The 113,433-nt window shown below is 72.0% G+C and carries 102 protein-coding genes and 1 tRNA gene (2 of these 103 running past the window's edge); 35 read left to right on the forward strand and 68 right to left on the reverse strand.

What is annotated here, in order from left to right; translation table 11 throughout:
- From ACFVAJ_RS01030 to ACFVAJ_RS01050, 5 genes are all read right to left on the reverse strand, one after another.
- Positions 1–271: the start of an AAA family ATPase gene (locus ACFVAJ_RS01030; protein WP_376940946.1), read on the reverse strand. It extends 701 nt beyond the left edge of the window; 271 of the gene's 972 nt are visible here — the first part of the coding sequence; it begins with the start codon at positions 269–271; its stop codon lies beyond the left edge, outside the window.
- Positions 268–6,135: an Ig-like domain-containing protein gene (locus ACFVAJ_RS01035; RefSeq protein ID WP_376940947.1), complete on the reverse strand. Its 5,868-nt coding sequence runs from the start codon at positions 6,133–6,135 to the stop codon at positions 268–270. The genes ACFVAJ_RS01030 and ACFVAJ_RS01035 overlap by 4 nt, the downstream gene beginning before the upstream one ends.
- Positions 6,135–7,532 carry a serine/threonine-protein kinase gene (locus ACFVAJ_RS01040; protein ID WP_376940948.1) on the reverse strand — a complete coding sequence of 466 codons (1,398 nt, stop codon included), beginning with the start codon at positions 7,530–7,532 and terminating at the stop codon, positions 6,135–6,137. Before ACFVAJ_RS01040 ends, ACFVAJ_RS01035 begins: the two co-directional genes overlap by 1 nt.
- Before the next feature lie 119 nt (positions 7,533–7,651).
- Positions 7,652–8,491, reverse strand: a complete 840-nt coding sequence (locus ACFVAJ_RS01045) for a PP2C family protein-serine/threonine phosphatase (RefSeq protein ID WP_376940949.1) — start codon at positions 8,489–8,491, stop codon at positions 7,652–7,654.
- Entirely contained in the window at positions 8,488–9,507 is a 1,020-nt protein-coding gene (locus tag ACFVAJ_RS01050) for an FHA domain-containing protein (protein ID WP_376940950.1), read from the reverse strand. The genes ACFVAJ_RS01045 and ACFVAJ_RS01050 overlap by 4 nt, the downstream gene beginning before the upstream one ends.
- Positions 9,508–9,654: 147 nt before the next feature.
- Between ACFVAJ_RS01050 and ACFVAJ_RS01055 the strand changes: the two genes are divergently transcribed.
- The gene (locus ACFVAJ_RS01055) at positions 9,655–10,137 is read left to right on the forward strand and encodes an Lrp/AsnC family transcriptional regulator (RefSeq protein WP_157422563.1); all 483 of its coding nucleotides are present in this window, start codon (positions 9,655–9,657) and stop codon (positions 10,135–10,137) included.
- Between the two features lie 12 nt (positions 10,138–10,149).
- A complete protein-coding gene (locus ACFVAJ_RS01060; RefSeq protein ID WP_376940951.1) occupies positions 10,150–11,535 on the forward strand; it encodes an aspartate aminotransferase family protein in 1,386 nt (461 codons plus the stop codon).
- Between the two features lie 71 nt (positions 11,536–11,606).
- Here the strand turns inward: ACFVAJ_RS01060 and ACFVAJ_RS01065 are convergent, their stop codons facing one another.
- Complete coding sequence (locus ACFVAJ_RS01065) at positions 11,607–12,758, reverse strand: DUF4192 family protein (protein ID WP_376940952.1); 1,152 nt, start codon at positions 12,756–12,758, stop codon at positions 11,607–11,609.
- A gap of 209 nt (positions 12,759–12,967) precedes the next feature.
- On the opposite strand from ACFVAJ_RS01065, the gene ACFVAJ_RS01070 reads away from it, so the two are divergent.
- From ACFVAJ_RS01070 to ACFVAJ_RS01080, 3 genes are all read left to right on the forward strand, one after another.
- Positions 12,968–13,459, forward strand: a complete 492-nt coding sequence (locus ACFVAJ_RS01070; protein ID WP_376940953.1) for a methylated-DNA--[protein]-cysteine S-methyltransferase — start codon at positions 12,968–12,970, stop codon at positions 13,457–13,459.
- Positions 13,460–13,464: 5 nt separating this feature from the next.
- Complete coding sequence (locus ACFVAJ_RS01075) at positions 13,465–14,055, forward strand: DNA-3-methyladenine glycosylase I (protein WP_376942446.1); 591 nt, start codon at positions 13,465–13,467, stop codon at positions 14,053–14,055.
- Positions 14,056–14,220: 165 nt separating this feature from the next.
- Entirely contained in the window at positions 14,221–15,036 is an 816-nt protein-coding gene (locus tag ACFVAJ_RS01080; RefSeq protein ID WP_376940954.1) for a M57 family metalloprotease, read from the forward strand.
- A 144-nt stretch (positions 15,037–15,180) separates the two neighbouring features.
- Here the strand turns inward: ACFVAJ_RS01080 and ACFVAJ_RS01085 are convergent, their stop codons facing one another.
- From ACFVAJ_RS01085 to ACFVAJ_RS01155, 15 genes are all read right to left on the reverse strand, one after another.
- Positions 15,181–15,942 (reverse strand): YaaA family protein, encoded by a 762-nt coding sequence (locus ACFVAJ_RS01085; protein WP_376940955.1) that lies wholly within the window; start codon positions 15,940–15,942, stop codon positions 15,181–15,183.
- Positions 15,942–16,514, reverse strand: a complete 573-nt coding sequence (locus tag ACFVAJ_RS01090) for an AAA family ATPase (protein WP_376940956.1) — start codon at positions 16,512–16,514, stop codon at positions 15,942–15,944. Before ACFVAJ_RS01090 ends, ACFVAJ_RS01085 begins: the two co-directional genes overlap by 1 nt.
- A gap of 10 nt (positions 16,515–16,524) precedes the next feature.
- Entirely contained in the window at positions 16,525–16,785 is a 261-nt protein-coding gene (locus tag ACFVAJ_RS01095) for a F0F1 ATP synthase subunit epsilon (protein ID WP_022888432.1), read from the reverse strand.
- Between the two features lie 2 nt (positions 16,786–16,787).
- On the reverse strand, positions 16,788–18,248 hold the full coding sequence (atpD, locus tag ACFVAJ_RS01100; protein ID WP_376940957.1) for a F0F1 ATP synthase subunit beta: 1,461 nt from the start codon (positions 18,246–18,248) through the stop codon (positions 16,788–16,790).
- A gap of 23 nt (positions 18,249–18,271) precedes the next feature.
- The gene (locus ACFVAJ_RS01105) at positions 18,272–19,168 is read right to left on the reverse strand and encodes a F0F1 ATP synthase subunit gamma (RefSeq protein ID WP_376940958.1); all 897 of its coding nucleotides are present in this window, start codon (positions 19,166–19,168) and stop codon (positions 18,272–18,274) included.
- A 47-nt stretch (positions 19,169–19,215) separates the two neighbouring features.
- The gene (gene atpA / locus ACFVAJ_RS01110; RefSeq protein WP_022888429.1) at positions 19,216–20,856 is read right to left on the reverse strand and encodes a F0F1 ATP synthase subunit alpha; all 1,641 of its coding nucleotides are present in this window, start codon (positions 20,854–20,856) and stop codon (positions 19,216–19,218) included.
- Positions 20,857–20,948: 92 nt separating this feature from the next.
- On the reverse strand, positions 20,949–21,743 hold the full coding sequence (locus tag ACFVAJ_RS01115; RefSeq protein ID WP_376940959.1) for a F0F1 ATP synthase subunit delta: 795 nt from the start codon (positions 21,741–21,743) through the stop codon (positions 20,949–20,951).
- A 3-nt stretch (positions 21,744–21,746) separates the two neighbouring features.
- A complete protein-coding gene (locus ACFVAJ_RS01120; RefSeq protein ID WP_376940960.1) occupies positions 21,747–22,310 on the reverse strand; it encodes a F0F1 ATP synthase subunit B in 564 nt (187 codons plus the stop codon).
- Between the two features lie 28 nt (positions 22,311–22,338).
- Positions 22,339–22,572: an ATP synthase F0 subunit C gene (gene atpE / locus ACFVAJ_RS01125; RefSeq protein ID WP_022888426.1), complete on the reverse strand. Its 234-nt coding sequence runs from the start codon at positions 22,570–22,572 to the stop codon at positions 22,339–22,341.
- 45 nt (positions 22,573–22,617) lie between these two features.
- Complete coding sequence (gene atpB, locus ACFVAJ_RS01130; RefSeq protein ID WP_376942448.1) at positions 22,618–23,415, reverse strand: F0F1 ATP synthase subunit A; 798 nt, start codon at positions 23,413–23,415, stop codon at positions 22,618–22,620.
- A gap of 163 nt (positions 23,416–23,578) precedes the next feature.
- On the reverse strand, positions 23,579–24,061 hold the full coding sequence (locus tag ACFVAJ_RS01135) for a hypothetical protein (protein ID WP_376940961.1): 483 nt from the start codon (positions 24,059–24,061) through the stop codon (positions 23,579–23,581).
- 27 nt (positions 24,062–24,088) lie between these two features.
- Complete coding sequence (locus ACFVAJ_RS01140; protein ID WP_376940962.1) at positions 24,089–25,294, reverse strand: MraY family glycosyltransferase; 1,206 nt, start codon at positions 25,292–25,294, stop codon at positions 24,089–24,091.
- Positions 25,291–26,145, reverse strand: a complete 855-nt coding sequence (locus ACFVAJ_RS01145; protein ID WP_376940963.1) for an L-threonylcarbamoyladenylate synthase — start codon at positions 26,143–26,145, stop codon at positions 25,291–25,293. Before ACFVAJ_RS01145 ends, ACFVAJ_RS01140 begins: the two co-directional genes overlap by 4 nt.
- An 89-nt stretch (positions 26,146–26,234) precedes the next feature.
- Positions 26,235–27,035 (reverse strand): ABC transporter permease, encoded by an 801-nt coding sequence (locus tag ACFVAJ_RS01150; RefSeq protein WP_376940964.1) that lies wholly within the window; start codon positions 27,033–27,035, stop codon positions 26,235–26,237.
- Entirely contained in the window at positions 27,032–27,937 is a 906-nt protein-coding gene (locus ACFVAJ_RS01155) for an ATP-binding cassette domain-containing protein (RefSeq protein WP_376940965.1), read from the reverse strand. Before ACFVAJ_RS01155 ends, ACFVAJ_RS01150 begins: the two co-directional genes overlap by 4 nt.
- Positions 27,938–28,078: 141 nt before the next feature.
- On the opposite strand from ACFVAJ_RS01155, the gene ACFVAJ_RS01160 reads away from it, so the two are divergent.
- Positions 28,079–29,059: a TetR/AcrR family transcriptional regulator C-terminal domain-containing protein gene (locus tag ACFVAJ_RS01160; protein ID WP_376940966.1), complete on the forward strand. Its 981-nt coding sequence runs from the start codon at positions 28,079–28,081 to the stop codon at positions 29,057–29,059.
- Positions 29,060–29,066: 7 nt separating this feature from the next.
- On the opposite strand, the gene prmC is transcribed toward ACFVAJ_RS01160, so the two are convergent.
- Positions 29,067–29,915 carry a peptide chain release factor N(5)-glutamine methyltransferase gene (prmC, locus tag ACFVAJ_RS01165; RefSeq protein ID WP_376942450.1) on the reverse strand — a complete coding sequence of 283 codons (849 nt, stop codon included), beginning with the start codon at positions 29,913–29,915 and terminating at the stop codon, positions 29,067–29,069.
- Positions 29,916–30,033: 118 nt separating this feature from the next.
- Here prmC and cysK point away from each other — a divergent pair, with 118 nt between their 5' ends.
- Both cysK and epsC read left to right on the forward strand, forming a co-directional pair.
- Positions 30,034–30,969: a cysteine synthase A gene (gene cysK / locus ACFVAJ_RS01170; protein ID WP_376940967.1), complete on the forward strand. Its 936-nt coding sequence runs from the start codon at positions 30,034–30,036 to the stop codon at positions 30,967–30,969.
- A gap of 4 nt (positions 30,970–30,973) precedes the next feature.
- Positions 30,974–31,552 carry a serine O-acetyltransferase EpsC gene (epsC, locus tag ACFVAJ_RS01175; RefSeq protein ID WP_376940968.1) on the forward strand — a complete coding sequence of 193 codons (579 nt, stop codon included), beginning with the start codon at positions 30,974–30,976 and terminating at the stop codon, positions 31,550–31,552.
- A gap of 83 nt (positions 31,553–31,635) precedes the next feature.
- Here the strand turns inward: epsC and prfA are convergent, their stop codons facing one another.
- The 8 genes from prfA to ACFVAJ_RS01215 form a co-directional block, all read right to left on the reverse strand.
- A complete protein-coding gene (prfA, locus tag ACFVAJ_RS01180) occupies positions 31,636–32,709 on the reverse strand; it encodes a peptide chain release factor 1 (protein ID WP_376940969.1) in 1,074 nt (357 codons plus the stop codon).
- 7 nt (positions 32,710–32,716) lie between these two features.
- Positions 32,717–34,915, reverse strand: a complete 2,199-nt coding sequence (gene rho, locus ACFVAJ_RS01185) for a transcription termination factor Rho (protein WP_376940970.1) — start codon at positions 34,913–34,915, stop codon at positions 32,717–32,719.
- Positions 34,916–35,373: 458 nt separating this feature from the next.
- Positions 35,374–36,321: a homoserine kinase gene (gene thrB / locus ACFVAJ_RS01190; RefSeq protein WP_376940971.1), complete on the reverse strand. Its 948-nt coding sequence runs from the start codon at positions 36,319–36,321 to the stop codon at positions 35,374–35,376.
- Entirely contained in the window at positions 36,318–37,415 is a 1,098-nt protein-coding gene (thrC, locus tag ACFVAJ_RS01195) for a threonine synthase (protein WP_376940972.1), read from the reverse strand. Before thrC ends, thrB begins: the two co-directional genes overlap by 4 nt.
- Entirely contained in the window at positions 37,412–38,722 is a 1,311-nt protein-coding gene (locus tag ACFVAJ_RS01200; RefSeq protein ID WP_376940973.1) for a homoserine dehydrogenase, read from the reverse strand. Before ACFVAJ_RS01200 ends, thrC begins: the two co-directional genes overlap by 4 nt.
- Positions 38,719–40,131 (reverse strand): diaminopimelate decarboxylase, encoded by a 1,413-nt coding sequence (gene lysA / locus ACFVAJ_RS01205; RefSeq protein WP_376940974.1) that lies wholly within the window; start codon positions 40,129–40,131, stop codon positions 38,719–38,721. Before lysA ends, ACFVAJ_RS01200 begins: the two co-directional genes overlap by 4 nt.
- A 144-nt stretch (positions 40,132–40,275) precedes the next feature.
- Positions 40,276–41,079 carry a DUF2993 domain-containing protein gene (locus ACFVAJ_RS01210; protein WP_376940975.1) on the reverse strand — a complete coding sequence of 268 codons (804 nt, stop codon included), beginning with the start codon at positions 41,077–41,079 and terminating at the stop codon, positions 40,276–40,278.
- A gap of 31 nt (positions 41,080–41,110) precedes the next feature.
- Positions 41,111–42,784, reverse strand: a complete 1,674-nt coding sequence (locus ACFVAJ_RS01215) for an arginine--tRNA ligase (RefSeq protein WP_376940976.1) — start codon at positions 42,782–42,784, stop codon at positions 41,111–41,113.
- 40 nt (positions 42,785–42,824) lie between these two features.
- Between ACFVAJ_RS01215 and ACFVAJ_RS01220 the strand changes: the two genes are divergently transcribed.
- The 9 genes from ACFVAJ_RS01220 to ACFVAJ_RS01260 all read left to right on the forward strand — a co-directional run bounded on the left by ACFVAJ_RS01220 (position 42,825) and on the right by ACFVAJ_RS01260 (position 51,599).
- Positions 42,825–43,418, forward strand: coding sequence for an iron ABC transporter ATP-binding protein (locus ACFVAJ_RS01220; protein WP_376940977.1), 594 nt, complete (start codon positions 42,825–42,827; stop codon positions 43,416–43,418).
- Entirely contained in the window at positions 43,418–44,614 is a 1,197-nt protein-coding gene (locus ACFVAJ_RS01225) for an ROK family protein (protein ID WP_376940978.1), read from the forward strand. Before ACFVAJ_RS01220 ends, ACFVAJ_RS01225 begins: the two co-directional genes overlap by 1 nt.
- 88 nt (positions 44,615–44,702) lie before the next feature.
- Positions 44,703–44,775 (forward strand) — tRNA-Arg (locus tag ACFVAJ_RS01230).
- A gap of 3 nt (positions 44,776–44,778) precedes the next feature.
- On the forward strand, positions 44,779–45,684 hold the full coding sequence (locus ACFVAJ_RS01235) for an endo alpha-1,4 polygalactosaminidase (protein ID WP_376940979.1): 906 nt from the start codon (positions 44,779–44,781) through the stop codon (positions 45,682–45,684).
- Between the two features lie 92 nt (positions 45,685–45,776).
- A complete protein-coding gene (locus ACFVAJ_RS01240; RefSeq protein WP_376940980.1) occupies positions 45,777–47,771 on the forward strand; it encodes a TPM domain-containing protein in 1,995 nt (664 codons plus the stop codon).
- A gap of 79 nt (positions 47,772–47,850) precedes the next feature.
- Entirely contained in the window at positions 47,851–48,585 is a 735-nt protein-coding gene (locus ACFVAJ_RS01245; RefSeq protein ID WP_376940981.1) for a PspA/IM30 family protein, read from the forward strand.
- 100 nt (positions 48,586–48,685) lie between these two features.
- Positions 48,686–49,537: an arginase family protein gene (locus ACFVAJ_RS01250; RefSeq protein ID WP_376940982.1), complete on the forward strand. Its 852-nt coding sequence runs from the start codon at positions 48,686–48,688 to the stop codon at positions 49,535–49,537.
- 116 nt (positions 49,538–49,653) lie between these two features.
- Entirely contained in the window at positions 49,654–51,174 is a 1,521-nt protein-coding gene (locus ACFVAJ_RS01255) for a dihydrolipoyl dehydrogenase family protein (RefSeq protein ID WP_376940983.1), read from the forward strand.
- A complete protein-coding gene (locus ACFVAJ_RS01260) occupies positions 51,171–51,599 on the forward strand; it encodes a Fe-S oxidoreductase (protein WP_376940984.1) in 429 nt (142 codons plus the stop codon). The genes ACFVAJ_RS01255 and ACFVAJ_RS01260 overlap by 4 nt, the downstream gene beginning before the upstream one ends.
- 32 nt (positions 51,600–51,631) lie before the next feature.
- On the opposite strand, the gene ACFVAJ_RS01265 is transcribed toward ACFVAJ_RS01260, so the two are convergent.
- The 16 genes from ACFVAJ_RS01265 to ACFVAJ_RS01340 form a co-directional block, all read right to left on the reverse strand.
- Positions 51,632–53,749: an iron ABC transporter permease gene (locus ACFVAJ_RS01265; protein ID WP_376940985.1), complete on the reverse strand. Its 2,118-nt coding sequence runs from the start codon at positions 53,747–53,749 to the stop codon at positions 51,632–51,634.
- Positions 53,721–54,689: an iron-siderophore ABC transporter substrate-binding protein gene (locus ACFVAJ_RS01270; RefSeq protein WP_376940986.1), complete on the reverse strand. Its 969-nt coding sequence runs from the start codon at positions 54,687–54,689 to the stop codon at positions 53,721–53,723. Before ACFVAJ_RS01270 ends, ACFVAJ_RS01265 begins: the two co-directional genes overlap by 29 nt.
- A 72-nt stretch (positions 54,690–54,761) precedes the next feature.
- Positions 54,762–55,631 (reverse strand): ABC transporter ATP-binding protein, encoded by an 870-nt coding sequence (locus ACFVAJ_RS01275; RefSeq protein ID WP_376940987.1) that lies wholly within the window; start codon positions 55,629–55,631, stop codon positions 54,762–54,764.
- 117 nt (positions 55,632–55,748) lie between these two features.
- Positions 55,749–56,780 (reverse strand): iron-siderophore ABC transporter substrate-binding protein, encoded by a 1,032-nt coding sequence (locus tag ACFVAJ_RS01280; protein WP_376940988.1) that lies wholly within the window; start codon positions 56,778–56,780, stop codon positions 55,749–55,751.
- A gap of 86 nt (positions 56,781–56,866) precedes the next feature.
- Positions 56,867–57,784, reverse strand: coding sequence for an ABC transporter ATP-binding protein (locus ACFVAJ_RS01285; RefSeq protein ID WP_376940989.1), 918 nt, complete (start codon positions 57,782–57,784; stop codon positions 56,867–56,869).
- The gene (locus ACFVAJ_RS01290; protein WP_376940990.1) at positions 57,781–58,830 is read right to left on the reverse strand and encodes a FecCD family ABC transporter permease; all 1,050 of its coding nucleotides are present in this window, start codon (positions 58,828–58,830) and stop codon (positions 57,781–57,783) included. Before ACFVAJ_RS01290 ends, ACFVAJ_RS01285 begins: the two co-directional genes overlap by 4 nt.
- Before the next feature lie 20 nt (positions 58,831–58,850).
- Positions 58,851–59,927 (reverse strand): FecCD family ABC transporter permease, encoded by a 1,077-nt coding sequence (locus ACFVAJ_RS01295; protein ID WP_376940991.1) that lies wholly within the window; start codon positions 59,925–59,927, stop codon positions 58,851–58,853.
- Positions 59,924–60,877, reverse strand: coding sequence for a siderophore-interacting protein (locus tag ACFVAJ_RS01300; RefSeq protein WP_376940992.1), 954 nt, complete (start codon positions 60,875–60,877; stop codon positions 59,924–59,926). Before ACFVAJ_RS01300 ends, ACFVAJ_RS01295 begins: the two co-directional genes overlap by 4 nt.
- A gap of 44 nt (positions 60,878–60,921) precedes the next feature.
- Complete coding sequence (locus ACFVAJ_RS01305; protein WP_376940993.1) at positions 60,922–62,346, reverse strand: amidase; 1,425 nt, start codon at positions 62,344–62,346, stop codon at positions 60,922–60,924.
- A 60-nt stretch (positions 62,347–62,406) separates the two neighbouring features.
- On the reverse strand, positions 62,407–62,985 hold the full coding sequence (locus ACFVAJ_RS01310; protein WP_157422522.1) for a GNAT family N-acetyltransferase: 579 nt from the start codon (positions 62,983–62,985) through the stop codon (positions 62,407–62,409).
- Between the two features lie 63 nt (positions 62,986–63,048).
- Positions 63,049–63,744, reverse strand: a complete 696-nt coding sequence (locus ACFVAJ_RS01315; protein WP_376940994.1) for a uracil-DNA glycosylase — start codon at positions 63,742–63,744, stop codon at positions 63,049–63,051.
- Entirely contained in the window at positions 63,744–64,460 is a 717-nt protein-coding gene (locus ACFVAJ_RS01320; protein ID WP_376940995.1) for a Type 1 glutamine amidotransferase-like domain-containing protein, read from the reverse strand. The genes ACFVAJ_RS01315 and ACFVAJ_RS01320 overlap by 1 nt, the downstream gene beginning before the upstream one ends.
- Positions 64,457–64,972: a phosphoribosyltransferase gene (locus ACFVAJ_RS01325; RefSeq protein WP_376940996.1), complete on the reverse strand. Its 516-nt coding sequence runs from the start codon at positions 64,970–64,972 to the stop codon at positions 64,457–64,459. The genes ACFVAJ_RS01320 and ACFVAJ_RS01325 overlap by 4 nt, the downstream gene beginning before the upstream one ends.
- A 44-nt stretch (positions 64,973–65,016) precedes the next feature.
- Complete coding sequence (locus ACFVAJ_RS01330) at positions 65,017–65,796, reverse strand: potassium channel family protein (protein WP_376940997.1); 780 nt, start codon at positions 65,794–65,796, stop codon at positions 65,017–65,019.
- A 2-nt stretch (positions 65,797–65,798) separates the two neighbouring features.
- Positions 65,799–66,587: an SDR family oxidoreductase gene (locus ACFVAJ_RS01335; RefSeq protein ID WP_376940998.1), complete on the reverse strand. Its 789-nt coding sequence runs from the start codon at positions 66,585–66,587 to the stop codon at positions 65,799–65,801.
- Positions 66,588–66,699: 112 nt separating this feature from the next.
- Complete coding sequence (locus ACFVAJ_RS01340; protein ID WP_376940999.1) at positions 66,700–68,208, reverse strand: agmatine/peptidylarginine deiminase; 1,509 nt, start codon at positions 68,206–68,208, stop codon at positions 66,700–66,702.
- A gap of 212 nt (positions 68,209–68,420) precedes the next feature.
- Between ACFVAJ_RS01340 and ACFVAJ_RS01345 the strand changes: the two genes are divergently transcribed.
- The 6 genes from ACFVAJ_RS01345 to ACFVAJ_RS01370 all read left to right on the forward strand — a co-directional run bounded on the left by ACFVAJ_RS01345 (position 68,421) and on the right by ACFVAJ_RS01370 (position 75,470).
- Positions 68,421–69,521, forward strand: a complete 1,101-nt coding sequence (locus ACFVAJ_RS01345) for an acyltransferase family protein (RefSeq protein WP_376941000.1) — start codon at positions 68,421–68,423, stop codon at positions 69,519–69,521.
- 119 nt (positions 69,522–69,640) lie between these two features.
- Positions 69,641–70,963 carry a bifunctional o-acetylhomoserine/o-acetylserine sulfhydrylase gene (locus ACFVAJ_RS01350; RefSeq protein WP_376941001.1) on the forward strand — a complete coding sequence of 441 codons (1,323 nt, stop codon included), beginning with the start codon at positions 69,641–69,643 and terminating at the stop codon, positions 70,961–70,963.
- 133 nt (positions 70,964–71,096) lie between these two features.
- A complete protein-coding gene (locus ACFVAJ_RS01355; RefSeq protein ID WP_376941002.1) occupies positions 71,097–72,302 on the forward strand; it encodes a homoserine O-acetyltransferase in 1,206 nt (401 codons plus the stop codon).
- 103 nt (positions 72,303–72,405) lie between these two features.
- Positions 72,406–73,563 carry a sensor histidine kinase gene (locus ACFVAJ_RS01360; protein ID WP_376941003.1) on the forward strand — a complete coding sequence of 386 codons (1,158 nt, stop codon included), beginning with the start codon at positions 72,406–72,408 and terminating at the stop codon, positions 73,561–73,563.
- Positions 73,560–74,819, forward strand: coding sequence for a hypothetical protein (locus ACFVAJ_RS01365; RefSeq protein WP_376941004.1), 1,260 nt, complete (start codon positions 73,560–73,562; stop codon positions 74,817–74,819). Before ACFVAJ_RS01360 ends, ACFVAJ_RS01365 begins: the two co-directional genes overlap by 4 nt.
- Positions 74,820–75,470 carry a response regulator gene (locus ACFVAJ_RS01370; protein ID WP_376941005.1) on the forward strand — a complete coding sequence of 217 codons (651 nt, stop codon included), beginning with the start codon at positions 74,820–74,822 and terminating at the stop codon, positions 75,468–75,470.
- Between the two features lie 28 nt (positions 75,471–75,498).
- Here ACFVAJ_RS01370 and ACFVAJ_RS01375 read toward each other — a convergent pair whose 3' ends face one another.
- The 3 genes from ACFVAJ_RS01375 to ACFVAJ_RS01385 form a co-directional block, all read right to left on the reverse strand.
- Entirely contained in the window at positions 75,499–76,770 is a 1,272-nt protein-coding gene (locus ACFVAJ_RS01375) for an MFS transporter (RefSeq protein ID WP_376941006.1), read from the reverse strand.
- A 92-nt stretch (positions 76,771–76,862) separates the two neighbouring features.
- A complete protein-coding gene (locus ACFVAJ_RS01380) occupies positions 76,863–77,195 on the reverse strand; it encodes an MTH1187 family thiamine-binding protein (protein WP_376941007.1) in 333 nt (110 codons plus the stop codon).
- Positions 77,196–77,230: 35 nt separating this feature from the next.
- A complete protein-coding gene (locus ACFVAJ_RS01385; RefSeq protein WP_376941008.1) occupies positions 77,231–78,490 on the reverse strand; it encodes a glycosyltransferase 87 family protein in 1,260 nt (419 codons plus the stop codon).
- Positions 78,491–78,584: 94 nt separating this feature from the next.
- On the opposite strand from ACFVAJ_RS01385, the gene ACFVAJ_RS01390 reads away from it, so the two are divergent.
- The 3 genes from ACFVAJ_RS01390 to ACFVAJ_RS01400 are packed head-to-tail and all read left to right on the forward strand — an operon-like array spanning position 78,585 to position 81,127.
- Positions 78,585–79,445: an ABC transporter substrate-binding protein gene (locus ACFVAJ_RS01390; protein ID WP_376941009.1), complete on the forward strand. Its 861-nt coding sequence runs from the start codon at positions 78,585–78,587 to the stop codon at positions 79,443–79,445.
- 57 nt (positions 79,446–79,502) lie between these two features.
- Positions 79,503–80,381 carry an amino acid ABC transporter permease gene (locus tag ACFVAJ_RS01395; RefSeq protein ID WP_376941010.1) on the forward strand — a complete coding sequence of 293 codons (879 nt, stop codon included), beginning with the start codon at positions 79,503–79,505 and terminating at the stop codon, positions 80,379–80,381.
- Positions 80,378–81,127 (forward strand): amino acid ABC transporter ATP-binding protein, encoded by a 750-nt coding sequence (locus tag ACFVAJ_RS01400; RefSeq protein WP_376941011.1) that lies wholly within the window; start codon positions 80,378–80,380, stop codon positions 81,125–81,127. The genes ACFVAJ_RS01395 and ACFVAJ_RS01400 overlap by 4 nt, the downstream gene beginning before the upstream one ends.
- A 43-nt stretch (positions 81,128–81,170) precedes the next feature.
- On the opposite strand, the gene ACFVAJ_RS01405 is transcribed toward ACFVAJ_RS01400, so the two are convergent.
- Positions 81,171–82,019 (reverse strand): NAD(P)H-hydrate dehydratase, encoded by an 849-nt coding sequence (locus ACFVAJ_RS01405; RefSeq protein ID WP_376941012.1) that lies wholly within the window; start codon positions 82,017–82,019, stop codon positions 81,171–81,173.
- 23 nt (positions 82,020–82,042) lie between these two features.
- Between ACFVAJ_RS01405 and ACFVAJ_RS01410 the strand changes: the two genes are divergently transcribed.
- Both ACFVAJ_RS01410 and ACFVAJ_RS01415 read left to right on the forward strand, forming a co-directional pair.
- On the forward strand, positions 82,043–82,675 hold the full coding sequence (locus ACFVAJ_RS01410; protein ID WP_376941013.1) for an HAD family hydrolase: 633 nt from the start codon (positions 82,043–82,045) through the stop codon (positions 82,673–82,675).
- Between the two features lie 2 nt (positions 82,676–82,677).
- Entirely contained in the window at positions 82,678–83,787 is a 1,110-nt protein-coding gene (locus ACFVAJ_RS01415) for an NADH:flavin oxidoreductase/NADH oxidase (protein ID WP_376941014.1), read from the forward strand.
- A 16-nt stretch (positions 83,788–83,803) separates the two neighbouring features.
- Here the strand turns inward: ACFVAJ_RS01415 and ACFVAJ_RS01420 are convergent, their stop codons facing one another.
- From ACFVAJ_RS01420 to ACFVAJ_RS01435, 4 genes are all read right to left on the reverse strand, one after another.
- Positions 83,804–84,232 carry a VOC family protein gene (locus ACFVAJ_RS01420; RefSeq protein WP_376941015.1) on the reverse strand — a complete coding sequence of 143 codons (429 nt, stop codon included), beginning with the start codon at positions 84,230–84,232 and terminating at the stop codon, positions 83,804–83,806.
- Between the two features lie 59 nt (positions 84,233–84,291).
- Positions 84,292–85,329: a hemolysin family protein gene (locus ACFVAJ_RS01425; protein WP_376941016.1), complete on the reverse strand. Its 1,038-nt coding sequence runs from the start codon at positions 85,327–85,329 to the stop codon at positions 84,292–84,294.
- Positions 85,330–85,384: 55 nt separating this feature from the next.
- Complete coding sequence (locus ACFVAJ_RS01430) at positions 85,385–86,719, reverse strand: hemolysin family protein (protein ID WP_376941017.1); 1,335 nt, start codon at positions 86,717–86,719, stop codon at positions 85,385–85,387.
- Between the two features lie 116 nt (positions 86,720–86,835).
- Entirely contained in the window at positions 86,836–88,275 is a 1,440-nt protein-coding gene (locus ACFVAJ_RS01435) for a GuaB1 family IMP dehydrogenase-related protein (RefSeq protein ID WP_376941018.1), read from the reverse strand.
- A 145-nt stretch (positions 88,276–88,420) separates the two neighbouring features.
- On the opposite strand from ACFVAJ_RS01435, the gene ACFVAJ_RS01440 reads away from it, so the two are divergent.
- Positions 88,421–92,200, forward strand: a complete 3,780-nt coding sequence (locus tag ACFVAJ_RS01440; protein ID WP_376941019.1) for a multifunctional oxoglutarate decarboxylase/oxoglutarate dehydrogenase thiamine pyrophosphate-binding subunit/dihydrolipoyllysine-residue succinyltransferase subunit — start codon at positions 88,421–88,423, stop codon at positions 92,198–92,200.
- Positions 92,201–92,301: 101 nt separating this feature from the next.
- On the opposite strand, the gene ACFVAJ_RS01445 is transcribed toward ACFVAJ_RS01440, so the two are convergent.
- The 3 genes from ACFVAJ_RS01445 to ACFVAJ_RS01455 form a co-directional block, all read right to left on the reverse strand.
- The gene (locus tag ACFVAJ_RS01445) at positions 92,302–94,542 is read right to left on the reverse strand and encodes an MMPL family transporter (protein WP_376941020.1); all 2,241 of its coding nucleotides are present in this window, start codon (positions 94,540–94,542) and stop codon (positions 92,302–92,304) included.
- Between the two features lie 71 nt (positions 94,543–94,613).
- On the reverse strand, positions 94,614–94,865 hold the full coding sequence (locus ACFVAJ_RS01450; protein WP_376941021.1) for a zf-HC2 domain-containing protein: 252 nt from the start codon (positions 94,863–94,865) through the stop codon (positions 94,614–94,616).
- The gene (locus ACFVAJ_RS01455) at positions 94,862–95,509 is read right to left on the reverse strand and encodes a sigma-70 family RNA polymerase sigma factor (protein WP_376942452.1); all 648 of its coding nucleotides are present in this window, start codon (positions 95,507–95,509) and stop codon (positions 94,862–94,864) included. The genes ACFVAJ_RS01450 and ACFVAJ_RS01455 overlap by 4 nt, the downstream gene beginning before the upstream one ends.
- A gap of 135 nt (positions 95,510–95,644) precedes the next feature.
- Between ACFVAJ_RS01455 and aroA the strand changes: the two genes are divergently transcribed.
- The 3 genes from aroA to bcp all read left to right on the forward strand — a co-directional run bounded on the left by aroA (position 95,645) and on the right by bcp (position 98,600).
- A complete protein-coding gene (gene aroA / locus ACFVAJ_RS01460; RefSeq protein WP_376941022.1) occupies positions 95,645–97,015 on the forward strand; it encodes a 3-phosphoshikimate 1-carboxyvinyltransferase in 1,371 nt (456 codons plus the stop codon).
- Positions 97,012–98,052 carry a ribosome small subunit-dependent GTPase A gene (gene rsgA, locus ACFVAJ_RS01465; RefSeq protein WP_376941023.1) on the forward strand — a complete coding sequence of 347 codons (1,041 nt, stop codon included), beginning with the start codon at positions 97,012–97,014 and terminating at the stop codon, positions 98,050–98,052. The genes aroA and rsgA overlap by 4 nt, the downstream gene beginning before the upstream one ends.
- Before the next feature lie 71 nt (positions 98,053–98,123).
- On the forward strand, positions 98,124–98,600 hold the full coding sequence (gene bcp, locus ACFVAJ_RS01470) for a thioredoxin-dependent thiol peroxidase (protein WP_376941024.1): 477 nt from the start codon (positions 98,124–98,126) through the stop codon (positions 98,598–98,600).
- Between the two features lie 96 nt (positions 98,601–98,696).
- Here bcp and ACFVAJ_RS01475 read toward each other — a convergent pair whose 3' ends face one another.
- Positions 98,697–99,188: a hypothetical protein gene (locus ACFVAJ_RS01475; RefSeq protein ID WP_376941025.1), complete on the reverse strand. Its 492-nt coding sequence runs from the start codon at positions 99,186–99,188 to the stop codon at positions 98,697–98,699.
- Positions 99,189–99,386: 198 nt separating this feature from the next.
- Between ACFVAJ_RS01475 and ACFVAJ_RS01480 the strand changes: the two genes are divergently transcribed.
- Complete coding sequence (locus tag ACFVAJ_RS01480; protein WP_022888365.1) at positions 99,387–99,635, forward strand: WhiB family transcriptional regulator; 249 nt, start codon at positions 99,387–99,389, stop codon at positions 99,633–99,635.
- Positions 99,636–99,898: 263 nt separating this feature from the next.
- On the opposite strand, the gene ACFVAJ_RS01485 is transcribed toward ACFVAJ_RS01480, so the two are convergent.
- The 3 genes from ACFVAJ_RS01485 to ACFVAJ_RS01495 are packed head-to-tail and all read right to left on the reverse strand — an operon-like array spanning position 99,899 to position 103,293.
- Positions 99,899–101,392, reverse strand: a complete 1,494-nt coding sequence (locus ACFVAJ_RS01485) for a sensor histidine kinase (protein WP_376941026.1) — start codon at positions 101,390–101,392, stop codon at positions 99,899–99,901.
- A gap of 25 nt (positions 101,393–101,417) precedes the next feature.
- Positions 101,418–102,665, reverse strand: a complete 1,248-nt coding sequence (locus ACFVAJ_RS01490; RefSeq protein ID WP_376941027.1) for a CpaE family protein — start codon at positions 102,663–102,665, stop codon at positions 101,418–101,420.
- Position 102,666: 1 nt separating this feature from the next.
- Positions 102,667–103,293 (reverse strand): hypothetical protein, encoded by a 627-nt coding sequence (locus tag ACFVAJ_RS01495; RefSeq protein WP_376941028.1) that lies wholly within the window; start codon positions 103,291–103,293, stop codon positions 102,667–102,669.
- Positions 103,294–103,424: 131 nt separating this feature from the next.
- Between ACFVAJ_RS01495 and ACFVAJ_RS01500 the strand changes: the two genes are divergently transcribed.
- Positions 103,425–103,718 (forward strand): helix-turn-helix domain-containing protein, encoded by a 294-nt coding sequence (locus tag ACFVAJ_RS01500; protein WP_376941029.1) that lies wholly within the window; start codon positions 103,425–103,427, stop codon positions 103,716–103,718.
- Between the two features lie 9 nt (positions 103,719–103,727).
- On the opposite strand, the gene ACFVAJ_RS01505 is transcribed toward ACFVAJ_RS01500, so the two are convergent.
- Positions 103,728–104,333: a hypothetical protein gene (locus tag ACFVAJ_RS01505; RefSeq protein ID WP_376941030.1), complete on the reverse strand. Its 606-nt coding sequence runs from the start codon at positions 104,331–104,333 to the stop codon at positions 103,728–103,730.
- A 179-nt stretch (positions 104,334–104,512) separates the two neighbouring features.
- Here ACFVAJ_RS01505 and ACFVAJ_RS01510 point away from each other — a divergent pair, with 179 nt between their 5' ends.
- Positions 104,513–104,965 (forward strand): Rv3235 family protein, encoded by a 453-nt coding sequence (locus tag ACFVAJ_RS01510; protein WP_376941031.1) that lies wholly within the window; start codon positions 104,513–104,515, stop codon positions 104,963–104,965.
- A gap of 13 nt (positions 104,966–104,978) precedes the next feature.
- On the opposite strand, the gene ACFVAJ_RS01515 is transcribed toward ACFVAJ_RS01510, so the two are convergent.
- From ACFVAJ_RS01515 to mtrB, 6 genes are all read right to left on the reverse strand, one after another.
- On the reverse strand, positions 104,979–106,526 hold the full coding sequence (locus ACFVAJ_RS01515; RefSeq protein ID WP_376941032.1) for a carboxylesterase/lipase family protein: 1,548 nt from the start codon (positions 106,524–106,526) through the stop codon (positions 104,979–104,981).
- 126 nt (positions 106,527–106,652) lie between these two features.
- The gene (gene secA, locus ACFVAJ_RS01520) at positions 106,653–109,436 is read right to left on the reverse strand and encodes a preprotein translocase subunit SecA (RefSeq protein ID WP_376941033.1); all 2,784 of its coding nucleotides are present in this window, start codon (positions 109,434–109,436) and stop codon (positions 106,653–106,655) included.
- Positions 109,437–109,615: 179 nt separating this feature from the next.
- On the reverse strand, positions 109,616–110,320 hold the full coding sequence (hpf, locus tag ACFVAJ_RS01525) for a ribosome hibernation-promoting factor, HPF/YfiA family (RefSeq protein WP_376941034.1): 705 nt from the start codon (positions 110,318–110,320) through the stop codon (positions 109,616–109,618).
- 23 nt (positions 110,321–110,343) lie between these two features.
- Entirely contained in the window at positions 110,344–111,141 is a 798-nt protein-coding gene (locus ACFVAJ_RS01530; protein ID WP_376941035.1) for a ComF family protein, read from the reverse strand.
- Positions 111,142–111,262: 121 nt separating this feature from the next.
- On the reverse strand, positions 111,263–112,972 hold the full coding sequence (locus ACFVAJ_RS01535; protein WP_376941036.1) for a GerMN domain-containing protein: 1,710 nt from the start codon (positions 112,970–112,972) through the stop codon (positions 111,263–111,265).
- On the reverse strand, positions 112,965–113,433 hold the 3' end of the coding sequence (gene mtrB / locus ACFVAJ_RS01540) for an MtrAB system histidine kinase MtrB (protein ID WP_376941037.1). It continues 1,247 nt past the right edge of the window; only the last 469 of its 1,716 coding nucleotides appear in the window; its start codon lies beyond the right edge, outside the window; its stop codon occupies positions 112,965–112,967. The genes ACFVAJ_RS01535 and mtrB overlap by 8 nt, the downstream gene beginning before the upstream one ends.

The following is a 113,433-nucleotide window of genomic DNA, read 5'->3' on the forward strand; positions in this document are numbered from 1 at the left end:
AGACGGTCACGCCGGTGATGTCGCCGGGCAGGATGTCGGGGGTGAACTGCACCCGGTTGCTCGACCCCGAGACCGACTGCGCCATCGCGCGCGCGAGCGAGGTCTTGCCGGTGCCCGGCACGTCGTCGAGGAGGAGGTGCCCCTCGCTGAGCAGCGCGGTGAACGCGAGCCGCACGACCCGGTTCTTGCCGAGCAGCACCTCCTCGACCGCGCCGACGAGGCGGTCGAGGGTCGCGGCGAACCGCGCGGCATCATCTGCGGACATCGTCATGACGGCTCCTTACTCGTCGCCACGTACCGGGCTGTGACACCGGCGACCTCAACATCCAACCAGACCCGGTCGCCCGGGCTGACGCCCGCGATCTGGCAGCTCGTGGGGGTCTGCGCCCGGCGACCGCGTTCGCCGTCGATGCCGCAGCTGAACGTCGCGGGCAGGCCCGAGTTGTCGGGCGGGCTCGTCCACGACCAGCTGGTGCCGCGGTCGTCCCAGAGCCGGCTCGGCAGCGCGAAGGTGAGCGACGGCGATCCGCCCGAGGGCAGCACCTGGGACCATGCACCGCAGCTGCCCCACACGCTGCAGCCGCGTACCTGGAACCGGCCGGTCTCGCCGAAGTCGAATCGCCCGTTGAGCAGGTCGCGCAGCCAGCCGGAACCGCGGAACTCGCGCATCGACCCGGGCATCTGGACGCCGTTCTCGTCGACGGCGACGATCTCGAGGCGCGGCGCATCCACGTCGACGCCGTCGATGTAGCGGTCCCAGGTCTCGGCGCCGTTCCACGCCATCCGGCTGTCGACGCGGTCGACGTCGCCGGGCGCGGGCCGCACGACGGTGCCGGCGACCGCGGTGTGCGCGCATCCCGCCCGGTTGTAGCCCCAGACGACGAAGGAGTAGCGGGCCGATTCGGTCGCCGTCCCGGTGAAGCGGACGCTGGACGTGTCGGGGCCGACGCCGATCGTCTCGGCGACCGTGCCGCCCGTCGAGGGCGGCACCACCGTGCCGGGTGCCGGGGCGGTCACCGAGCAGGCCTGCGACCCGCCGGGCACGGCGGTCTCGCCGGCGACGAGCCGTTGCACGAAGTAGCCGGCGATCGCGTCGCCGTTGCCCGAGAACGGCGCCCACGTCACGGTGACGGTGCCGGCCGCGGCATCCCCCGCCACATCGATCGCGCCGGCGATCGGCGCGCCGAACGGGGTGCCCGCCGTCGTCGCCTCCGTCCACGTCGCGAGCGCCGGGTACGCCTGGTTGCGGGCGCTGACCGCGACCGGCACCCGACTGCCGTTGGGGATCGACTGCGAGTCGACGCTGCAGAGCGACGCGGTGCACGCGGACGACGCGGAGACCTCGGCCGCGACGCCGGCGACGGTCACGACGTACGACCCGACGGCGCTGCCCGACCCGGCGGAGACGGGACTCCACTCGACCCGGAGGCGCCCGTCGCGCGGGAGCGCTCGAAGCCCGTCCGCGGGCGGGGGGACGACGTCCGACCAGACCGACCCCGGCACCGTCACCGGATCCGAGAGCCCGATCCCGTTGCGCGCCCGGACCTCGACGATCACCGCGTTGGCCTGACCGTTGCCCGGCGTCGGGATCGTGCAGCTCGTCGTCTCGCACACGGTCGTCCTGAGCACGTCGCGCGACGTCGGATCGATCTGGACGAGCTCGTAGCCCGTGATCGGCGAGTTGTTGAACGCACCGGCGCCGAAGGCGATGTCGAGGGTGCCGTCGCCGAACCCGGTGAGCAGCGGCGAGATGACGGGCTCGGGGCGGTCCTGCACCGACACCGTCACCGCGGCCCAGGCCCGGCGCGACGGCTCCCCCGTGGCATCCTCGACCTGGTAACGGACCGTCGTGTTGATCGGCGCCGCCGACTCGGAGACGTCGACCGTGAGCGTCGAGCGGTCCCCGCTGGGCGAGATCGCGACGCCTCTCGGAAGGTCGCCCAGCTCGACGTCGACGACGCGGAGCGGCACGTCGGGGAAGGGGTTGGTCGCCTCGTCGTTCGCCAGCACGTCGATCGACGTGGTCCGTCCCCGGGCGGCGATCGCGGTGTCGTCGGCCGGGCGGGCCACGGGTTTCGTCGACGGCACCACCCGCAGGACGATCCGGCCGCCGCTCCCCTCGCCCGCGTCGTCCGAGACGCCGATCGAGACGAAGGACTCGGTGCCGAGCTCGGTCTCGGCGCGTGCGGTGATCGTGAGGTCGGCGTCGTCGAGCTCGACGTCGAAGCCCTCGGCCGCCGGCGGCAGCACCTCGTAGGCGAGCTCGTCGGGCTCGGACGAGCTCGCCTGCTGCGTGAGCAGCCCCAGGTCGATCGTCTTCCGCTCGCCCGGCTCGAAGTCGATCACGCCGCCGGTGAACGCCGGGGGCTCGTCCTCGTTCGAACGCACCTCGATCGGGATGACGACCGTGCCGGTGCGTCCGTCGGGATCCTCGGCCGACTCCCCGTCGGTCGCCGTGAACGAGATCGAGGCCGGCCCGACGTAACCGGGCTCGCTCCGGAACCGGAGGGTGTCGCGGTCGACGACGAGCGGGGAGCCGTCGCTGTGGGAGGCGAGCACGCTGGCCTCGTCGGTGATGCGCACCGGGCGCCCCGACGCGGCGATGACGAAGTCGTCCAGCTCGAGCTCGACGGCCTCGCCGCTGCGCACCTCGACGTCGGGCGCGTCGGCGCGGAGCTGCGGCAGCGCGTCGTCGCGACCCGGCACCCACACGAACGCGTACGCGGTGATCTTCGGGTCCTCGGGGTGCGAGACCACGAACGGGATGATGCGCCGGCGGTCCTCGACCGTGACGCGGATCGAGCCGTCGGGAAGCACCTCGGCGCCGCGTCGGTAGCCGTCGACGAGGTCGATGCCGAGCGCGCGCTCGTCGCCGTCGGCGAGGAAGACCCCGCGCAGCACCGGGACCACCACCGTCTCCACGCCGACGATGTCGGTCAGCGTGAGCACGGTGTCGGATGCCTCGGGGCGGGCGAGCGGCGCATCGTCGCTCGCGATGACCGTGACGAAGTTCGACGAGCTGCCGAGCGTGTCGTTCGCGATCGTGTAGGCGAACCCGAACTCGCCCTCCGCCGCGGGCACGTCGATTTCGATCCGGTCGCCGACGACGCGTGCAGCTCCCTCCTCCGTCGGATCGACGCCGACGATCCTGAGGGCGCCGCCCGCGGGGTCGAAGTCGTTGTCGAGCACCGGCACCGTGATCGTGCGGTCGGGCCGCACGGTGATGACGTCCGCGACGGCGACGGGCGCCGCTGGGCGCTCGTTGCGCGGCGCGATGCCGACGCGCACCGTGCCCTCGGCCCGTGCGCCCAGCGCATCGATGACGGCGTAGGCGAAGGTGTCGGTGCCCGCCGAGTAGTCGGACGCACGATAGTCGAGCCAGTCGGGACCGGTCGCCTCCACCGTGCCGAGCTCGGTGTTCGACTGCTGGCCGAGCAGCTGCACCGAGTCGCCGTCGGCGTCGATGCCGCCGAGCGGGATCCGGATGCGCACGGTCGCGCCGGCGATCACCCGGGCGTCGACCGCCTCGGGCACGGGCACGACGTTCGTCTCGGGATCGGCCTTGCGCACCGTGATCGTCACCGCGGCGTTCGCGAACTGGCCCCGCTCGTCCTCGACCCGGTAGGTTGCCGTGTACGTGCCGGGCGCCTCGGGGGCGAAGTAGCGCAGCCGGTCGCCCGAGGCGAACAGCAGCCCGTCGTCGGGCTTCGAGGCGAGCTCGGGCGCGAGCAGCAGCGGGATGCCGTCGGGGTGCTCGTCGTTCTCGAGCACCGGGATGTCGATGACGTCGCCGGTGCGCACCGAGGCGGTGTCGTCGGCGGCGACCGGCGGCTGCGCGAGCGCCGGCTCGGGCATCTGCACGAGCGTGACCTCGCCCTCCGCCTCCGCGAGGCCGTTGCTCACGCGGTAGGCGAAGCTCGTCGAGCCCGACTCGAGCGGGGCCGTGAGCGTCACCCGCAGCAGCCGGTGCTCGATGACCTCGATCTGCACGCCCGCCTGATCGCGGGCGGCGTCGGTGATGACGAGCACGCCGCCCGTCGGGTCGATGTCGGTGGCGAGCACGTCGACGTCGGCCGGGTCGCCGACGCGGAGGAAGGCCGTGTGCGGCACGGTGATCGGGGTCGGGTCGCGATCGGGCGGCGGCTGCACGTCGACCCGCACGACGCCGGTCACCGGAGCCCCGCCGTCGCTCACCGTGTACTCGAGGTGGTGGGTGCCCACCGCGGTGCTCGAGAAGCGGAACGTGCCGCCGTCGTAGTCGGGGGTGATCTCGACGTCGGGCTTCGCCGGGACGGCCGTCAGCGCGACCGGCCCGGTGCCGCCGTGGACGTGGCGGAGCGGGTCGATCCGGATCTCCTCGCCCGCGGTCGCCAGGGCGATGAACGGCTCAGCGACGATCGGCACCTCGCCGGCAGGATGCACCGTGACCTCGAGCGTGCCGCCCGCCGCCGCGCGGCCGTCGGAGACCGTCAGCCCGACGACCCGCTCGCCCGTCGAGCTCGCGCCCTCGTGGAACACGACGTTCCCCTCCGCGGACCACGAGACCTGGTCGCGCGCGTCGGCCGACGCCTCGGCGAGGAAGAGCGGGTCGCCGTCGGGATCGACCCAGTCGCCGAGCACGGGGGTGGCGAGACGGCCGTCAGCGGCGACGTCGGCATGGATGCGTCGGCGCTGCTCGGGCGCCGCGTTCTCGTCGCTGCTGCGCACCGTCACCTCGACCTCGGCCGTGGCGCTGCCGCCGTGCCCGTCGCCGATCCGGTAGGCGAACCGCAGCACCCCGGTCGCCTCCTCGGAGAGGGTGAGCTGGAGCTGCTGGTTCTCGGAGACGAGGTCGAGGCCGGCCCACTCGGGCAGCCGCTCCTCGGGCTGCTCGATCATCAGCACGTCGCCGTTCGCGTCGTAGTCGTTGAGCAGCACCGGCAGCAGCGTCGAGCGCCCGGGGCGGGCGCCGAAGACGTCGTCCTCCGCGACAGGGTCGGCGCTGCGTTTCTCGATCGTCGGCCGGTCCTCGGGATCGTTGCGCTCGAGCTGCTGGTCGTCGCGCTCGACGTCCAGCAGATCGTCCCAGTTGTCGATGCGCTGGTACTCCCGACTCGCGGCCCAGGTGCGACCGTTGCCGCGATCGTTGAGCACGAGCGCAGTGCCGTTCGCGAGGTAGCCGAGGTCGTCGCCGGTGGCGCCCTCGACAGGGAACAGCTCTCCCGGCGCCCCGTCGCACGATCGCCATGCGCCGTTTCCGGACCAGGCGGCGTGGACGCAGCCGTTCAGCACCACGGGAGGAACGGGCCGGCCCGAGCGATCGGCGATCGCGCGGCGCACCGCTCCGGTGTCGGGGTCGACGGCGAGGAGCGACTGCCGCGTGGAGACCCAGATCTCACCGGCGGTCGACGAGGGGGCCTGCAGCCGGACCTGCCCCCCGGACTCGATCTCGCGGGAGAGGTCGATCTGCCGGCCGTCGAGCTCGAGCACACCGGTGTCGACGTCGAGCACCGCCCAGCGACCGCCGACGGAGGTGATCTGCACGTCGTGATCGGTCGCCCGCTCGATGCGCCACTCGGACGACACCGTCGCACTGCCTGCGGCGTCGACCGCCACCACCTCGCCGGTCGAAGGGGTGACCGCGAACATCAGGCCCGCGGGGTCGACCGAGATCACCGCGTCGGCGCCGAAGTTCAGCGTCGGGTCGTCACCCGCCTCGAACTCGTCGAACTGGGCGAGCGGAGTGCGCCACACGTCGCCGTCGGCGGCGAGCACCACGTAGGAGCCGGCGAGCGCGAGCGTCGTGACCTCGGGCGGCACGGCGACCGGCTGGGTCAGCTCGCTGGTCGCCGCATCGACGATGCCGACGCTCGAACGATCGGAGTCCAGGACGAGCACCGTCGATCCCCGTTGCACGATCGTCGCGCCGCCGCCGGTCTCGACGACCGAGTTGAGCTCGAGCGCCGCCGTGCTCGCACGGCCGACCGCTTGGACGTTCTCGTTCGCCACCCACACCGCGCCGTCGCCGAGATCGACTCGTTGCGAGGCGTAGCCGCCGCTCGTGACCGCGATCGCGCCCACGACGCCGACCACCGCGGCCACCGCGACGCCGGTGAGGACCGCCGAGCGATGACGACGCGGGATCGCGAGCCGCATCAGCCGACGCCTTCGACCTCGACGCAGCGCTCGGCGCTCGGCGCTCCCGACTTGCCGTCGCGCGTGACCGTCACGCTCGCGCAGACGCGGTCGCGCTCCCCCGCGTCGATCGAGTAGCTGGTCTCCCGCTGCATCGGCGAGGCATCCCCGTCGACCCTGACGATGTAGGCGTCACCCGGCTGGAGACCCGGATCGGCCCATTCGAAGGTGACCTGGGCGCCGACGGCGCTGCCACGGACGTCGGTGACGACGGGGATGGATCGCGTGTTCTGGATGACGGCCACGACGCCGGCGCCGACCAGTCCGAGCAGGAGCACCGCCACGATCGAGATGCCCCAGGCGAGCCGTCCGGCGGTCGGCGGAGCGCTGCGTCCGCGCGAACCGGTCGTCTCGGTCGCCCCGTTCCGCGACGACGGCGCGGGCCGCTGCGCGGCGCGCCGGCGGCGTCGCACGACGTCGGAGGTCGGGCGCGCCGGACTCACCCGGGTGCGCTCGTCGAGGTCGACGGCCGTGGCGAGGGCCCAGTCGTCCATCGCCACCTCGATCGGCGTCTGCGGGAGCCCGAGCTCCTCTTCGACCGCCTGGAGGTCGCGGATGAACTCGAGCGCTCCGCTCTGCCTGGCCTTCGGCTGCTTCGACATCGCTCGGGCGAGCACCGCCTCGAGGCTCGCGGGCACGTCGACCCGCCCCGTGGGCGGCAGCTTGCCCTTGGAGATACGGGTGATGAGGGCCTGCGCCTGGTTGTCGCCGCCGATCACCTCGAAGGGGCTGCGGCCCGCCAGCAGCGAGTACACGGTCGCGCCGAGCGACCACACCTCGCTCGCCACCGTGCCGGAGATCTCGTCGCGGAGCACTTCGGGCGCCGACCACGGGATGGAGAGCCCGACGGGGTCGGCGGTCTCGGCCTGACCGAGCGTGGCCGCGATGCCGAAGTCCGAGAGCACCGGGTGCCCGTAGGCCGTGGTCAGGATGTTCGAGGGCTTGATGTCGCGGTGCAGCACGCCCGAGCGGTGGGCGGTCTCGACGGCGCTCGCGATGCGCACCCCGATCGACAGCACCTCGCCGAGCGGGAGTTGGACGGCGCGATAGCGCTGGCCGATCGAGGCGGAGCAGTACTCCATGACGAGGTACGGCCGCCCGTCGGCGGCGACGCTCGCCTGGTACACGGTGAGGATCGAGGGGTGCGAGCTCAGCTGCGCCATGAGGTTGGCCTCGGCCTGGAACATCTGACGCAGGTCGTCGTTCACGACGCCCGCGAGCAGGACTTTCACCGCGACGAGGCGGCGCGGCATGTTCTGCTCGTAGAGGAACACGTCGGCGAAGCCGCCGGACCCGAGCACCCTGATGAACTCGAATCCGGGAAGCGTCGGCGGCGTGGAAGGGAGACGTCGGGTCACGATCCTCCCTGTTCTCCTCGGGTCGTCATCGGCGGGTTCGGTGGAGACGGGGGCCCGGTGCCCACCATTGTAGGCTTCCGCCGCCGTCCGCCATCAGGCGCGCGACCCGATTCCGCCGGTCAGGCCCTCGCCGACTCCCCGCCCTCGCCGTCGAGTTCGGGGTCGCCGCCCGCCTCGGGGCGCACGACCTTCAGCACGTCGACCACGATGACGGTCACGTTGTCGCGCCCGCCGTTGCCGAGCGCGGCGTCGACGAGTTGCGCCGCGGCCTTCTCGGCGTTGGGGTTGGCGAGGAGGAAGTGACGGATGCCGTACGAGGTCAGCTCCTTGGTGAGCCCGTCCGAGCAGATCAGCAACCGCATGCCGGACTCGACGGCGATCGCCCGGTAGTCGGGGATCGGCGCCTCGTGGAAGCCGACCGCCCGCGTGATCACGTTCGAGTGCGGGTGGGTGTCGGCCTCTTCGCGGGTGATCTGGCCCGCGTCGACGAGCTCCTGCACGATCGAGTGGTCGACGGTGAGCTGTTCGAGCACCCCGCCGACGAGCCGGTACACCCGGGAGTCGCCGATGTTGAACACGATCCAGGCCGGTTCGTCCGAGATGGTGCCGAGCGCGGCGCCCGTGACGGTGGTGCCGCTGCCCTCGTCGGTGACGCCGGCCCCGCGACCCATGTCCTGCACGGCGTGGTGCAGCGATGCGTCGATCTCGGGGGTGCCGATCGCCGGCTTGCCGCCGTGCTCGGCGAGCCGGGTGACGACCGCGGCGCTGGCGAAGTCGCCGGCGGCATGACCGCCCATCCCGTCGGCGACGGCGAACACGGGTGCCTGGGCGACGTAGCTGTCCTCGTTGACCTCGCGGCGCAGCCCGGTGTCGGTGATCGCGGCCCAGGCGAGGGTGATCTCGGTGCCGTCGGGCAGGATGACCCGATGGCGGGCGTTGCCGTTGCCTATCTGCGTCACGTGTTCGGCCTGCTGTCTGCTCTGAGCGTCGGATCGACTCCCGGGGGTCGGAGGATCTCGATGATCGTATCGTCTCCGAGGTCGAGCCTCATGCCCGGAACGACGACGATCGATTCGCCGGCACGCAGTCGTCGGGTGCCGTTCGGGCCGACCACCGTGGTGCCGTTCGTCGAGCGCAGGTCGCTCGCGACGAGGCGTTCGCCCTCGACCCGCAGCTCGAGGTGGGTGGAGGACACGACCCGCCCCGGCGAGTCGACCCGCACGAGCTGCGGGACGGGGCCCTCGGACGCGGCGATGCGCGGTGCGGCGGGCCTGCGTCCGACGAAGATCTGGCCGGCCGGAGTGAACGGCGCACCTCCCGCGATGCGCACGCTCGGGATCGCGTGCGCCGCGTCTCCGAGGGCGACGACCGTGCTCGGCCCGCTCGGCGGGCCTGCCGACGAGGCGACCCCGGCGGTCAGCACGGTATCGACCTCGGCGGCCGGATGCCTCGCATGGGCTGTTTCGGCCTCGCGCGCGAGCCGCTCGTCGTGGGCCTCGTCGGTGCGGCGCCATTCGATCGCGGATGCCCGGAGGCTCGCGCGGGCGTGCGCGACGACCGCACCGCCGCCGAGCGGCGCCAGCGGCGCGAGGGCGGCAGTGAGGCGGATCCCGGACACCTCGCGGAACTCCGCGAGATGCCACGGCCGGATGCCGCGCGCGTCGAAACGGCGACTCCCCCCGGGCGAGTCGAGGTCGACGACCGCGTCGCCCCGCGCGACCGCGGTCACCGACCCGGGGTCGCCGCCGCCCCACCACACGAGGGCGAAGGAGCCGCCCGGGTCGTCGAGCGGCGCCGGGATGAGCGAGACGAGCCGCTCGAGACTCGGTCGCGGGTCGCCGGCGGCCTCGGCGAGCGCGGCGAGCACGCGCGGATCGGCGGGCGCGGCGAGGATCGCGATGAAGCGTTCGCCGACGATCGAATCCCACGCCGGGGCGCCGGCGGTCGCGAGACTCGTGACCGACCCGAGGAGCATGTCGTTCAGTCTGGCACTGCAGGGTCCTCGCCAGCGAGCCCGATTTGAGCAGCGAACGGGAGCAGATTGCATGGAATCCGTCGTGAAGCGTGCGGAATTCAACGGAATCACTTGCCAGAGGCATCCTTCACTGTCACAATCGAGGGCATGACGAACGCAAGTCGTTCCAACGGGCATCGGCCGGTGCAGCTCGATGAGGTCTCCAAGGCGATCATCGAGCAGCTGCAGGCCGACGGCCGACGCTCCTATGCCGACATCGGCAAGGCGGTCGGCCTCTCCGAGGCTGCCGTCAGGCAGCGAGTGCAGCGCCTGACCGAGTCGGGCGTGATGCAGATCGTCGCGGTGACCGATCCGATGCAGCTCGGGTTCACCCGCCAGGCGATGATCGGCATCCGGGCGTCCGGCGACACCCGGGTCCTCGCGGAGCAGCTGTCCGAGATCCCCGAGATCGACTACGTCGTGCTCACCGCGGGCAGCTTCGACCTGCTCGCCGAGGTCGTGTGCGAGAACGACGAGGAGCTCATCTCCCTGCTCAACTCGCGCATCCGGAACCTCGACGGCGTGAACTCGACGGAGACGTTCGTCTACCTCAAGCTCCAGAAGCAGTTCTACAACTGGGGCACTCGCTAAGAAGGGAAGATCATGACCGACACGGTCTACGACAACGCCGCACTGCAGCAGAAGGCGAAGGACCATCTCTGGATGCACTTCGCCCGGCAGTCCACGATGGAGACCTCGGGCGTGCCGATCATCACCAAGGGCGAGGGCCACCGCGTCTTCGACATCAACGGCAAGAGCTACATCGACGGCCTCGCCGGCCTCTTCGTGGTCAACGCCGGTCACGGCCGCAAGCGCCTCGCACAGGCGGGCGCGAAGCAGGCCGAGGAGCTCGCCTTCTTCCCGATCTGGTCCTACGCGCACCCGAAGGCGATCGAACTGGCCGACCGCCTCGCCGACTACGCGCCCGGCGACCTCAACCACGTGTTCTTCTCGACCGGCGGCGGCGAGGCCGTCGAGACCGCCTACAAGCTGGCGAAGAACTACTGGAAGCTCATGGGCAAGCCGAGCAAGTACAAGGTGATCTCGCGCGCCCTCGCGTACCACGGCACCCCCCAGGGCGCCCTCGCCGTCACGGGCCTGCCGATCAAGGCCCCGTTCGAGCCGATCACCCCCGGCGGCCTGCGCGTTCCGAACACGAACTTCTACCGTGCCGCCGACATGGGCGCCCCCACCGGCAGCGAAGAGGAGTTCGGCATCTGGGCGGCGAACCGCATCGAGGAGCAGATCCTCATGGAGGACCCCGACACCGTCGCGGCCGTCTTCCTCGAGCCGGTGCAGAACTCGGGCGGCTGCTTCCCGCCGCCCCCCGGCTACTTCCAGCGCGTGCGCGAGATCTGCGACAAGTACGACGTGCTGCTCGTCTCCGACGAGGTCATCTGCGCGTTCGGCCGCATCGGCCACATGTTCGCGTGCGACGAGTACGGCTACGTGCCCGACATGATCACCTGCGCGAAGGCGATGACCTCGGGCTACGCCCCGATGGGTGCGACCATCATCAACGAGCGCATCTACGAGCCGTTCTCGAAGGGCGACACGACCTTCTACCACGGCTACACGTGGGCCGGTCACCCGGTGTCGGCCGCCGTCGCGCTCGAGAACCTCGACATCTTCGAGGAGGAGAACCTCCTCCAGCACGTGCGCGACAACTCGCCGCTGTTCCGCGCCGAGCTGGAGAAGCTCAGCGACCTGCCGATCGTCGGCGACGTGCGCGGCGCCGGCTACTTCTTCGCGGTCGAGCTCGTGAAGGACAAGGCGACCCGCGAGACCTTCAACGAGGACGAGTCGGAGCGACTGCTCCGCGGCTTCCTCTCGACGGCGCTGTTCGACGCGGGCCTGTACTGCCGCGCCGACGACCGCGGCGACCCCGTGATCCAGCTCTCGCCGCCGCTCACGATCGGCGTGCCCGAGTTCCAGGAGATCGAGCAGATCCTGCGGAGCGTGCTCACCGAGGCGTCGAACCGCCTCTGACCGCGCACGGCCACCAGGGGGTGGCGTCGGGCTCGCCCGGCGCCGCCCCCTGCTGCGTCCCACGCACCGCCTCACCCCGCACCGTGCTCCCGAGGCCTCGAGAATGCCCATTCGGGGAGCGCTCCGCTGCCGAGGTGCCGGTCGAGCAGCGTCGCCATCGTGTGCTCGGGGTCGAGTTCGAGCGCGGCGTCGAGGAGCGCGCCCGCGGCCGACCCGCGCCCGAGCGCCCACATCAGCCAGGCCATCATGCAGAGCGGCCCCGGACGGTGCGGATCGGGAGCGTCGGCGATCACCCGTCGGAGGACGTCGATCGCGCGCTCGATGCGCGCGCGTTCGGGGCGCAGCGAGGTCTGCCCCATGAGGAGCCGGGCGAGCAGCTCCGAGACCGCCTCCTCGGACTCGGCCGCGAGCTCGCCCAGCACGAGCTCCTCGACGGTCATCCCCCGCGACTCCGCCCGTTCGAGGCTCGCCGCAGCGTCCTCGTGCGCGGCCGCGCCGACCAGCGGGCCGAACGCGAACTGGAGCATCATCCCGTCGCGGAACGCCGGTCGCGCGGCCAGGTGCAGGAACCACGCAGCCGTCCGTGCAGGAACCGACCCCGGCTCGAGCAGGTGCTCGACGAGCTCGACCGGATCGAGGTCGTCGCCGAGCCGGGTGAACTCCGCGCCGCTCGGATCGGCCGCCCCGAGACGGTCGAGTGCCCGCGCGACCGCAGCGGCGCGCCGCGGATCGCGCTCGGGGACGAGGGCGTACGCGACGGGGTCGTGCCGGCGGTCGTCGGCGCGAGGCGCGGGCCGCGACGCGTCGATCAGCGCGAGCGGATGCCCCGTCGCGGGGAGCGCGGGGTCGAGATACGAACCCCAGCCGTCGTTCGCGACGCAGAGCCCGTCGCGCACGACGAAGCCCGCCTCGGTCGCGCGCGCCGCGAGGAGTTCGACGAGTCGGCGCTCGGGAGCCTCGCCGCGATCGGCGAACCCGGCCTCGGTGTAGACGACGGGGACCACTCCGTCGACGCCCGGCATCCGGCAGAGGGTGGCGACGACGACCGCGACGAGCGCGCTGCGGTCGCGTGAGCGGCGAGGGAGGTCGTGTCGGAGCACCCCGACGGTTCGGCTGCCCTCGAACGCCACGCAGACGAGCGAGCGTACCGGCTCGAAGCCCGCGAGGCTCGGCACGAAGGCGAGGAACTCGTGCGCCGATCCGGCGCGGATGATGGTGGTCATGCCCCGACGATGCCGCGCGCAGCAGGCGGCGCGGGCCGCCGCCCGAACGGGCGACGAGGTCCGCCCACAGGCCGCGGCTGTGGAGGAGCAGTCACCTGGTGGGGCCGGCGCCCCACTCGACTCCTCCTCCACACCGGGGCCTTCGCGGGCGGCGTCGCCATGTCCGATTCTCGCGAGATCGTGTCGGAGGCCGAGGTTACGCTCGAAGCATGACCAACGTGTTCCTCATCCGTCTCGACAGCCCCATCGGCCGCATCGAGGTCGTCGCCGACGACGACGCCGTGACCGGTCTCTCGATCGAACGCGACGGCGTCCTCCCCCACGACGACTCCCCCGAGCGCTCCAACGCCGTGCTCGACCGCGCGCGCGTCGAACTCGACGAGTACTTCAGCGGTGCCCGCACCGACTTCGATCTCCCCGTCCGCCTCGAGGGCACCGAGTTCCAGCAGGCCGTCTGGGCCGAACTCCGCCGACTCGGCTGGGGCGAAGCCGTGTCGTACGGATCGCTCGCCGCGGCGGTCGGTCGCCCGGGTTCGGCCCGCGCGATCGGCGGCGCCGTCGGCGCGAACCCGATTCCGATCATCGTCGGCTGCCACCGCGTGCTCGCCTCCGACGGCCGGATCACCGGGTATTCGGGCGGAGAGGGCATCCCCACGAAGCTCTGGCTCCTGGGGCACGAGCGCATCGGCTTCGCCGCGTGAGCGTGATCCCCCGGCCCGATGTGGTCGTCGGTGACGACGGAGTCGTGCGCTGCGCCTGGGGCGCGGCCGATCCCGAGTACCGTCGCTATCACGACGAGGAGTGGGGCACCCCGCAGCACGACCCGCAGCGGCTCTTCGAGAAGGTGTGCCTCGAGGGCTTCCAGGCCGGGCTCTCCTGGATCACGATCCTCCGCCGGCGGCCCGCGTTCCGCGAGGTCTTCCACGGGTTCGACCCGCAGCTCGTCGCCGCGATGACCGATGACGACGTCGAGCGACTCCTCGGCGATGCGCGGATCATCCGGCACCGCGGCAAGATCCGCGCGACGATCACGAACGCGCGCGCCGCACTCGAGCTCGAGCAGCCGCTCGACGAGCTGCTCTGGGGCTTCGCCCCTCCGCCGCGCCCGCACGCGCCGAGCTCGTTCGCCGAGGTGCCGGCGACCACGCCCGAGTCGAGCGCGATGAGCCGCGAGCTGCGTCGCCGCGGGTTCGCCTTCGTCGGTCCGACCACCATGTACGCGCTCATGCAGGCGGCCGGAATGGTCGACGACCACGTCGCCGGTTGCTTCCGGGCGAAGGAGTCCCGCAGCGTCTGATGCGCGCCCGAGGCGCGGAGCACCCCGGAGATCCTTGACACCTTCGAATCGCGCAGGCTACGTTGTGCCTACTTCGGGGGGTAGGCAACGACGCACGACCCACGACCCGAGGGCGCGCGCCGACCAGGCGCGCGGAGATCGCTCATTTCAGAAGGAGCACACTGCATGCGCATCACGAGAACACTCGCGCTCGCCGCCACCGCGGCAGCCGCGCTCGCCGTCGGCACGGTAATCCCGGCCGCCGGCGCAACCCCGCTCGATGACTCCGACGTTCCCTCCTACCAGGAGTTCGCGGCATCGACGTACCGAGACGTCGACGGCGCCTACATCGTCAACGGTGACGAGCTGATCTCGGGCAAGAGCGAGCTGCGGTCGTACTACGACCGGCTCGTCGGGCCTGAGACGCCGACCGACGGTCTCATCGTCAACACGGTCAACGGCGCCGACGACAAGTGGTCGGCCTCGCAGGTGGGCAACCTCACCTACTGCGTGAGCACGAAGTTCGGCACACGTCACGCCGACGTCGTGAGCGCGATGGCGAGCGGCGCTGCCCTCTGGGAGTCCGCCTCGTCGAAGATCAACTTCGTGCACGTGAGCAGCGCCGACGGTCAGTGCACCACGCGCAACAAGTCCGTCCTGTTCTCGGTCGAGCCGGTGCAGACCTCGCAGTACATCGCGCGCGCGTTCTTCCCGAGCTCGCCCGACCGTCAGCAGAACGTGCTCATCGACGACTCGATCTGGAGCTCGGGCTCGTGGACCCCGACCAACATCCTCGGCCACGAACTCGGGCACACCCTCGGCTTCCGGCACGAGCACACGCGCCCCGAATCGGGCACCTGCTTCGAGGACAACAACTGGCGTCCGCTGACGCCGTACGACTCGGCGTCGATCATGCACTACCCGCAGTGCAACGGCTCGTCCGATGACCTGTCGATGACGAACGCCGACCGCTCGGGCGTCGTCGCACTCTACGGCGGCTGAGCCACCGCTCACGTCACACCCTTTTCAGGGCCCGCTGGGTCCGGTCGTGTTCGACCGGACCCAGCGGTGCGTCTGCCGTCGCGAGGCCGGCATCGAGCATCACGCGGTGCGGCACCGCAGCCGTCGAGTCGTCAGCGCGGCGACTCAGGCGACGAGTTCCACCTCGCGCGGCGACGCTGTGCCGCGCTCCTCGCCGAGGTGCATCGAGAAGCCCGCAGCATGCGCCCAGTCGAGCAGCTCGTCGAGGGTGTCGAGCTCGGGCCGCGCCTCGAGCACGGCCCGGGTGAAGCGCCCCTTCGCCTGCTTGTTGAAGTGGTTCAGCGCGCGCTTGCGGCCGCCGGCGTCGACCGAGACGACGCGCACGTAGACGCTCCCGGGGCGCACCGGCGCCGGGCCGAGCTCGGCGTAGCCCTCGGATCGGAGGTCGATGAGGAGACCGGGTTCGCGGCCCAGCACCTCGGCGATCGGTGCACGCCAGTGCGCCTTCAACCGCAGTCCGGGCAGCTTCGAGTCGTGCGAGAGGCGGTACGCCGGCACGGGGTCGAGCGCACCGACGAGCCCGAGGAGCGCGGAGTGCACGACGACGGTGCGACCCGCGAACTCGCGTGCGGCCTCGTCGAGCGACGGGGCGTCGAGGGCGTCGAAGAGCACCCCGGTGTAGCGGTCGATCGCCGCCATGGTCGGAGCACCCGGAAGTTCGCGATTGCGGTCGACCTCGGCGGCCTGTCGAGGCCCGAGCTTCAGTGCCCGCATCATCGCGTCGCCGTCGACCGACAGCTCGTCCAGCGCCGCGAGCGTCTGCTCACGGGCGGAGGAGAGCGTGGGGAACGACAGCGCGGTGAGCGCCAGGGGCGCGTCAGTGCCGCCGTCGCGCTTCGTCTCGGACGGCGGGAGGAGGATCCGCACTACGAGCCGATGAAGGCGAGCGCGGCATCGACGTTCGTGCCGAGCGTCTCGATGCTGTCGATCGTGACGCGCGGCAGCGCCGACGAGGGGCCGGTCCAGGCGGCGTACCCCTCGAGGCTCTGTTCGACGGCGCGCCAGGTGGTCTCCTCGAGGTGCGGCAGCCTGCGCTCGCGCTTCTCGAGGCGGGCGCGGTGCAGCTCCTCGTCGGAGCAGACGACCTCGATGACCCGCAGGCGCACGTCGGCCCGCTCGGCGAGATCCCGCCACTGCAGGCGGGCGGCCTCAGCGGCGTTCACCGCGTCGACGATCACCGTGCGGCCCGAGTCGAGCTCCTTCTCGGCGATCTCCTCGGCGACGAGGTAGGCCGCGAGCCCCGTGGGCTGGTCGGCGTCGATCCCGGCGCGCAGAATCGCCGATTCGATCGGGTCGACCGACACGACCGTGGCGCCGAGGCGGGCGCCGACGATCTGGGCGATCGTCGACTTTCCCGCACCCGGCAGCCCGGCCATGACGATGAGTTGGGTGACGCTCAGGTCACCGAACTGGCGGTCGAACGGCTGCTCCCCCTGCATCCGCTTCCCCTCAGGAGAGTTCGGCGCGAGACGCGACGACTTGCACCGAGTTGGACTGCACCGAGAGGAACCCGTCCTCGGCGCTCGCGGTGACCTTCTCACCACTGGGCAGCGTGACGCGGACCTCGCCGCCGGCGAGGATCGCGAGCATGGGCTCGTGACCCGGCAGGATGCCGATCTCGCCTTCGACGGTCTTCGCGACCACCATGGCCGCCTCGCCCGACCAGACTTCCTGGTCGGCCGAGACGACGCTCACGTTGAGGGCGGCCATGCTCAGCCGTTCTCCTTCTGGATGCGGGCCCACTGCTCTTCGACGTCGGAGATGCCACCGACGTTGAAGAAGGCCTGCTCGGCCACGTGGTCGAAGTCACCGCGGGCGATGGCGTCGAACGACTCGATGGTGTCCTTCAGGGGGACGGTCGAGCCCTCGACACCGGTGAACTTCTTCGCCATATAGGTGTTCTGCGAGAGGAACTGCTGGATGCGGCGCGCGCGGGCGACGGTGATCTTGTCCTCTTCCGAGAGCTCGTCGACACCGAGGATCGCGATGATCTCCTGGAGCTCCTTGTTCTTCTGGAGGATCTGCTTGACCGTGGTCGCGACGCGGTAGTGGTCCTCGCCCAGGTAGCGGGGGTCCATGATGCGCGACGTCGAGGTCAGCGGGTCGATCGCGGGGTAGAGACCCTTCGACGCGATCTCGCGCGAGAGCTCGGTCGTCGCGTCGAGGTGCGCGAAGGTGGTCGCCGGCGCCGGGTCGGTGTAGTCGTCGGCGGGGACGTAGATCGCCTGCAGCGAGGTGATCGAGTGACCGCGCGTCGAGGTGATGCGCTCCTGGAGGATGCCCATCTCGTCGGCGAGGTTCGGCTGGTAGCCCACCGCGGAGGGCATGCGGCCGAGCAGCGTCGACACCTCGGAACCCGCCTGGGTGAAGCGGAAGATGTTGTCGATGAAGAGGAGGACGTCCTGCTTCTGCACGTCGCGGAAGTACTCGGCCATGGTGAGGGCCGAGAGGGCGACGCGAAGACGGGTCCCCGGCGGCTCGTCCATCTGGCCGAAGACGAGGGCGGTCTTGTCGAAGACGCCCGCCTCCTCCATCTCGTGGATGAGGTCGTTGCCCTCACGGGTGCGCTCGCCGACACCGGCGAACACCGACACACCACCGTGGTCCTGCGCGACGCGCTGGATCATCTCCTGGATGAGGACGGTCTTGCCGACGCCCGCACCGCCGAAGAGGCCGATCTTTCCACCCTGCACGTACGGCGTGAGGAGGTCGATCGACTTGATGCCGGTCTCGAAGAGCTGCGTCTTCGACTCGAGCTGGTCGAATGCCGGGGGCTTACGGTGGATCGGCCAGCGCTCGGTGACCTCGAGCTGCTCGCCGGGCTCGCCGTTCAGCACCTCGCCGATGACGTTGAAGACCTTGCCCTTGGTGATGTCGCCGACCGGCACCGAGATCGGCGAACCGGTGTCACGCACCTCCTGGCCGCGGACGAGGCCGTCGGTCGGCTTCAGGGCGATCGCACGGACGACGTCGTCACCGAGGTGCTGTGCGACCTCGAGCGTCAGCGTGGAGGTCTCGCCGCCGAGGGAGATCTCGGTCTGCAGTGCGTTGTAGATCTCGGGGATCGAGTCGTGCGGGAACTCGATGTCGACGACGGGGCCGGTGACGCGGGCGATGCGTCCGACAGCGCCGGCGGCACGCTCGGCGACCGGCGCGGTTGCGGTGTCAGTCATTCTGCTCTCTCTTTTCTGAGTTGCTACTTGGCGGCGACGAGCGCGTCCGCGCCGCCCACGATCTCGGAGATCTGCTGCGTGATCTCGGCCTGGCGCGCGTTGTTCGCCAGGCGGGTGTAGTCGGTGATGAGCTTGTCGGCGTTGTCGGAGGCCGACTTCATCGCCTTCTGCGTGGCGGCGTGCTTCGCAGCGGCCGACTGCAGGAGGGCGTTGAAGATGCGGCTCTCGATGTACACCGGTAGCAGCCCGTCGAGCACCGTCTCGACGTCGGGCTCGAACTCGTACAGCGGCTGGACCGTCGCGTCGGGCTCTTCGACGCCCTCGACGACCTCGAGCGGCAGCAGGCGCACGACCGTGGGGGTCTGCGTCATCATGCTCACGAAGGTGTTGTAGACCACGTGGATCTCGTCGACACCGCCGTCGGATGCGTCGCGCAGGAAGGACTCGAGCACCGCGTCGGCGATCTCCTTGGCCAGCTCGAACTCGGGGTTCTCGGAGCTGCCCGTCCACTGCCGCTCGGACCCGCGGTGACGGAACTGGAAGTATCCGACCGCCTTGCGTCCGACGAGGAAGTACACGACCTCCTTGCCCTGCGAGCGGAGGAGCTCGGCGAGCTCCTCCGCCTCGCGCAGGACCTGCGAGTTGAATGCGCCGGCGAGGCCGCGGTCGCTCGTGAGGATCACGATCGCCGCGCGCTCGATCTTCTCGGGCTCGGTCGTCAGCACGTGGTCGACGTTCGAGTACGTCGCCACGGCCGAGACGGCACGGGTGATCGCCCGCGAGTACGGCGTCGAAGCCGACACCCGAGCCTGCGCCTTCTGGATGCGCGAGGCGGCGATGAGCTCCATCGCCTTGGTGATCTTCTTCGTCGTCTGGGCAGACTTGATCTTCTGCCGGTAGACCCGAAGTTGCGCTCCCATGTCTCTCCTGTATCCCTACGTCAGCGGTTCAGTTCGCCGGGTCCGCCTTAGCGGCGACCCTTGACGATCTTTTCCTGGTTGACGTCTTCCGCGGCGATGGCCTCGAACTGCTCCGAGCCGACCGAGGCGAGCGGCTTGCCCTCACCGGTCTGGAACTCGCTCTTGAAGGTCGCGACCGACGACTCGAGCTTCTGGATCGTCTCGTCCTCGAGCTTGTTCGTCGAACGCAGCACCTCGAACACGTCGGTGTTGCGGCGCAGGTAGTCGAGGAACTCGCTCTCGAAGCGCAGGATGTCCTCGACGGGCACCTCGTCGAGGTGGCCCTTCGTGCCGGCCCAGATCGAGACGACCTGGTCTTCGACGGGGTACGGCGAGTACTGCGGCTGCTTGAGGAGCTCGGTCAGACGCGCACCACGTGCCAGCTGACGACGGCTCGCGGCGTCGAGGTCGGATGCGAACATCGCGAAGGCCTCGAGCGAACGGTACTGGGCGAGCTCGAGCTTCAGCGTGCCCGAGACCGACTTGATCGACTTGACCTGCGCGTCGCCACCGACTCGCGAGACCGAGATGCCGACGTCGACGGCCGGACGCTGGTTCGCGTTGAAGAGGTCGGACTGGAGGAAGATCTGGCCGTCGGTGATCGAGATCACGTTGGTCGGGATGTACGCCGAGACGTCGTTCGCCTTCGTCTCGATGATCGGGAGACCCGTCATCGAACCGGCGCCGAGCTCGTCGGAGAGCTTGGCGCAACGCTCGAGCAGACGCGAGTGCAGGTAGAAGACGTCGCCGGGGTACGCCTCGCGTCCCGGCGGACGACGGAGGAGGAGCGACACGGCGCGGTAGGCCTCGGCCTGCTTCGACAGGTCGTCGAAGATGATGAGGACGTGCTTGGAGTCGTACATCCAGTGCTGGCCGATGGCCGAGCCGGTGTACGGCGCGAGGTACTTGAAGCCGGCCGGGTCGGAGGCCGGGGCGGCGACGATGGTGGTGTACTCCATCGCGCCGGCGTCTTCGAGGGCGCCCTTCACCGAAGCGATGGTCGAGCCCTTCTGGCCGATCGCGACGTAGATGCAGCGAACCTGCTTGTTGACGTCGCCCGACTCCCAGTTGGCCTTCTGGTTGATGATCGTGTCGATCGCGATGGCCGTCTTGCCGGTCTGGCGGTCGCCGATGATGAGCTGGCGCTGGCCGCGGCCGACGGGGATCATCGCGTCGATGGCCTTGATGCCGGTCTGGAGCGGCTCGTGCACCGACTTGCGCTGCATGACGCCGGGCGCCTGCAGCTCGAGGGCACGACGGCCTTCGATGCCGGTGATCTCGCCGAGGCCGTCGATCGGGTTGCCGAGCGGGTCGACGACGCGGCCGAGGTAGCCCTCGCCGACGGGGACGGAGAGGACCTCGCCCGTGCGGGTCACCTCCATGCCCTCTTCGATGCCGGTGAACTCGCCGAGCACGACGACGCCGATCTCGTCTTCGTCGAGGTTCTGCGCGAGGCCGAGCGTGCCGTCCGCGAAGCGGACGAGCTCGTTCGCCATGACGGAGGGCAGGCCCCCGACGTGGGCGATGCCGTCGCCGGCGTCGGTGACGTAGCCGACTTCGGTCTTCTGCGCCTGGCCCGGCTCGTACGACGAGACGAACTCCGAGAGAGCCGAACGGATCTCGTCGGGGCTGATGGAGAGTTCTGCCATTGCCATTTCCTTTTCTGGGCCGAGCCTCATGGGCGCCGGATGCAGTGTGTTTGTCTGGCGGCGCTGGACGCCGGTCGTGATGTCAACCGGCGTCAGCCGGCAAGCTTCTGCCGCAGCGAGCTGAGGCGGCTGGCGACGCTGCCGTCGATGACGTCGTCGCCGATCTGAACGCGGACCCCGCCGAGGAGGGCGGGATCGACGATCGTGTCGAATCGGATGGGTCGGCCGGACTGGGCCTGAAGGCCCTGCTCGAGCCGGGCGAGCTGCTCAGTCGAGAGCGGTGCTGCCGAGGTGACGGTCGCGATGTCGAAGCCGCGCTGGTCGGCGACGACGGTGGCCGCGTGCCGGAGTGCTTCGCCGATGCGGCGGCCGCGGGGCTGCTGCACGAGGTTCTGCACGATCGCCACGGTCTGCGGGGAGGCCTTGCCGCCGAGCAGACGGTCGACGAGCTTCGACTTGACGTCGACCGCGCTGAGCTTCGAACCGAGCGCGAGCTCGAGTTCGGAGTCGGTCGCGACCGCACGGTCGAAGGCGAAGAGCTCGGCGTCGATGTCGACGCCCTCCGCTGCCGAGTCGGCCGCGATGCGGTAACCCAGCTCCTCGATGCCGGCGAGGAAGTCCCCGCCGCTCGACCAACGGCTCGACGCGGCGGTCACGACCAGCGACACCGCCGCAGCCGGCAGCTGCGCACCGAAGACGCGCTCGACGAGCGCGCGCTTCTGCGTGGCATCCGCTTCGGCGTCCGTGAGCGCCGTGCGCAGCTGCGACGACGACCCGATCACCCGACCGGCGGCGAGGAGACCCTCGGCGACGGCAAGGTCGGCCCGGCCGAGCTCGGCGAGCGCAGCCCGCGACCCGGCCAGGGCCTCTCTCGTAGCGCTACCCATGGGTTACTTCTTCCCTCCGGCGGTGGCCTCGGAGGCCTCCAGGTCGGCGAGGAAACGGTCGACGACGGCGGTCGCCTTGGCGTCGTCGGAGAGCGACTCGCCGATCACGCCGGAGGCGAGGTCGATGGCGAGGGTGCCCACCTCGGAGCGGAGCGAGACGAGCGCGGTCTGGCGCTCGGCCTCGATCTGCGCCTGCGCGCTCGCGGTGACGCGAGCGGCCTCGGCGGTCGCGGTGTCCTTCGCCTCGGCGACGATCTTCTTGCCGTCCTCGCGAGCCGTCTCGCGGATGCGACCGGCCTCGGTGCGGGCGTCGGCGAGCTGCGCCGTGTACTCCTCGAGGGCGGCCTCGGCCTTGCGCTGGGCCTCGTCGGCCTTCGCGATGTTGCCCTCGATCGCCTCAGCACGCTCGTCGAGCAGCTTCTGGACGCGCGGGAGCACGTACTTCCAGAAGAAGACGAGGATGATGATGAAGCAGACCGACGACCAGATGATGTCGTACCACTCCGGAATCACCGGGCTGTGCGTCTCGCCACCCTCGGTTGCAGCGCTCAGTACTGCATGAAGCACGTTGGCCTCCTCAGTTGCGGCGGGTGGATCAGACGAAGATGAAGTAGGTCGCGATACCGATGAAGGCGAGCGCCTCGGTGAAGGCGATACCGATCCACATCAGGACCTGGAGGCGGCCGGCCAGCTCGGGCTGGCGGGCGACGCCCTCGATCGTCTTGCCGACGACGATGCCGACGCCGATGGCCGGGCCGATCGCCGCGAGGCCGTAGCCGACCGTCGCGATGTTGCCGTTGATCTCAGCGAGAACGGTGGTTGCGTCCACGTTGGGTTTCCTTTCCTAGGGAATGTTCTGGGCGGGTGCCCGGGCTCAGTGCTCTTCTGCGACCGCGAGCTGGATGTAGACCGCGGTGAGAAGTGCGAAGACGTAGGCCTGCAGGACGGCGACGAGGACCTCGAACAGCGTGAACGCGAGTCCGAAGGCCAGGGTGCCGGCGCCGACGACGGTCCACCAGCCGCTGAGCTGGAAGACGAAGAACTGCGTGGCTGCGAAGAAGAGCACGAGCAGGAGGTGACCGACGATCATGTTCATCATGAGTCGCAGGGTCAGCGTGATGGGCCGGATGATGAAGGTCGAGATGAACTCGATCGGCGTGACGATGATGTACACCGGCCACGGCACGCCCGCGGGGAACAGCGAGTTCTTGAAGAAGTTCTTGGGGCTCTTCTTGACGCCCGCGTAGATGAACGTGATGTACGCGACGATCGCGAGCACGAGCGGCACGCCGATGACGGAGGTGCCGGCGATGTTCAGGAAGGGGATGACGCCCGTCAGGTTCATGAACAGGATCATGAAGAACATCGTCGTGAGGATCGGCAGGAACCGCTTGCCGTCCTTCTTGCCGAGCAGGTCGTCGGCGATGTTCACGCGCACCATGTCGAGACCCATCTCGACGAGGCTCTGGAAGCGGCCGGGGACGACCTTCATCCGCCGCGTGGCGAGCCAGAAGACCAGGAAGAGCGCGATGACCGCGACCCAGCGCACCAGGATGATGCGGTTGATCTCGAAGGGGGTGTCTTCGAAGAGCAGCGGCCCGGGGAAGAATTCGTCGATCGACGGACCGTGGAACTCACCGTCTTCGGTGGCAGTCGGAACCAGCAGGTTCAGAGCGTGTGCTAGCAGCGCTTTCTCCTGTTTCGGGGCGTGGAGCTCGGCTCTCGCGACGACGAACATGGGCCTCGGTTCGCCCATGCGTGATGAGGGCAGAACCGTGGGGGGATCGGGAATACTCTAGCAAGACTTCTACGAGCAGACGAATTCAGAATCGAGTTCAGTCGCCGTCGGGTGCTTTCGGCAGCTCGACGTCGCTCGCATAGGGCAGCCGCGACTTCGCGACGACGAGGACGTCGACCACGAGCGAGGCCAGAACGCCGGCCACGAGGCTGAGGAACAGCACGGTCGTGTCGAGCCACGCGGCATCCCGGAGGAGCACGACGAGCACGATGAAGACGATGAACTTCAGGAGCCATCCGCCGAGCACGATGCCGAAGAACGCGCCCACGAAGAGGTCGCTGCCCGAGAAGCGGTTGGCGAGGAGGATGCTCGCCGCCGTGATGCCCATGAACACCACCGCCATCGTGGTGCCGATGAGGGCGCCCCAGAGGCCGGGGAGCCCCGCGAAGACGAGGCCGAGCACCGCGCTCACCACGAGGATCACGGCGGCGAGCACGCCGCCCCAGAGGAGGGCGCGGCGGAGCACCGGGTTCGAGGTCGGCGTGCGGTCGGCGGGCTGTGCGGGACGTGCGTCGGTCATCATGCTCCAGTCGGGGGTCGCCCGATTCTACCGAGCCGGACCTTCGAGTTCGTCGGCCGCGACGGGGGTGGCGCTCGGGCGCTCCTCGGCGGCGATCGTGAGGCGCTTTCGGCGACCGAGCGGCGCGAGCGTGATCACGGCGCAGACGAGGAAGCCGACGCCGAGGAAGACGAAGGCCCAGGCACTGTCGACGCCGAAGTACGTCGGGAGCACGTAGGTGAGCAGGCACCCGACGCTGGCGACGGCCGTCCACCCGTAGAGGATGAGCACGGCGTTCAGGTGCGAGTGCCCCATGTCGAGCAGGCGGTGGTGCAGGTGCTTCCGATCGGCGGCGAAGGGCGACTTGCCCGCACTGAGGCGCCGCACGACCGCGAGCCCGAAGTCGAGCAGCGGGATCACGAGCACCACGAACGGCAGCAGGATCGGGATGAACGCCGCGAAGAGGTTCTCGAAGCCGACGCTGCCCGGGTTGATCGTGCCCGTCACCGCGATCGCCGCGGTCGCGGTCAGCAGGCCGATGAGCAGGGCGCCTGCGTCGCCCATGAAGAGCTTCGCCGGGTGCCAGTTCAGCGGCAGGAAGCCCGCGCAGGCGCCGACCACGATGACGGCGAGCAGCGACGCGAGGTTGAAGTAGTTGAGCGGCGAGGTCTGCTGCACGAGCAGGTACGTGTAGAGGAAGAAGACGCCGTTGGCGATGAGCGAGACGCCCGCGACGAGCCCGTCGAGCCCGTCGATGAAGTTCACCGCGTTCATCACGAGCACGATGACGAAGACCGTGAGCGTCGCGCTCAGCCACGACGGGATGAGCGTGATGCCGGCGATCGGCAGCGACACGATCGTGACGCCCTGCCAGGCGATGAGCCCGCCGGCGATGAACTGGCCCGCGAGCTTCGTCGTCCAGTCGAGGTCCCAGATGTCGTCGGCGACGCCCATCGCGACGATGAGGAGCGCCGCTCCCAGGATCGCGAGGATCTGCCCCGGGTTCTCGAAGATGATCGAGACGTTCGAGAACCGCGACACCCCGAGGCTCGACACGAAGGCCGCAGCCCCGATCGCGACGACGATGCCGACGAACATCGCGATGCCGCCGAGCCGCGGCGTCGGCCGGGTGTGCACGTCGCGCTCGCGGATCTTCGGGTAGAGCCGGTACTTCAGGCTGAGCTTCCAGACGACGATCGAGCCGCCGAAGGTGACGAGCGCGGCCAGCAGCGCGAGCGAGAGGAAGAGGGTCATGAGGCGGCGGTGCCCGCCTCATCGGCGCGGTCGACGGGGTCGGATGCCTCGGGCGCGCCTGCGTCCACCGCATCGGATGTCTCGGGCGCGCCTGGTTCGGACGAGTCATCGGCGACGGGCGGGGCGATCTCGGCCGGCTCGGCGGTCGCGTCGCCGCCCTCGGGCTCCAGCAGGTCTTCACCGACGACCGCGGCGATGCGCTCGCGCGAGATGACCCCGGCGCGCACGATGCGGAGCACTCCCCCGTGCTCGCCGAGCCCCGTGGCATCCACGATCGTCGAGGAGGTGTCGCCCGGGCGCTCGCCGATCGCCTCGTAACCCGAGCCGGCCTCGCCGCCGTCGAGGTAGACGGCGATCGACTCGCCGAGCATCTCCTCGGCCGCCGCGGCGGTCGTCGCGCTCGGCAGTCCCGAGAGGTTCGCCGAGGAGACCGCGAGCGGGCCCGTCTCGGAGAGCAGTTCGAGCGCGATCGGGTTCGCGGGCATCCGCAATGCGACCGTTCCGCGGGTCTCGCCGAGGTCCCACTGGAGCGAGGGCTGCGCACGGAGGATGACCGTCAGCCCGCCCGGCCAGAACTCGCCGACGAGGTCGCGCACGACGGGCGGCACCTCGCTCGCGAGGGCGTCGAGCGTCGGCAGCCCGGGGATCAGCACGGGCGGCGGCGAGGTGCGCTCGCGGCCCTTCGCTTCGAGCAGCCTCGCGACGGCCTTCGCGTCGAAGGCGTCGGCCGCGACGCCGTAGACCGTGTCGGTCGGGATGACGACGAGTTCGCCGCGTCCGATCGCGCCGCGGGCGAGTCGCATGCCGGTGAGCAACTGGGAGTCGACCGAGCAGTCGTAGATGGCAGTCATGACCTGCCGATTCTAGACCAGCGCGGCCGGACGATCGGATGCCCCGGGCGGCGTACCGCCCGGGGCATCCGGGTTAGATGCGGGCTCGCTCAGCGACGACCCGCCTTGCGACGGAACAGCCACGCGCCCCAGACGGCCGCGACGGCGATGATGGCGACGCACCAGCCGACCGCCCACCAGGCCGAGTCGCCCATGGGCGTGCCGAGCAGGAGCGACCGGATCGTCTCGATCACCGGGGTGATCGGCTGGTTCTCCGCGATCCACTGCAGCCACTCGGGCATGGTGTCGACCGGCACGAAGGCGCTCGACAGGTACGGCAGGAACAGCAGGATGAAGCCGTAGCCGCTCGCCGCCTCCGGCGTCGAGGCCGCGAGCCCGATCGCGGCGAACAGGTAGGTGATCGCGAGGATGTAGAGGGCCACGACGCCGAAGGCGGCGAGCCATTCGAGGGGCGTCGCGTTCGGCGTGAACCCGACGAGGAGGGCGACCCCGATCACCACCGCCGTGGCGACGAGGTTGCGCACGAGGCTCTCGACGACGTGCCCGGTGAGCACCGCGCCGCTGCGCAGCGGCATCGTGCGGAATCGGTCGATGATGCCCGTGGTCATGTCGCGCGACACCGAGATCGCGGTGCCGGAGGCGCCGAATCCCGCGCACAGCAGGATGATGCCGGGCACGACGTAGTCGACGTAGCCGCCCGAGGGGTCGATCGCGTTGCCGAAGATGAACGTGAACAGCAGCATGAGCATCGTCGGCAGGACGACCGCCATGAGCAGGGCCTCGACGTCGCGCACGGAGTGGATGAGGCTGCGGCCGATGAAGACGCGCTCGGCCGCCACGCCGCGCAGTCGGGGCCGGCGGGCGGGGGCGGTTGCGGTTGCGGTGGTCATGTCGCCTCCACGAGTTCGGGGGTGGATGCCTCGGCGCCGGCCGTGATCGCGAGGAACACGTCGTCGAGGCTCGGACGGCGGATGGAGACCTGCACCCCGTCGCCGCCGACGGCGGCCCGGTCGAGCTCGTCGATCGCGGCGCGCAGGCCGTGCACGGTGCCGTCGGTCGGGATCTCGCGGACGAGCGCGCCGTCGGCGTCGCGCAGTTCGACGACGTCGCCGCCCACCCTGGCCTTGAGCTCGTCGGCGGTGCCCTCGGCGGCGATGCGCCCGCGGTCGAGCACGGCGATGCGGTCGGCGAGCCGATCCGCCTCCTCGAGGTACTGGGTGGTGAGGAACACCGTGGTGCCCGCGTCGGCGAGCGTGCGGATGACGGTCCAGAGCTCCTGCCGGCTGCGGGTGTCGAGCCCGGTCGTCGGCTCGTCGAGGAAGAGGACGGGCACGTCGACGACGAGGCTGAGCGCGAGGTCGAGCCTGCGGCGCATGCCGCCCGAGTAGGTGCCGACCCGGCGGCCGGCCGCCGCCTCGAGGTCGAAGCGCCGCAGCAGCTCGTCGGCGCGCGCCTTCGCGTGGCGGCGGGTGAGCCCCGAGAGCCGGCCCATCATGACGAGGTTCTCGGTGGCGGTGAGGACCTCGTCGACGGCGGCCGACTGACCGGTGAGCGCGATGCGCTGCTGCACCTCCCCTGGGTGGTCGACGACGTCGTGCCCGGCCACGCGGGCGGTGCCCGCATCGGGGACGACGAGCGTCGTGAGGATGTTGATCGTCGTGGTCTTGCCCGCACCGTTCGGCCCGAGGAGGGCGAAGACGCTCCCCTGCGGCACGGCGAGGTCGAGCCCCGCGAGTACCTCGGTCCGGCCGAACTGCTTGCGGAGGCCGCGGACGTCGATGGCGAGTTCCATCGGTCGTGCTCCGTTCGTCTCGCGTCCGCGCCGCCGGCCCTTCGGCCGGTGTATGGCGCAAACTGTTTATGTGATGCACTGTTGTTTAAGTAATACACAGTTCTAGACTGTGGTCAAGCCCACCGAACGAACTGGAGCCCGATGAGCGACGAGCGAGCCGACCCCGAACTCCCCCGCGGCGTCGCGCTGGCCTGGGGCGTCGCCGCCCACCCCCAGCGCGGGCCCAAGCGCGAGCTCTCGATCGAGCGCATCGTCGATGCGGCGATGGAGATCGCCGACGCCGAGGGGCTCGGCGCCGTCTCGATGAGCCGCGTCGCGGCATCCCTCGGATTCACGACGATGTCGCTCTACCGCTACGTCACGAGCAAGGACGACCTGATCCTGCTCATGCAGGAGGGCGCGGTCGAGCCGCCCGTGCCCGACGAGTCCGTCGAGCGCGGCTGGCGCGAGGGCGTCACCGCCTGGGTGCTCGCCATGCGCGCGGCGTACCACGAGCACCCGTGGCTCGTCGACATCCCGATCTCGGGAGCCCCGATCACGCCGAACAGCCTGCTCATCGTCGACTGGTTCCTCCGCGAGGTGCGCGAGCTGCCGCTGAGCGACGGCGAGAAGATGTCGGCGCTGCTCCTGCTCACCAGCTACGCCCGTGCGACGAGCGCGCAGGACCGCGACCTCCGGGCGGCCGCCCTCGCCGCCGACGACCCGGCCGACGTCACCGGGGAGAGCGCCTTCGTCGCGCTGACCGAGCTCGTCACGCCCGAGCGCTTCCCGTACCTCAGCCCGCTGCTCGCCGCCGGCGGCTACGTCGCCGAACCCGGCACGCACCCGGGCGACACCGACGACGACTTCTCCTTCGGGCTCCTCCGCATCCTCGACGGCATCGAGCACCACGTCGACCGCCTCGGCGGCACCTCGTCACCCGCCGCGCCCGAGCCGCTCGCCGAGCTGCCGGCGCAGCTCGACCTTCCCCGCGACCCGCGGGTCCGCGAGGCGGCGAAGGCGCGGCGCGAGGCCGAGAAGGCCGTGCGCGAGGCGCAGAAGGCGCTGCGGGAGGCCCAGAAGCGCGAGCGCGAGTCGATCAAGCACGCCCTCGAGCGCGAGAAGCACGAGAAGAGGAAGTAGCTCCGCCTCAGCGCAGCGCGGTCGTCGCCCGATCGCGCCCGGTGAGGTCGCGGTGATGCGAGATCGCGCGCCAGCCGTCGGCGGCGAGCAGTGCCGCGATGTCGGCGGACTGCGCCTCGCCGTGCTCGATCACGAGGAGGCCGCCCGGCACCAGGAGCGCTCGCGCGCGCTGCGAGAGCGCCCGCACCACGTCGAGGCCGTCCGCCCCGCCGTAGAGGGCCCGCTCGGGGTCGTAGAGCCGCACCTCGGGGTCGCGGGGAATCGCGCCCAGCGGGATGTACGGCGGGTTCGAGACGACGACCGACACCCGTCCGTCGAGTTCGGGCAGCGCCGTCGCGAGGTCGCCGAAGACGAGCTCGAGGTTCGGGGCCCCGACCTCCTCCACGTTGCGACGCGTCCAGGGGAACGCCTCGGGCGAGTTCTCGACCGCCCACACCTTCGCGTGCGGCACCTCGGTCGCGAGGGCCAGCGCGATCGCGCCGCTGCCCGAACCGAGGTCGATGCCGATCGGCTCGGCGTCGGCCACCGCGCGCAGCGCGTCGATGCCGATCTGGGCGACGCCCTCGGTCTCGGGGCGCGGCACGAACACGCCCGGCCCCACCGCGAGCTCGAGCGAACGGAACGCGGCCCGACCCGTGAGGTGCTGGAGGGGCTCGCGCCGGGCGCGACGCTCGGCGAGCGAGGCCAGCGCCGCGGCATCCTCGGCGGAGAAGCCCCCGCCGATCACGAGCCGCGCCTGCACGCCGCCGCGGCTGAGGCCGAGCACGTGCCCGATGAGGAGTTCGGCGTCGACCTCGGGGTCGGGGACCCCCGCCTCGGCGAGCGTCCTCACGAGCTCGTCGCGCACCTCGCGCAGCGGTCGGGCGGCCTGGTCCTCTGGTGCATCCACGCAATGGAATGTAACGCACCCCCACCGCTCCGGCCGCCCCAATAGGCTGATGAGGCCCGCACCGCCCCTCCAGAAAGGCCTGCCCATGGCTCAGATCTACGACAACATCACGCAGGCCTTCGGCCGCACCCCGCTCGTGCGCCTGAACCGCCTCACCGAGGGCGCGGGCGCGACCGTGCTCGCGAAGCTCGAGTTCTACAACCCCTCCGCGAGCGTGAAGGACCGCCTCGGCGTCGGCATCGTCGACGCCGCCGAGGCCTCGGGCGCACTCCAGCCCGGCGGCACCATCGTCGAGGGCACGAGCGGCAACACGGGCATCGCCCTCGCCCTCATCGGGGCGGCGCGCGGCTACAAGGTCATCCTCGCGATGCCCGAGACCATGTCGAAGGAGCGCAAGTCGCTGCTGAAGGCCTACGGCGCCGAGCTCGTGCTCACTCCCGGCTCCGAGGGCATGAAGGGCGCAGTCGCCAAGGCCGAGGAGATCGCCGCGGCGACCCCCGGCGCGATCCTCGCCCGCCAGTTCGAGAACGAGGCGAATGTCGAGATCCACCGCCGCACCACCGCCGAAGAGGTGTGGAACGACACCGACGGCGGCGTCGACATCTTCGTGTCGGGCATCGGCACCGGCGGCACCCTCTCCGGCACCGGCCAGGTGCTGAAGGAGCGCAAGCCCGGCGTGAAGATCGTCGGCGTCGAGCCCGCCGAGTCCCCCATCCTCAACGGCGGCGCACCCGGCCCCCACAAGATCCAGGGCATCGGCGCGAACTTCGTCCCCGACATCCTCGACCGCGACGTCTACGACGAGATCATCGACGTGAACATCGACCAGGCCGTCGCCACCGCGCGCCGCCTCGGCACCGAGGAGGGCATCCTCGGCGGCATCTCCTCCGGCGCGACCGTGTACGCCGCACTCGAGCTCGCCAAGCGCCCCGAGAACGACGGCAGGACGATCGTCGTCATCGTCGCGAGCTACGGCGAGCGGTACCTGTCGACCGTCCTGTACGAGGGTCTGCTTGACTGATCAGGTGCCGATCTTCAGACGCCTGAGAGAAGACCTCGCGACCGCCCGTGCGCACGACCCCGCAGCACGGAACGGTCTCGAGGTCTTCCTCGTGTATTCGGGCCTTCACGCCATCTGGGCCTACCGCCTCGCCCATCGGCTGTGGCGGGCCCGGTGGCGGTTCCCCGCACGGGTGATCTCGCAGCTGACGCGATTCCTCACGGGCATCGAGATCCACCCGGGGGCGACCATCGGCCGCCGCTTCTTCATCGACCACGGCATGGGCGTCGTGATCGGCGAGACCGCCGTCATCGGCGACGACGTCATGCTCTACCACGGCGTCACCCTCGGCGGGAAGGCGCCGCGCAACACCCCGCCCGGCACCAAGCGGCACCCGACCCTCGACGACGGCGTCACGGTCGGCGCCGGGGCGAAGATCCTCGGCGACATCACGATCGGCGCCTGGAGCGCCGTCGGCGCCAACGCCGTCGTCACGCGCAGCGCTCCCCCGCACTCCCTCGTCGTCGGCGTGCCCGCGACGGTGCGCCCGCTGTCGCACCAGACCGCCGACGCCGCGCGCGGCGTGCACGACTGGCACATCTGAGCCGTCGTATGACGAGGGGCGGATGACCCGGGGCGCGCCCCGGAGCATCCGCCCCTCGTCGTTTCGCGGTGCGACCCGCGGAGTCAGTCCTCGCGACCGGCGAGCTGCGCCTCCTCGTCGGCCTGGATGGCCGACTCGATGAGCGGGTCGAGCGCGCCGTTCATGACCTGGTCGAGGTTGTACGCCTTGTAGCCCGTGCGGTGGTCGGCGATGCGGTTCTCGGGGAAGTTGTACGTGCGGATGCGCTCCGAGCGGTCCATCGAGCGGATCTGCGACTTGCGGGCGTCGGAGGCCGCCGCGTCGAGCTCCTCCTGCTGGCGCGCGAGGATGCGGGCGCGGAGCACGCGCATCGCCGCCTCGCGGTTCTGCAGCTGCGACTTCTCGTTCTGCATCGAGACCACGATGCCGGTCGGGAGGTGGGTGATGCGCACGGCCGAGTCGGTCGTGTTCACCGACTGGCCGCCCGGGCCCGACGATCGGTAGACGTCGATCTTGAGGTCGTTCTGGTTGATCTCGACTTCTTCGGGCTCGTCGACCTCGGGGAAGACGAGCACGCCCGTCGTCGAGGTGTGGATGCGCCCCTGGGTCTCGGTGACGGGCACGCGCTGCACGCGGTGCACGCCGCCCTCGTACTTGAGGTGCGCCCAGACGCCCTGCGACGGGTCGCTCGCGTTCGACTTGATCGCGACCTGGACGTCCTTGTAGCCGCCGAGGTCGGACTCGTTGCGCTCGAGGAGCTCGGTCTTCCAGCCCTTCGACTGCGCGTACTGGATGTACATGCGCAGGAGGTCGGCGGCGAAGAGGGCGCTCTCCGCGCCGCCCTCGCCGCCCTTGATCTCCATGATCACGTCGCGGCCGTCGTCGGGGTCGCGCGGGATCAGGAGTCGCCGGAGCTTCTCCTGCGCCTGCGCGAGCCCCTCCTCGAGGGCCGGCACCTCCTCGGCGAAGGCCTCGTCCTCCTTCGCGAGCTCACGGGCCGCCGCGAGGTCGTCCTGCGCCTCGTGCCACGCCGTGTTCGCCGCGACGATCCGGCTCAGCTCGGCGTAACGCCGGTTGACCTTCTTCGCGCGCGCCGCGTCGGCGTGCAGCGCCGGGTCCGCGAGCTCCTCCTGGAGCTGCGCGTGCTCGGCGAGCAGCGGTTGGACCGAATCGAACACGGGAGCCTCAGCGGTGGTCGGTCTCGTGCCCGTGCGCGTTGCCGTGGCCGGCGACCGGCATCGACTTCTGCATGAGCATGAGGAACTCGACGTTCGACTGCGTCTCCTTCAGGCGACCGAGCACGGCCTCGAGGGCCGGCTGCTGGTCGAGGCCGGCGAGGGCGCGACGCAGCTTCCAGGTGATCTTCACCTCGTCGGGGCTCAGCAGCATCTCTTCACGACGCGTCGACGAGGCGTTCACGTCGACGGCCGGGAAGATGCGCTTGTCGGCGAGCTGGCGCGAGAGGCGCAGCTCGGAGTTGCCGGTGCCCTTGAACTCCTCGAAGATCACCTCGTCCATCTTCGACCCCGTCTCGACGAGCGCGGTCGCGAGGATGGTCAGCGAGCCGCCGTTCTCGATGTTGCGCGCGGCGCCGAAGAAGCGCTTCGGCGGGTACAGCGCCGAGGCGTCGACACCGCCCGAGAGGATGCGGCCCGACGCGGGCGCGGCCAGGTTGTAGGCGCGGCCGAGGCGGGTGATCGAGTCGAGCAGCACGACGACGTCGTGGCCGAGCTCGACGAGGCGCTTCGCACGCTCGATGGCGAGCTCGGCGACCGTCGTGTGGTCTTCGGCCGGACGGTCGAAGGTCGAGGCGATGACCTCGCCCTTCACCGTGCGCTGCATGTCGGTGACCTCTTCGGGGCGCTCGTCGACGAGCACGACCATGAGGTGGACCTCGGGGTTGTTGATCGAGATGGCGTTCGCGATCTGCTGCAGCACGATCGTCTTGCCCGCCTTCGGGGGCGCGACGATGAGGCCGCGCTGGCCCTTGCCGATGGGCGCGACGAGGTCGATGATTCGCTGCGTGAGCTTCGTCGGCTCGGTCTCGAGGCGCAGGCGCTCCTGCGGGTAGAGGGGCGTCAGCTTCTGGAACTCGACGCGCGCGGCGGCCTCGTCGATCGACTGTCCGTTGACCGAGTCGACCTTGACGAGCGCGTTGTACTTCTGACGGCTGTTCGCCTCGTTGTCGCGCGGCTGCTTGATCGAGCCGACGACGGCGTCGCCCTTGCGCAGGTGGTACTTCTTGACCTGGCCGAGCGAGACGTACACGTCGCTCGGACCGGGCAGGTACCCCGTCGTGCGCACGAACGCGTAGTTGTCGAGCACGTCGAGGATGCCCGCGATCGGGATCAGCACGTCGTCGTCGAGGATCTCGGGCTCGAGCTCGTCGCCGGCACCGCCCTGGCCGCGGCGCTTGCGGTCGCGGTAGCGGCTGCGACGGCCGCCCTCGCCCTCGAGCTGCTGCTGGGCGTCGCGGTTCTGGCCGTCGCGGCCCTGGCCCTGGTTCTGGCCGTCGCGGCCCTGACCCTCGCGGCCCTGACCCTGCCCGTCGCGGCCCTGACCGTCACGACCCTGGCCGTCGCGACCCTGGCCGCCCTGCTTGCCCTTCTCGGCGTCGCCCTGGCGCTCGGAGGACTTGCCGCCCTCGTCGCGCTTGCCGCGCTGCTCGCCGCCCTGGGCGCCGTCGTTCTGGCCGCCCTGGCCGTTCTGGCGGCGGTCGCCGCCCTGCTTCTGCGTGTCGTCGCCGCGCTCACCGCGGTCGTTGCCGCCGCGCTCGCCGCCACGGCGACCGCGGTTGCGGCCGCGACCCTGGCGGGGCTCGTCGGTCTGGGCCTGCTCGCCCTCGCCCTCGGTCGCGGCGGGGCGGGCGCCCTCGCCGGTCGCGGCCGCGAGCTCCTCGCGCACCGCGGCGCGGGCGGCCTCGCGGGCCTCGTCGTCGTTCGCGGGCACGAGGCCGACGCCGGCGCCGCCCGCGTTGACGTGCTGCGCGGCGGCCGTCGTCGCGCTCGTCGCGCGGCGCGGCTGGCGACCGCGACGGGGCGCGGTCTGCTCGGGGGCGGATGCCTCGGGCGCGGGCTGCTCGACGGCAGGCGCCTCGATCGGCGCCGAGTCCGCCGCCGGGGCGGCGGGCGCCTCGACGACGGGAGTCTCGGCGGGCGCCGGGTCGGCCGCGGCCGCCGCGCCGTCGAGGTCGAGCGTCGGGGCGACGTCGCCCGCCTGCTCGGCCTGACGGGCGGAGATCGCCTCGACGAGTTCGCCCTTGCGGAGCTTGGATGCGCCCACGATGCCGAGCGAGACGGCGAGCTCCTGGAGCTCGGCGACCTTGAGGCCGGTGAGAGGGGCGCTGTTCGCCACGCCTGCAGCGTGGTCGGATGCGTTGGTCACTGAGTGTTTTCCTTTCCCCTGGCGCAAGATTTGCGCGGCAGGAGAGCTGATCGCGTCCTCGAGCGAGGTCGGCGCGCGGTGGCGCAGACATGCGCGAGAGCGAAAGCAAGAGATTGCCGGGAATTGCACGATGCGGCCGGGAGCACGAACAGTGCATGTGTCTGCAGTACGTCGCCTGCCGGGTGCGGTGTCAGTCTAACACCGTGCGGCGCTCGACTTCGCCATGCGACGCGCCCTGTGGAGAACGTGGATCCGGGAGTCGCGGAGGCCGGGCTGTCGCCGTTCGCTCGGCGGTCCGGCGCGAAAGGCGGCGTCACTCCGTCCGCTGGGGCTGCCGCCTTTCGCTCCACGGTCTCCCGCAAGTGGCGGCGTCAGCCCGAGCGGTCTCCCGAGGAGGCGTCGCGGCGCGGGGCGCCGCGGACGCTGGGGCTGCCGCCTTTCGCGACGAGTTCAGACCGCTACGCGCTCTGAACTGTCGCGCCCTTGAAGTCGACGGCGAGGGGCAGCGCCTGCCAGACGGTCTCCGCGACGCTCTCGACGAGTGCGGTCGCGGCGGCGCGCTCGCTCGGGTCGCTCGCGAGCACGAGGATCGACGGGCCGGCGCCCGAGACGACGGCCGGATGGCCCGCCTCGCGGAGCGCCCGGATGAGCCGATCGGTCTCGGGCATGGCCGCGGCGCGGTAGTGCTGGTGCAGCTTGTCCTCGGTCGCCTGGAAGAGCAGCTCGGGGCTCTGGATGAGCGCGGCGACGAGCAGCGCCGAACGCGAGACGTTGAACACCGCGTCCTCGTGCGGCACCGACTCGGGCTGCAGCGACCGTGCGAGCGCCGTCGACATCTCGTGCTCGGGCACCAGCACGAGCGGCGAGACGCCGCGGTGCACGATGAGCTTCTTGTGCCGGGGGCCCTCGGGGGTCACCCACGCGATCGTGAGCCCGCCGAACAGCGCGGGCGCGACGTTGTCGGGATGCCCCTCGAGCTCGGTCGCGAGCTCGAGCAGCTCGTCGGCGGTGAAGTCGACGACGCCGTCGAGCAGCCCCTTCGCGGCGATGACGCCGGCGACGATCGCCGCGCCCGAGGAGCCGAGCCCGCGGCCGTGCGGGATCGTGTTGTGCGCCACGAGCCGCAGGCCCGGCAGTGCGACGCCGGCGCGTTCGAAGGTGTGCGCGATCGAGCGCACGACGAGGTGCGAGGCATCCAGCGGCACCTCGCCCTCGCCGACGCCGTGCACCTCGACGACGACGCCGGCCGCCTCGGTCGCCTGGACCTCGAGCTCGTCGTAGCGCGCGAGCGCGAGCCCGAGCGTGTCGAAGCCCGGCCCGAGGTTCGCCGAGGTCGCCGGCACCTTCACCTGCACGGCGCGGCCCGCAAGCACGGTGGTCGCCGGCGCGACGAGGGTGCCGGTCACGAGGCGAGCCCGAGCACCGACGCGATCTGCGCGGTGTCGACCGGCACGATGGTCGGCTGCACGTCGGAGCCGTCGGCCGTGCGCAGGGCCCACTGCGGGTCCTTCAGTCCGTGCCCGGTGACGGTGAGCACGACGCGGGCTCCCTTCGGCACGACGCCGGCCTCGGCGCGCTCGAGCAGGCCGGCGACCGAGATCGCCGATGCGGGCTCGACGAAGATGCCGACCTCGGCCGAGAGGATGCGCTGCGCCTCGAGGATCTTGTCGTCGTCGATGGCGCCGAAGTAGCCGTCGGACTCGTCGCGCGCCTGCAGGGCGAGCTCCCACGAGGCGGGGTTGCCGATGCGGATCGCGCTCGCGATCGTGTCGGGGTCCTTCACGGGCTCGCCGCGCACGATCGGCGCGGAGCCAGCGGCCTGGAATCCGAACATCCGGGGCAGGCGCGTGGCGTTGCCGGCCGCGATGTCCTCGCGGTAGCCGCGCGTGTACGCGGTGTAGTTGCCGGCGTTGCCGACCGGGATGAAGTGGAAGTCGGGAGCGTCGCCGAGCACCTCGACGACCTCGAACGCCGCGGTCTTCTGCCCCTCGATGCGGTCGTTGTTGACCGAGTTCACGAGGTGCACCGGGTAGTTCGCGGCGAGGTCGCGGGCGATGTCGAGGCAGTCGTCGAAGTTGCCCTGCACCTGCAGGAGCTCGGCGTTGTGCGCGATGGCCTGGCTGAGCTTGCCCATCGCGATCTTGCCCTCGGGCACGAGCACGGCGGCCGTGATGCCGGCGTGCGTGGCGTACGCGGCCGCCGAGGCGGAGGTGTTGCCGGTCGAGGCGCAGATGACGACCTTCGCGCCGTCCTCGACGGCCTTCGTCACCGCCATCGTCATGCCGCGGTCCTTGAAGGAACCGGTCGGGTTCATGCCCTCGAACTTCACCCAGACGTCGGCGCCGGTGCGGGCCGAGAGCGCCGGGGCGGGAAGGAGCGGCGTGCCGCCCTCGCCGAGCGTGACGACCGGGGTGGCGTCGGTGACGTCGAGGCGGTCCGCGTACTCGCGGATGACTCCGCGCCACTGGCGGGAGTTGGCCTTGGGGGTGGGGTGGTTCACAGTGCTCCTTCGACTCGGAGGACGGACGCGACGGATGCGACGACGGGGCTCTGGGCGAGGGCGGCGACGGTCTCGGCGAGCGCGGACTCCTTCGCCTCATGCGTCCCGATGACCAGCGTAGCCCGCTGGCTCCCTTCGCTGACGCTCTGCTGGAGTTGCTCGACCGAGACGCCGTGCAGGGCGAAGATGCGGGCGATCTGCTCGAGCACACCGGGTTCGTCGGTGACCTCGAGGGTGATCGCGTAGCGCGTGGTGATGCGGCCGATCTCGAGCACGGGCACTTCGGCCTGGGTCGATTCGGCGGTGCCGGGGCCGCCGGAGACGCGGCGGCGGGCGATCGCGACGAGGTCGCCGAGCACCGCGGAGGCGGTCTGCACTCCCCCGGCGCCGGCGCCGTAGAACATGAGCGGGCCCGCGGCGGAGGCCTCGACGAAGACGGCGTTGTTCGCGCCGTGCACGGCGGCGAGCGGGTGGCTGCGCGGCACGAGCGCCGGGTACACGCGCGCGGAGACGCCCTCGTCGCCCGTCTCGGGGTCGGTGAGCCGCTCGCAGATCGCGAGGAGCTTCACGACGTAGCCCGCGCGACGCGCCGACTCGACCTGGTCGGCCGAGACCTCGGTGATCCCCTCCCGGTGCACCGCTTCGACGGGCACGCTCGTGTGGAAGGCGAGGCTCGCGAGGATCGCCGCCTTCTGCGCGGCGTCGTAGCCGCCGATGTCGGCGGTCGGGTCGGCCTCGGCGTAGCCGAGCTCGGTCGCGGTCGCGAGCGCGTCCTCGAGGGATGCCCCGGTCGTGTCCATGCGGTCGAGGATGAAGTTCGTGGTGCCGTTGACGATGCCGAGGATGCGGTCGACCCGGTCGCCGGCGAGGCTCTCGCGGAGCGGCCGGATGATCGGGATCGCCCCGGCGACGGCGGCCTCGTAGGAGAGCTGCGCGCCGACCTGCTCGGCCGCGGCGAAGAGCTCGGGGCCGTGCGAGGCGAGGAGCGCCTTGTTGCCGGTCACGACGTCGGCGCCCGAGCCGATCGCCTGGAGCACGAGGCTCCGGGCGGGCTCGATGCCGCCGACCAGCTCGATCACGATGTCGGAACCGAGGATGAGCGACTCGGCGTCGGTCGTGAGCAGCTCGGCGGGCAGCTCGACGTCGCGCTTCGCGGTCGTGTCGCGCACGGCGATGCCGACGAGCTCGAGGCGGGCGCCGACGCGCTGCTCGAGCTCGTCGGCGTGCTCGAGGAGGAGCCTCGCCACCTGCGATCCCACCGATCCGGCTCCGAGCAGTCCGACTCGGATGGAGCGGTACTCGATCATGCGGGGGTCCCTTCGGTAGCGGATGGCTCGAGCCCGAGATCGCGACCGAGCAGGTCGTCGATCGTCTCGCCGCGCACGATGAGGCGGGCTTCGCCGCCCCGCACCGCGACGACGGGCGGGCGGGGCACGTGGTTGTAGTTCGACGCGAGCGACCAGCAGTAGGCCCCCGTGGCGGGCACCGCGAGCAGGTCGCCCGGTGCGGTGTCGGCGGGCAGGTACTCGGCGTCGACGACGATGTCGCCCGACTCGCAGTGCTTGCCCACGACCCGCGAGAGCGCGGGTGCCGCCGCCGAGACGCGCGAGGCCAGGCGGGCCGAGTACTCGGCGCCGTAGAGCGCGGTGCGCGCGTTGTCGCTCATGCCGCCGTCGACGCTCACGTAGCGTCGCTCCCCGCCCTCGATGGGCACCGACTTGATCGTGCCGACCGTGTAGATCGTGACGCCGGCCGGGCCGATGATCGAGCGCCCGGGCTCGAACGCGAGCCTCGGCAGCGGCAGGCCGCGTTCGCGGCAGCCGGCGACGACGGCGTCGAGGATGCCCCGGGCGATGTCCTCGATCGGCTGCGGCGAGTCGGCCGCGGTGTAGGCGATGCCGAAGCCGCCGCCGAGGTTGAGCTCGGGCACGGGTGCGGCCGCGGAGAGCTCGGCGTGGGCCTCGAGCAGGCGGGAGGCCGACTCGGCGAAACCGTCGGCGTCGAAGATCTGGGAGCCGATGTGGCAGTGCAGGCCGAGGAACTCGAGGGACTCGTGAGCGCGGATGCGGGCGCCCAGTTCGGCCGCGCTCTCGAGCGGGACCCCGAACTTCTGGTCTTCGTGGGCGGTCGCGAGGAACTCGTGCGTCGAGGCGTGCACGCCGCTGTTCACCCGGAGGCGCACCCGCTGGCGTCGCCCGGCGCGGGCGGCGGCGGCCGCGACCCGCTCGATCTCGACCTCGCTGTCGATGACGATCGCCCCGACGCCCGCGGCGACCGCGGCGTCGATCTCGGCGAGCGACTTGTTGTTGCCGTGGAAGCCGAGGCGCGCGGGATCGGCCCCCGCGCCGAGCGCGACCGCGAGCTCGCCGCCGGTGCACACGTCGACCGCGAGCCCCTCGTCGAGGACCCAGCGCACGACCGCGCCCGAGAGGAACGCCTTGCCCGCGTAATAGACCGTCACATCGGTGCCCGCGGCACGCGCCGCGACCTCGAAGGCCTCACGGGTTCGGCGGGCGCGCCCGCGCGCCTCGTCCTCGTCGACGACGTAGAGCGGGGTGCCGAACCGGGCGGCGAGCGACGCCGCGTCGAGGCCGGCGAGCACGAGCCGTCCGGCGTCGTCGCGATGGGCGGACTCGGGCCAGACCTGCGGCACGAGCCCGTTGACGTCGTCGGGCACGGCGGGGCCCGAGGGGACGGCGATGGAGACGGATGCCACGGAGAAACCTCACGGAGGGGACGAATCGACGGTCGCTCGCGGCGAGCGAACCCGGATCGGTTCCTGAAGCCTGATGCGTGCCGACCTTGTGGGTCGGCGTACGGCGAGTCTACCGAGGCCGCACGGCGAGGCCGAATCGAGCCGTCAGTCGCAGCTCCCGGTCTGCTGCAGGTGCGCCGCGTCGAGCGTGACCTCCGAGCCCTCGAGCTCGACCTGTACGACACCCGGCGCCGCGGCGATGCCGGTCACCTCGATGCCCTCGGGCAGGTGCTCGGCCACGCAGACCGCGATCGGGTCGCCGCCGAGCACCCGTTCGACGATGCCCGAGAGGTCGAGCGAGCCGCCGCCCGCGCCGACCTCAACGCCGACCGGCTCGAGCAGCACCTCGTTGCCGGCCGCCGTGGGCGTCGCGGTCACCTGGTAGGCGATCGACTGCCCGAACAGCTCGAGTTCGCCCTCGTAGCCGACGGTCGCGTCGCCGAGGGTGATCGAGCCGGTCGAGTTCGGAACCTGGACGAGGCTGTTCACCGCGTCCTGCTCGGCCGAGACCGTCGCCTCGAGCCGCTCGACCGGGCTGCCCAGGTCGACCGGAACGCCGCGGAGGTCGACCGCGACGTCGAGCGGCGCACCGTCGACGACGAGTTCGGGTGCGCTGAGCGATACCTGCTCCATCGTGCCCGAGAGGTATTGCGCGATCACCGAGAGGCCGCCGATCGTCACGTCCACGTCGCCCTCGACACCGGCGGGCAGGTTCGCGCGCACCTCGTCGGCGACGCGCTGCTCGGCGATGCCCCGCGCGACCACGTCGGCGACCACGAGGAGCGCGGCGAGGCCGACGACGGAGCCCGCGACGATGAGCCCGATGCGGGCGCCCCGGGACAGCCGGCGTCGTGGCTCGGGCTCGGGCCCCGTGACATCCAACTCGACCGTCGCGTGCTCGTCGGACATCGGTTCCCCCTCGGGATCGTTTCGGGCGTGCCTACATGCGCTCGGGCGCCGAGACGCCGACCAGCCCGAGTCCGTTGCGGATGACCTGGCCGGTGGCGTCGTTCAGCCAGAGCCTCGTGCGGTGCAGCTCGCCGACCGGCTCGTCGCCGAGCGGCAGCACGCGGCAGTTGTCGTACCAGCGATGGTAGAGGCCCGCGAGCTCCTCGACGTAGCGTGCGACGCGGTGCGGCTCGCGCAGCTCGGCCGACTGGGCCACGATGCGCGGGAACTCCTGGAGAGCGCCGAGCAGCGCCGACTCGGTCTCGTGGGTGAGCAGCTCGGGGGCGAACGACGAGCGGTCGACGCCGGATGCCGCGGCGTTGCGCGCGACCGCGGAGGTGCGGGCGTGCGCGTACTGCACGTAGAAGACGGGGTTGTCGTTGGTGCGTCGCTGCAGGATCTCAGGGTCGATCGTGAGCGGCGAGTCGGCCGGGTAGCGGCCCAGCGTGTAGCGGAGCGCGTCGGTGCCGAGCCAGGCCTGCAGGTCGTCGAGCTCGATGATGTTGCCGGCGCGCTTCGAGAGCTTCGCACCGTTCACGCTCACGAGCTGCCCGATGAGCACCTCGATGTCGCGCTCGGGATCGTCGCCCGCCGCACCGGCGAGCGCCTTGAGGCGGTGGACGTACCCGTGGTGATCGGCGCCGAGCAGGTAGATCTTGTGCTTGAACCCGCGGTCGCCCTTGTCGAGGTACAGGGCGGCGTCGGCGGCGAAGTAGGTCGGCACGCCGTTGCCGCGCACGAACACCCGGTCCTTGTCGTCGCCGAAGTCGGTCGTCTTCACCCACACGGCGTCGTCGGCGTCGTAGACGTGGCCCTGCGCGCGCAGCCGGGCGAGCGCCGTGTCGATGTCGTTGATGCCGTCGTCGCCCCTGGCGTGCAGGCGGCGCTCGCTCGTCCACACGTCGAAGTGCACGTTGAAGCGCTCGAGCGAGGCGCGGATCTCGGCGAGCTGCAGCTCGTAGGCGATCTCGGTGGCCGTGTGCAGCGCGAGCTCGCGGTCGAGCTCGGCGAGGTTCGGCTCGCGGTCGAGCACGCGGGCCGCGAGGTCGGCGATGTAGCTGCCCGGGTAGCCGCCCTCGGGGGTCGGCTCGCCCTTCGCGGCGGCGAGCACGGAGGCGCCGAAGATCTCCATCTGGTTGCCGGCGTCGTTGATGTAGTACTCGTTGGCGACCTCGGCCCCGGCGGCGCGGAGCACCCGGCTGATGGAGTCGCCGAGCGCCGCCCAGCGGGTGTGCCCGATGTGCAGCGGCCCGGTCGGGTTCGCCGAGACGAACTCGAGGTTGATGACGCTGCCCGAAAGCGAGTCGCTGCGGCCGTACTCGGCGCCCGCGTCGACGATCGTCTTCGCGAGCGCGCCGGCCGCGGCGGCCTCGAGGCGGATGTTGATGAAGCCCGGCCCGGCGACCTCGGCGCTCGCGACGCCGTCGAGGTCGGCGATGGCCGCGGCGAGCTCGCCGGCGAGCTCGCGCGGGTTCTGGCCGAACGGCTTCGCGATGCGCATGGCGACGTTCGATGCCCAGTCGCCGTGCTCGCGAAGCTTCGGACGCTCGAGCGTCACGTCACCGGGGGCCAGCGCGAGTTCGACCTCCGCGCCCGCGGCCCGACGTCGCTCGGCGAGGGCGAGGACGAGGTCGTACAGGGCGAGTGAGAGGTCGGTGGGAGTCACCCGCAAATCCTACCGGGTGGCGATTGGTAAGGTTCGTCACATGCCGCGCCTCCACCGTCTGCCTCGACTGCGATCGACCGGGCTCGCGCTCGCCGTCGCGGCATCCGTGTTCGCCCTCGCCGGGTGCTCCGAACCCGCTCCCCCGGCCGACGACCCATCGGCCGCCGCGACCGATCCCGGTGCGAGCGAGGCCCCCGTCGAGGAGCCGACGCCGTTCGAGATCGCCTGCGACGAACTGCTCTCCGCCGACGACGTCTACGCCTACAATCCGAACTTCGGCAACGCCCCCGACTACGAACCGGCCGCCGACGGCGTCCTCGGCGTCGAGGAGGAGGCGGGCACCACGTGCGGCCTGCTCAACCAGACGAGCGGGGCGCTCATCGAGTTCGGCGTCGCGACGCCGCCCGAGGGCGCGCTCGAGGGGCGCAAGAACGACGCGGCGCTCGGATCGAAGCCGGTCCCGACGTACGGCACCCCGCCCGAGGTGGAGGGCTACTTCTCCGTCACGGGCGAGCACGGCGAGGCGCAGGTCTTCACCGGCGAGTACTGGATCGTCGTCGACTCCGTCGATTTCGTCGAGCCCGGCGACGCGCAGGTGCTCGTCGCCGCGATCCTCGAGAACCTGGCGGCCTGATGGACGCCCCGACGACCCGTCACTCCCAGGGCACCCCGTCCTGGCTCGGCGCGGTCAACGACCGGGTCGGGCTCTCCGCCCTCCTCGACCACGGCCCGCTCACCCGCAACCGCATCTGCGAGCTCGTCGGCGTCTCGAAGCCGACGGCCTCGATGATGATGACCCGGCTCATCGCCGCGGGCGTCGTCGAGGAGAGCGGGCAGCTCGCGGGAAGCCCCGGGCGCAACGCCGTGCTCTACTCGGCGCGCACCGATCGCCCCCTTGGCGTCGCGATCGCGATCGACGCGTTCCGGCTGCGTGCGCGCGTCGTCGACGCGGCCGGCGGCGACCGGCCCGCGGTCACCATCGTGCTGCCCCGCGACCCCGCCGAGCGCTCCGCCGTCGACGAGGTGTCGGCGGCGATCCGCGAGGCGAGCGCGGCCGCCGGAACCGACCCCGGGACGGTGCACACGGTGTGCATCGGCACCGCCGGCTACGTCGACCCGGGCGGTGAGGGCGAGCTGTTCAGCGAGACCCTGCCCGGATGGCCGACCACGGGGCTGCGCGGGGTGCTCGAGCAGGCGCTCGGCATCACCGTCTTCATCGAGAACGACGTGAACCTCGCCGCGCTCGCCGAACGCGAGGGCGGCGCCGGCGCCGGGCGCGACGTGTTCGCCCTGCTCTGGCTCGGCAACGGCGTCGGCACCTCCTTCGACGTGGCCGGAGACCTGCACCGCGGCACCTTCGGCGGCGCAGGCGAGATCGGATTCCTGCCGCTCTCGGTCGAGGCGCACGCGCTCGACGAGCACGCCAGCACGAGCACCGATCTCGTCGGAGCGGCCGCCGTCAGGCGTATCGCCGAGGCCCGAGGGATCGGCGGCGCCGACTTCACCGCGGTGCTCGAGTCGATCGCGGCGAGCGACGACCGCGACGCGATCATCGACGAGATCGGACTGCGCATCGCGCACATCTCGCTGCCGCTGCTCGCGACCCTCGACCCGGGGCTGCTCGTGCTGGCGGGCCCCACCGCCGCGGTGGGCGGCGCCCGGCTCGCCGAGGCGGTCGAGCGCGACATCCGACGCCTCAGCCGCTGGTACCCCGAGGTCGTCGCGACGCACATCGTCGGCGACGCGGTCCTGGAGGGCGCGCACGCCTTCCTCACGGCGAAGGTGCGCGAGGAGCTCCTCGGCCGGGTCGCCCGCCTCGCCATGCCCTGAGCCGACCCGCACCGCGTCCACGGGCCTCGATCCGCGTCGTGCCCCGGCGCTCGAGCACCTCCGGGGATGGTAGGGTTTTCAACTGTGCGCCTCCGTAGCTCAGGGGATAGAGCGCCGGTTTCCGGTACCGTAGGTCGGGGGTTCGAATCCCTCCGGGGGCACGTATGAATGAGCGGGTCGAGGGCCGTCCGGCCCTCGCCTCGCGATCCGCTGCTCGCCGTCTCCTGCGACGCGGATCGATCGGCGCGTCGCTGATCGCGACGATGATCGGCGGCCTCACGGCGTGCGCTGCCGCGCCGCAAGGGTCGGCGGCCGATCCCGCGTCGACCGGCCGGCCCGCATCCTCCCTGCCGCCCGTCGGCGGAGCCTTCGACTACCAGCTCGGCGGGGCGTACCCGCCCGATGACGACGTCGAGATCGTCGTGCGGGACCGCACCGAGGCACCCGACGCCGCACGGTACTCCATCTGCTACGTGAACGGCTTCCAGACGCAGCCCGGCGACGCGGCCCGGTGGCGGAGCGACCCGAGCAACCTCCTGCTCACCGTCGACGGCGAGGCGGTCGTCGACCCCGCCTGGCCCGACGAACTGCTCCTCGACACCTCGACGCCCGAGCGGCGCTCGGGGATCGCACGCATCGTCGGGGCGATGATCGACGACTGCGCACGAGCGGGCTACGACGCGGTCGAGATCGACAACCTCGATTCGTTCACCCGCTCGCACGGACGGCTCGAATTCGCCGACAGCCTCGCGCTCGCCGGCGAGTTCGCCGATCGGGCCCACGCGAACGGCCTCGCGATCGCGCAGAAGAACACCGCGGAGTCGGCGGGCGTGCTGCGGGAACGGGCCGGTTTCGACTTCGCGATCGCGGAGTCGTGCCACGCCTGGGACGAGTGCGGCGCCTACCGGGAGGTCTACGGCGAACACGTGCTCGGCATCGAGTATCCCGACGAGCTGCGCGGCTCGTTCGCGCAGGCGTGCGCCGATCGCGACTCGCCCGACTCGCTCGTGCTCCGGGATCGGGCGTTGCGTCCGGCCGGGGAGCCCGGGCATGTCTCCGAGTTCTGCTGAATCCACCGACGGCCGACCCGGTCGTGGACGATCGCCACGGCCCCACCGTAGACTCGGGAACGTCCGTCCGGACGGGGGAAAGGCACTGGTGCATGCGCGCAGGACGCAGATGGCTCGTGACGGTGGCGATGATCACGGGGTTGATCGGTGTCGGAGCGGCAGGCGCGGCCTGGGCTGACGATCCCGTCTCCTTCGGCTCCTCCCCCGTCGTCGACACGGCGGGAGTCCTCGGCGCTCGCACCGCGGAAGTCGAGCAGGCGCTCGAGGCCGACGCCGACCGCAGCGGTCGCCAGCTCTTCGTCGCCTACGTCGACGAGTTCGAGAACCCGTCGGCGGCCGACGCGTGGGCCGAGCAGACGGCGATCGACAACGGCCTCGGCAACGAGGACTACCTGCTCGCGGTCGCCGTCGAGGGCCGGCAGTACTTCCTCTCCGCAGCGAGCGACGCCTCGCTCTCCGACGAGGAGCTCGACCGCATCAGCCTCGAGATCATCGAGCCCGAGCTGCGCGACGAGGACTGGGCGGGCGCCGCGATCGCCGGTTCCGCCGCGATCGCGGGCGACGGCGGCTCGGGCGGCGGCTGGGGGGCCGGTTTCATCTGGTTCCTCGTGATCGCCGCGATCATCGTCGTGATCGTCTGGATCGTGCTCGCCCGCCGCAAGAAGCGCAGCCCCGCCGCGGGCGGGGGCGCCCCGCAGCCGTCGATCGACGACCTCCGGCGCCAGGCCGGAAGCGCACTCGTCCAGGCCGACGATGCGCTGAAGACGAGCGAGGAGGAGCTCGGGTTCGCCGTCGCCTCCTACGGCGACGAGGCCACCGCCGACTTCCGCGCCGCCCTCGAGGGCGCGAAGGCGAAGATCGCCGAGGCCTTCGCGCTGCAGCAGCGGCTCGACGACGCCGATCCCGACACCGACGAGGAGCGCCGCGCCTGGTACGGCGGCATCATCTCGCTGACCGGCGAGGCCGATGCGCTGCTCGACGAGCAGGCCGCGCGGTTCGACGAGCTCCGCGACCTCGAACGCAACGCCCCCGAGGCGCTCGCCCGCGTCGAGGCGCTCGCCGCGACCGTCGAGCGGGGCATCGCCCCGGCGGCCCAGCGTCTCGCCGCGCTGCAGTCGCAGTACGCCGCCTCCGCGCTCGCCCCGGTCGCCGACAACCCGGCGCAGGCCCAGACCCGGATGGGCTTCGCCCGCGAGGCGCTCACCGAAGCCGGCGCCGCCGTCGGCCGCGGTGAAGGCGGCGCCGCCGCCGTCGAGATCCGCGCGGCGGAGGAGGCGGTCGACCAGGCGCAACTGCTCTCGGTGTCGATCGAGCGGCTCGCCGCCGAGCTCACCGGGGCCGACCGCGCCGTCGCCGCCGGGGCCGACGAGCTCGACCGCGACGTGCAGACCGCGCGCGGCCTCGACGACCCCGGCGCGAGCGCCCTCGCCGACCGGGTCGCCGCCGAGGCATCCGAACTGCGCAGCGCGATCGCCGCACCCGGCCGCGACCCGCTCGCGCTGCAGGCGCGCCTCGAACAGGTCGACGGCGAGATCGACGCCGCGATCCAGGGCGCCCGCGACGCCGCCGAGCAGGCCGCACGCACGCAGGCGCAGCTCGGGCGGAGCCTGCAGGCGGCGCGCAGCCAGGTCCAGGCGGCCGAGGACTACCTCGTCGCACGACGCGGCGCCGTCGGCGCGGAGGCGAGGACCCGCCTCGCCGAGGCCGGGCGGCTGCTCGTGCAGGCCGAGCAGACCGCCGCGGGCGATGCGACGGGCGCACTCGCGACGGCCCAGCGCGCCGAGCAGCTCGCCCGCTCGGCGATGCAGCTCGCGCAGCAGGACGTCGGCGGGTTCGGCGGCTACGGCGGCGGTGCGGGTGCCCCGCAGGGCGGCACGGCCGGCGGCTCGGGCGGCGATCTCTTCGGCGCGGTGCTCGGCGGCATCCTCATCAACTCGGTCCTCGGCGGCGGGGGCGGCGGGGGCTTCGGCGGCGGCGGGGGCTTCGGCGGCGGAGGCGGCGGCTTCGGCGGAGGCGGTCGCCGCTCCCCCGGCAGCTTCGGCGGCTCGGCGACGCGCTCGCGGCGCGGAAGCGGGGGCCGATTCTGACCGACGACGACCACCACCGCTCGAGACCCCATCTCCAACGACCATCGACCGACCTCAGAACCACGAACAGGGAGCAACCATGACCAAGCAGTCCATCTTCGGGCGGATCTCGCAGCTCGTCCGAGCCAACATCAACGCCCTCATCGACCAGGCCGAGGACCCGCAGCTCATGCTCGACCAGATGGTGCGCGACTACACCAACTCGATCGCCGACGCCGAGGCGGCGATCGCCGAGACGATCGGCAACCTGCGCCTCCTCGAGGACGACCACCGCGAAGACGTCGAGGCGGCCCGCGAATGGGGCGAGAAGGCGATCGCGGCGAGCCGCAAGGGCGACGAGATGCGCGCGGCGGGCGACGCCTCGGGCGGCGACAAGTTCGACAACCTCGCGAAGGTGGCGCTCAGCCGCCAGATCTCGGCCGAGAACGAGGCGAAGGCCGCCGAGCCGCAGATCGCCGCGCAGACCGAGGTCGTCGACAAGCTGAAGGCCGGCCTCAACGGCATGAAGGAGAAGCTCGTCCAGCTGCAGAACAAGCGCTCCGAGCTCGTGGCGCGGGCGAAGACCGCCCAGGCGCAGAAGCAGGTGCAGGACGCGGTCAAGTCGATCGACATCCTCGACCCGACGAGCGACATCGGCCGCTTCGAGGAGAAGATCCGTCGCGAGGAGGCCGTCGTGCGCGGTCAGGCCGAGCTCGCCGCGTCGAGCCTCGACGCCCAGTTCAACGAGCTCGACGACCTCGGCGAGCTGACCGAGGTCGACGCCCGGCTCGCCGCGCTGAAGGCGGGCGGCTCGCAGGGCGCGATCGGCGGCTGAACGCAGCTGCAGGGCACGAATCGGATGCCGCGACCGCATGTCGGTCGCGGCATCCGCCGTCTCCGGTGGTCGAGCGACAGCGGTGGCGCATACTGGTGTCATGCCCGCCACCTTCGTCGTCGTGCCGCTCTGGCAGGGATCGGTCTCCTCGCGCGCCATGAGCCTCGCCGACGGCGCCGAGGCCATCCGCGGCGACCTGCCCTCCTCCTCGACCGTCGTCGTCGACGTGCCGGTCGAGGCCGGCGAGTCGCTCGGCACGGGCGTCCGGCGGTACAGCACGATCCGGCGGGTGCGGGAGTCGACCGCGCACGCGCTCGCGCAGGTGCCCGACTGGGCGCTGACGATCGGCGGCGACTGCGGCAGTTCGCTCGCCGCCGTCGCGCACGCCGCGGAGCGGACCCACGGCGACCTCGCGGTGCTCTGGCTCGACGCCCATCCCGACCTCAACACCCCCGAGACCTCGCCGTCGGGCGGATTCGGCGGCATGACGCTCCGCGCGATCACCGGCGACGGAGCCGAGGGGCTCGCCCTCGACGAGGCGACGAGGGTCGCGCCGGCGCGGCTCGTGCTCGGCGGCATCCGGGCGATCGACGCGGAGGAGCACCGCTTCATCGAGGAGCACGGCATCTCGGTGCTCACCGTCGAGGACCTCTCCGACCCGGCGGCGGTGGTCGCCGAGCTCGAGGCGACGGGCGCGTCGAACGTCTTCGTGCACATCGACCTCGACGTGCTCGACCCGTCGGCGCTCGCGGGGCTGTCGTATCCGATGCCGTTCGGCATCGGCGCGGGCGAGCTCGCGTCGCTCGTCCGCGAGGTGGTGGCTCGATTCACGGTCGCGGGTGCCGCGATCACGGGCTTCACGCCGTCGAACCCCGAGTCCGCCGTCGACGACCTGCCGACGATCCTCCGGCTCGTCGGGGCGCTCACCTCGGGCGCGCGCACGCGCGGCTGACCCTCGCGCCGGTGCCCGCCCCTAGGCTGGTGGGACCGGGTGCGGCGCGGGACGTCCGCGACATGGGACGGGCGCCTCGGCGGCCCGTCACGAGAACCTCACGACAGGGGGCGGCGATGCAGCGCGAGACCGATGTGGTCGTGATCGGCGCGGGGCCGGTCGGCGAGAACGTCGCCGACCGGGCACGGGCGGCCGGGCTCGAGGTCGTGGTCGTCGAGCACGAGCTCGTCGGCGGCGAATGCTCCTACTGGGCCTGCGTTCCGTCCAAGACGCTCCTTCGCAGCGCGGCGGCGCTGCGAGCGGCCCGACGCGTGCCCGGCGCCGCCGAGGCGGCGACCGGCGAGCTCGACGTCGACGCGGTGCTGCGGCGCCGCGACGACTGGGTCTCGAACTGGAACGACCAGGGCGCGGTCGATTGGCTCGACAGCGTCGGCATCGAACTCGAACGCGGACACGGCCGGCTCGACGGGACGCGTCGCGTCGTCGTCGAGCGCGCCGACGGCGACACGCTGACACTCGTCGCGCGTCATGCCGTCGTGCTCTCGACCGGTTCCGACCCGGTGATCCCGCCCATCGACGGACTCGCGCTCTCCCGTCCGTGGGCGAGCCGCGAGGCGACGAGCGTCACGACCCCGCCGCGCCGGCTCGCGGTGATCGGCGGCGGCGCGGTCGCCCTCGAGATGGCGACCGTCTTCGCGGGCTTCGGCACCGAGGTGACCGTGCTCGCCCGTCACGCCCTGCTCGGCGGCATGGAGCCCTTCGCGGGCGAGGCCGTCGCCGACGGACTGCGCGGGCTCGGGGCATCCGTTCGCCTCGGCGTCGAGGTCGTGCGAGTCGAGCGCACGCCGACCGACGAGGTCCGCCTCGAGCTCGACGACGGCGAGACGCTCGTCGCCGACGAGGTGCTCGTCGCGACCGGACGGCGCCCCCGCACCGACGGGCTCGGCCTCGAGACGGTCGATCTCGCGCCGGGCGATTGGCTCGACGTCGACGACAGCCTGCTCGTGCGCGCCTCGACGAACGACGAGGCCCCGTGGCTCTACGCCGTCGGCGACATCAACCACCGCGCGCTCCTCACCCACCAGGGCAAGTACCAGGCGCGCGCGGCCGGCGACCTCATCGGCGCGCGCGCGACCGGCCGCCCGCTCGAGCTCGCACCGTGGGGCGCGCACACGGCGACCGCCGACCACTCCGCCGTGCCCGAGATCGTGTTCGCCGAGCCCGAGTGCGCCGCGGTCGGGCTGACGGCCGAGTCGGCACGTCGCGAGGGTCGCGCGGTGCGCGTCGCCGACGTCGACTTCGGCTCGGTGAGCGGGGCGGGCATCCACGCCGACCGCTTCGCCGGGCGGGCGCGGCTCGTCGTCGACGGCGGGCTCGGCACGGTGATCGGCGCCACGTTCGTCGGCCCGGATGTCTCCGAGCTCGTGCATGCGGCGACCATCGCGATCGTCGGCGAGGTGCCCGTGGATCGGCTCTGGCACGCGGTGCCCGCCTTCCCGACGATGAGCGAGGTGTGGCTGCGACTCCTCGAGGCCCTCGGCCGGCCGGGCGCCGCCGAGGGCGCCGCGGCCGGCGAACAGCCCGACTCCCCCTCGACCGGGACCACCGATGACGACGACGAGGAGCCCGCCGCGTGAGCGACGCCGAACCGAACACGACCCTGCGCATCCGCCTCACGGATTCGCCCATCAGCCGACTCGGCTACTGGTGGGCGACCGCCGTGGGCTTCACCTGGGGATTCATCTGGAGCACCGGGCCGATCCGCCGCCGACACGGCCTCATCGTGTTCACCGGCATGCCGAACTGGACGTACGGGCGGGGCGGTTCCTGCGTCGGCGGCTGCTACCTCACGGGCGCGAACGACGGCGACCGGGTGCTCGGCCACGAGGTCGTCCACCGCGAGCAGTGGCGCAGGTACGGCATGCTCTTCCCGCTGCTGTACTTCATCGCAGGCCGCGATCCGCTGCGGAATCGCTTCGAGATCGAGGCAGGCCTCGAGGCGGGCGGGTACCTGCCGCGCCGAACCGCCCCTCGGCGCGGCCGAGCCACCGGTACCCCGTAGCGCCGCGCGCGTGCGCTCGACGCCGGGACCCTTCAGGCCGTGCGGCGCGAACGCCAGAGCAGCCAGACGAAGTACGGAGCGCCGACGACCGCGGTGACGAGTCCCGCGGGCAGCTGTCCGGGCGCGATCACGGTGCGACCGATGGTGTCGGCCACCGTGACGAGCAGTGCACCGAGCACTGCGGCGAGCGGCAGCACGAGTCCGTGTCGGGCGCCGACGAGTGCGCGCGCGGCGTGGGGCGCCACGAGACCGACGAAGCCGACGACGCCCACGGCCGACACGGCGGTCGCGGTGAGTGCGACCGCGATCGCGAGCAGTCCGAGGCGGGCGCGTCCGAGCCGGACGCCGAGCACCCGCGGGGTGTCGTCGTCGAAGGCGAGCAGGTCGAGCTCTCGGCGCATGCCGGCGAGCACCGGCAACGAGACCGCGAACACGACGAGGAGCGGGATGAGCTGCGGGAAGGTGCGACCGTAGGTCGACCCCGACATCCACGTCAGCGCCTTCGCCGCGTTGTACGGGTCGGTCGCGATGATCAGCATCGCGACGACCGCCGACGCCGCGGCGGAGACACCGAGGCCGACGAGGATCAACCGGCTGGTGGCGAGCCCGCCGCGCAGCGACAGCCCGAACACGACGAGCGCGGCGACGGCGGCGCCGGCGAAGCCGCCGGTCGTGACGGCGACGAAGCTCGCGAGCGGCCAGAACGTGATGACGAGCACGGCGCCGACGCCGGCGCCGCCGGTCACGCCGAGGATCGCCGGCTCGGCGAGCGGGTTGCGCGAGACCGCCTGCACCACCGTGCCGGCGACGGCGAGGGCGGCGCCGGCGAGGATCGCGGCGGCCACGCGCGGCGCGCGGGTGTTCATGACGAACTCGACGAGCGGACCGGCCTGGCCGGTGATCCAGTTGAGCACGTCGCCGCCGAGCAGCTTCGCGTCGCCGAGGAGCAGCGAGACGAACGCGAGCACGAGGAGGAGCGCGACCGAGCCGCCCATGACGAGGCGTCGTCCGCGCCGCGAGAGCCCGGCGCCGATCACGAAGCCGCTGGCCGCCTCGGAGGTCGCGCGCGACCGCAGCGCGAGCGCCACGAGGAACACCGCGCCGAAGATCGTGGTGACGATGCCGGTGGGGACCTCGACGCCGGCCTGCCCGCCGAAGGCGAGCCGCAGCAGCACGTCGGCCCCGAGCACGACGATGACGCCCATCACGGCGGCGGCCGGGATGAGGAGCACGTGCTTCTGCATGCCGGGCACCCGTACTGCGATCAGTCGGACGATCGCCGGCGCAGAGAGACCGACGAAGCCGATGGGACCGACGAGCGCGACGGCGGCCGCCGAGAGCAGCACGGCGATCAGGACGCCGATGAGCCGGGTGCGTCGCACGTCGACGCCGAGCACGGTCGCCGTATCGTCGCCGAGGGCGACGAGATCGAACTGGCGGGCGAAGACGAGGAGCACCACGACGGCGACGAGCACGACCGGCGCGAGCTGGGCGGCCGGTCCGATGCCGGTCTGCGCGAGGGTGCCCTGGCTCCAGGCGTAGAGGCCGTTGGTGCGCTCGGGGAAGAGCAGCAGGAGCATGGTGGTCAGCGCGGTGAGTGCGAGCGCGATCGCCGAGCCGGCGAGCACGAGCCGGACGGTGCCGCCTCCGCCCGAGCCCGATGACCGCGAGCCGCCCGCGGACAACGCGAGCACGAGCCCGGCCGCGGCGAGCCCGCCGAGGAAGGCGACCGCACCGCCGCCGAGGACGGGCAGCGAGATGCCGAAGGCCGCGACCACGACGACCGCGAGGTACGAGCCGGCATTCACCGCTAGGGTGTCGGGCGACGCGAGCACGTTGCGCGACACCGACTGCAGCACGAGTCCCGCGACGCCGAGCGCGATGCCGACGACGACGCCCGCGACCACGCGCGGCATGCGCGAGGCGAGGAACACCGCGGCCGACTGCTCGTCGCCCCCGGTGCCGGTGATGAGGCCGAGGAGCTCGGGAAGCCCGACGTCGGCCGATCCCTGGGTGACGTGGACCGCGGCGAGCAGCGTCGCGACCACGAGTCCCAGGGCGATGAGCAGCACTGCGCCGAGCCGGGGGCGGCGATCGCCCCCGGCCGGCGCCGTGCCGGTCTCAGCCCGCGAGGGTGCTGACGACCGCATCGATGTAGTCGTTCATCGACGACGGGCCGCCGAACATCCAGATGCCGTCGGGGAGGCGGTGCACGTTGCCGTTCGCGACGAACGGCAGCGACTTCCAGACCGCGTTGTCGGCCAGGTCGACCGCGTAGGCGTCGGCTTCGCCGTTCGTGATGTAGAGGAACTCGAGGTCGTCGAGCCCGGTCAGGCCCTCGACGTCGGTCGAGCCGAGGCCGTAGTCGGCGTCGCCCTCGCCCATCCAGGCGTTCTCGAGACCGAGCTCCTCGGTGACCGCGGTGAGCAGCGCGCCCTCGGTGAACGGGCGGATCGAGACCTGGCCGCCGCTCGCCCACGAGTCACTCATCATGAACGGAGTGCCGGCGAGGCCGGCCTCCTCCAGTGCGGCCGATCCCTCGTCGATCTTCGCGTGGAAGCCGTCGAGCAGGGCCTCGCCCTCGTCCTCGGTGCCGGTGGCGGTGGCGATGCGCTCGAGGTTCGACTCCATCTGGCCGATGGGGTTCGAGGCGTCGGCGCCGCGCACCACGATCACGGGGGCGAACTCCTCGATCTGCGAGATCACGGTCTCGGGCAGGTCGGTGGTCGTCACGACGAGGTCGGGCGCGAGGCCCGCGATCGCGTCGACGGAAGGCTCGCCGCGCATGCCGACATCGGTGACGCCCTCGTCGAGCGGCTCCGACTGGACCCACGCGCTGTACCCGGCGACATCGGCCACGCCGGTCGGCATCACGCCGAGCGCGACGAGGTTCTCGGCGGTGTTCCACTCGAGCGCGACGACCTTCTCGGCCGGTGCGTCGAGCGAGATCTCCTCGCCGCGATCGTCCGTCACGGTGATCGCACCCTCGGCGCCGCCGGCGGCCGCGGGGGCCTCGGTCGTGCCGCAGCCGGTGAGCAGCAGGAGGGACGCCGCGGCGACCGCGCCCAGGGTGATGACGGGTGTTCTCATGGGAGTGGTTGTCCTCACGGATCGGCGCGCGGGCAGGACTGACCGCGCGAGGGGGGGTGGGTGGAGACGTCGCTAGGCGACGACGAGTCGTTCGGTGCGCTGACGCGTGTTGTAGCGCCCGATGGGACAGGTGGTGATGCAGCCGCGCTCGTCGATGTCGACGTCGACGCGGATGCCGTAGGCCGAGCTCAGCACGTCGCTGACGAGCACCTCGGCGGGCCTGCCGACGGCGCGCACGCGGCCCGACTCGAGCAGCACGATGCGGTCGGCGATCGCGGCGGCCTGGTCGAGGTCGTGCAGCACGACGCCGATCGTCACGCCGTGCTCGTCGGCGAGCTCGCGGATGAGGTCGAGGAGCTCGACCTGGTAGCGGAGGTCGAGGTAGGTGGTGGGCTCGTCGAGCAGCAGCACCCCCGTGTCCTGGGCGAGGCACGCGGCGAGCCAGACCCGCTGCAGCTGCCCGCCGGAGAGCTGGTCGACCGCGTTGCCGGCGAGGCTCTCGACGCCGGTCAGCTCCATGGCGCGATCGACGATCGCGGCGCCGCCGGCGTCGCCGGTGATGAACCGGCCGCGGTGCGGATGACGGCCGAACTCCACGAGCTCGCGCACCGTCAGGCCGCCGGGCGTCGGGCGGCTCTGCGCGAGGAGCGTGACGCGGCGCGCGAACTCGCGAGCGCTGAGCGTGGCCGCGTCGACCCCGTGCTCGGCGAGCTGGCGGGCGCCGGCGGCCGCGCCGTCGGAGACCGTGTGCACGTCGCCGTCGGCGAGCAGCACCCGCCCGGAGTCGGGCTGGTGGAGCCGGGCGAGCGCCCGCAGCAGCGTCGACTTGCCGCTGCCGTTCGGGCCGACGAGCGCGGTGACCTTGCCCGGTTCGAGGTGGAGCTCCGCGCCGTGCACGACGGGCGTGCCGTTGTAGGAGATCGTGAGGTCGAGACCGAGCATGACTCCAACTATAGGTGAGGCTTACCTAAGTGCGTCAACTCGGCTCGGCCGAGCCCGCCGCCGGGACGACGACGGCCGGCGACCCGTCGCGGGTCGCCGGCCGTCGCTGCGCGTGGACTACTCGGAGACGGCGCCCGAGATGGCCTCGATGAGCGCGGGCATGCCGCCCTCCCACTGCACGCTGAGCGCGGTGGGCGGCGAGACCGACGAGACCGTCACCGGGTCGTAGACCTGCGCGACCTTGCCGGCCGCCACGGCGGGGATCGCCTGCATCTCGGGCTTGGTGAGGAACGCGTCGGCCTCGGCCTTGTCCGCGTGGTAGCTGACGATGAAGTCGGCGTCGAGCTTGTCGAGCTGCTCGTAGCTGAGCTCGTAGAAGAAGCCGCCGTCGCTCGTGTCGAGTTCGGAGACGCTCGGGGCCACCTCGAGGCCGAGCTCGGTCAGCACCTCGATGCGCGAGTCGGCTGCGGTGTAGACGTAGACGAAGCCGTCGCCGTCCCAGATGCCGGCGAAGGTCTTGCCCGCGAACTCGGGGTGGGCCTCGGCCTGCTCGGCGAAGTAGCCGTCGATCTCGTCGAGCACCGCCTCGCCTTCGGCCTCCAGGCCGAGCGCGGTCGTCGAGATGCGGATGTTCTCGTCCCACGGCGTCGTCCACGGCGACTCCGGGTACGCGACGACGGGCGCGATCTCGCTGAGGGTGTCGTACTGCTCCTGCGTGAGCCCCGAGTAGGGCGCGAGGATCAGGTCGGGCTCGGCGGCGATGAACTCCTCGTACGGCACCGTCGCGCCGCCCTCGTCGTCGTTGAGGACGACCGGGTGCTCGACCCCGGCGTCGTCGTACGCGTCCTCGACCCAGGGCAGGAGGTTGCCCTCGCCGACGGTCCAGGACTGCTCGGCGATGGCGACCGGGAAGACGCCGACCGAGATCGCGGCCTCGGTCGAGCCCCAGCCCCACGTCGCGACCCGCTCGGGAGCCGCCTCGACGACGGTCTCGCCGAAGGCGTGCTCGACGGTGATCGGGAACCCTTCGCCCGCGGCCGCGGTGGGCGCCGCGCTCGGCTCCTCGGTCGTGCCGGTGGCGCAGGCGGTCAGGGTCAGGGCGGCGGCAGCGAGGCCGGCCGCCGCGATGAGCGGACGTCGAAGACGCACGGATCTCTCCTCGGTTCAAGGGGTGGGGATAAGGGAAGGCTAACCTAAATCGGGCATGTATGCCGCATCGCGACGTCACGGACGCGTCACGATGCCGTGGCGGGCGGGGCCGCCGGGCTGCCCGGTGCCGACGGTTCGGCCGCGCGCGGCGCACCGTCTGCGTCACCGGCACCGGCACCGCTGTGGAACCGCCCGACCGGCACGATCATCGGGCTGCCGGACACCGGGTCGGGGATCACCGAGGACTCGAGCGCGAAGGCGTCCCGCACGATCTCCTCGGTCAGGATGTCGCCGGGCCGCCCCTCCGCGATGACGGCGCCCGACGACATGACGACGAGATGGTCGGCGTACCGGGCGGCGAGGTTCAGCTCGTGGAGCACCATCACGACGGTCGTGCCGCGGTCGCGGTTGAGCTCGGTGAGCAGGTCGAGCAGCTCCAGCTGGTGGGTCACGTCGAGGAAGGTCGTGGGTTCGTCGAGCAGCACGATGTCGGTCTGCTGCGCCAGCACCATCGCGATCCAGACGCGCTGGCGCTGCCCGCCCGACAGCTCCTCCACCCGCCGTTCGGCGAGGTCCGCGATCCCGGTCGCCGCCAGCGCCTCGGCGACCACGCGGTCGTCGTCGCTCGAGTGCCGGCCGAACCAGCCCTGGTGCGGGGACCGGCCACGACCGACGAGTTCGGCCACGCGCACCCCGTCGGGCGCGATGGAGGACTGCGGGAGCACGCCGACGCGACGCGCGAGCTGGCGCCGTGGCATCGTCGACACGTCGCGCCCGTCGAGCGTGATGCTCCCGCCGCCGAGCGGGTGCAGGCGTGCGAGGCCCCGCAGGAGGGTCGACTTGCCGCACGCGTTCGGTCCGACGATCGCCGTGACGCGACCCTGCGGGATCACGAGGTCGAGTCCGTCGATGACGACGCGGCCGTCGTAGCCGAGACGCACGCCGTGGGCGGCGAGCCCGGTCGCGGCGCCGGCGGAGGGGGCGGGAGCGGATGAGTCGCTCATGGGCGGGACTTCCTCTCGCTGCGCGACAGCAGCCACAGCAGGTAGGGGGCTCCGATGAGCCCGGTCACGATGCCGACCGGGGCGGTGAGCCCCGGCATGGCGAACTGGCCCAGGACGTCGGCGCCGAGCGTCAGCGCCGCCCCCGAGACCGCCGAGGCGGTGAGCGCCGCGCTGCCGTCGTCGACGAGGCGGCGCGCGATCGCCGGGGCGATGAGGGCGACGAAGGCGATCGGCCCGGCGACCGAGGTCCCGAGGGCGATGAGCAGCACCGCCGCGAGCAGCAGCAGGCCGCGGTTCGCGTTCGCCCGCATCCCGAGCGACGCCGCGCGCTCGTCGCCCAGGCCGAGCACCGCGATCCCCCGGGCGGACAGCGCGACGAGCAGGCAGCCGAGCGCGAGCCCGGCCGCGAGCAGCCAGAGCTCGTCGCCCCGCACATCCGACACGCTGCCGACCGTCCAGAGCAGCGCGGTCTGGGCCTGGCGCACGTCGGCGCGCGCGAGCAGCCAGGCGATGAGCGACGCGCACACGTAGGCGAGCCCGACGCCGACGAGCACGAATCGGATGCCGTGGAGGCCCTGGCGCCACGCGGACGCCCAGATGATCGCCGCGACGGCGAGCCCGCCCGCGAGCGCGAAGCCCGCGACGGCCGCGCCCGTGATGCCGAGGCCGAGGATCGCCCACACCGCGCCGAGACTCGCCCCCGTCGAGACACCGAGGATGTCGGGACTCGCGAGCGGATTGCGGAGCACCGACTGGAAGACCGCGCCGGCGAGGCCGAAGGCGGCGCCGACGAGCACGGCCGCGAGGATGCGCGGCAGGCGGAGCGTGAACACCACGAGCTGCTCGGTGCGCTCGCCCTGTCCGAGGAGCGTCGCGATCACGCGGTCGGGCGACAGGCTCGCCGCCCCCGAGGAGAGGGCGATCACCGCGATCACGAGGATGAGCGCGAAACCTGCGCCGAGGACCACGCCGAGCCGGCGCCGGTTGCGCGCACGCACCCCGGCGACCGCGGCGACGACGGCGGGATCGACCGGGGTCGGACGCATCGCGGCATCCGTCGTCGCGGTCACAGCCCCGCCACCGTTCGGCTGCGCGCGATCGCGATGAGCACGGGGGCGCCGATGAACGCGGCGACGACGCCGGCCTCGAGCTCGGCGTTCGGGACGATGAGGCGGCCGATGACGTCGGCGGCGAGGAGCATGATCGGCCCGAGCAGGAGCGCCGCGGCGACGATCCAGCGGTAGTCGGTGCCGACGAGCCGTCGCGCGGCATGCGGCACCACGAGTCCGACGAGCGCGATCGGCCCGGCGAGCGCGGTCGCCGTGCCGCAGAGCAGCACCAGGGCGATGCCGGCGAACACCCGGGTCGTGCCCACCCGTTGGCCGAGCGCGTTCGCGACGTCGTCGCCGAGCGCGATCAGGTTGAGCCGGTTGGCGAGCGCGATCGCGACGACCGTGCCGAGCAGGATGAACGGCCACAGGACCGCCGCGGTGTCGAGTCCGCGACCGGTGAGCGAGCCGACCGCCCAGAAGCGGTACTGGTTGAACGTCTCGGGATCGCGCAGGAGCACGAGTGCCACGAGCGGCGTGACGAAGGAGGTCACGGCGGCGCCGACGAGCGCGAGTCGCACCGGTCTGCCGCGCCCGATCGAGAAGACCACGGCCGCCGCGGCCGCGCACCCGGCGAAGGCGAACCAGACGAAGACGAGCGGGTCGGCGACGCCGAGCAGCGAGATGCAGAGCACCACCGCGAGCGAGGCGCCCGCGTTCAGGCCGAGCAGGCCCGGGTCGGCGATGGGGTTGCGGGTGACGCCCTGGATGAGCGTGCCCCCGAGCCCGAGCGCGAGGCCCGCGAGCAGGCCGATCACGGTGCGCGGGACGCGCAGCTGCCAGATGACGTTGTGGTCCGCGTTCGCGGCGTCGGGTGCGACGAGCGCCTGCCAGGCGACCGCGGGGTCGATGGCGCGGACCCCGAGGACGAGGCTCGCACCGACGATCGCGACGAGGACGATCGCCGCGATCACGAGGACCGCGATCGCGCGGGCGGCCCCGACCCTGCGCGGCGTGCGCGGGAGGACCGCGGTGTCGGAGGCACCGCCCGGTCCGGCGACCGCGGCGCGCGGCACCGCCTGCGGTGCGTTCACTCGAGTTCTGCGCGCCCGCGGCGCCAGTACCCCATGAACGCCACCTGTCGTCGGTCGAGTCCCGCCTCGCGAACGAGGAACCGGCGGAGGCCGGTGATGACGGAGGCCTCGCCGGCGAGCCAGGCGTAGCAGGCGCCGTCGAGGCTCTGCCCGGCGGGGACGTCCCAGAGGGGGGTGTCGGGCAGGTCGGCCCGTTCGGCGGCGGCGAGCGCCGCGGCCGACTCGTCGCCGGCCGCCCTCGTGACGCCGAGGTCGGCGAGGTGGCGCACGACCCAGTCGCGCACGGCCGGTGCGAGGAGTTCCCCGTGCGCTGCGGACGCGCGCGAGAGCCAGCGCACCTCGACGCCCCGCGGAGCCCGCACCGCGAGCCGGTCGCCCGCCTCGGGCACCTCGAGGAACGCCGCGCCCGTCGCGTCGGCCGGGAGCGACTCGAGGATCGCGCAGATCGCCGGGGTCGCGGTCTCGTCGCCCGCGAGCAGCAGGGTGTCGACCTCGCCAGGACGCCAGTCGATGCCGAGGGTGCGGCCGGGACCGAACTCGTCGGGCCCGATGAGCACGATCTCGTCGCCGGGCTCCGCGCGCCCGGCCCAGGCCGAGGCGGGGCCGGCGTCGCCGTGGCCGGCGAACACGATGTCGACCTCGCGGAGCTCGGGGCGCACCGCGCGCACCGTGTACGTGCGGAACGGGTTGCGCAGCTCGGCGGGCAGCTCGCGCCACGCGGTGTACCAGTCCTCGCCGTCGGGGAACGACGCGAAGCCGTTGCCGTCGAGGGGCAGCACGACCTTCACGCGCTGGTCGAGCCCCGCGGTGCCGAAGTCGGCGAGCTCGTCGCCCGTGAACGTCACGTTCACGAACGTCGGCGACAGCCGTTCGACGCGCGCGACCGTCGCGCGGAAGTTGCGATAGGCGGATCGCGGGCGCTGCGGGGCCTCGGCCACTGAGGTAAGCATTACCTAAGTCTGACACACCGCCCCGCGACCTCAGAACTCGAACGTCACCAGACGACCGGATGCCTCGGCGCACGCCGCACGCGGCGCTCGAGCTGCGCGGCGAGCGAGAACAGCGTCGCCTCTCCGCCGGGGCGGCCGATCAGCTGCACGCCCATCGGCACTCCCCCGTCGGTGAACGACACCGGGACGGTGATCGCCGGCAGACCCGAGACGTTCACGAAGGAGGTGAACGGGGTGAACTGCACCTGCTGGGCGAAGTTCCGCTCCCCGTCCTCCGCGTCGTACCAGCCGACCGGCCGCGGCTCGAGGGCGAGCGCCGGGGTCAGCACCGCGTCGTAGCCCGCGAATCGCCGGATCACCCGCTGCTCGAAGCGCGCGAGCCACCCGAGCGCCTCAGCGAGCCGGCGCGCCGGCACGGCGCGCCCCCGCCCGAGCAGCCACTGCGTGAGCGGCTCGAGCAGCGCCTCGCGCTCCCCGTCGACCGGGATGGTCGCGGCCCCCGCCTGCCAGATCGTGCGGAACGCGTCGGCGTACCCGGGCTCAGGAGCGGGCGCCACCTGCTCGATGCCGTGGCCGATCCCGTCGAGCACCCCGACCGCGAGGTCGAGCGCCGCCCGCGACGGCTCGTCGATCACGATCTCGTACGCCGTGTCCCACGGGCTGTCGAGCATGACCCCGATCTGGAACCGCCCCTCCCCGCGCACGGCCGCCCCGAGGTACGGTCCGTCGTCGCCGGGCGCCCGCACCGCCGAGCGGTGGCGCGGCGGGTACCCCTCGGGCGCGATGAGCCCGTCGAGCAGCAGCGCCGCGTCGGCGACGGTGCGCGCAATCGGCCCGGCGACGGGGAGCCCGGCGAGGCTCGTGAGCCCCGAACCGCCCGGGACGCGCCCGCGCGAGGGCTTCACCCCGACGAGTCCGCACACCGCGGCGGGGATGCGGATCGAGCCGCCCCCGTCGGATCCGGGCGCGAACGGCAGCATGCCGGCGGCGACGGCCGCCGCCGCTCCCCCGCTCGAGCCGCCGGCGCCGAGCGCGGGATCCCACGGGTTGCGCGCGGGCGGACCTGCGAGCCCCTCGGTGTACGACGGCAGGCCGAACTCGGGCGTCGCGGTCTTGCCGAGGCTCACCGCACCGGCCGCGTCGACCGCCTGCACGAGCTCGTCCGACTCCTCGGGCACGTACCCGGCGAAGGCGCGCGAACCGAAGCCGGCCGGCACCCCCGCGCGCTCCTGCAGGTCCTTGTCGGCGAGCGGCAGGCCCCAGAGCGGCCGCGAGCGCGGCACCTCGCGCTCGACGAGCCGGGCCCGATCGAGCGCCGCCTCGCCGGTGACGGTCGTGAACGCGCCGACCTCGGGGTTCAGCCGCTCGACGCGTTCGAGGTAGTGCGTCGCGAGCTCGACCGGCGACACCGTGCCCCGCTGCAGCAGTTGATGGAGCTCGAGGGCGGTGTGGTCGTGCAGCTCGGTCATGTGCTCGAGCCTACGGCGACCCGGGCACCCGACCGCCGGCTGCGGCCCGCGGCATCCGCCCTACTTGAGCGAACGCTGCAGCAGCACCGTGCCGAGCCAGCGGTCGAACTTGAACCCGACCCGCCCCATGCGCCCGATCTCGGTGAAGCCGAACTTCTCGTGCAGCGCGATCGACGCCTCGGCGCCCTGATCGGCGATGACGGCGATCATCTCCTTCAGCCCGGCGGCCTTCGAGCGTTCGATGAGCTCGCCGAGCAGCACCCGGCCGAGCCCCTTGCCCGACGCGGCCGGGCCCAGGTAGATCGAGTTCTCGACGGTGAACCGGTAGGCCCGCTTCGGCTTCCACGGCGTGACGAGGGCGTAGCCGAGCAGCTGCCCCGAGGGCGACTCGGCGACGAGGAACGGCATGCCGAACTCGGTGAGCTGGGCGTACTTCGCCCGCCACTCGGCCAGAGTCATCGCGTCCTCGTCGAAGGTGACGGTCGAGTTCGCGACGTAGTAGTTGTAGATCTCGCGGACCGAGGGCAGGTCGGCCGCCGTCGCATCGCGGATCGTGTACTCGAACGGCGCCTCGGCCGGCGGCTGCGGTCGCAGGTGCCGCGGCAGCACCCGCCGTTCCTGGTATTCCTCTTCGAGCATTCCGTCAGCCTACGACGCCCAGATCACGCGCATGTTTCGGGGACCGGATGCCTCGGCACCGCCTCAGCCGGGCAGGCTCCAGTCGACCGGCTCGGCGCCCTGCTCCACGAGGAGGGCGTTCGCCCGGCTGAAGGGGCGCGAGCCGAAGAAGCCGCGCGACGCCGACAGCGGGCTCGGGTGGGCCGACTCGATCACGGGGGTCTCGCCGAGGAGCGGTCGCAGCTGCTGCGCGTCGCGCCCCCACAGGATCGCGACGAGGGGCGTGCCGCGCCCGGCGAGCGCACGGATCGCGTGATCGGTGACCGGCTCCCAGCCCTTGCGGCGGTGCGACCCCGCCTCGCCCGGGCGCACCGTGAGCACGCGGTTCAGCAGCAGCACGCCGCCCTGGCTCCAGTGGGTCAGGTCGCCGTGCGCGGGCGTCTCGATGCCGAGGTCGTCGCGCAGCTCGCGGTAGATGTTCGCGAGGCTCCGCGGCAGCGGGCGCACGTGCGGGTCGACGGCGAACGAGAGCCCGATCGGATGCCCCGGCGTGGGGTACGGGTCCTGCCCGACGATCAGCACCCGCACGTCGGCGAGCGGGGCGGCGAAGGCGCGCAGCACGTGCTCGTCGGCAGGCAGGACGTCGCGGCCCGCCGCCCGCTCGGCGCGCACGAACTCGCCCATGCGGGACAGCTGCGGGGCGACCGGGCCGAGGGCCTCCGCCCACGCCGGGTCGATGCGACCCGCGGCGGCGAGCTCGCCCGCCCCCGTCGCCGGCATCAGGCGCCGATCGTCGAGACCAGCACCCCGCCGTCGGCGGGCAGGACGCGCCAGACGCTGCCCGAGCCCTCGACCCGCAGTCCGCCTTCGCCGACGATGAGGGCCGTGCGCTCGTCGATGCCGAGCGCCCCTTCGACGAGGCCCGACTCGACGGCCGCGACGAGGCGCGACAACGTGCCGCGCTGCGCGACGTGGGCGTCGATCGACACGTCGACGAGCCCGATGCCCTGCTCGACCTCGAACTCGACCTCCGGATCCCCCGGAACCTCGGGCGCGAGCTGCACGCCGTCGATCCGGGTTCCGCCGCCGAGCGATCCCTCGGCAGCGACCATCGCGCCGGCCGAGACGCCGAGGTACGGCACCCCGCCGGCGACCTGCCGGCGCAGTTCGCCGAACACCGGCTCGAGCCCCGCCCGAACGTGCTCGACGATGCCGCCGCCGACGGCGATGGCGTCGACGTCGGCGAGCGCGGCCGGCGTGACCGGCTCGGGGCCGGACAGCGCCGTCACCCGCGGCTCGAACTCGCCCGCCGCGGTGAGGACGTCGACGAGCATGCCCGCGCGCTCATCGGCTTCGGGGTGGATCGAGATCACCGCGATGCGCGGGCGCGAGCGGCCGGCCGCTCGTGCCCGTGCGGCGGCCTCGCCGACGAACGGCGCGTACAGCGCGGCATCCGAGCGCGCGAGGGCGCCGCCCCCGACGAGGTGGACGCTCATGCGTCGACCCGCACCGGCGGCTTCGACGACCAGGGGAACACGATCCAGTCGTCGGTGGCGCGGTAGCTGAAGTCGGGCACGAGGATCGTGCGCGACTTCGTGTAGAGCGTGGCGGTGCGCACCTCGGCGCCGACCTCGGTGAGGAGGTCGAGCACCTTCGCGAGGGTGCGCCCCGAGTCGGAGACGTCGTCGACGAGGAGCACCCGCTTGCCGGCGAGCGCGGGCGCGTCGAGCATCGGCGGGTGCACGATGGGCTCGGGCAGCACCTTCTCGATGTCGGTGTAGAACTCGACGTTGATCGAGCCGCACTGCTTCGTGCCGAGCGCGTACGAGATCGCTCCGGCGAGCAGCAGGCCGCCGCGGGCGATCGCGATGACCACGTCGGGACGGAACCCGGAGAGGAGCACCTCCCCCGCGAGCGAGCGCGCGGCCTCGCCGAACTGGTCCCAATCGAGGATCTCGCGACGGATGCCGGGGTCTCCGGTCGCCGCGTCATTCGCATCGAACGTCATGAGGCAAGGCTAGTCCGCGCACCGCGCCGACGGCGCACGGCGGATCACCGACCGGGCTCGTCCTCCGGCGGCTGCCCGGCGTCCTCGATCGCGTCCTGGATCGCGCGTCCGGGCGCCTCGATGGCGGCCTCGGCCGCTTCGGCGGCTTCGGACTGCGCGCCGTCGTGGCGCGAATGCGCCCGGCCGACCCGCTCGCCGATGTACGAGATGATCGTCGCCGAGGCCGTGCCGACGATGGCGACGCCGCCGAACATCAGGAAGACGGCGTAGAAGCGCCCCTCGGCCGTGATCGGGTACATGTCGCCGTAGCCGACCGTCGCGATCGTGACGATCGCCCACCAGATCGCGTCGCCGAACGTCGTGATGGTCGCACCCGGGGCGTTGCGCTCGGCCTGCAGGGTCGCCAGGGCGATGAAGTAGACGAAGACGACGGCGTAGGTCGAGCCGTAGATGATGATGTTCGCGCGGACGGCCGCGCCGCTGCGCCGCTGCAGGTACGGGACGTTCCGCAGGAGTGCCAGCACGCGGAAGGCGCGGAACAGCGGCACGATCGCCGAGAGCACGTCGATCGGATGCGTCCGGATGAACGCCCACCTGCCGCCGCGCGGCGTGAGGGAGATCCGCACCACGACGTCGACGACGAAGACGAGCCAGGCCACGAGCAGCGCGATGAAGAGCGGCGAACCCGGTCCGCGAGGGATCCAGGGCGCGAGCACGTAGATCGTGTAGGCGACGATGAAGACGACGCCGAGCACCACGAGCGGCACGGTGGTGCGACGCTCCCAGGCCTCGCGGCGGGGTGCGGGCCGCTCCTCCGCGGCCATGCTCAGTCCCCGTCCGTCTCGCGCACGACGAGCGGCCCCTTGGCCACGAGGTGCGGCGCCGACTGCGCGACCGGCTTCACGACGATGAGGTCGAGGTCGATGTGCCGGGGCTTCAGCACCGCGTCGACGACGACCCCGGCGATGTCCTCGGCGGTGAGCGGCTCGGGCACACCGTCGTACACGGCCTCGGCGCGCGCCCGGTCGCCGCCGAATCGCACGAGGGCGAACTCGTCGGTCTTGACCATGCCCGGCGCCACCTCGATGACCCGGAGCGGCTCGCCGTTCAGTTCGAGCCGCAGCACCTCGGTGAGGGCGTGGGCGGCGAACTTCGCCGCGTTGTAGCCGCCGCCCCCGACGTAGGCGACGTGTCCGGCGATCGAGGTGATGTTGACGATGTCGGCGACCCCGCGCAGGGCGGCACCGCGGCGGAGCAGCGGCAGCAGTGCGCTCGTCACGCGCTTGAGCGCGAGCACGTTGACCTCGAGCATCCACGCCCAGTCGTCGATCGACGAGGCCTCGACCGAGTCGAGGCCCTTCGCCCCGCCCGCGTTGTTCACGAGCGCATGGACGGGCCCCGTCGCGGCGAGGTGGTCGCGCAGCGCGTCGACGTCGCCCTGCTTCGTGAGGTCGGCGACGAACACGGATGCCCCGGTCTCGGCCTCGAGGGCGCGCAGCCGGTCCTCGCGGCGGGCGACGCCCACCACGTCCCATCCGGCGTCGCGCAGCGCCGTGACGGTCGCACGACCGATCCCCGAACTCGCACCCGTCACGACTGCCCGCAGATTCGCCATGCGGCCTATTCTGCCGAACTTCGGGGTGCGGGTGCGGGAACGCCGGCTCGGAACCCCGCTTCGAGCGGCGGGGTCCCGAGCGGCGCCGGCGCGCCCGCCGATCCGGCCGGGCTCAGGTGACCTGGAAGGCGGCGCTCTTCGCGAGCCGCGTGTAGCCGTCGTTCGCGAAGAAGCGGAACTCGTAGGTTCCGCGCGTGGACGGTGCCGTGAAGGCGATCGTCGCGGTGGTGAGCCCCGTCGCGGGCGGGGTGTCCTGCCCGTTGAGGTACTTCTCGACGACGCCGCCGGCCTGGTCGGAGTCGCTCGCGCGGTACAGCCCCACCCAGTCGCGCCGACCGCCTGGGCCGCCCGTCACGGTCGCCCGGATCGTGCCCCCGCGCGCGACCGAGGTGCGGTCCGCGGTGACGGCGGCGCCCGCCGGCGGCGTCGGCGTCGGGGTGGGCGTCGGCCCGCCCGAGCTCATGGGCTCCTCCATCGTGACGCAGTGCGCCCCACCCCCTCCCTCGCCCATGAGGACGTCGAGGTTGAGCTGCACGCACGGGCGGCCGAACGCCGCGGCGAGCGCGTCGCGCGCCGCCGCGTCGGTCGTCGGGTCGCCGAACTGCGCGGTGATGACCGAACCCGACGTCACGATGCAGTTCAGGTACCCGTCGAAGAACGTCGACTGCTGAGCCTGCGGGATGCGCGGGAGCGAGGCCGGCCCGTAGATGGTGGTGACCTGGAGCTGCCGCCCCTTGGCGTCGGTCGAGGCCGCGAGGAGGTTGCGCGTCGCGATCGCCGACTGCGACCAGATGCTCGTCGGCCGCGCCGGGTTGCTGAGCTGGACGATCACCTTGCCCGGCCCGGTGAACAGCACCGTCGCGTCGATGTGGTCGTCGGTGATGTCCTGCCCCGAGATGCCCTGGCACCAGATCATCTTCGTCGCGCCGTACACGCGGAGGAGCTCGGCCTCGATCTGCGCCGCCGACTTGCCGGGATTCCTCGCCGAGTCGACCCAGGAGCTCCGGTTGGCGATGAGGGTGCCGTCGCCGTCGGCGATGACGCCGCCGCCCTCGCCGACGACGCTCGCGGCGGTGAACGCGATGCCGTTGTAGGCCGCCATCCGCTGCGCGACGAGCGCGTCCTTGGCGTGCGTCTGCTCGTTGCCCCAGCCGTTGAAGTTCAGGCCGACCGCGTCGAGGCCGCCCGCGCCGTCGGTGCGGAACACCGCGCCCGAGTCGCGCATCCAGCAGTCGTTCACCGGGATGGAGCTGATCACCGTGACCGCGGCGCTCACCCGGCTGCGTGCGGCGGTCGCGGCGGTCGCGCCGTCGGCGAGCATGACGACGGGGGTGGTCTTCACGATCTCGTCGGCGATCTTCGCGATGTCGCCCTGGATGCCGGAGAGGAGGCTGCCCCAGATCGAGGTGCTCGACGGCCAGGCCATCCAGATCCGCTTGAGCGGGCCGGCTTCGCCGGACACCGCGAACGAGCCGAGCGCCTGCGCGGGGTCGGCGGCCGTCATGAGCCTGGCGCTCGTCGCCGCCGCCATCACCCCGAGTGCCGCGAACCCGGCACCGGCCAGGAACTGCCGTCGCGGATGGCCGGTCGTCGTGCGGTCGTTGCTTCCGTGTTCGGTCACGCTTGGTTCCTTCCCTCGTCCACGTCATCGTGGAGGTCGAGCCCGACATCCGGGCATTAATTGGATTTCATCCAACTAACGCGACCACACTCACGCCAACCCGCCGCGATGTCAAGCGATTCGGCGAATCTCCGCCCCGCGGAGGGGAATCACCGCCGACCGATCGACCGCCGCAGCACGGCGCCCAGGACGCCGTGCGGTTGAATGGACTGATGCACACGAGGCTCGAACCCCGGAAGCCGACGCGCAGACGCGTTCCCCTCTGGGACAACGCCAGGTGGATCGCGATCACGCTCGTCGTGATCGGCCACGGCATCCTCCCGCTCATCGCCGAGTCGGATTCGGCGTACAGCGTCTACCTGTTCATCTACTCGTTCCACGTCGCCGTCTTCGTCACCGTGAGCGGCTACTTCGCGAAGTCGGGACCGCCGAACGCCAGGGCGCTCAAGCAGGTCCTCACCGACATCGTCTTCCCGTTCCTGATCTTCGAGACGATCTGGACGGTGATCCGCTGGGTCCTCGGCGGGGAGTTCTCCCTCGACTACACGACCGCGTCGTGGACGCTGTGGTTCCTCATCGCCCTCGCGATCTGGCGCATCGTCCTGCCCTACCTCGTGCTCCTGCGGTTCCCGCTCATCATCGCGATCGTCATCTCGATCGGCGCCGGGTACACCGAGACGATCGACTCGACCTTCGCCCTGACGCGCACCTTCGGCATGCTGCCCTTCTTCGTCTTCGGGTGGAAGCTCCGGCAGTGGCAGCTCACCGGGCGCTGGCTCGAGCTGCGGGCCGCCGCCGCCTGGCGCTGGCGGGCCGGTGCGATCGCGCTCTTCGCGCTCGTGCTCGCGTTCATGCCGATGACGATCGAGACGCTGCGCGACCTGAAGCTGCGCCGCTTCATGCTCTACGACGAGTCGTACGAGGCGATCGGCTACGACGAGCCCTGGTCCGGCGGCATCCGCCTCGTCCTGCTCCTCTCGGCCATGGTGCTGGCCGTCGCATTCCTCGTGCTGATGCCGCGGAGCGCGCACTGGTTCACCCCCTTCGGCGGCGCGACGATGTACATCTACCTGCTGCACACCTTCGTGCTCTTCCCCTTCCGCGAGACCGAGCTCCTCGCGGGCGACCAGCCGTTCTGGGTGCTGCCCGCGATGATCCTGTTCTGCATCGGCATCTCGATCGTGCTCTCGCTGAAACCCGTGCGCCGGGTGTTCCGGCCGCTCGTCGAACCGCGGGCGCGCTGGCTGTTCCGCCCCGAGCCGTCGACTGCGACCGGCACGCTCGTGCTGCCGCCCGACCCCGAGCGGCACTGAGCCCGCCCCCTGCGCCCGTGACGCCGTGTTGCGGGGTCCGTTGCCCGCACCGCCGCGCCCGCCTAACGTGACTGCAACACCCGCGGCCCCGCCGCCACCCGACTTCTGAGGAGCCACCCATGAGCGACACCGCCGCCTGGCGTTTCGAGACCAAGCAGGTCCACTCGGGCGCCGCCCCCGACCCCGTCACGAAGGCACGGGCGACCCCGATCTACCAGACCACCTCCTACGTGTTCGACAGCGCCGAGCACGCGCAGAACCTCTTCGCGCTCGCCGAGTTCGGCAACATCTACACCCGCATCCAGAACCCGACCCAGGCGGTCGCCGAAGAGCGCATCGCGGCGCTCGAGGGCGGCACGGGCGCGCTGCTCGTCGCCTCGGGCCAGGCGGCCGAGACCTTCGCCGTGCTGAACATCGCGCAGGCCGGCGACCACATCGTCTCGTCGTCCTCGATCTACGGCGGCACGTACAACCTGTTCAAGTACACGCTCGCGAAGCTCGGCATCGAGACGACCTTCGTCGAGAACCAGGACGACGCCGAGGAGTGGCGCCGCGCGGTCCGCCCGAACACGAAGCTCTTCTTCGCCGAGACGATCGGCAACCCGAAGATCAACGTGCTCGACATCGGGCTCGTCTCGGGCATCGCCCACGAGGCGGGGCTTCCCCTCATCGTCGACAACACGATCGCGACGCCGTACCTCATCCGCCCGTTCGAGCACGGGGCCGACATCGTCGTGCACTCGGCGACGAAGTTCCTGGGCGGCCACGGCACCGTGGTCGGCGGCGTCATCGTCGACGGCGGCCGCTTCGAGTGGTCGAAGAACGTCGAGAAGTTCCCGGGCCTCACCGAGCCCGACCCCTCGTACCACGGCGCGAGCTACACGGCCGCGGTCGGCGACGGACTCGCCTACATCATCAAGGCGCGCGTCCAGCTCCTCCGCGACCTCGGCGCGGCGATCGCCCCGAACAACGCCTGGCAGCTCATCCAGGGCATCGAGACCCTCTCGCTCCGCATCGAGCGGCACGTGCAGAACGCGCAGGAGATCGCCGAGTGGCTCGACAACCACGCCGACGTCGCGAGCGTCAACTACTCGGGCCTGCCCTCGAGCCCCTGGTACGCCGCCGCGAACGCCTACGCCCCGAAGGGCGTCGGCGCGGTGCTCTCGTTCGAGCTCAAGGGCGGCGTCGACGCCGGCCGCGCGCTCGTCGACAACCTCTCGCTGTTCTCGCACCTCGCGAACATCGGCGACGTCCGCTCGCTCGTCATCCACCCCGCGTCGACGACGCACTCGCAGCTGACCCCCGAGCAGCAGCTCACGACCGGCGTCACGCCCGGCCTCGTGCGCCTCTCGGTCGGCATCGAGAACATCGACGACCTGAAGGCCGACCTCGAGGCCGGTTTCGCGGCCGCCCGCGCGGCCACGGAGGCGGCGCGCGTCTGACACGCCCCGATCGAACGGCGGATGCCGCGAGCCCGACCGGGCTCGCGGCATCCGCCGTCTTCGGGGTCCGCGCCGCGATGCGGTGCGCGTAACAAACGGGCGAGGGGCCGCGCGGACGCGGGAGAATCGACACATGGATTGGCAGACGACGGCCGACGCGGTCCCCGCGAGCATCGTGCCCGCGGCGGGCGCGCTCGCACTGCTCGGGCGGGCGCCCGCGACGGGCGCCTGGCGGGAGGGCGACGCCGTCGGCGACCGCCGCTTCGTCGGCATCGGCGACCTCTCCCTCGAGTCGGGGCGCGAGCTGCCGGGCGTGCGCATCGCGTACGAGCAGTGGGGCACGCTCTCGCCCGAGCGCGACAACGCGGTGCTCGTGCTGCACGCCCTCACCGGTGACAGCCACGTGATCGGCCAGGCCGGCCCCGGGCACCCGAGTGCGGGCTGGTGGCGCGGCGTCGTCGGCCCCGGCCTCGCGATCGACACCGAGCGCTACTTCGTGGTGGCGCCGAACGTGCTCGGCGGCTGCCAGGGTTCGACCGGTCCGGCCTCGCTCGCCCCCGACCGCGCCGAGTGGGGCGCCCGATTCCCCTTCCTCACGATCCGAGACCAGGTGCGGGCGCAGGTCGCGTTCGCGCGGGCGATCGGCATCGAACGCTTCGCCGCGGTCATCGGCGGCTCGATGGGTGCGATGCACGTGCTCGAGTGGGCCGTCGAGGCTCCCGAGGCGGTCGAGCGCATCGCCGTGCTGGCCGCGCCGGCGGCGACCACCGCCGACCAGATCGCACTGAACTCGGTGCAGATCGAGGCCATCCGCACGGATCCGGCGTTCGCGGCGGGGGCCTTCTACGACGCGCCCGACGGCGAGGGTCCCTCGCGCGGGCTCGCGCTCGCCCGCCGCATGGCGATGCTCAACTACCGCACCGCGGCCGAGCTCAACGACCGATTCGAGCGCAGCTGGCAGTCCGAGCTCGACCCGCTCGGCGGCGACGGCCGCTTCGCGGTCGAGTCCTACCTCGACTTCCACGGCAACAAGTTCACCCGGCGCTTCGACGCGAACAGCTACATCGTGCTCACCGAGTCGATGAACTCCCACGACGTCGGGCGCGGGCGCGGCGGAGTGGCGGCGGCGCTCGCCCGCGTCCGGGCGAAGAGCCTCGTGCTCGGCATCGACAGCGACCGCTACTTCCCGCTCGCCGGGCAGCGCGAGATCGCCGCGCTCCTGCCGAACAGCGTGCACGGTGCCGAGCCGGTCGTCATCGCCTCGGAGTTCGGCCACGACGCCTTCCTCATCGAGGACGCGGTGGTCGGCGCCGAACTCGCCCGCCTGCTGGCGGCGTGATCGCGGCCCCTCGAATCGAGGCGATCCGCGCCGACGGGGCCCGACTGGGCTACAGTTCGAATGACGGGCGCCGCGCCGGGGCCGTCGTCGCCGAGGGGGTGACATGAAGCGCATCCACAAGGAGCGCGACCGCTTGCTTCGCAGGCTCGCACGCATCGCCGGCCTCACCGGCGCACTCGGCACGTGCGCCTGCATGTTCATCCCCGGCTCCCCGTCGACGCTCGAGTTCGCGCTCGTGGTGCTGCTCTCGCTCGCCGCCGCCGTGCTCGTCGCCGTGCACTCGATGCACGGCAGCGTGACGGCCGCGCTCGGCGTGGTCGCCGCAGCGCTCGGCATCGTCGCGGTGCTCGGCAGCGGGCCGGTCATCGACCCGGTGGCGGTCGCGGCGATCTCCCTCGCTGCGGCGGTCACCGCCCCGTCCGTCGCGATCACGCTCGTCGTCCGCCGCGACGGGGTGCCGCTCGTCGGCGGTCTCGCCGCGCTCTTCCTCATCGCCGTCGGCCTCATCGCCCTCGCCGGGCATCCGATGACCACCGTGGCCCTCGCGACCGTCGCGGGATGGGCGGTCGGCGCCACCCTCGGCTCGGTCGTCGACCACGCGATCGCCGGGGCCGCCGAACGCATCGGCGAGGTCGGGCGCGCGCACGAGGCGGAGCGCCACGCGAGCGAGTTCGAAGCGCGCCAGCGGCAGGACGCCCGGGTGCTGCACGACACGGTGCTCGCCACGCTCAGCCTGCTCGCGCACTCGGGCGTCGGCGTCGGATCGGCGGCGCTGCGCCAGCAGGCGGGCGACGATGCGCGCCTGCTCAAGCAGCTGCGGCTCGGCGCACCGCTCGACAACGCCTCGAACGCGATCTTCTCCCCCGACTCCGACGACGACATCCTCAGCACGACCTTCGAGTCGGTCAGGCAGCGATTCGCCCGGATGGGGCTCGACGTGAACTGGCACGGGGCGGGGCAGCTCGCGCTCCCGCGCGAGACCCTCGATGCCCTCCTCGGCGCGCTCGGCGAGTGCCTCGAGAACGTGCGTCGGCACTCCGGTGTCAACGAGGCGGATGTCACGGTGAGCGACGACGACCGCACGGTGCGCGCGATGGTGACCGACGCGGGGCACGGGTTCGAGCCCGAGTCGATCGGCACCGCGCGCCTCGGCTACGCCGAGTCGGTCGTGGGGCGCCTGAACACCGTCGGCGGGCGCGCCCGCATCTTCTCCTCGCCCGGATCGGGCACGACCGTGATGCTCGAGGTGCCGAAGCCATGAGCACCGGATCGATCGAGACCGGGGGTCTGGCGGGCTTCCGCCGCCCGAGGCGCACGGCGCACGCCGTCGGCGACGTGCGGGAGCGTCATGGCGGGCGACGGCTGGCGACCGGCATCACGATCGCCGCCGCCATCGTCATCCTCTGGCACCTGGCCCGCGCGGTGCTCCTCGCCCCCGTCTTCCCGCCGGGGGCCGGCCCGTGGGGCGCGTGGCTGGCCGTCCTCGCGATCCTCGCGGTCGGCGTCGTCTCGCGCATCTTCTCGCGCGCCCAGCCGCTGCCCGACCCGCTGTACGTCGTGCTGCTCGTCGCCCTCGCGGTGCCCGTGTGGCTCGACGTCTCGGCGAGCTGGGGCCTGCTCCACCTCGGCGTCACGCCGACCGCCGCCGCGGCGACGGGCGCCGTGCTCATGCCGGTCGCCGCGATCCGCGGCACGCGGGTCTCCCTCGTCGTCGCCTCCGCGATCGGGCTGGTGCTCCTCGTCGCGACGCTCCTGCAGGCCGCCTCGGCCGGCCCGTACATCGCGACGGGCATCTCGGTCGCCGCCTCCGCCGTGCTGCCGCTCGTCCTCGCCGTCGTCGCGACCCGCGGGTTCCGGCGCCTCGTCGGGCGCGAACTCGACCTCTCGATCGTGCAGAGCACCGTGTCGACGCCGCGTTCGGCCTTCGGCATGCGCGCCTCCGAAGAGCTCGCGCAGCTCGACTTCGACGCCGAGACGCTGCTCGACGACGTCGGCTCGGGGCGCATCGCGATCCCGCTGCCCGCCGCCGACGCCGAGCGCGCGGGTCGCCTGGCCGCCGCGCTGCGCCTGCGCCTCATCGCCGGGCGGACCGACACCTGGCTCCGCCACGCGGTGACCGAGTCGGCCTACCTCAGCGATCGGGTCGTGGTCGACGACCCCGAGGGTTCGGCGGGCCTCCTCGCGCAGGAGCAGCGCGACAACCTGCTGCTCGCGCTGTGGCTGCTCGTGGGCGAGCTCCGCAAGGGGCAGCCCCGGCCGATCGAGGTCACCGTCTCCGCACCCGACGGCGACGACGACGGCGATCACCACTCCCCCGTGGTGCATCTCGCGATCGAGGTCTCCGGCGTCGTCCAACGACGTCTCGACCCCGCGACGTGGGATGCTGTCGGTAGTGTCGGATCACACGACGTCGTCGCGGGGTCCGATTCCTTCCGCATCGAAATCGAATGCCGGACGGACCCGACCGTTCCGGTGAGTGCGTCGGCCGCCGAGGCGGCCCGTCCGAGGGGAAGCTGAATGCCCGACAACGCTCCACCGATCCGCCTGGCGATCGTCGACGACCATCGCATGCTGCTCGGCGCCCTGACCGAGTGGCTGCGCGGCGCGTCGTCCGAGATCGAACTCGTCGCCGCCGTCCCCTCCTGGTCCGAACTGCTCGCCCATCCCGACTTCCCGGTCGACGTGGTGCTGCTCGACCTCGACCTCCGCGACAACATCCCCATCTCGCTGAAGCTGTCGATGCTGAAGTCGGCCGAGGTGCAGACGATGCTCATGAGCAACTACTCCGAACCCGCCGTGGTGCGCGAAGCGCTGAGCGCGGGTGCGATGGGCTACCTCGTGAAGAGCGAGCCGGTCGAGTCGATCATCGAGGCGATCCGCGCCGCCCAGCAGGGCGTGTCGTATCTGACCCCCGAGCTCGAGGCGACGCTGCTCGACGACGGCACGCTGCCGAAGCTCTCCGCGCAGGAGCGCCGGGTCATGGCGCTCTACGGCGCCGGTCAGCCCGTGAAGGCCGTCGCCTTCCAGCTCGGCATCTCCGAGGAGACGGCGAAGAGCTACCTCAAGCGCATCCGTGAGAAGTACCGCGCCTCCGGCTACGACGTCGGCACCAAGGTGGCGCTGCGCAAGCGGGCGATCGCCGACGGCATCCTGCTGCAGTCCGACTGACGGCGGGCGCGGGCGGAGGCCTCGCCGATCAGTCGATCGCGGGCGTCGCACCCGTCGCGTACGGCACCGCGTGGCCGCGCCGCTGACGCGAACGGTCGAGCGCGAAGCTCGCGATGGCGAGCCCGATGCCGGCGAGGGTCAGCAGCAGGCCGACCCAGATCGGGGCGACGTAGCCGAGCCCCGCGGCGATCACGGTGCCGCCGAGGAGCGCACCGAGGCTGTTGCCGATGTTCAGCGCCGAGTGGTTCAGCGCCGCGGCGATCGACTGGCTGTCGCGGGCGACGTCCATGAGGCGGGTCTGCACGGTCGGCGCGAGCGCCGAGGAGGTCGCGCCGATGAGGAACGCGCCGATGAAGAGCCCGGCGACGAACTGCGCCGTGAGCGCGAGGAGTGCGAGCGAGAGGGCGAGCGCCCCGAAGGCGGCGTACATCGTGCGCCGCACGCTCCAGTCGGCGAGGCGGCCGCCGACGAGGTTGCCGACGGTCATGCCGAGGCCGGTGGCGACGAGCACGAGCGGCACGGCCGCGGCCTCGAGCCCGGTGACCTCGGTCGCGAGCGGCGCCACGTAGCTGTACATCGCGAAGAAGCCGCCGAAGCCGATCGCCCCGATCGCGATCGCGAACCACACCTGCGGCCGCGAGAAGGCGCCGAGCTCGCGACGGACGCTCGCGGACGGGTCGCCGGGTTGCCACGGCACCGCGGCGAGCACGGCCACGAACGTGAGCGCGAAGATCGCGGCGACCGCGAGGTAGGCGACGCGCCATCCGGCCGCCTGGCCGAGCCACGTGATCGCGGGCACGCCGATGACGTTCGCGATGGTGAGGCCCGAGAGCACGAGGGCGACGCCGCGGGCGCGCTTGCCCGGGCCCATGAGGCTCGCGGCGACGAGCGAGGCGATGCCGAAGTAGGCGCCGTGCGGCAGCGCCGACAGGAAGCGGGCGACGAGCACGAGCTCGAAGCTCGGAAGGAGCGCCGAGGCGATCGTGCCGATCGTGAACGCCGCGACGAGGACGAGCAGGAGCCGCTTGCGGGGCCAGCGCGCGGCGACGGCGGCGATCGTCGGGGCGCCGACGACGACGCCGAGCGCGTACGCGGAGATGACCCACCCGGCGGTCGCGTTGGCCGCGTCGGGCGAGGCCGCGTAGGTGCCGGGCAGCAGGTCGGCCGCGATGTTCGGCAGCAGGCCCATGGCGACGAACTCGGTCGAGCCGATGCCGAATCCGCCGAGGGCGAGCGCGAGGAGCGCGAGGCGGGTACGGGCCGGCGACAGGGTCGTCGATGCATCGGGGCTGTGGGTCACCGAGCGATTCTCTCACGGATCGAATCGATTCGAGAAGTCGGTCGCCGGACGGGGCGACCGACGACGTGGTCGTCGGATCCCGACCGGCGGGCTCAGCCCCTCGAGCTCCCGGAGTCCTCGCCCGCCTCGTCGATCGCCGACTCGAGCCGGTCGACCTTCGCCTCGAGCTCGCCCGACCAGCCCGGGCGGATGTCGGCCTTCAGCACGAGCGAGACCCGCGAGCCGTACGCGCCGACCGCCTCGGTCGCGCGACGCACGACGTCGAACACCTCGTCCCACTCGCCCTCGATCTCGGTGAACATCGAGGTCGTGCGGTTCGGGAGCCCCGACTCGCGGACGATCTTCACGGCCGCCGCGACGGCGTCGTGGACGGATCCGTCCGCGCGGCCCGTTCCGCTCGGCGCGACGGAGAACGCCACCAGCATGCTGCCTCCTCGGCGGGTGGGGTCGGTGCCGTCGCTCACTGCGTCGCGAACGCGGCATCCCGCCTGGTGCCAGCCTGCCATACGACGATGAGCGACCAGACCAGGAGTGCGCCGAGCAGGGCGACCTTCATCGTGAGCAGGAACACGAACGCGGGGTTCGCGATGAGGAGCCAGCCGTACCAGTACGGGTAGATGATCTGCGTGAGCAGCGCCACGGCGGCGGCGAGCAGCGCCGGCGCGGCGAATCGGACGGGACGCAGCACGAGGCCGAGCACGACGGGCGCCGCGAGCCAGGTCGCGAACTGGGGCGATCCGACCTTGTTGGCGAGCATGAGCACGACGACGAAGGCGAGCGAGAGCGGCGCCATGAGCACGACGAACGGCGCCCCGCGACGCGCAGCCCGCACGCCGAAGGCCGTGACGACGAGCGCGGCGACGAGCATGAGCGGCGTCGTGAGCGCGGCCGCGGCGTCGGCGCCGGGCCCCACGATCTGGAAGGTGAGGATGTCCTGGGAGTACTCGATCGTGACGTCCTTCGCGCCCGCCACGATCTGCCACAGCCAGAACACCGCGGCGGGAGCCTCGATCTGCAGGCCGCGGCCCGCCTGCTCGGCGATGAACCCGAACGCGTTCGTCCCAGCGCCGGCGAGCAGGCTCACGCCGACGATCGCGGCGCTCAGCGAGAGCGCGATCGTCACGACCTCGCCGCGCCGGCGCGAGGCGATCACGAGCGCGGCCACGAGGGCGGCGGGCCACACCTTGATCCAGGCGCCGATCGTGAGCAGCGTGGCCGCGACCCGAGGGCGACCCGCCGCCCACAGCAGGCCGGCGATCGCGAAGGGCACCGTCACCGCGTCGATGCGGCCGAGCGCGATCGGTCCGAGGAGCGCCAGGAATCCGAGCCACCACCAGGCGGCCGCCCGCCGCGGGCGGGAGAGCGCCGCACGGCCGAGCAGGATCGAGAAGGCGAGGGCGTCGAGGACGATGACGATGGCGAGCCACGACTGGGCGATGTACGCCTCGCCGAAGGCGAAGGCCGCCGCCATCGGCGCGAACGCGAGGATGGGATACACCCAGGGCGCGTCGATGCCCATGCGGAGCCAGCCCTGCGAGGCGTTCTCGGCCCACACCCGGTAGACGCCGGTGACGTCGCCCATCGGGTACCCGGGCGCGGAGAGGTTCAGCCAGGCGAGCAGCAGGTGCACGGCGGCGAAGGCGGTCCAGAGTGCGGCGCGGCCGCCGAGGGCGTGCCGCAACCGGGCAGCGGATGTCTCGCGCTCGCCTCCCCCGGTCACGCGACGAGCCTAGCCGAGCGTCATATTCCGCCACGCGCACGCGCCGCGTCGGCGGGATCGGGGATGCTGGAGTCCGACGCAACCGGAGGCCGCCATGACTCGACGCACGAACACCCGACGCACGCTCGCCGCACTCGCCCTCGTCGCGTCCGCGACGCTCGCGCTCGTCGGCTGCGCTGCTGCGGGCTCGGGCGACGGTGCGAGCGACGAGGCCGCCGGCGACGGCCACGTCACCGCGGGCAAGCTCACGATCGGCACGGGCGAGCCCGCCTACTTCCCGTGGGTCGTCGACGACGCCCCCGAGAGCGGCGACGGCTTCGAGGCGGCCGTCGCCTACGCCGTCGCCGAGCAGCTCGGCTTCGGCGACGACGACGTCGTGTGGGTGCGCACGACCTTCGACCAGGCGATCGCCCCGGGCCCGAAGAGCTTCGACCTCAACCTCCAGCAGTTCTCGATCACCGAGGAGCGCGCGGCGAACGTCGACTTCTCCTCGCCGTACTACGCGACGACGCAGGTGGTCATCACGGTCGCCGGCTCCCCCGCCTCGGGCGCCACCTCGATCGCCGAGCTGCAGAAGCTCAACGTCGGCGCGCAGACGGGCACGACGAGCCTCGACGCGGTCGAGGAGGTCATCCGGCCGACGGCCGGCGCGAGCGTGTTCAACACGAACGACGACGCGAAGTTCGCGCTGCAGAACGGCACCGTCGACGCCATCGTCGTCGACCTGCCGACGGCGTTCTACCTGACCGGCGCCGAGCTCGACGGCGGCGAGATCATCGGCCAGCTGCCCGAGACCTCGGCGGGCGGCGACGAGTTCGGCTTCGTGCTCGCGAAGGACTCCCCGCTCACCGACGAGGTCACCGCAGCGGTCGACGCGCTCCGCGCCGACGGCACGCTCGACGCCCTCGCGGCCGAGTGGCTCGGGGGCGAGGGCGCGGCCCCGGTCCTCGAGTGACGCCCGGCCGAACGCCGGCCGGCGAGGCATCCTCGTGCTGCCGCTAGCGTGGTCGTCGTGACCACGACCGACCGCGACGACACCGGCGCCGCCACGTGGCGGCCGAGCGCCGTCGAACTCGACCGGCGGGCGTTCCGTCGACGGCAGACCCGCCGCTCGGTGCTCGTGAGCGCGGGCTCGACCGTCGTGTTCGCCGCCCTGCTCGCGTGGGCGCTCATCGGCTCCCCCGGGTGGGCGGCGGTGCAGCAGTCGTTCTTCGACCCCGAGGTGGCGATCGCCTCGCTCCCTCGCATCCTCGAAGGGCTCTGGCTCAACATCCAGGTGCTCGTCGCGGCGAGCATCGGCGTGATGGTCTTCGCACTGCTGCTCGCCACGATCCGCACGCTCCGCGGTCCGGTGTTCTTCCCGCTCCGCGCCCTCGCGGCCGGCTACACCGACCTGTTCCGGGGCGTGCCGCTGCTCATCGTGCTCTACCTCGTGGGTTACGGCGTGCCGGGGCTCGACTTCTTCCCGGCGATGCCCGTCGCGTTCTGGGGCACGATCGCCCTCGTCCTGACGTACTCGGCGTACGTCTCCGAGGTGTTCCGCGCCGGCATCGAGGCGGTGCACCCCTCGCAGCGCCTCGCCGCCCGTTCGCTCGGGCTCAGCCACGGGCAGACGATGCGCCGCGTGGTGCTGCCGCAGGCGATGCGCAAGGTGACGCCGGCGCTCATGAACGACTTCGTCGCCATGCAGAAGGACGTCGGGCTCATCTCGGTGCTCGGCGCCGTCGATGCCGTGCGCGCCGCCCAGATCGAGACGGCCCACTACTTCAACTTCACGCCCTACGTCGTCGCGGGGCTGCTGTTCGTGCTGCTCGCCTGGCCGATGATCCGCCTCACCGACTGGGTGACCGCGCGCATGCGCGAGCGCGAGCAGATCGGCAGCATCGTATGACCGCGACCACCGAGCCGCTGCTCCGGCTCGAGGGCATCCGGCGGGCCTTCGGCGACAAGGTCGTGCTCGACGGCATCGACCTCGAGGTCGGCGCCCACGAGGTCGTCGCGCTCATCGGGGCGAGCGGCTCGGGCAAGTCCACCCTGCTGCGCTCGATCAACCTCCTCGAGCCGATCGACGACGGCGTCATCCTGCTCCGCGGCGACGACATCAGCGACCCGCGCGTCGACGCCGACGGCGTGCGCGCACGCATCGGCGTCGTGTTCCAGCACTACAACCTCTTCCCGCACCTCAGCGTGCTCGACAACGTCACCCTCGCCTCCCGGCTCGTGCATCGGATGCCTCGGCGGGAGGCCGAGCGTCGAGGTCTCGAGCTGCTCGACTCGGTGGGTCTCGCCGGCTTCGCGGGCGCGTTCCCCGATCGGCTCTCGGGCGGCCAGCAGCAGCGGGCGGCGATCGTCAGGGCGATCGCGACCGACCCCGAGCTCCTCCTCCTCGACGAGGTGACGAGCGCCCTCGACCCCGCGCTCGTGGGCGAGGTCCTCGCGCTCGTGCGCTCGCTCGCCGAACGCGGCACGACGATCGTGATGGCGACCCACGAGATGGCCTTCGCGCGCGACGTCGCCGACCGCGTTGTGCTCCTCGACGGCGGGCGCATCCTCGAGCAGGCGCCGGCCGCCGAGTTCTTCGCGTCGCCGCGCGAGCCGCGCACGCGCGAGTTCCTGGCGCGCTTCCTCGACGGCTGATGCTCGGCGGCGCTGCGCGCCGGCGTCACGCCGACCCGGTCCCTCAGCGCTGCAGCAGGCCGCCGATCACCTGGGGCACCGCGGCGGCGATCTCGAGCGCGGCGACGGGCCCGCCGTCGACCGCCGCGCTGGCGCGGCGCGCGGCCTCGCCGTGGATCCACGCGGCGGTCGCCGCGAGCCTCGTCAGCACCTCGGCGTTGAGCGCGAGCTCCTCGTGATGCGTGGCGGCGAGGGCCCCGAGGATGCCGCCGAGCACGTCGCCGGTGCCGGCGCTCGCGAGCCAGTGCGTGTCGGCCGTCACGGTGTAGCGGTCCCCGTCGGGATCGGCGATGTGGGTGACCGCTCCCTTCAGCAGCACCGCGACGCCGAGTTCTCGCGCAGCGCGGTCGGCCCAGCCGGCGGGATCGGCCCGGACCTCGTCGAGGGTCACGTCGACCTCGCGGGTGACGAGCAGGTTCGCGAGCTCGCGGGCGTGGGGGGTGATCACCGTCGGCGCCGTGTGGGTGCCGACGAGGTCGAGCGCGCCGGCGTCGAGCACGACCGGCAGGCGCGAGGCGAGCGCGTGCTGGAGGTCGCCCTGCAGCATGAAGGAGCGCCGGCCGGGTTCGATGCCCGAGCCGATGAGCCAGGCCTGCACGCGTCCCGACACCGTCACGGTCTCGGGCCGGCGCAGCAGCACGGCGGCGCGCACCCCGCGCGGACCGGTGTAGCGCACCATGCCGACGCCGGTCCGCGTGGCGGCCTCGACCCCGAGCACGGCGGCCCCGGGGTAGTCGGTCGATCCGGTGATCACGCCGAGCACGCCGCGCGAGTACTTGTCGTCCCCGGCATGGGGGGCCTTCACCCAGCCGGCCGCCTCATCGGCGGTCCATTCCTGCCACGGTTCGCCCATGTACCAACGATAGGTTGAGTGGGATGACTCCGACAGCCCTCGCCCCGATCAGCCTCTCGCCCTCGGTCGTCGTCTTCGACTACGGCGAGGTCATCTCGCGCGAGCCGACCGACGCCGACCGGGTCGCGCTGGTCGCGCGCGCCGGCGTGCCGGCCGAGGCGTTCTGGGCCTCGTACTGGGCCCATCGCGAGGGGCTCGACCGCGGCACGACCTCGATCGCCGGGTACTGGCAGGCGGTCGCCCGCGACATGGGCGCCGCGTGGGGCCCGCTCGACGTGCACGAGCTCTGGGCGATCGACCATCGCGGCTGGCTCTCGGTCGATCCGGGCACGCTCGCGGTGCTGCACGCGCTGGTCGACGGCGGCACGCGCCTCGCGCTCCTCTCAAACGCGGGCGCCGACTTCTCGGGCTGGCTCCGCCACGGGTCGTTCGCCCCGCTCTTCGAGCGGGTGTTCGTGAGCGGCGAGCTCGAGCTCGTGAAGCCCGAGGCCGCGATCTACGAGCACGTCATCGACGAGCTCGACATCGAGCCTGCGCAGTTCCTCTTCGTCGACAACCGGGCCGAGAACGTCGACGGCGCGCGCGCCGTCGGCGGCGACGGGCACGTCTTCACGGATGCCGCGGGGCTCGAGCGCTGGCTCCGGAGCCTCGCGTGAGCGTGGCGGCGCACGAGGGTCCAGCGCTGTTCCGCCCGATCACGATCCGCGGGCTCGAGATCCGCAACCGCGTCTGGGTGCCGCCGCTCTGCCAGTACTCGGTGACGGCGCGCGACGGCGTGCCGCACGACTGGCACCTCGTGCACCTCGGTGCGATGGCCGCGGGCGGCGCGGGGCTCGTGATCGCCGAGGCGACCGCGGTGAATCCCGAGGGCCGCATCTCCGACCACGACACCGGCCTCTGGAACGACGAGCAGGCGGCGGCCTGGTCCCGCATCACCCGGTTCATCCGGTCGCAGGGGGCTGCCGCGGGCATCCAGCTCGCGCATGCGGGGCGCAAGGCCTCGGTGTGGCCCGAGCCGATGCGGCGGCGCGGATCCCAGCCGCTCGAGGAGGGCGGGTGGCCGACCGTGTCGGCGTCGGCCGTCGCCTTCGACGGCTACCGCGAGCCGCTCGCCCTCGACGAGGCCGGCATCGCCGGGGTGATCGACGACTTCCGCATGTCGGCGCGCCGTGCGGTCGCGGCGGGGTTCGACCTCGTCGAGGTCCACGCCGCGCACGGCTACCTCGTGCACCAGTTCCTCTCGCCGCTTTCGAACACGCGCGACGACCGGTGGGGCGGCAGCCTCGAGAACCGGGCCCGGCTCCTCCTCGAGATCGTCCGTGCGGTGCGTGCGGAGATCGGCGAGGAGATGCCGCTGTTCGTGCGGTTCTCGGCGACCGACTGGGTGCCGGGCGGGTGGGACGAGGCGCAGACCTCCGTCGTCGCGGCCTGGGCGGAGGACGCGGGCGCCGACTTCTTCGACATCTCGACGGGCGGGCTCGTGGCCGTCGCCGACATCCCCGTCGCGCCCGGCTATCAGGCGCACTTCGCCGAGTACGTCGGCGAGCGTTCGGAGGCGCCGGTGTCGGCCGTCGGCCGCATCACCGACGCCCGTCACGCCGAGGACCTCGTCGCGGAGGGGCGCGCCGACGCCGTCATGTTCGGCAAGGCGATGATGCGCGACCCGCACTTCGCGATGCGCGCCGCGCACGAACTCGGCGCCGACACGTCGATGTGGCCGGCGCAGTACCTCCGGGCCAGGCCCGAGCACAACGACGGCGAGTGGTGACGACCGGTCGGGGCGACTAGCCCGCGGAGTCCGACCGCATGCGCGCCATGCGCTCCATCGACTCGGCCGACATCTGCCCGATCGCGAAGATGTTGCCCTCGCTGTCGCTGAACCAGGCGCTGCGCTCGTCGCCGATCTCGGCCACGCCGTCGACGGTCGTGAGGCCGGGCAGGTCGTAGTCGTGGAACACGACCCCGTGCGTGCGGAGGGCCGTCATGTCGCGGTCGAGGTCGTCGCTGAAGAGGTTGAACGCGGTGTTCTGCGCGGTGCCGGCGTAGTCGGTGCGGTACACCATGACCGCCGTCCCGCCGACGTCGTAGAACAGCATCCCTCCCTCGGTCTCCTCGTACACCGGGTCGCGGCCGAGCACGTCGTGCCACCAGCTGCGCGCCCGGTCGATGTCGGCGGCAGGGAGGACGGCGCACGCCGTGAGTTTCTCGAACATGATCATTCCTCGAGTTCCTCGGGTCGTGGAAAGTCTACGCCGCCTCCCGCGCCGACGGACTACCCGCGACGGGTCGCGTCCTGCACCTCGCCGACGAGCTCCTCGATGATGTCCTCGAGGAAGATCACCCCGCTCGTCGAGCCGTCCTCCTCGAAGGTGCGCGCCACGTGCGTGCCGAGGCGGCGCATCGTGGCGAGCGCGTCCTCGAGGTCGGTGCCGTCGAAGATCGACACGAGCCGGCGCACCCGCTTCGCGGGGATCGGGTCGTCGAACTCGTCGTCGTCGAGGTCGATCACGTCCTTCAGGTGCACGTAGCCGTCGGGCTCGCCGCCCTCGCCGAGGATCGGGTAGCGCGAGAAGCCGCGACGGGCGACCGCCCGCTCGACATCGCCCGGCGTCGCCCCCGGCGGCAGGCTCACGAGGCCCGACATCGGCACCGCGACATCCTTCACGCGCTTCGTGGTGAACTCGAACGCCGCCGTGAGCGTGCCGCTCGCGTCGTCGAGCACGCCCTCGCGGCGCGACTGGTCGACGATCGTCTGCACCTCCTCGAGCGTGAACGTCGAGGTCGCCTCGTTCTTCGGCTCGACGCCGAACAGGCGCAGCACGCCGTTCGCCGTCGCGTTCAGCGCGCCGATGATCGGCTTGAACACCCGCGCGACGAACACGAGCGGAGGTGCGAGCAGCAGCACCGCCCGGTCGGGCACCGAGAACGAGAGGTTCTTCGGCACCATCTCGCCGAACACGACGTGGAGGTACGAGACGAGCACGAGCGTCACGATGAACGCGACCGTCGAGACGACCTCGACCGACCAGCCCGTGAGGTGCAGCGGCACCTCGAGCAGGTGGTGGATCGCCGGCTCGGAGACGTTCAGGATGAGCAGCGAGCACACCGTGATGCCGAGCTGGCTCGTCGCCAGCATGAGCGTCGCGTGCTCCATCGCCCAGAGCGCGGTCTTCGCACTGCGCTTGCCCTGCTCGGCGAGCGGCTCGATCTGCGAGCGCCTGGCCGAGATGACGGCGAACTCCGCGCCCACGAAGAAGGCGTTCGCGGCGAGCAGCACGAACAGCCAGGCGATGCCGGCCCAGTCGCTCATCGGCCCGCCTCCTCGTCATCGGCGAACCAGACGGCCGGACCGTGCTTCACTGCCCTCATCGGCCCGCCTCCTCGTCATCGGCGGCCGCATCGGCCGACAGGGGTCTCGGCACGAAGCGCAGCCGGTCGATGCGGCGGCCGTCGAGGCGCTGCACGCTGAGGGTGCCCTCGTCGATCGCGACCTCGTCGCCGACGACGGGCAGGCGCCCGAGCTCGGACATCACGTAGCCGGCGACGGTCTCGTAGTCGCCGTTCTCGGGCACGTGGATGCCGGTGCGCTCGACGAGCTCGTCGGGTCGCAGCATTCCGGGGAAGCTCACGTTGTCGCCGCGGCGGACGATGCCGGCCCGCGTGCGGTCGTGCTCGTCGGCGACCTCGCCCACGAGCTCCTCGACGAGGTCCTCGAGCGTCGCGACCCCCGCGGTGCCGCCGTACTCGTCGACGACCACCGCCATCTGGAACCCGCGGCCGCGCAGCTCGCCGAGCAGCGCGTCGAGCTTGATCGTCTCGGGCACGCGCAGCGCGTCGGACTGGAGCGCCGACGCCGGCACCTCGGCCCGGCGCTCCCGCGGCACGGCCACGGCCTGCTTCACGTGCACGACGCCGACGACGTCGTCGAGGTTCTCGTCGTAGACCGGGAACCTCGAGAAGCCGGTCTGGCGTGCGAGCTCGAGCACGGCCTCGGCCGGTTCGAGCCGCTGCACGGCCGCGACCCGCGGGCGCGGGGTCATGACGTCGGAGGCGTCGTGGTCGGAGAAGCGCAGCGTGCGTCCGAGGAGGGTGGCCGTGTCCTTCTCGAGGAGACCGGCGCTCGCGGAGCGACGCACGAGCGAGGAGAGCTCCTCGGCCGAACGCGCGCCAGACAGCTCCTCCTTCGGCTCGATGCCGACGGCGCGCAGGATGGCGTTCGCGCTGCCGTTGAGCACGACGATCGCGGGCCGGAACACCCACGTGAACGCCGTCTGGAACGGGATCACGAGCTTCGCCGTCGCGAGCGGCAGTGCGAGCGCGAAGTTCTTCGGCACGAGCTCGCCGATGATCATCGAGAGGAGGGTCGCGACGACGATCGCCGTCGTGGCGCCGACCGGGCGGACGAGCGAGTCGGGGATCCCGATCGCGGCGAGCGGCTCGGCGAGGAGCGAGGAGATCGCCGGCTCCATCGTGTACCCGGTGAGCAGCGTCGTCAGCGTGATGCCGAGCTGCGCGCTCGAGAGGTGCGTCGAGGTGATCTTCAACGCGGCGATCGTCATGCCGAGGCGGGTCTCACCCCGCTCGCGTCGCGCCTCGAGATCGGCGCGGTCGAGATTGACGAGCGCGAACTCGCTCGCAACGAACAAGCCCGTGCCGATCGTGAGGAGGAGTCCGAAGCCGAGCAGTATCCACTCAGACAACGCTGCCTCCCCGAACGGTCACGGGCGAGGGTCTATGGCCGGGGTTCTTCGCAGAGGGAGGATCATCCATGGTCGTTCAAGTATATGCGGGCGATCCCGGCGATCACCGGGCGCGATCACCAGCTGACCGGGAGCGCCTTGCCCTCCTCGTAGCCCGCGGCGGACTGGATGCCGACGAGCGCGCGCTCGCGGAACTCGGCGAGCGTCCGCGCACCGGCGTAGGTGAACGAGCTGCGCACGCCGGAGGTGATCATGTCGAGCAGGTCCTCGAGCGAGGGACGCAGCGGGTCGAGGTAGATCGACGACGACGAGATGCCCTCGGCGAAGAGCTCCTTGCGGGCGAGCTCGTACGGCGAGAGCCGGTCGAAGCGCTCGCGCACCGCCTTGGTCGACGCCATGCCCCAGCTCTCCTTGAAGAGACGGCCGGATGCATCGCGCCGCAGTGTTCCGGGCGCCTCGATCGTGCCGGCGAACCAGGAGCCGATCATGACCGAGGCGGCGCCGGCCGCGAGCGCGAGCGCGACGTCGCGCGGGTACCGCACCCCGCCGTCGGCCCACACCCTGGCGCCGAGCTCGCGCGCGGCCTCGGCCGTCTCGAGCACCGCCGAGAACTGGGGGCGGCCGACCGCCGTCATCATGCGCGTCGTGCACATCGCGCCGGGGCCGACGCCGACCTTCAGCACGTCGGCGCCCGCGTCGACGAGGTCGCCGACGGCCGCCGCGGTCACGATGTTGCCCGCCACGATCGGGATGCCGAGGTCGAGGTCGCGCACGGTCGACACGGCCCGGATCATGCCCTCCTGGTGCCCGTGCGCCGTGTCGAGGACGAGCATGTCGACGCCCGCCGCCGCGAGCGCCCGCGCCTTCGCGGCCACGTCCCCGTTGATGCCGACCGCCGCGGCCACCCGCAGTCGTCCGTCCCGGTCGACGTTCGGCTCGTAGATCGTGCCGCGCAGGGCGCTCCGCCGGCTCAGCGTGCCGACGACGTGGCCGTGCTCGAGCACGGGCGCGAAGTCGAGCTCGGCCTCGACCATGAGGTCGAACGCGCGGCGCGGGCTGTCGACGTCGTCGGCGTCGAGCGAGGCGATGCCGCCGTGCACGAGGTCGCCGAGCCGGGCGTCGGGCAGCGCGCTCGCGAGCCGCGTCGCGGGGAGGCATCCGACGTAGCGCCCCTTCGTGTCGTGGAGCACGATGCCGTGCCCCTCGAACGGCGGCAGCGACTCGAGCGCGTCGGCGACGGTCGCGTCGGGGTGGAACGCGTGCGGGGTGTCGAAGCGCGGCGACTGCGACTTCACCGAGCGGATCGACTCGGCCAGGTCCTGCAGGTGCAGGTCCTGCGGGAGCACGCCGATGCCGCCGCGGCGGGCGAGCGTCGCGGCCAGCCGGGGCCCCGTGATCGAGTTCATGTTCGCCGAGACGATCGGCACGGACGCCCCCGAGCCGTCGTCGGGGGCGAGCGACACGTCGAGCCGGCTCGTCACGCCGGAGCGACTCGGAACGAGGAACACGTCGGAGTAGGTCAGGTCGTGGGTCGGGGCCGTCCGGTAGAACTCCATGCCCTCAGCGTAGGCCGCGCCCCTGCGGCGTGCACGAGGCGCCTCGCGCGGGGTTTAGGCTTGTGTGGGTGATCGGCCACGACGCGTTCGCGGCCGGGTCGATCTCCGAGAATCCAGCATCAACGGAGAGAGTGGGCGAGCGGCTGTGTCGAGCCAATTGACCGGAGCGGGATCCGACGAAACGGCGTCGGGCGAATACGGAGCCAACGAATGGCTCGTCGACGAGATGTACGAGAAGTTCCTCGCCGATCCCGACTCGGTCGACCAGACCTGGAGGCCGGTGCTCGAGCGACGCCGCGCGCAGAGCGAACAGGGCGCAGCGGCCCCCGCGACGAACGGCGCCGCCCCGCAGGGCCAGGCGCCCGCGGCCGCGCCGGCCGCTGAGGCTCGCGCCGAGGCATCCGCCGCCCCGCAGCAGGCCGCGCCGGCCGCCGACGCCGCGGCACCCGCCTCCCCTGCGACCGCACCGGTGCCCGTGATCGGGCAGACCCCGGCCGCACGCACCACCTCGGTGGCGCCGCGCACCCAGCCGGTGCCGGCCGACGTGCCCGTCACGAGCCCGCAGCCGGTCGTCGCCGACGCCCCCGCCGAAGACGAGGTCGTCGCGCTGAAGGGCATGCCGAAGGCCCTCGCCGCGAACATGGACGCCTCGCTCACCGTGCCGACCGCGACGAGCGTGCGCACCGTGCCGGCGAAGCTCATGATCGACAACCGCATCGTGATCAACAACCACCTGCGGCGCACCCGCGGCGGCAAGATCAGCTTCACCCACCTCATCGGCTGGGCGCTCATCCAGGCGCTGAAGGAGTTCCCGAGCCAGAACGTCTTCTACTCCGAGGTCGACGGCAAGCCGAGCCTCGTGAAGCCCGCGCACATCGGCCTCGGCATCGCGATCGACATCCCGAAGCCCGACGGCACCCGCGCCCTCCTCGTGCCCGCGATCAAGCGCGCCGAGACCATGTCGTTCAACGAGTACCTGAGCGCCTACGAAGACCTGGTGTCCCGGGCCCGTCAGAACAAGCTCAAGGCCGACGACTTCTCGGGCGCGACGATCTCGCTGACGAACCCCGGCGGCATCGGCACCGTCCACTCGGTGCCCCGCCTCATGAAGGGCCAGGGCTGCATCATCGGCGCGGGCGCCCTCGAGTACCCGGCCGAGTTCCAGGGCGCGAGCGACAAGACCCTCGCGAACCTCGCCATCGGCAAGACCATCACCCTCACCTCGACCTACGACCACCGCGTCATCCAGGGCGCGGGCTCGGGCGAGTTCCTGAAGAAGGTGCACGAGCTCCTCATCGGCCAGCGCGGCTTCTACGAGGGCATCTTCGCGGCCCTGCGCCTGCCGTACGAGCCGATCCGCTGGGCTCCCGACATCGCCGTCGACATCGCGAGCGCGATCGACAAGACGGCCCGCGTGCAGGAGCTCATCAACTCCTTCCGCGTGCGCGGCCACATGATGGCCGACACCGACCCGCTCGAGTACGTGCAGCGCTCGCACCCCGACCTCGACATCGCGAGCCACGGCCTCACCTTCTGGGACCTCGACCGCGAGTTCGTCACGGGCGGCTTCGGCAACAAGCGCACGGCGCTCCTCCGCGACATCCTCGGCGTGCTCCGCGACTCCTACTGCCGCACCATCGGCATCGAGTACATGCACATCCAGGACCCGGTGCAGCGCCAGTGGATCCAGAACGAGGTCGAGCGCCCCTACGAGAAGCCGACCCACGACGAGCAGATGCGCATCCTCGGCAAGCTCAACGAGGCCGAGGCGTTCGAGACCTTCCTGCAGACGAAGTACGTCGGCCAGAAGCGCTTCAGCCTCGAGGGCGGCGAGTCGGTCATCGCGCTCCTCGACGAGATCCTGCAGGGCGCCGCGAAGGAGGGCCTCGACGAGGTCGCCATCGGCATGGCGCACCGCGGCCGTCTGAACGTGCTCACGAACATCGCCGGCAAGACCTACGGCCAGGTGTTCCGCGAGTTCGAGGGCGCCACCGCCGGGCAGGGCTCGGGCGACGTGAAGTACCACCTCGGCACCGAGGGCACCTTCACGGCCGACGACGGCCACCAGGTGCCCGTCTCGCTCGCCGCGAACCCCTCGCACCTCGAGGCCGTCGACGGCGTGCTCGAGGGCATCGTGCGCGCGAAGCAGGACCGCAAGCCCATCGGCACGTTCTCGACCCTGCCGATCCTCGTGCACGGCGACGCCGCCATGGCCGGACAGGGCATCGTCGTCGAGACGATGCAGATGTCGCAGCTGCGCGCGTACCGCACGGGCGGCACGATCCACGTGAACATCAACAACCAGGTCGGCTTCACGACGGTGCCGGGCGACGCCCGCTCCTCGATCTACTCGACCGATGTCGCGAAGACGATCCAGGCGCCGATCTTCCACGTGAACGGCGACGACCCCGAGGCCGTCGTCCGCGTGGCCGAGCTCGCGTTCCGCTACCGCCAGGAGTTCAAGCGCGACGTCGTCATCGACCTCGTCTGCTACCGCCGCCGCGGCCACAACGAGGGCGACGACCCCTCGATGACGCAGCCGCTCATGTACAACCTCATCGAGCAGAAGCGCAGCGTGCGCAAGCTCTACACCGAGGCCCTCGTCGGCCGCGGCGACATCACCGAGGCCGAGTACGAAGAAGCGCACCGCGACTTCCAGGACCGCCTCGAGCGCGCCTTCGCCGAGACCCACGCCGTGCAGACCGGCGCGATCGCCGTGATCGGGGCGACCGAGCAGACCCACGTCCCCGAGCAGCCCACCGGCGAGATGGAGACCACCGGCGTCGGCGTCGAGGTCGTGCACGCCATCGGCGACGCGTTCAACAACAAGCCCGCCGGCTTCACGGTGCACCCGAAGATCCAGCAGCTGCTGCAGAAGCGCCTCGACATGAGCCGCAACGGCAAGGTCGACTGGGGCTTCGGCGAGCTGCTCGCGCTCGGCTCGCTGCTGCTCGAGGGCACCCCGGTGCGCCTGGCCGGCCAGGACGCCCGCCGCGGCACCTTCGTGCAGCGCCACGCGGTGCTCCACGACCGCGCGAACGGCCAGGAGTGGCTGCCGCTGCAGAACCTGTCGGAGAACCAGGCGAAGTTCTGGATCTACGACTCGCTCCTCAGCGAGTACGCCGCGATGGGCTTCGAGTACGGCTACTCGGTCGAGCGCGCCGACGCGCTCGTCATGTGGGAGGCGCAGTTCGGCGACTTCGCCAACGGCGCGCAGACCATCATCGACGAGTTCATCTCCTCGGCCGAGCAGAAGTGGGGCCAGCGCTCGAGCGTCGTGCTGCTGCTCCCCCACGGCTACGAGGGCCAGGGCCCCGACCACTCGAGCGCCCGCATCGAGCGCTACCTGCAGCTCTGCGCCGAGAACAACATGACGGTGGCCCGCCCTTCGACGCCCGCGTCGTACTTCCACCTGCTGCGCCGTCAGGCCTACGCCCGGCCGCGTCGCCCGCTCGTCGTCTTCACGCCGAAGGCGATGCTGCGACTGCGCGGCGCCACGAGCGAGGTCGCCGACTTCACCGAGGGCAGGTTCGAGCCGGTGCTCGACGACCCCCGGATCAGCGACCGGGCCGCGGTCAAGCGCGTCGTGTTCGTGTCGGGCAAGATCTACTACGACCTGATCGCCGAGCTCGACAAGCAGCAGAACACCGACATCGCGGTCGTGCGTCTCGAGCAGCTCTACCCGCTGCCCGCGACCGAGCTCAAGGCCGTCGTCGACGCCTACCCCGAGGCCGAGCTGATGTGGGCCCAGGACGAACCCGAGAACCAGGGCGCCTGGCCGTACTTCATCATCGAGACGAACAAGCTCGGGCCGCGCGAGGTCACGGTCGTCGCCCGCCAGGCGGCGGCGTCGCCCGCGACGGGTTCGGCGAAGCGCCACGCGACCGAGCAGGCCGAGCTGGTGCGTCGCGCGACGACGCTCTAGCGCTCGAACGAACGAACGAAGCGAGCGGATGCCATCGGCATCCGCTCGCTTCGTCGTTGCGGGTGCGGTGCGGCGCCGACGGGGCGCCGCACCCTCCTCCCCTACTCCGCCCTGCGGGCCAGCTTGCTCGGCCACCAGATGACCCGGCCGAGGTCGTAGGCGAGCGCCGGCACGAGCAGGGTGCGCACGAGGAAGGTGTCGAGCAGCACGCCGAACGCGACGATGAACGAGATCTGCACGAGGAAGAGGATCGGCAGCACGCCGAGCGCCGCGAAGGTCGCCGCGAGCACGAGCCCCGCCGAGGTGATCACCCCGCCGGTGAGCCGGAGGCCGCGGATGATGCCCGTGCGCGTGCCGAACTGCATCGATTCCTCGCGGACGCGCGTCATGAGGAAGATGTTGTAATCGACGCCGAGCGCGACGAGGAAGACGAATCCGAACAGCGGCACCGACGGGTCGGCCCCCGGGAAGTGGAAGACGTGCTCGAACACGAGCGCCGAGACGCCGAGTGCGGCCGTGAACGACAGCACGACGCTGCCGATGAGGATGAGCGGCGCCACGATCGAGCGCAGCAGCAGCATGAGGATCACGAGGATCGCCGCGAGCACGAGCGGGATGACGAGGTTGCGATCGGCGATCGCCGCATCGTTCGTGTCGAGCGCGACCGCCGTCTGGCCGCCGACGAGGACGTCGGAGCCGACCTCGTCGAGCGCGGTGCGCAGGGCGGCGACGGTCGCTTCGGCCTCGAGCGAGTCCGACGCGTCCGACAGGGTGGCCTGCAGCAGGACCCGGCCGTCCACGACCGTGGGCGCCGGCGCCGGGGTTCCGGGCGGGCCGAACGCCTGCACGCCGTCCTCGGTGACGGGGGCCGAGCCCGACGGCGAATCGGCGGAGACCACCGACACCGAGTCGACGCCCGGGGTCGCGAGCGCGACGTCGGCCATCTCCTGCAGCTCGTCCTCTGGTCCCACGATGACCGCGGGGGTGCCGGAGCCCGCCGGGAAGTGCTCGCCGATCATCGCCTGACCGTCGCGCGCCTGCGATTCGCCGAGCACGAACTCGCTCGAGGGCACGCCGTCGGCGTCGAGCTGGGCGAGGCCGAGCGACATGCCGGCGAGCGCGAGGACGGAGACGATCCACACGGTACGGGGGCGCCGCGAGACGAGGCGGCCGACACCGGCCCAGAGGCCGCGGTCGGGCAGGTCGCGCTCGTCGGGAGCGGATGCCTCGTGCAGCACCCCTGCCGCGTGCACGCCGTGCGCGGGCTCGGCGGCGTCGCCGCCGTGCGCGATCCTGCGGGGCCAGAACGCGGCACGCCCCGCCCAGAGGAGCAGCGCGGGCAGCAGGGTGAGCGCCGACAGGAGGGCGAACACGATGCCGATCGCGGCGATGGGGCCGAGCGTCTTGTTCGAGTTCAGCTCGCTCACGAGCAGGATGAGCAATCCGACGATGACGGTTCCGCCGCTCGCCACGATGGGCTCCCACGATCCGCGCAGCGCGGCCCACGTGGCATCCCACTTGCGCTCGTACCGGGCGAGCGTCTCGCGATACCGCGCAATGTACAGCAGCGCGTAGTCGGTCGCGGCGCCGATCACGAGGATGAAGAGGATGCCCTGCGTCTGCCCCGAGAGCACGATCACGTCGGCCCTCGCGAGCGAGACGACCGTGAGCACGGCCGCGCAGAGCGCCGACATGCTCGTGAACAGCACGATGAGCGGCAGGAGCGGCGATCGGTAGACGACGATGAGGATGACGAACACGGCGGCGAGCGCGACGGCGAGCAGCAGTCCGTCGATGCCGCTGAAGGCGCCCGCGATGTCGGCACTGAAGCCGGCCGGCCCGGCGACGGCGACCGTCGCCCCCTCGATCGGCGCGTCGTCGACGGCGGCCCGGAGCTCGCCCACGACGACCGACGCCCGCTCGGCCCCGTCGCCCGACTCGATGGGCACGACGATCTCGACCGCCTCGCCGTCCTCGGAGGCGATCGCCGGCGACACCTCGTCGTCGACGACGCCCGGCACGTCGGCGAACGCCGATCGCAGTTCGTCGACGGCGGCGAGCTGCGCGTCGTCGAGGTCGGTGCCGTCGTCGGTCGCGACGACGACGATCGCCGGGATCGTCTCGGCGTCGCGGAACTCCTCCTGCAGGGCGGCGACCTCGGTCGCCTCGGCCGACGCGGGCAGGAACTGGCTCTGGTCGTTCACCGACAGCTTGCTCAGCGAGCCGAACGACGCGCCGCCCGCGCCGAACGCGGCGAACCAGATGAGGATGAGGACGGCGGGGATCAGCACGCGCAGCCACGTCGGGACGCGCGAGTGCTTCTGAGCAGGGGTGTCGATCACACCGTCGACGCTACGGGCGCACCGGCCGGGCGCGCATCGAACGAACGATTGAGTCGGCGGATCGGGACCGGTCAGGCGACGGTGTGCGTCGACTGGTAGAGGCGGATCTGCGCGAGCACCTGCACGCGCAGCTGCTCGGGGGCGCTCTCGCGGCAGGCCCGCTGCACGACCTCGGTGATCGCGACACCAACGCGGAGCTCGGCCTGGCAGTCGACGCAGTTCTCGACGTGCTCGCGGATGTCCGAGGCGTCGACGGCCTGCAGCTCGTTGTGCAGGTACTCCTCGAGTTCGGCTCGCGCCTTCTCGCAGCCGCAGTCGGTCATTTCTTGCTCCTCGCGGGTTTCGGCGCCTTCTCGGCCGCGGCGAACCCCTGTTCGCGGGCGTAGTCGGCGAGGGACTCGCGCAGCAGTCGCCGGCCACGGTGCAGACGGCTCATCACGGTCCCGATGGGGGTGTTCATCATGTCGGCGATCTCCTGGTAGGAGAAGCCCTCGACGTCGGCGAAGTACACGGCAAGCCGGAAGTCCTCGGGCAGCGCCTGGAGGGCGTCCTTCACGGCGCTGTCGGGCAGGTGGTCGATCGCCTCGGCCTCGGCCGAGCGGCTCGACCGGGCGGTCGTCGACTCGGCGCCGCCGAGCTGCCAGTCCTCGAGCTCGTCGATCGTGCCCTGATAGGGCTCGCGCTGCTTCTTGCGGTAGCTGTTGATGAAGGTGTTGGTCAGGATCCGGTAGAGCCACGCCTTCAGGTTCGTGCCCTGCGTGAACTGCCCGAACGCGGCGAACGCCTTCACGAAGGTCTCCTGCACGAGGTCCTGCGCATCGGCCGGGTTCTTCGTCATGCGGAGCGCGGCGGCGTAGAGCTGGTCGAGGAACGGCAGCGCCTGCTCCTCGAAGAGTTCGCCGAGAGGCCGGGCCTCGTCGGGGGTCTCGGCTTCGGTCGGCGCCTGGTCGATCTCGTCGGCAGTCATCACCGTCAAGCTTAGATCGTCGGTTCCGTCGAGAACCCTGCGAGGGGCTCCGAGCTGCTCCGCCGGCCGTTCGAGTACCGCAAGCGACATCCGCACCATCTCCTTCCGCGTCCCTGACGCTACTGTTGATAACCGATGCAGATTTCGAGGTATTCCGAACCCGAGTTCGATCCGTACGGCGACAACAAGACGACCGAGACGGATGCCGGGTGGCGCGCGCCGCTCGCGACGTCGCCGCTGTCCGCGGTCGTGTCGCTCCCGGGGTCGAAATCGCTGACCAATCGCGAGCTCGTGCTCGCCGCACTCGCCGACGGGCCGTCGACCCTCCGCGCGCCGCTCTGGTCGCGCGACAGCGAACTCATGGTCGAGGCGCTGCGCGCCCTCGGCACGGGGTTCGAGCGACTGCCCGGCCGCGGCGAGTTCGGCGACGATCTGCGGGTCACCCCGGCCGACGAGCTGCTCGGCTCGACGACGATCGACTGCGGCCTCGCGGGCACCGTCATGCGGTTCATGCCGGCGGTGGCCGCGCTCGCGCTCGGGCCGACGACCTTCGACGGCGACGAGTACGCGCGCAATCGCCCGATGTCGGGGGTCATCGAGGGCCTCAAGGGCCTCGGCGTCGACCTCGACGACGACCGCCGCGGAACCCTCCCCTTCACGGTGCACGGCACCGGACGGGTCGCGGGCGGCGCGCTCGAGATCGACGCCTCGGCCTCGAGTCAGTTCGTCTCCGGCCTGCTGCTCTCGGCACCCCGTTTCGAACAAGGGCTCGACCTCCGCCACGTCGGCGAACGGCTGCCGAGCCTGCCCCACATCGAGATGACCATCGAGACCCTCGCCGCTCGCGGCGTCGAGGTCGAGACTCCTGAGACCGGTCGCTGGGTGGTCGCGCCGGGGCCGATCCGCGCGATCGACGTCGAGCTCGAGCCCGACCTCTCGAACGCGGCCCCGTTCCTCGTCGCCGCGCTCGTCGCCGGCGGCTCGGTCACGATCGTCGGATGGCCCGAGACCACCACGCAGGTGGGTGCGCAGCTGGCCGAGCTCCTCCCCCGCTTCGGCGCCCGCGTCGAGCTCGACGGCGACCGTCTCACCGTGCACGCACCACCGCGCTCGGCCGACGGCGGGCGCGGCATCCGGGGCGTCGAGCTCGACCTCTCGGAGGCCGGAGAGCTCGCGCCGAACCTCGTCGCCCTCGCGGCCCTCGCCGACGAGCCCTCGACGATCACGGGCATCGGGCACATCCGCCACCACGAGACCGACCGGCTCGCCGCGCTCGCGACCGAGCTGAACGGCCTGGGCGGGCGGGTCGCCGAGCTTCCCGACGGACTCCGCATCGAGCCCGCACCGCTGCACGGCGGCCCGTGGCGCGCGTACGCCGACCACCGGATGGCGACGAGCGGGGCGATCATCGGACTCGCGGTGCCGGGCGTCGTCGTCGACGACATCGCCTCGACGGGCAAGACGCTGCCGCAGTTCACCGCGCTCTGGGAGCGGCTGCTCGCATGACCTGGTGGAGCACCGACGACGACGAGGACGACGAGCCCGAGTTCGACGAGTCCGCCGTCAGGGTGCGTCCCAACCGGCGCGGCTCCCGCCCCCGCACGAAGACGCGCCCCGAGCACGCCGACGCGATCACCGGCATCGTGCTCGGCGTCGACCGCGGCCGCTACTCCGTGCTCGTCGACGAAGGCGGAGCCGACGAGCACGAGCTCACGGCGGCCCGCGCGAGCGAACTGCGTCGCAAGTCGGTCGTGACGGGCGACCGGGTCGACCTCGTGGGCGACGTCTCGGGCGATGCGGGCAGCCTCGCGCGCATCGTGCGGGTGCAGGAGCGCACGACGCTCCTGCGGCGCAGCGCCGACGACACCGACGCGGTCGAGCGGGTCATCGTCGCGAACGCCGACCAGATGCTCATCGTCGTGGCGGCGGCGAACCCCGAGCCGCGGGTCCGGCTCATCGACCGCTACCTCGTGGCCGCGTTCGACGCCGGCATCCGTCCCCTGCTCTGCATGACGAAGACCGACCTCGCCGACCCCGAGGAGTTCCTCGGCAACTTCCCCGGCCTCGAGCTGCCCGTCTTCCGCTCGCGCAGCGACGACATGCCGCTCGCCGAGATCACCGAGGCGCTGCTCGGCCACCGCACCGTGTTCGTCGGCCACTCGGGCGTCGGCAAGTCGACGCTCGTCAACGCCCTCGTGCCGAGCGCCCACCGGGCGACGGGGCACGTCAACGTCGTGACCGGCCGGGGCCGGCACACCTCCTCGTCGACGGTGTCGCTGCGCATCGACCACGACGGCCGCACCGGCTGGGTGATCGACACCCCGGGCGTGCGCTCGTTCGGGCTCGGCCACGTCGACCCCGCGAACATCCTCGGCGCATACACCGACCTCGCCCGCATCGCCGAGGACTGCCCGCGCGGCTGCACGCACCTCCCCGACTCCCCCGACTGCGCGATCGTCGAAGCGGTCGACGCGGGCGAGCTCGGCGAGACGGGGCGCGCCCGCCTCGACTCGCTGCAGCGGCTGCTCGCGACCTTCGCCTGAGCCCGCGGCGGGCGTCCCAGGCGTCCCTCGACGGAGCATCCGCACATCGAAGCGTGCCTACGATGGGTGGCATGACCGATGCACGACTTGGCCCAGGCGACCTCGCCCCCGACTTCACGCTCGACGACCAGAACGGCGTCCCCCTGACGCTCTCGTCGCTGCGCGGGACGAAGGTCGTCCTCTACTTCTACCCCGAGGCGATGACCCCGGGCTGCACCACCGAGGCCTGCGACTTCCGCGACAGCCTCAACTCGTTCAAGAGCGCCGGCATCCGCGTGCTCGGCGTCTCGAAGGACGAGGTCGACAAGCTCGCCCGGTTCGCCGAGCGCGACCGCCTGAACTTCACCCTCCTCGCCGATCCCGACCTCGCCGTGCAGCAGCAGTACGGCGTCTGGGGCGAGAAGTCGCTCTACGGCAAGATCGTCGTCGGCTCGATCCGCTCGACCTTCATCATCGACGAGGAGGGCCGCATCGCACGGGCGATGTACAACGTGAAGGCCACCGGCCACGTCGCGCGGGTGCGACGCGAGCTCGGCCTCGACGCCTGAGCCGCGCGTCGGAGCGACGCGCACCGATGACGGCCGATCGGGCCCGGCCGCACCTGCGGCCGGGCCCGATCGCGTTGCCTCGGCAGCGCCGCACTGTCAGGCGGCGGGTTGGTCCTCGGGGCGCGAGTACGCGATCCGCACGGGTGTCCAGAGCAGGAGGCCGATGACGGTGATGGCGGGCACGAGCAGCGCCCACCCGAGGTCGGGGCGCGCGAAGAGCCCCTGGAAGGCGCCGACGGCGACGGAGACCTGCAGGATCTGCCAGACGATCGCCGCCGCACGCGACCACGGGGCGCGCCGCAACGACGCGAACGCGACGGCGGACACCCAGACGGCGCCGATCACGACGAGCACGAGGAGCGCGATCGCCGTCGCCATCGAGGAGGGCTCGAGCGCGAACAGGTCGACGATCAGCCAGATCACGAGCCCCACCATGAGCAGGGCCTCGGCGAAGAGCACGGCGCTCACGACGACGAGGGCGGCGCGCACGCCGCCGTCCTGCGCCGGCTCGGCGGGCCGGCCGGCTCCCGCCGATGCGTTCGCCCCCTGATCGGATGCCTCGGGCCGGGTCTCGTCGCGTCGATTCACAGCGTTGTCCCATACATGGCTATTGATTCGATCTCTCCACTATGCGACCATTTATGAGGTCGAATTGATGCTCACAGGGACGTGAGCCGATCAGTCATGATCCTACTTCCCGAGATTCGACTTTCCCCCTGCAGCAGCCCTCACGGGCAAGCGCAATCGTGCGCGTCTGCGAACGAAGTACACGCAAGGAGCATCTCCATGGATTGGCGCGACAAGGCCGCCTGCCTCACCGCAGACCCGGAACTCTTCTTCCCGGTCGGCAACACCGGCCCCGCCGTCGACCAGATCGAGAAGGCGAAGACGGTCTGCGCCCGTTGCACCGTCACCGAGATCTGCCTGCAGTACGCCCTCGAGACCGGTCAGGACTCGGGCGTCTGGGGAGGCCTCTCGGAAGACGAGCGCCGCGCCCTCAAGCGCCGCGCCGCTCGCGCCCGTCGCGCGGGCTGAGCCAGAGCTTCGGATGCTCCGGGGCCCGCGTCGAGCGGGCACCGGAGCATCTTTCGCTGCTCGGGGCGGTCGCCCGCTCCAGCGGAGCGTCCGCGGCGGGCCCTTCAGCCTCGGGCGCCGTGCCCGGAGGTCGCCGACCGCCGGCCCGGCTCGACCGGCCCGACGCGATCGGCTGACGTCACTCCTCGTGAGTCGGGCTCCAGGGCGCGCCCCGCTGCAGCGCGACTCCCGGTCGGGCACGCTCCCGCCGTCGCCGGCACCCCCTAGGGCTGGGTGATCCAGCGCAGCGGGATCTCGATCGTCACCTCGGTACCCCGACCGACCACCGTGTGCCAGTCGATCGTGCCGCCGAGCTCGCCCTGGATGAGCGTGCGCACGATCTGCGTGCCGAGCCCCTCGCCGACCTTGCCCTCGGGCAGGCCCGCGCCGGTGTCGCGCACCTGGACGGTGAGCTCGGTCTGCGAGCGGTCGGCGATGATCTCGACGTCGCCCTCCTGACCGGCGAGGCCGTGCTCGACCGCGTTCGTGACGAGCTCGGTGAGCGCGAGCGCGAGCGGCGTCGCGTACTCGCTCGGCAGCACGCCGAACGAGCCCGTGCGCTTCGGGTGCGCCGTCGTGTTGTGCGCCGAGGCGACCTCGGCGACGAGCAGCAGCGCCCGGTCGAACACCTCGTCGAAGTCGACGTTCTGCGAGAGCCCGGTCGAGAGCGTGTCGTGCACGACGGCGATCGCACCGACGCGGCGCATCGCCTGCGTCAGCGCGTCGCGCGCCTCGTCGGAGTGCGTGCGCCGTGCCTGGATGCGCAGCAGCGACGCGACGGTCTGCAGGTTGTTCTTCACCCGGTGGTGGATCTCGCGGATCGTCGCGTCCTTGGTGATGAGCTCCTGCTCCTGGTGGCGGAGCTCGGTGACGTCGCGGGTCAGCACGATCGCCCCGGTGCGGTCGCCGTGCCGGCGGATCGGGATCGCACGGAGCGACACGGTCACACCGCGGGACTCGACGTCGGTGCGCCACGGCGCGCGCCCGGTCACGACGAGCGGCAGCGACTCGTCGACCACGAGCTTGCCGCCGAGGAGCGCAGTCGTCACCTCGGCGAGCGACTCGCCCTCGAGCTCGTCGTCGAAGCCCATCCGGTTGAACGCCGAGAGGGCGTTGGGGCTCGCGAAGGTCGTGATGCCGTCGACGTCGAGTCGGATCAGGCCGTCGGACGCGCGCGGCGCACCGCGCCGGGGTCCGGTCGGCGCGCCGAGGTCGGGGAAGTCGCCCGAGGCGATCATCTGGAAGAGCTCCTCGGCGCACTCGTTGAAGGTGAGCTCCTGCCGGCTCGGCGTGCGGGTCGCCCCGAGGTTCGTGTGCCGGGTGATCACGGCGACCGGTTCGGCCGCGATCGCCGTGCCGGTCGCGTTCAGGCGGCGCATCACCGGCACCGCACGCACGCGCGTCGGCATCTCCTCGTACCAGTCGGGAGCCGAGGAGTCGGCGATGCGGGCCGTGCCGAACGCCTCGGTCACGAGGTCGCGCCACTGGGGCTTGATGCCCTGTCCGACGAAGTCGCGGTAGAAGAGCGTCGCCGCGCTCGACGGGCGGGAGTGCGCGACCGCGACGAAGTCGTCGTCGCCGGAGGGCACCCACAGCACGATGTCGGCGAAGGCGAGATCGGCGAGCAGTTGGAGGTCGCCGACGAGCATGTGCAGCCAGTCGACGTCGGCCTGACTGCTGCGGCCCTGGGCGAGGACGAGTTCACTGAGGGTCGACACCCATCCAGCGTAGTGCGCGGATGCGTCAGCCTGCCGCAGCACGGCGGAGCACGGGCATCGAGAGGGGACGACGCGGGGCCGGCTCGGGTGCGGGCAGGATCGAGCCGAGCACGTATGCGCGGAGCGCCGAGCGGAGGGGCGCACGCCCCGCGGCGTCCCGCAGGGTTCGCGCGCGGAGGATCGCGGCGTCGGCGGCCCGCCCGTCGTGCGGCAGCAGCACTGCGTCGGTGATCCCGGCGAATCGGCGCAGGGTCTGGCGGACCTGCGCGTGCGCGTCGATGCCGAGCGCGCTCTGCCGTACCCGGTTGACGACCACGTCGATGCGCTCGGCGTCGACGAGCGACCCGAGCTCGTCGTGACCTCGGAGCAGGCGCGAGAGCCCGACCGGGTCTGCGAGGCCGACCGCGATCACACGGTCGGCGGAGTCGAGCGCGGCGAAGGTCGCCGCGTTGCGCCGGGGCGCGAACTGGTCGCTCGTGAGCTCCTCATCGCGTTCGAGGCTGAACCCGGTGTCGATCACAAGGTATTCGACGTGCTCGCGCATCGTCGCGAGCGCGCTCGTCACGCGCTCATGCGAGAGCTCGGGCCACCGGCTCGGCCCGACGAGCCCGGTGAAGACGTCGAAGGAGGCGCGCGGCGACGAATAGCGCTGCGAGATGCGTTCGAGTTCGGCGCGGTCGAGTGCGCCGGCGCCCGCGAGCCGGCACGCCGCGGCGAATCCGGGCGTCTCGTCGAGGAGCCCGAGCACGGGGGCGATGCTGCCGCCGTACGGGTCGGCGTCGACGAGGGCGACGCGGTGCCCCGCCGCAGCGAGCTCGGCGGCGACGTTGACCGCCACCGTGGTGCGGCCGGGCGCCCCCGCCGCGCCCCAGACGGCGATGACCGCGGCCTTCGACGATGCGCCGTCCCCCGGCCCGCCGAGGCGGGATGGCACGGAGACCCCGCCGCTCACGAGCGCCTCGAAGGCGGCCCACTCGGCTTCGGCGTCGACGAGTTCGTGCACCCCGAGTGCACCGGCGTGCCCGCGCTCGGCATCGTTCGCCGCGACCCCCACGAGGCGGATTCCGCGTTCGTCGCAGGCGGCGAGCAGCTCCGCGCTCAGCGTGCCCCGCCCGGCTCCGACGAGCACGACGTCGGGCGCCAGCACGTCGAGGCTCTCGACGACATCGCGCCACCCGACGAGCCGGGCGACCACGGTGTGCCCGTGTTCGACGAGGTCGGGCAGCAGGCGGTCTTCTGTGGCGGCGTCGAGTGCGAGCGCGAGGCGCGCCATCTCAGTCGCCCGCCGATCGCGTCGCCACGAGGTCGATCGCGTCGCCCGCGGCGAGCGCCTCGAGCAGCGCGGCGACCTTCTCGCGCGGGATCAGGAGTTCGACCGAGGTGCCCTCGGAGGCCATCATGCCCGTCTCCTCGACGAGTGCGGCGATCTCGGCGCCGCCGACGAGCACCCTCGGGGCCTCGAACCCGCCGCGCTCGGTCGCCTTCGCCGACCAGACGTCGACCCGAGACCCGGCCTCGAGCCCGCTCGGCAGCGGGCCGCGGCTCGGCACCACGACGGTGGACAGGCCCGTGCGGTCGGCGTCGTCGACGGCGGCCACCGGCACGAGCTCCCCTGCCCGCACGGTGCGCGCGACGACGAGCCCCGACTCAGGTGCCCCCTGGACGAGGAGGTAGTGCTGTTCGCTCGCACCCAGGCGCACCGAGGCGACGTCGAGCGTCTCGAGCTCGAGCGCCGCGCCCGGCGTGAGCGTGTCGCGTGCGACGTAGACCTCGACCGTGTCGTCGAGGCCCGAGACGAGCGCCCAGACGCCGAACGTCGACCCGGCGACGAGCACGAGCCCGATGAGGAGCCTGGGGTCGAGCCTCAGGGCTCCGCGTTCGGCCCGGCTGCGAGCGGTCATCGGTCCTGCCTCCTGTCGTCGGCGCGGGTGCGCTGCCCCCATGGTCGCCCGAACCGCGACGAACGTCCCGAAGTTATCCACAGTGGCTCGGGCTCAGCGATGGGCACCGCCATCGGGTCGATAATCGAGACATGACCTCACCCGGTTCGGGCGGCGAGATCGGCCGCTTCCTCACGATCGCCGACGCGGCCGAGATCCTCGCCGTCGACGTCGCGACCGTCGACGAGCTGATCCGCAGCGGCGAGCTGCCGGCGATCCGGGTCGGCACGTCCGGGCCGTGGCGCATCGAGCGCGCCCAGCTCGAGGTCTGGATCGAGCTGCAGTACGAGGAGACCCGCGTGGGGGTGGCGTGGAACGAGGGCGAGTTCGCGAACGTCACCGAGCTCTCCGGGGTCCGAAGCGGTCGCGTCCGCCCCGTCGACTGACCGGGCGACTCAGTCGAACCGAACGAGGAGCAGGCGCGCGAGCGGGACGATGCGGTAGCCGAACACCTCGCGCTCGCGGCGCGCGCTGCCCCGCTCGTGGAGGGCGAGGTCGAGGTGGTCGCGCGCGACCCGGTCGATCGTGCCGTGCGCGGGGCCGTCGATCGTGGTGAGCTGCACGGCGGTGCGGCGACGGCAGAGGTCGCGCAGCACGAAGGGCAGCCCGATGCGTTCGGCCAGTCGAACGGATGCCTCGGGCAGCACCGCGAGGCTCGGGTCGAGCTGCCCGCGGCCGGGCAGGATCGCGGCGACCGCCGAGAGCGGCACGATGCACTGCTCGACCGGCCGGCCGTGATGGCGGATCTCGGCGCTCATCCAGTCGCGGCCGAACCCGAGCGGACGGACGCCCAGCACCGTTCCGCCCTGCAGCTCGAGGCGAACGAGCTCGTCGCCCGCTCCCCCGACGTCGCGCGCACGCGCGATGGCGGCCAATCGATCGCGCAACGTCAGCCGGCCGAGCCGGAGGCGCTCCTCCTCGAGCGCGAGGGCTCGCTGCTCGTCGTGCTGCTCGCGATCGAGCTGCGACTCGAGGTCGTCGAACAGCAGGTCCCATCGCATGCAGCGACGCTACCGGGTGACGCTCGGTGACGCCCGAATTCTCCACAGGCGGAGAAATCTCTTGACACGGTCCGACGCCCTGCCTAAATTTCACTCCAGTGAGTCACTTCTGTCCCCCTCTCGGGGGGTGAGCCTCGTCGCTGCCCCGAACGGCGACTCCCAGCCCTACTGGAGCAAAGATGACCGTACGCGATGCCGCTGCCGCCCGAACGGCCGCGGTGCAGGGCAGTGCCGCCCGCCACCTCGAGCTGGACGACGACTACTTCGCACGCCAGCCGACGCGGAGCTCGGAGCTCCCCGACCCCGAGCCGTTGCTGCGCAACCTCACCCACTGCGTCCTCGAGTCGCTCGCCGGGGCTCGCGACCTCGAGCAGCTCGCACGCTGGGTCACCGACGACGTCTACCGAGCGCTGTCGAAGCGGGCCGTGCTCGCGGCCAGGGCTCGCCGGGTCAAGGGCCAGCAGGCGCAGCGCCCCACGTTCGCGATCGGTCGGGTGCACCTCCACGAGCCCGCCGAGGGCGTCGTCGAGGCGGTCGTGCTGGTGCATCAGCGTGCGCGCTCCCGGGCGGTGGCGATCCGCCTCGAGGGCTTCGACCGGCGCTGGCGCGCGAGCGCCGTCAGCGTGCTCTGACCGGGCCTGAAGCTCAGTCCCAGCAGGCTCGCTCGTCCTCCCTGGGGGCGAGCACGGTGCGCGTCTGCGCGTCGAAGGTGCGCACCGGCCGCTCGGCCGTCCATCGTTCCCATCCCGGGTCGCCCTGCGTGGCGAACGCGACCCACGCGCCGTGCATCTCGCCGGCGAGCGACTCGGGCGCGGCTCCCCCGGTGAGCGCGAGCGCGTCGGCGGCGTCGAGCCGGTCGAAGACCGCGGGCAGCTCCATGCAGTGCGCAGCGCCGAGACCGAGGCGCGGGCTCGACCAGCCGAACTCGTACACCCACGTCGCGGCGCCGCGCCCGAGGCGGGCGTCGGCGAACCGGTTGATCGGAAGCCGGAGCAGGAGGTCCGTGGCGAGCGCCCCGAACAGCTCGCCACGACTCGCGCCGGGCCTGTTCCGCCGGTAGACGCGCATGGTGGCGCCGCGGATCTTGAAGCTGAGCCGGGCCGCGGCGAGGTGCAGGGCGCTGATGCGCGCCGTGAGGCCGGTCGGTTCGAGCCAGAGCCGCGCCTCCTCGCGGGTCGAGCCGATGAGCACGGGGATCGCGTCGGCGGCTCCCGCTCCGAGCACGTCCTCGGGGTCGGCGAGCCCCTCGCCGACGGCGAGCGCGAAGCCCGGGCCTCCGGTGACCGGCGTCGTGCCGGCGGTGACCCGAAGTTGCGCGGCGACGAGCTCGTCGGGCGCGACCGAGGCGAAGGCGTCGCGGTCGGCGGCGATGCCGAGGTCCTTGGCGATCAGCCGGGTGATGCGTCCCGCCCGCTCGCGCGGTCGCGCGGCGAGCGGTCCGCTCTGCAGGATCGCCCGGTCGGCGAGGCCCTTCCCGTCGGGGTGGGCGAGCGCCGCGGCGATGAGCGAGGCTCCGGCGGACTGCCCGGCGACGGTGATCTGCCCGGGGTCGCCGCCGAACGCGCCGATCTCGCGCCGTACCCAGCGGAGGGCCGCGATGACGTCGAGGAGTCCGAGGTTCAGTGGCGCTCCCTCGAGCACCGAGAATCCCTCTGAGCCGAGCCGGTAGTTGATCGCCACGAAGACGACGCCGTCGCGGGCGAACGAGCTGCCGTCGTAGCTGTCGAGGGCGTTCGCGCCGCGCGACAGCGCGCCCCCGTGCACCCAGACGAGCACGGGCTGCAGCGCCCGCCCGCCGGCCGGAGCCTGCGGCCCGCCGACGCCGTCGAACTCGGGCGTCGGATCGGCCTGCCCGGGCTCGGGCGCCCAGACGTTCACGTTCAGGATCTCGTCGCCCGCCACCTCGACGCTCGGCAGCACCCGCTCGAGACCGCCGCCGTACGGCGCCTGCGGCGCGGTGGCACCGGGTCGTGTGGCATCCCGCTCGCCGGACCAACCGGGGTGCGGCGCGGGTGCGGCGAACCGCAGGGGCCCGAACGGTGCCGCGGCGTAGGGCACCCCGAGGAACCGGACGATGCCGCCTGAGCGCGAGCCGCGGAGCATCCCGCCGCCGACCCTGGTGATCACCGCCTCGCCGGACTCGTCGATCGTGTCCGAACGCAGCGCGGACGCATCATCGGGTCGTGACGCCATGGCTCCTCCTCGAGTGGGCGATCCTCCGATCGTACGGGGCGCGCGGCGCTCGTGGGCACCGTACCCGGGAACGAGCGCGGCCCGCGAGTTCGGAGGAACTCGCGGGCCGCGGACGTCGACGGGGACTCAGCGCCCCTTGCGCTCCTGGGCGCGACGCTCCGAACGGTTCTGCGGGGCGACTTCGCCGCCCGCACGCTGGCCGAAGGCGCCGCGCTCGGGCTCGGCGGCGGGTGCCTGGCTCTCGGCGACCGCACGACGCGCGCGCTGGGTCGCGGCCTGCTGCACCTGGCCGCGCTGGTTGCGCACCTCGACGCCGCCCGAGTCGCTCGGCGCGGTGTAGCTGAGCTTGTCGTCGGAGGCGCCCTGCCGGCCGAGGCCCTTCGCCTCGATCGTCGGGCCCGTACCGCCCTGCGGTGCGACCTCGACCTCGAGGTTGAAGAGGAAGCCGACCGTCTCCTCGCGGATCGAGCCCATCATCTGCTGGAACATCGCGAATCCCTCGCGCTGGTACTCGACCAGCGGGTCGCGCTGGGCCATCGCGCGCAGGCCGATGCCGTCCTTCAGGTAGTCCATCTCGTAGAGGTGGTCGCGCCAGCGACGGTCGATGACCGAGAGCACCACGCGGCGCTCGAGCTCGCGCATCGCCGGACTGCCGAGCTGCTCCTCGCGGCGCTGGTAGGCGAGCTTCGCGTCGGAGAGGATCTCGCGGCGCACGAACTCGCGGTTGACGCGGCCCTTCTCGCCCGCCTCGGCGACGACCTCGTCGATCGTGATGCCGACCGGGTAGAGGGTCTTCAGCTCGGTCCAGAGGGCGTCGAAGTCCCACTCGTCGGGGTTGCCCTCGGCGGTGTGCTGCGCGAGCACCTCGTCGATCACGTCCTCGAGGAACTTCTGCGTGCGCTCGTGCAGGTCGTCGCCCTCGAGGATGTGACGGCGGTCGCCGTAGATCGCCTCGCGCTGGCGGTTGAGGACGTCGTCGTACTTCAGCACGTTCTTGCGGATCTCGGCGTTGCGGGCCTCGACCTGCGACTGCGCCGAGCGGATCGCCCGCGAGACGACCTTCGACTCGATCGCGACGTCGTCGGGCACGCCGCGCGCCATCAGGTTCTCGGCCGCACCGGCGTTGAAGAGGCGCATGAGGTCGTCGGTCAGCGACAGGTAGAAGCGACTCTCACCGGGGTCGCCCTGACGGCCCGAGCGGCCGCGCAGCTGGTTGTCGATGCGCCGCGACTCGTGACGCTCGGTGCCGAGCACGTAGAGGCCGCCGGCGGCGAGCACCTTCTCGGCCTCGACGTCGACCTCGGCCTTGACGGCCTCGAACACGCCGTCCCACGCGGCCTCGTACTCCTCGGGCGTCTCGGCCGGCGAGAGGCCCCGCTCGTGCATCTGCTGCACGGCGATGAACTCGGCGTTGCCGCCGAGCATGATGTCGGTGCCGCGGCCGGCCATGTTCGTGGCGACGGTGACCGCGCCGAGGCGGCCCGCCTGCGACACGATCGCGGCCTCGCGGGCGTGGTTCTTCGCGTTCAGCACCTCGTGCCGCACGCCCTTCTTCGCGAGCAGGCGCGAAAGGTACTCGCTCTTCTCGACGCTCGTCGTGCCGACGAGCACGGGCTGGCCCTGCTTGTGGCGCTCGACGATGTCCTCCACGACCTGGGCGAACTTGACCTCTTCGTTCTTGTACACGAGGTCGGACTGGTCGATGCGGACCATCGGCTTGTTCGTCGGGATGGGCACGACGCCGAGCTTGTAGGTCGACATGAACTCGGCCGCCTCGGTCTCGGCGGTACCCGTCATGCCGGAGAGCTTCGAGTAGAGGCGGAAGTAGTTCTGGAGCGTGACGGTGGCGAGGGTCTGGTTCTCGGCCTTGACCTGCACGCCCTCCTTCGCCTCGATCGCCTGGTGGATGCCCTCGTTGTAGCGGCGGCCCACGAGGATGCGACCGGTGTGCTCGTCGACGATCAGCACCTCGCCGTTCATCACGACGTAGTCCTTGTCGCGCTTGAACAGCGCGTTGGCCTTGATCGAGTTGTTGAGGAACGAGATGAGCGGGGTGTTCGCCGACTCGTAGAGGTTGTCGATGCCCAGGTAGTCTTCGACCTTCTCGATGCCGGGCTCGAGCACGCCGACCGTGCGCTTCTTCTCGTCGACCTCGAAGTCCTCGCCGGGAACGAGCCGGTCGGCGAGACGCGCGAACTCGGCGAACCAGCGGTTCGCCTCGCCCGAGGCGGGGCCCGAGATGATGAGCGGGGTGCGCGCCTCGTCGATGAGGATCGAGTCGACCTCGTCGACGATCGCGAAGTAGTGGCCGCGCTGCACCATGTCGGAGGCCTGCCACGCCATGTTGTCGCGCAGGTAGTCGAATCCGAACTCGTTGTTCGTGCCGTAGGTGATGTCGGCCGCGTACTGCTCGCGGCGGACCTGCGGCGTCTGGCCCGCCACGATGCATCCGGTCGTCATGCCGAGCGCGCGGAAGACGCGGCCCATCAGCTCCGACTGGTAGCTCGCGAGGAAGTCGTTCACCGTGATCACGTGCACGCCGCGGCTCGTGAGCGCGTTGAGGTACGCGGCGGTCGTCGCGACGAGGGTCTTGCCCTCACCGGTCTTCATCTCGGCGATGTTGCCGAGGTGGAGGGCCGCGCCGCCCATGAGCTGCACGTCGAAGTGCCGGAGGCCGAGGGTGCGGCGCGACGCCTCGCGGACCGCGGCGAACGCCTCGGGCAGCAGGTCGTCGAGCGACTCGCCGCTCGCGTAGCGCTCGCGAAGCTCGACGGTCTCGTGCTTCAGCTCCTCGTCGCTGAGCGCCTGGAAGCCCTCTTCGAGGGCGTTGATCGCCGACGCGTAGTTCTCGAGCCGCTTGAGGGTTCGGCCCTCGCCGACGCGGAGGACCTTTTCAAGAATCGAAGCCACGAATGTTCTCCTGTGTTTCATCGGGCGCTGCGTCGTCGGTGCCCGCCTCGGGTGGCGGCGGCGCCCACTGCCGCCTGTCCAGCGGTCATCATAGCCATGCTAGTGGGCCGCAGCCTGAGCGACCCCGCTCGGCATCGTGCGATACGGAGCGGGGTCGCCGGTTCAGAGCATGCGTCGGGTCAGGATGCCACGGGCTCGCGCCCCTTCGTCACGGGGCTGTCGAGCACGGCGTCGGAGTTCTCGTCGAGGCCGATGAGCCCGTAGTCCCAGCCCTTGCGGCGGTAGACCACGCTCGGGCGGTTCGACTCGGCGTCGACGAAGAGGTAGAAGTCGTGCCCCACGAGTTCCATGAAGTAGAGCGCGTCGTCGACGGTCATGGGCGTCGACGCGAAGACCTTGCGCCTGATCACGACGGGGCTGTAGACCTCGTCCTCCTCCATCCCGTCGGCCTCGGACACGACGGGGATGGCCCCGGTGCGCACTCGCTCGAGCACCTCGGGTGCCGCGGCCTGCACGCCCACGTCGGCGAAGCCGGCGTCGGTGGCCTCGCGGAGGGAGGTGTGGCGGTGGTTGCCTCCTCGATGGACCTTCCGCCGGTCCTTCGCCCTCCTGATGCGTTCGAGCAATCGCCCGAGCGCGACGTCGAACGCCGCGTACTTGTCGGTGCCGTCGGCCTCCGCCCGCACCACCGGCCCCTTGCCGAACAGGGTCAGCTCGACGCGGTCGAGACCCGGGTTGCCGTTCTTCTCGTTGTGACGGCTGAGCTTCACGTCGAGGGAGATGGCCCGGTCGTTGAGGTGCGTGACCTTCTCGGACTTCTCCGTCGCGTAGGCGCGGAAGCGGTCCGTGATCCCCAGGTTTCGTCCGACGATGTTCAGTTCCATGACGACCTCCGTTCACCGGCGTGTCACCCGGTTCTGAAGGGTGGATCGACCACGCCTGTCCTGCCACCGTAGCCCGCTTGACCGTCATTGTCACGGGGCGCTTCCCCAGAGTTCGCCGAGAGCCGAATGTGACGCAACGGGGTCTCGGCGAGCACCGCCGAACCGGCGACCGAGCCGCCCGCGGACCGCACGGCGCGTGCCGCCTCGGCGAGCGTCGACCCGGTCGTGAGGATGTCGTCGACCAGCAGGAATCGCCGCCCGTCGAGCCGGCGGGCGGCGACGAGTCCCCCTGCGGCGTTCGCCCGCCGCGCCGCCTGGTCGAGTCCGGCCTGGTCGGCGCGGTCGCGCGCGAGGCGGAGGACTCGGGAGGGACGGACGCCGCTGCGTGCGAGCAGCAGTTCAACGGGTGCGTAGCCCCGCTCGCGCAGCGCACGGCGGGTCGAGGGCACCGTGCACAGCTCGACGGGGGCGCCCGGCGCGGCGTCGGCGAGCGCGGCGACGACCGCCGCTCGCATGGCGCAGGCGAGGGGCCGCACGGCGTCCGTGCGCCCGCCGTCCTTGAACGCGGCGAGGATCGCGGCGACGGGGCCCGCGTACTCCAGCGAGGCGTGCACGACGATCGGTGCGGCGGGGCTCGGAATCGGCCGGGTCACCGTTCGGGGCGTCGGGGCGAGGGCCTCGAGGCATCCGGTGCACACGGCACGGTCGTGGGCGCCGCAGCCCGCGCAGGCGACCGGGGCGAGCACCGCCAGGCCGTCGAGGGCGGCGTCGCGGGCGGTCGCCGTGACGCGGGCGAGGAGCCGGGCCGGAGACGGATTCACCCGACGGAGTCTGGCTCCCCCCGCGCCGAACCGGTCGCGGCGAGCGCGGTCGGGCGACGCAGCGACCGGCCGAGCGCGCTGGGGAGGAGCGGTCGGCGCCGCCGAGCGCGCGTCCGACGGTTCAGCCGGGCATCTGGGCCGCGACGAACTCGATGCCCTCCGCCCGGACCTGCCAGCCCACGCCGCTCTGCACGTCGAGGGTTCCGGCCGAGGTGAGCACGCGGAGATCGCGCTCCCCGTTGCCGGCGTCGAGCTGGACGCCGCCCTCGGGCCCTGCGATGGTGTCGGGCACTCCGCCGAGCTCCTCCACGACGAGACGCGTGTCGCCGCCGGGCAGCGAGGTCAGCGACGCGACCGTGTTGGCGTCGAGCCACGCCACGTCGCGCGGCGTCCCGGCGAGCCCCGACAGGTCGAGCACCACGGGGCCGAGGGCGACCGGCATGCCGTCGGCGTCACGCTCGATCGACGCCGCGACGAAGCGGGTGCCGACCCCTTCGCCCAGGAGGGCGATGATCCGGGTGCCGTCGCGCGAGACCTCGAGCGCCGCGATCGTCGACCCCGACCACGGCACCGGGATGGGGCGCTCGCGCTCCTCGCCGCTCGGCAGGTACGCGACGAGCTCGCCCGGCGCCGTGGCCGGCACCGACCAGACGACCCCCTCGGGATCGATGGCCGGCGTGATCAGCCCCTGTCGCGGATCGCGCACCTCGGCGGGCTCGCCGGGCAGGACGACCGAGACGCCGGCCGGGTTGCGCACCGCGACCGAGTCGCCGCGAGGGCCGACCGCGGCCGCCGTCGGGGAGAGCCCCTCGATCTGCGGCGAGATGTCCTGGATCGGCTCGATCTCGTCGCCCGAGGCGGCGAGATGGCCGAAGGCGGCGCCGTCGTAGACGACCGGGCGCGGATCGACGGGCGGGTCGTGGATCGGCGCGTCGTCGAGCGGCGGCACGTCCTGCACCGCCCCGTCGATCGCGAGCACGACCTCGTCGACGTTGCGCACGACGCCCACGAGGCTCTCGTCGAGCTGCTCCTGCATGCGCTGCACGGTCAGGACGTCGTCGAACGACGCCCCCGAGAGCTCGACGCTCGCGATGCCGTTGGCGATCGGCACCGAGCTCGTCTCGAGCGAGACGCCCTCGGGGAAGGCCGTCTCGACCCCGGGCGCGAGCCACTCGGCCGGCCCGGCGAGCAGGGCCCGCACGATGCTCGTCTGGGCGGAGTCGCGGCCCGCGAACCAGCGCAGGTCGGGCACCAGGTAGCGGAAGGTCGGATCGAAGAAGGCGAGCTCGTACGGCTGGAACACGTCGCCGAAGGTCAGCTCGTCGATGAGGATGCCGTCCGGGGCCTCCGAGATGCGCCACTCGCCGTCCACCCGTTCGAGGCGATAGGGCAGCGTGACCTCCGCCGTCGAGTCCGGCAGCTCGTACTGGCCGTTCGACATGAGCTCGGCCGCCGGGGTCGCCCCCACCGAGAGCTGGGTCTCGGCGGCGTCGTCGGCGACCACGGGCTCCTCGATCGAACGGTCGGCGAGCACGTCGATCGTCGCACCCGCGCCCGGCACCCACTCGGCCGAGAACTCGTCGGTGAGGAACTGCCTGGCGGCAGCGTAGTTGCCGCGCGGGCTCGCAGCGGCCTCGATGAACCCCTGCACGATCTGATCGGGCGTCGCCCCGGCCTGCGGTGGGCGGATGAAGGTGTCGAGCTCCGCCGACTCCTCCACCGGGTCGGGGTTGCCGACTCCGACGGGCCCCGAAGTCGGCAGCGCGACGCAGCCGCTGAGCAGCGCCGCCATCGCGAGCGCGAGGGATGCCCCGAGCGCACGTCTACGCATCGCGGACCCCCTTCTCCGTGGCATCCGAGGGACGACCGGCGGCCGCCCCGCGCTCGGCTCCCGCGTCGACGTCGACCGCGGCGACGACGCCCGTCGGCGGCGGCCCGCTCGCGTGCGCGTCGTCGGGCTCGAGCGGCAGCGGCGAGACGACCGCCTCGGCGTCGACGCCGCGCGGGAGCGTGAGCCGGAACACGGTGCCGGTGCCCTGCCGCGACCACACGTCGAGCGTGCCCCGGTGGGCGACCGCGTCCTCGAGCGAGATCGCGAGGCCGAGGCCGGTTCCGCCGATCGTTCGGGTTCGGCTCGGGTCGGCGCGCCAGAACCGGTCGAACACGCGAGCGCTCTCCTCCTCGGTCATGCCGAGCCCGTAGTCGCGCACCGACAGGGCGATCGCCGAGGGGTTGCTGTCGACCGACACGACGATCGGGCGCCCCTCGCCATGCTCGATCGCGTTGCCGAGG

The organism is Agromyces sp. NPDC057679 (assembly GCF_042799635.1).
GTDB lineage: Bacteria > Actinomycetota > Actinomycetes > Actinomycetales > Microbacteriaceae > Agromyces.

Excerpts from the sequence above, each read along its gene's own strand:
- ACFVAJ_RS01305 (WP_376940993.1), bottom strand. The coding sequence starts at position 62,346 with ATGACCGAGCTGCACGACCACACCGCCCTCGAGCTCCATCAACTGCTG.
- ACFVAJ_RS01070 (WP_376940953.1), top strand. The coding sequence starts at position 12,968 with ATGACCAACGTGTTCCTCATCCGTCTCGACAGCCCCATCGGCCGCATC.
- ACFVAJ_RS01365 (WP_376941004.1), top strand. The coding sequence starts at position 73,560 with ATGAGCACCGGATCGATCGAGACCGGGGGTCTGGCGGGCTTCCGCCGC.
- ACFVAJ_RS01200 (WP_376940973.1), bottom strand. The coding sequence starts at position 38,722 with ATGATCGAGTACCGCTCCATCCGAGTCGGACTGCTCGGAGCCGGATCG.
- ACFVAJ_RS01320 (WP_376940995.1), bottom strand. The coding sequence starts at position 64,460 with ATGAGCGTCCACCTCGTCGGGGGCGGCGCCCTCGCGCGCTCGGATGCC.
- ACFVAJ_RS01255 (WP_376940983.1), top strand. The coding sequence starts at position 49,654 with ATGCAGCGCGAGACCGATGTGGTCGTGATCGGCGCGGGGCCGGTCGGC.
- ACFVAJ_RS01210 (WP_376940975.1), bottom strand. The coding sequence starts at position 41,079 with ATGTCCGACGAGCACGCGACGGTCGAGTTGGATGTCACGGGGCCCGAG.
- cysK (WP_376940967.1), top strand. The coding sequence starts at position 30,034 with ATGGCTCAGATCTACGACAACATCACGCAGGCCTTCGGCCGCACCCCG.
- ACFVAJ_RS01515 (WP_376941032.1), bottom strand. The coding sequence starts at position 106,526 with ATGGCGTCACGACCCGATGATGCGTCCGCGCTGCGTTCGGACACGATC.
- ACFVAJ_RS01310 (WP_157422522.1), bottom strand. The coding sequence starts at position 62,985 with ATGCTCGAAGAGGAATACCAGGAACGGCGGGTGCTGCCGCGGCACCTG.
- ACFVAJ_RS01220 (WP_376940977.1), top strand. The coding sequence starts at position 42,825 with ATGCCGCGCCTCCACCGTCTGCCTCGACTGCGATCGACCGGGCTCGCG.
- ACFVAJ_RS01405 (WP_376941012.1), bottom strand. The coding sequence starts at position 82,019 with ATGGGCGAACCGTGGCAGGAATGGACCGCCGATGAGGCGGCCGGCTGG.
- ACFVAJ_RS01245 (WP_376940981.1), top strand. The coding sequence starts at position 47,851 with ATGACCAAGCAGTCCATCTTCGGGCGGATCTCGCAGCTCGTCCGAGCC.
- ACFVAJ_RS01330 (WP_376940997.1), bottom strand. The coding sequence starts at position 65,796 with ATGGCCGCGGAGGAGCGGCCCGCACCCCGCCGCGAGGCCTGGGAGCGT.
- ACFVAJ_RS01285 (WP_376940989.1), bottom strand. The coding sequence starts at position 57,784 with ATGAGCGACTCATCCGCTCCCGCCCCCTCCGCCGGCGCCGCGACCGGG.
- ACFVAJ_RS01115 (WP_376940959.1), bottom strand. The coding sequence starts at position 21,743 with ATGGGTAGCGCTACGAGAGAGGCCCTGGCCGGGTCGCGGGCTGCGCTC.
- ACFVAJ_RS01145 (WP_376940963.1), bottom strand. The coding sequence starts at position 26,145 with ATGACTGCCATCTACGACTGCTCGGTCGACTCCCAGTTGCTCACCGGC.
- ACFVAJ_RS01315 (WP_376940994.1), bottom strand. The coding sequence starts at position 63,744 with ATGCCGGCGACGGGGGCGGGCGAGCTCGCCGCCGCGGGTCGCATCGAC.
- ACFVAJ_RS01390 (WP_376941009.1), top strand. The coding sequence starts at position 78,585 with ATGACTCGACGCACGAACACCCGACGCACGCTCGCCGCACTCGCCCTC.
- ACFVAJ_RS01250 (WP_376940982.1), top strand. The coding sequence starts at position 48,686 with ATGCCCGCCACCTTCGTCGTCGTGCCGCTCTGGCAGGGATCGGTCTCC.
- ACFVAJ_RS01370 (WP_376941005.1), top strand. The coding sequence starts at position 74,820 with ATGCCCGACAACGCTCCACCGATCCGCCTGGCGATCGTCGACGACCAT.
- ACFVAJ_RS01335 (WP_376940998.1), bottom strand. The coding sequence starts at position 66,587 with ATGGCGAATCTGCGGGCAGTCGTGACGGGTGCGAGTTCGGGGATCGGT.
- ACFVAJ_RS01490 (WP_376941027.1), bottom strand. The coding sequence starts at position 102,665 with ATGGCGCGCCTCGCGCTCGCACTCGACGCCGCCACAGAAGACCGCCTG.
- ACFVAJ_RS01265 (WP_376940985.1), bottom strand. The coding sequence starts at position 53,749 with ATGCGGTCGTCAGCACCCTCGCGGGCTGAGACCGGCACGGCGCCGGCC.
- ACFVAJ_RS01345 (WP_376941000.1), top strand. The coding sequence starts at position 68,421 with ATGCACACGAGGCTCGAACCCCGGAAGCCGACGCGCAGACGCGTTCCC.
- ACFVAJ_RS01270 (WP_376940986.1), bottom strand. The coding sequence starts at position 54,689 with ATGAGAACACCCGTCATCACCCTGGGCGCGGTCGCCGCGGCGTCCCTC.
- ACFVAJ_RS01535 (WP_376941036.1), bottom strand. The coding sequence starts at position 112,972 with ATGCGTAGACGTGCGCTCGGGGCATCCCTCGCGCTCGCGATGGCGGCG.
- ACFVAJ_RS01410 (WP_376941013.1), top strand. The coding sequence starts at position 82,043 with ATGACTCCGACAGCCCTCGCCCCGATCAGCCTCTCGCCCTCGGTCGTC.
- ACFVAJ_RS01060 (WP_376940951.1), top strand. The coding sequence starts at position 10,150 with ATGACCGACACGGTCTACGACAACGCCGCACTGCAGCAGAAGGCGAAG.
- ACFVAJ_RS01090 (WP_376940956.1), bottom strand. The coding sequence starts at position 16,514 with ATGCAGGGGGAGCAGCCGTTCGACCGCCAGTTCGGTGACCTGAGCGTC.
- ACFVAJ_RS01140 (WP_376940962.1), bottom strand. The coding sequence starts at position 25,294 with ATGACCCTCTTCCTCTCGCTCGCGCTGCTGGCCGCGCTCGTCACCTTC.
- ACFVAJ_RS01350 (WP_376941001.1), top strand. The coding sequence starts at position 69,641 with ATGAGCGACACCGCCGCCTGGCGTTTCGAGACCAAGCAGGTCCACTCG.
- ACFVAJ_RS01095 (WP_022888432.1), bottom strand. The coding sequence starts at position 16,785 with ATGGCCGCCCTCAACGTGAGCGTCGTCTCGGCCGACCAGGAAGTCTGG.
- ACFVAJ_RS01275 (WP_376940987.1), bottom strand. The coding sequence starts at position 55,631 with ATGCTCGGTCTCGACCTCACGATCTCCTACAACGGCACGCCCGTCGTG.
- ACFVAJ_RS01380 (WP_376941007.1), bottom strand. The coding sequence starts at position 77,195 with ATGCTGGTGGCGTTCTCCGTCGCGCCGAGCGGAACGGGCCGCGCGGAC.
- ACFVAJ_RS01400 (WP_376941011.1), top strand. The coding sequence starts at position 80,378 with ATGACCGCGACCACCGAGCCGCTGCTCCGGCTCGAGGGCATCCGGCGG.
- ACFVAJ_RS01505 (WP_376941030.1), bottom strand. The coding sequence starts at position 104,333 with ATGCGATGGGACCTGCTGTTCGACGACCTCGAGTCGCAGCTCGATCGC.
- ACFVAJ_RS01055 (WP_157422563.1), top strand. The coding sequence starts at position 9,655 with ATGACGAACGCAAGTCGTTCCAACGGGCATCGGCCGGTGCAGCTCGAT.
- ACFVAJ_RS01455 (WP_376942452.1), bottom strand. The coding sequence starts at position 95,509 with ATGACTGCCGACGAGATCGACCAGGCGCCGACCGAAGCCGAGACCCCC.
- ACFVAJ_RS01065 (WP_376940952.1), bottom strand. The coding sequence starts at position 12,758 with ATGACCACCATCATCCGCGCCGGATCGGCGCACGAGTTCCTCGCCTTC.
- ACFVAJ_RS01355 (WP_376941002.1), top strand. The coding sequence starts at position 71,097 with ATGGATTGGCAGACGACGGCCGACGCGGTCCCCGCGAGCATCGTGCCC.
- ACFVAJ_RS01080 (WP_376940954.1), top strand. The coding sequence starts at position 14,221 with ATGCGCATCACGAGAACACTCGCGCTCGCCGCCACCGCGGCAGCCGCG.
- ACFVAJ_RS01155 (WP_376940965.1), bottom strand. The coding sequence starts at position 27,937 with ATGGAACTCGCCATCGACGTCCGCGGCCTCCGCAAGCAGTTCGGCCGG.
- rsgA (WP_376941023.1), top strand. The coding sequence starts at position 97,012 with ATGACCTGGTGGAGCACCGACGACGACGAGGACGACGAGCCCGAGTTC.
- ACFVAJ_RS01425 (WP_376941016.1), bottom strand. The coding sequence starts at position 85,329 with ATGAGCGACTGGGCCGGCATCGCCTGGCTGTTCGTGCTGCTCGCCGCG.
- ACFVAJ_RS01360 (WP_376941003.1), top strand. The coding sequence starts at position 72,406 with ATGAAGCGCATCCACAAGGAGCGCGACCGCTTGCTTCGCAGGCTCGCA.
- ACFVAJ_RS01325 (WP_376940996.1), bottom strand. The coding sequence starts at position 64,972 with ATGACGTTCGATGCGAATGACGCGGCGACCGGAGACCCCGGCATCCGT.
- ACFVAJ_RS01420 (WP_376941015.1), bottom strand. The coding sequence starts at position 84,232 with ATGTTCGAGAAACTCACGGCGTGCGCCGTCCTCCCTGCCGCCGACATC.
- ACFVAJ_RS01495 (WP_376941028.1), bottom strand. The coding sequence starts at position 103,293 with ATGACCGCTCGCAGCCGGGCCGAACGCGGAGCCCTGAGGCTCGACCCC.
- ACFVAJ_RS01435 (WP_376941018.1), bottom strand. The coding sequence starts at position 88,275 with ATGGAGTTCTACCGGACGGCCCCGACCCACGACCTGACCTACTCCGAC.
- ACFVAJ_RS01105 (WP_376940958.1), bottom strand. The coding sequence starts at position 19,168 with ATGGGAGCGCAACTTCGGGTCTACCGGCAGAAGATCAAGTCTGCCCAG.
- ACFVAJ_RS01150 (WP_376940964.1), bottom strand. The coding sequence starts at position 27,035 with ATGACCACCGCAACCGCAACCGCCCCCGCCCGCCGGCCCCGACTGCGC.
- ACFVAJ_RS01135 (WP_376940961.1), bottom strand. The coding sequence starts at position 24,061 with ATGACCGACGCACGTCCCGCACAGCCCGCCGACCGCACGCCGACCTCG.
- ACFVAJ_RS01500 (WP_376941029.1), top strand. The coding sequence starts at position 103,425 with ATGACCTCACCCGGTTCGGGCGGCGAGATCGGCCGCTTCCTCACGATC.
- atpA (WP_022888429.1), bottom strand. The coding sequence starts at position 20,856 with ATGGCAGAACTCTCCATCAGCCCCGACGAGATCCGTTCGGCTCTCTCG.
- ACFVAJ_RS01510 (WP_376941031.1), top strand. The coding sequence starts at position 104,513 with ATGACCGTACGCGATGCCGCTGCCGCCCGAACGGCCGCGGTGCAGGGC.
- ACFVAJ_RS01225 (WP_376940978.1), top strand. The coding sequence starts at position 43,418 with ATGGACGCCCCGACGACCCGTCACTCCCAGGGCACCCCGTCCTGGCTC.
- ACFVAJ_RS01160 (WP_376940966.1), top strand. The coding sequence starts at position 28,079 with ATGAGCGACGAGCGAGCCGACCCCGAACTCCCCCGCGGCGTCGCGCTG.
- ACFVAJ_RS01240 (WP_376940980.1), top strand. The coding sequence starts at position 45,777 with ATGCGCGCAGGACGCAGATGGCTCGTGACGGTGGCGATGATCACGGGG.
- ACFVAJ_RS01300 (WP_376940992.1), bottom strand. The coding sequence starts at position 60,877 with ATGCTTACCTCAGTGGCCGAGGCCCCGCAGCGCCCGCGATCCGCCTAT.
- ACFVAJ_RS01035 (WP_376940947.1), bottom strand. The coding sequence starts at position 6,135 with ATGCGGCTCGCGATCCCGCGTCGTCATCGCTCGGCGGTCCTCACCGGC.
- hpf (WP_376941034.1), bottom strand. The coding sequence starts at position 110,320 with ATGGAACTGAACATCGTCGGACGAAACCTGGGGATCACGGACCGCTTC.
- bcp (WP_376941024.1), top strand. The coding sequence starts at position 98,124 with ATGACCGATGCACGACTTGGCCCAGGCGACCTCGCCCCCGACTTCACG.
- atpD (WP_376940957.1), bottom strand. The coding sequence starts at position 18,248 with ATGACTGACACCGCAACCGCGCCGGTCGCCGAGCGTGCCGCCGGCGCT.
- aroA (WP_376941022.1), top strand. The coding sequence starts at position 95,645 with ATGCAGATTTCGAGGTATTCCGAACCCGAGTTCGATCCGTACGGCGAC.
- ACFVAJ_RS01050 (WP_376940950.1), bottom strand. The coding sequence starts at position 9,507 with ATGCTCCTCGGGTCGGTCACGAGTCTCGCGACCGCCGGCGCCCCGGCG.
- ACFVAJ_RS01290 (WP_376940990.1), bottom strand. The coding sequence starts at position 58,830 with ATGCGTCCGACCCCGGTCGATCCCGCCGTCGTCGCCGCGGTCGCCGGG.
- ACFVAJ_RS01235 (WP_376940979.1), top strand. The coding sequence starts at position 44,779 with ATGAATGAGCGGGTCGAGGGCCGTCCGGCCCTCGCCTCGCGATCCGCT.
- ACFVAJ_RS01480 (WP_022888365.1), top strand. The coding sequence starts at position 99,387 with ATGGATTGGCGCGACAAGGCCGCCTGCCTCACCGCAGACCCGGAACTC.
- ACFVAJ_RS01450 (WP_376941021.1), bottom strand. The coding sequence starts at position 94,865 with ATGACCGACTGCGGCTGCGAGAAGGCGCGAGCCGAACTCGAGGAGTAC.